Source organism: Acinetobacter sp. CY81 (assembly GCF_059515925.1).
In genome coordinates this window covers 57,672-173,014 of sequence record NZ_JCAKNC010000006.1, presented here as the reverse complement: position 1 = coordinate 173,014, position 115,343 = coordinate 57,672, and the positions used below count along the sequence as shown (strand labels likewise).

General features: G+C 38.8%; 98 protein-coding genes, 6 tRNA genes, 1 other RNA gene and 3 pseudogenes (2 of these 108 cut by a window edge). 53 read left to right on the top strand and 55 right to left on the bottom strand.

The window, feature by feature from the left end; translation table 11 throughout:
* Positions 1-1,010, bottom strand: the start of a protein-coding gene (locus tag AC5YDM_RS09380; RefSeq protein WP_496151840.1) for a heavy metal translocating P-type ATPase. It extends 1,975 nt beyond the left edge of the window; the window shows 1,010 of its 2,985 coding nt (coding positions 1-1,010); the start codon lies at positions 1,008-1,010; the stop codon falls past the left edge of the window.
* Between the two features lie 81 nt (positions 1,011-1,091).
* On the opposite strand from AC5YDM_RS09380, the gene AC5YDM_RS09375 reads away from it, so the two are divergent.
* From AC5YDM_RS09375 to lon, 3 genes are all read left to right on the top strand, one after another.
* Positions 1,092-1,523 carry a MerR family transcriptional regulator gene (locus AC5YDM_RS09375; RefSeq protein WP_496151839.1) on the top strand — a complete coding sequence of 144 codons (432 nt, stop codon included), beginning with the start codon at positions 1,092-1,094 and terminating at the stop codon, positions 1,521-1,523.
* Between the two features lie 8 nt (positions 1,524-1,531).
* Positions 1,532-2,122, top strand: a complete 591-nt coding sequence (locus AC5YDM_RS09370; RefSeq protein WP_496151838.1) for a 5-formyltetrahydrofolate cyclo-ligase — start codon at positions 1,532-1,534, stop codon at positions 2,120-2,122.
* A 143-nt stretch (positions 2,123-2,265) separates the two neighbouring features.
* Complete coding sequence (gene lon / locus AC5YDM_RS09365; protein ID WP_496151837.1) at positions 2,266-4,692, top strand: endopeptidase La; 2,427 nt, start codon at positions 2,266-2,268, stop codon at positions 4,690-4,692.
* 366 nt (positions 4,693-5,058) lie between these two features.
* Here the strand turns inward: lon and AC5YDM_RS09360 are convergent, their stop codons facing one another.
* Complete coding sequence (locus AC5YDM_RS09360; RefSeq protein WP_496151836.1) at positions 5,059-6,003, bottom strand: M20/M25/M40 family metallo-hydrolase; 945 nt, start codon at positions 6,001-6,003, stop codon at positions 5,059-5,061.
* 228 nt (positions 6,004-6,231) lie between these two features.
* Between AC5YDM_RS09360 and rlmH the strand changes: the two genes are divergently transcribed.
* The 3 genes from rlmH to AC5YDM_RS09345 all read left to right on the top strand — a co-directional run bounded on the left by rlmH (position 6,232) and on the right by AC5YDM_RS09345 (position 8,813).
* The gene (rlmH, locus tag AC5YDM_RS09355) at positions 6,232-6,714 is read left to right on the top strand and encodes a 23S rRNA (pseudouridine(1915)-N(3))-methyltransferase RlmH (protein WP_496151835.1); all 483 of its coding nucleotides are present in this window, start codon (positions 6,232-6,234) and stop codon (positions 6,712-6,714) included.
* Positions 6,715-6,899: 185 nt separating this feature from the next.
* Positions 6,900-7,676 carry a dioxygenase family protein gene (locus AC5YDM_RS09350; protein ID WP_496151834.1) on the top strand — a complete coding sequence of 259 codons (777 nt, stop codon included), beginning with the start codon at positions 6,900-6,902 and terminating at the stop codon, positions 7,674-7,676.
* A 360-nt stretch (positions 7,677-8,036) separates the two neighbouring features.
* Positions 8,037-8,813: a DUF4377 domain-containing protein gene (locus AC5YDM_RS09345; protein ID WP_496151833.1), complete on the top strand. Its 777-nt coding sequence runs from the start codon at positions 8,037-8,039 to the stop codon at positions 8,811-8,813.
* Positions 8,814-8,877: 64 nt separating this feature from the next.
* On the opposite strand, the gene gdhA is transcribed toward AC5YDM_RS09345, so the two are convergent.
* A complete protein-coding gene (gdhA, locus tag AC5YDM_RS09340; protein ID WP_496151832.1) occupies positions 8,878-10,221 on the bottom strand; it encodes an NADP-specific glutamate dehydrogenase in 1,344 nt (447 codons plus the stop codon).
* Positions 10,222-10,560: 339 nt separating this feature from the next.
* On the opposite strand from gdhA, the gene AC5YDM_RS09335 reads away from it, so the two are divergent.
* Together AC5YDM_RS09335 and nth are read left to right on the top strand one after the other, a co-directional pair.
* The gene (locus tag AC5YDM_RS09335) at positions 10,561-11,355 is read left to right on the top strand and encodes an RnfABCDGE type electron transport complex subunit B (RefSeq protein WP_496151831.1); all 795 of its coding nucleotides are present in this window, start codon (positions 10,561-10,563) and stop codon (positions 11,353-11,355) included.
* 2 nt (positions 11,356-11,357) lie between these two features.
* A complete protein-coding gene (gene nth / locus AC5YDM_RS09330) occupies positions 11,358-12,047 on the top strand; it encodes an endonuclease III (protein WP_496151830.1) in 690 nt (229 codons plus the stop codon).
* 123 nt (positions 12,048-12,170) lie between these two features.
* On the opposite strand, the gene AC5YDM_RS09325 is transcribed toward nth, so the two are convergent.
* The 4 genes from AC5YDM_RS09325 to AC5YDM_RS09310 form a co-directional block, all read right to left on the bottom strand.
* Entirely contained in the window at positions 12,171-12,347 is a 177-nt protein-coding gene (locus tag AC5YDM_RS09325; protein WP_496151829.1) for a hypothetical protein, read from the bottom strand.
* Between the two features lie 77 nt (positions 12,348-12,424).
* A complete protein-coding gene (gene adk, locus AC5YDM_RS09320) occupies positions 12,425-13,084 on the bottom strand; it encodes an adenylate kinase (protein WP_496151828.1) in 660 nt (219 codons plus the stop codon).
* 79 nt (positions 13,085-13,163) lie between these two features.
* A complete protein-coding gene (locus AC5YDM_RS09315) occupies positions 13,164-14,480 on the bottom strand; it encodes a hypothetical protein (RefSeq protein ID WP_496151827.1) in 1,317 nt (438 codons plus the stop codon).
* Positions 14,481-14,542: 62 nt separating this feature from the next.
* A complete protein-coding gene (locus AC5YDM_RS09310; protein WP_496151826.1) occupies positions 14,543-15,058 on the bottom strand; it encodes a hypothetical protein in 516 nt (171 codons plus the stop codon).
* A gap of 237 nt (positions 15,059-15,295) precedes the next feature.
* On the opposite strand from AC5YDM_RS09310, the gene mrdA reads away from it, so the two are divergent.
* Both mrdA and rsmD read left to right on the top strand, forming a co-directional pair.
* Complete coding sequence (gene mrdA, locus AC5YDM_RS09305) at positions 15,296-17,380, top strand: penicillin-binding protein 2 (RefSeq protein WP_496151825.1); 2,085 nt, start codon at positions 15,296-15,298, stop codon at positions 17,378-17,380.
* A 1-nt stretch (position 17,381) separates the two neighbouring features.
* Positions 17,382-17,933, top strand: a complete 552-nt coding sequence (gene rsmD / locus AC5YDM_RS09300; protein ID WP_496151824.1) for a 16S rRNA (guanine(966)-N(2))-methyltransferase RsmD — start codon at positions 17,382-17,384, stop codon at positions 17,931-17,933.
* Between the two features lie 112 nt (positions 17,934-18,045).
* Here rsmD and AC5YDM_RS09295 read toward each other — a convergent pair whose 3' ends face one another.
* From AC5YDM_RS09295 to sdhC, 10 genes and pseudogenes are all read right to left on the bottom strand, one after another.
* Complete coding sequence (locus AC5YDM_RS09295; RefSeq protein ID WP_496151823.1) at positions 18,046-25,080, bottom strand: Ig-like domain-containing protein; 7,035 nt, start codon at positions 25,078-25,080, stop codon at positions 18,046-18,048.
* A 285-nt stretch (positions 25,081-25,365) separates the two neighbouring features.
* Complete coding sequence (gene sucD, locus AC5YDM_RS09290; RefSeq protein ID WP_496151822.1) at positions 25,366-26,256, bottom strand: succinate--CoA ligase subunit alpha; 891 nt, start codon at positions 26,254-26,256, stop codon at positions 25,366-25,368.
* A gap of 12 nt (positions 26,257-26,268) precedes the next feature.
* A pseudogene (gene sucC, locus AC5YDM_RS09285) lies at positions 26,269-27,438 on the bottom strand (ADP-forming succinate--CoA ligase subunit beta); the annotation flags it as partial.
* Positions 27,439-27,604: 166 nt separating this feature from the next.
* Positions 27,605-29,038, bottom strand: coding sequence for a dihydrolipoyl dehydrogenase (gene lpdA, locus AC5YDM_RS09280; RefSeq protein ID WP_496151821.1), 1,434 nt, complete (start codon positions 29,036-29,038; stop codon positions 27,605-27,607).
* Positions 29,039-29,099: 61 nt separating this feature from the next.
* Complete coding sequence (odhB, locus tag AC5YDM_RS09275) at positions 29,100-30,305, bottom strand: 2-oxoglutarate dehydrogenase complex dihydrolipoyllysine-residue succinyltransferase (protein WP_496151820.1); 1,206 nt, start codon at positions 30,303-30,305, stop codon at positions 29,100-29,102.
* Positions 30,305-33,145, bottom strand: a complete 2,841-nt coding sequence (locus tag AC5YDM_RS09270; RefSeq protein ID WP_496151854.1) for a 2-oxoglutarate dehydrogenase E1 component — start codon at positions 33,143-33,145, stop codon at positions 30,305-30,307. Before AC5YDM_RS09270 ends, odhB begins: the two co-directional genes overlap by 1 nt.
* A 756-nt stretch (positions 33,146-33,901) precedes the next feature.
* On the bottom strand, positions 33,902-34,612 hold the full coding sequence (locus tag AC5YDM_RS09265; protein ID WP_496151819.1) for a succinate dehydrogenase iron-sulfur subunit: 711 nt from the start codon (positions 34,610-34,612) through the stop codon (positions 33,902-33,904).
* A 14-nt stretch (positions 34,613-34,626) separates the two neighbouring features.
* Entirely contained in the window at positions 34,627-36,525 is a 1,899-nt protein-coding gene (gene sdhA, locus AC5YDM_RS09260; RefSeq protein ID WP_496151818.1) for a succinate dehydrogenase flavoprotein subunit, read from the bottom strand.
* Between the two features lie 12 nt (positions 36,526-36,537).
* The gene (sdhD, locus tag AC5YDM_RS09255; RefSeq protein WP_496151853.1) at positions 36,538-36,903 is read right to left on the bottom strand and encodes a succinate dehydrogenase, hydrophobic membrane anchor protein; all 366 of its coding nucleotides are present in this window, start codon (positions 36,901-36,903) and stop codon (positions 36,538-36,540) included.
* Complete coding sequence (gene sdhC / locus AC5YDM_RS09250; protein ID WP_496151817.1) at positions 36,903-37,301, bottom strand: succinate dehydrogenase, cytochrome b556 subunit; 399 nt, start codon at positions 37,299-37,301, stop codon at positions 36,903-36,905. Before sdhC ends, sdhD begins: the two co-directional genes overlap by 1 nt.
* 1,028 nt (positions 37,302-38,329) lie before the next feature.
* On the opposite strand from sdhC, the gene gltA reads away from it, so the two are divergent.
* Positions 38,330-39,604 (top strand): citrate synthase, encoded by a 1,275-nt coding sequence (gene gltA, locus AC5YDM_RS09245; RefSeq protein WP_496151816.1) that lies wholly within the window; start codon positions 38,330-38,332, stop codon positions 39,602-39,604.
* A gap of 178 nt (positions 39,605-39,782) precedes the next feature.
* Here the strand turns inward: gltA and AC5YDM_RS09240 are convergent, their stop codons facing one another.
* Genes AC5YDM_RS09240 through AC5YDM_RS09230 form a run of 3 tightly spaced genes read right to left on the bottom strand, consistent with a single transcriptional unit; the run spans position 39,783 to position 43,312 of the window.
* A complete protein-coding gene (locus AC5YDM_RS09240; protein ID WP_496151815.1) occupies positions 39,783-41,405 on the bottom strand; it encodes a flavin-containing monooxygenase in 1,623 nt (540 codons plus the stop codon).
* 57 nt (positions 41,406-41,462) lie between these two features.
* The gene (locus AC5YDM_RS09235; RefSeq protein ID WP_496151814.1) at positions 41,463-42,308 is read right to left on the bottom strand and encodes an SDR family NAD(P)-dependent oxidoreductase; all 846 of its coding nucleotides are present in this window, start codon (positions 42,306-42,308) and stop codon (positions 41,463-41,465) included.
* A 50-nt stretch (positions 42,309-42,358) separates the two neighbouring features.
* Positions 42,359-43,312, bottom strand: a complete 954-nt coding sequence (locus tag AC5YDM_RS09230; protein ID WP_496151813.1) for a metal-dependent hydrolase — start codon at positions 43,310-43,312, stop codon at positions 42,359-42,361.
* 458 nt (positions 43,313-43,770) lie between these two features.
* Here AC5YDM_RS09230 and AC5YDM_RS09225 point away from each other — a divergent pair, with 458 nt between their 5' ends.
* The 3 genes from AC5YDM_RS09225 to AC5YDM_RS09215 all read left to right on the top strand — a co-directional run bounded on the left by AC5YDM_RS09225 (position 43,771) and on the right by AC5YDM_RS09215 (position 47,278).
* Positions 43,771-44,262 carry a hypothetical protein gene (locus AC5YDM_RS09225; RefSeq protein ID WP_496151812.1) on the top strand — a complete coding sequence of 164 codons (492 nt, stop codon included), beginning with the start codon at positions 43,771-43,773 and terminating at the stop codon, positions 44,260-44,262.
* A gap of 363 nt (positions 44,263-44,625) precedes the next feature.
* Positions 44,626-46,251: an NAD+ synthase gene (locus AC5YDM_RS09220; protein ID WP_496151811.1), complete on the top strand. Its 1,626-nt coding sequence runs from the start codon at positions 44,626-44,628 to the stop codon at positions 46,249-46,251.
* Entirely contained in the window at positions 46,244-47,278 is a 1,035-nt protein-coding gene (locus tag AC5YDM_RS09215; RefSeq protein ID WP_496151810.1) for a hypothetical protein, read from the top strand. The genes AC5YDM_RS09220 and AC5YDM_RS09215 overlap by 8 nt, the downstream gene beginning before the upstream one ends.
* A gap of 112 nt (positions 47,279-47,390) precedes the next feature.
* On the opposite strand, the gene AC5YDM_RS09210 is transcribed toward AC5YDM_RS09215, so the two are convergent.
* Positions 47,391-47,467: transfer RNA gene (locus AC5YDM_RS09210), tRNA-Met, on the bottom strand.
* Positions 47,468-47,631: 164 nt separating this feature from the next.
* On the opposite strand from AC5YDM_RS09210, the gene AC5YDM_RS09205 reads away from it, so the two are divergent.
* Positions 47,632-48,042, top strand: coding sequence for a hypothetical protein (locus AC5YDM_RS09205; RefSeq protein ID WP_496151809.1), 411 nt, complete (start codon positions 47,632-47,634; stop codon positions 48,040-48,042).
* 114 nt (positions 48,043-48,156) lie between these two features.
* A complete protein-coding gene (locus AC5YDM_RS09200; RefSeq protein ID WP_496151808.1) occupies positions 48,157-49,146 on the top strand; it encodes an RDD family protein in 990 nt (329 codons plus the stop codon).
* Positions 49,147-49,205: 59 nt separating this feature from the next.
* On the opposite strand, the gene AC5YDM_RS09195 is transcribed toward AC5YDM_RS09200, so the two are convergent.
* The 4 genes from AC5YDM_RS09195 to coaD form a co-directional block, all read right to left on the bottom strand.
* Positions 49,206-49,282 (bottom strand) — tRNA-Met (locus tag AC5YDM_RS09195).
* A 72-nt stretch (positions 49,283-49,354) separates the two neighbouring features.
* Positions 49,355-49,736: RNase P RNA component class A (gene rnpB / locus AC5YDM_RS09190), an RNA gene on the bottom strand.
* Positions 49,737-49,764: 28 nt separating this feature from the next.
* Positions 49,765-50,028 (bottom strand): YfhL family 4Fe-4S dicluster ferredoxin, encoded by a 264-nt coding sequence (locus tag AC5YDM_RS09185; protein ID WP_496151807.1) that lies wholly within the window; start codon positions 50,026-50,028, stop codon positions 49,765-49,767.
* Between the two features lies 1 nt (position 50,029).
* Positions 50,030-50,521 carry a pantetheine-phosphate adenylyltransferase gene (coaD, locus tag AC5YDM_RS09180; protein WP_496151806.1) on the bottom strand — a complete coding sequence of 164 codons (492 nt, stop codon included), beginning with the start codon at positions 50,519-50,521 and terminating at the stop codon, positions 50,030-50,032.
* A gap of 138 nt (positions 50,522-50,659) precedes the next feature.
* On the opposite strand from coaD, the gene smpB reads away from it, so the two are divergent.
* A complete protein-coding gene (smpB, locus tag AC5YDM_RS09175; RefSeq protein WP_496151805.1) occupies positions 50,660-51,136 on the top strand; it encodes an SsrA-binding protein SmpB in 477 nt (158 codons plus the stop codon).
* Positions 51,137-51,188: 52 nt separating this feature from the next.
* Here the strand turns inward: smpB and AC5YDM_RS09170 are convergent, their stop codons facing one another.
* The 5 genes from AC5YDM_RS09170 to rluD form a co-directional block, all read right to left on the bottom strand.
* A complete protein-coding gene (locus tag AC5YDM_RS09170) occupies positions 51,189-52,766 on the bottom strand; it encodes a hypothetical protein (RefSeq protein WP_496151804.1) in 1,578 nt (525 codons plus the stop codon).
* A 277-nt stretch (positions 52,767-53,043) separates the two neighbouring features.
* On the bottom strand, positions 53,044-54,336 hold the full coding sequence (locus AC5YDM_RS09165; protein WP_496151803.1) for a DUF6160 family protein: 1,293 nt from the start codon (positions 54,334-54,336) through the stop codon (positions 53,044-53,046).
* 162 nt (positions 54,337-54,498) lie between these two features.
* Positions 54,499-55,050, bottom strand: a complete 552-nt coding sequence (locus AC5YDM_RS09160) for a flavodoxin family protein (protein WP_496151802.1) — start codon at positions 55,048-55,050, stop codon at positions 54,499-54,501.
* A 55-nt stretch (positions 55,051-55,105) separates the two neighbouring features.
* Positions 55,106-55,846: a peptidoglycan editing factor PgeF gene (gene pgeF, locus AC5YDM_RS09155; RefSeq protein ID WP_496151801.1), complete on the bottom strand. Its 741-nt coding sequence runs from the start codon at positions 55,844-55,846 to the stop codon at positions 55,106-55,108.
* Between the two features lie 105 nt (positions 55,847-55,951).
* Entirely contained in the window at positions 55,952-57,004 is a 1,053-nt protein-coding gene (rluD, locus tag AC5YDM_RS09150) for a 23S rRNA pseudouridine(1911/1915/1917) synthase RluD (RefSeq protein WP_496151800.1), read from the bottom strand.
* 71 nt (positions 57,005-57,075) lie between these two features.
* Here rluD and AC5YDM_RS09145 point away from each other — a divergent pair, with 71 nt between their 5' ends.
* A complete protein-coding gene (locus AC5YDM_RS09145) occupies positions 57,076-58,089 on the top strand; it encodes an outer membrane protein assembly factor BamD (protein ID WP_496151799.1) in 1,014 nt (337 codons plus the stop codon).
* Between the two features lie 143 nt (positions 58,090-58,232).
* Complete coding sequence (locus tag AC5YDM_RS09140; protein ID WP_496151798.1) at positions 58,233-60,176, top strand: DNA primase; 1,944 nt, start codon at positions 58,233-58,235, stop codon at positions 60,174-60,176.
* A 73-nt stretch (positions 60,177-60,249) separates the two neighbouring features.
* Here AC5YDM_RS09140 and hemA read toward each other — a convergent pair whose 3' ends face one another.
* The gene (gene hemA / locus AC5YDM_RS09135; protein ID WP_496151797.1) at positions 60,250-61,533 is read right to left on the bottom strand and encodes a glutamyl-tRNA reductase; all 1,284 of its coding nucleotides are present in this window, start codon (positions 61,531-61,533) and stop codon (positions 60,250-60,252) included.
* A 75-nt stretch (positions 61,534-61,608) separates the two neighbouring features.
* On the opposite strand from hemA, the gene AC5YDM_RS09130 reads away from it, so the two are divergent.
* The 11 genes from AC5YDM_RS09130 to panD all read left to right on the top strand — a co-directional run bounded on the left by AC5YDM_RS09130 (position 61,609) and on the right by panD (position 67,728).
* The gene (locus AC5YDM_RS09130) at positions 61,609-63,315 is read left to right on the top strand and encodes a tetratricopeptide repeat protein (protein WP_496151796.1); all 1,707 of its coding nucleotides are present in this window, start codon (positions 61,609-61,611) and stop codon (positions 63,313-63,315) included.
* A 10-nt stretch (positions 63,316-63,325) separates the two neighbouring features.
* Positions 63,326-63,910, top strand: a complete 585-nt coding sequence (lolB, locus tag AC5YDM_RS09125; RefSeq protein ID WP_496151795.1) for a lipoprotein insertase outer membrane protein LolB — start codon at positions 63,326-63,328, stop codon at positions 63,908-63,910.
* Between the two features lie 19 nt (positions 63,911-63,929).
* Complete coding sequence (gene ispE / locus AC5YDM_RS09120) at positions 63,930-64,760, top strand: 4-(cytidine 5'-diphospho)-2-C-methyl-D-erythritol kinase (protein WP_496151794.1); 831 nt, start codon at positions 63,930-63,932, stop codon at positions 64,758-64,760.
* Positions 64,761-64,764: 4 nt separating this feature from the next.
* Positions 64,765-64,839: transfer RNA gene (locus AC5YDM_RS09115), tRNA-Gln, on the top strand.
* Positions 64,840-64,874: 35 nt separating this feature from the next.
* Positions 64,875-64,949, top strand: a tRNA-Gln gene (locus tag AC5YDM_RS09110).
* A gap of 26 nt (positions 64,950-64,975) precedes the next feature.
* Positions 64,976-65,050 (top strand) — tRNA-Gln (locus tag AC5YDM_RS09105).
* Between the two features lie 92 nt (positions 65,051-65,142).
* Positions 65,143-65,217: transfer RNA gene (locus AC5YDM_RS09100), tRNA-Gln, on the top strand.
* A gap of 36 nt (positions 65,218-65,253) precedes the next feature.
* On the top strand, positions 65,254-66,207 hold the full coding sequence (locus AC5YDM_RS09095) for a ribose-phosphate pyrophosphokinase (RefSeq protein ID WP_496151793.1): 954 nt from the start codon (positions 65,254-65,256) through the stop codon (positions 66,205-66,207).
* A gap of 102 nt (positions 66,208-66,309) precedes the next feature.
* Positions 66,310-66,603, top strand: coding sequence for a 50S ribosomal protein L25 (gene rplY, locus AC5YDM_RS09090; RefSeq protein ID WP_496151792.1), 294 nt, complete (start codon positions 66,310-66,312; stop codon positions 66,601-66,603).
* 19 nt (positions 66,604-66,622) lie between these two features.
* A complete protein-coding gene (pth, locus tag AC5YDM_RS09085) occupies positions 66,623-67,201 on the top strand; it encodes an aminoacyl-tRNA hydrolase (protein ID WP_496151791.1) in 579 nt (192 codons plus the stop codon).
* A 146-nt stretch (positions 67,202-67,347) separates the two neighbouring features.
* Complete coding sequence (panD, locus tag AC5YDM_RS09080) at positions 67,348-67,728, top strand: aspartate 1-decarboxylase (RefSeq protein ID WP_496125183.1); 381 nt, start codon at positions 67,348-67,350, stop codon at positions 67,726-67,728.
* Between the two features lie 80 nt (positions 67,729-67,808).
* Here the strand turns inward: panD and AC5YDM_RS09075 are convergent, their stop codons facing one another.
* Positions 67,809-68,306, bottom strand: a complete 498-nt coding sequence (locus AC5YDM_RS09075; RefSeq protein ID WP_496151790.1) for a DUF1289 domain-containing protein — start codon at positions 68,304-68,306, stop codon at positions 67,809-67,811.
* Between the two features lie 117 nt (positions 68,307-68,423).
* Here AC5YDM_RS09075 and trhO point away from each other — a divergent pair, with 117 nt between their 5' ends.
* The 3 genes from trhO (at position 68,424) to AC5YDM_RS09060 (ending at position 70,483) form a co-directional block, all read left to right on the top strand.
* Positions 68,424-69,356, top strand: coding sequence for an oxygen-dependent tRNA uridine(34) hydroxylase TrhO (gene trhO / locus AC5YDM_RS09070; RefSeq protein ID WP_496151789.1), 933 nt, complete (start codon positions 68,424-68,426; stop codon positions 69,354-69,356).
* An 85-nt stretch (positions 69,357-69,441) separates the two neighbouring features.
* A complete protein-coding gene (locus AC5YDM_RS09065) occupies positions 69,442-70,062 on the top strand; it encodes a DedA family protein (protein WP_496151852.1) in 621 nt (206 codons plus the stop codon).
* A 151-nt stretch (positions 70,063-70,213) separates the two neighbouring features.
* Positions 70,214-70,483 carry a DUF4282 domain-containing protein gene (locus AC5YDM_RS09060; RefSeq protein ID WP_496151788.1) on the top strand — a complete coding sequence of 90 codons (270 nt, stop codon included), beginning with the start codon at positions 70,214-70,216 and terminating at the stop codon, positions 70,481-70,483.
* A 79-nt stretch (positions 70,484-70,562) separates the two neighbouring features.
* Here AC5YDM_RS09060 and AC5YDM_RS09055 read toward each other — a convergent pair whose 3' ends face one another.
* The gene (locus AC5YDM_RS09055; RefSeq protein WP_496151787.1) at positions 70,563-71,087 is read right to left on the bottom strand and encodes a YecA/YgfB family protein; all 525 of its coding nucleotides are present in this window, start codon (positions 71,085-71,087) and stop codon (positions 70,563-70,565) included.
* A 71-nt stretch (positions 71,088-71,158) separates the two neighbouring features.
* Positions 71,159-71,362, bottom strand: coding sequence for a PA3496 family putative envelope integrity protein (locus tag AC5YDM_RS09050; RefSeq protein WP_496125189.1), 204 nt, complete (start codon positions 71,360-71,362; stop codon positions 71,159-71,161).
* 322 nt (positions 71,363-71,684) lie between these two features.
* Between AC5YDM_RS09050 and rpoD the strand changes: the two genes are divergently transcribed.
* Entirely contained in the window at positions 71,685-73,628 is a 1,944-nt protein-coding gene (rpoD, locus tag AC5YDM_RS09045; protein WP_496151786.1) for an RNA polymerase sigma factor RpoD, read from the top strand.
* A 126-nt stretch (positions 73,629-73,754) separates the two neighbouring features.
* The gene (locus AC5YDM_RS09040; RefSeq protein ID WP_496151851.1) at positions 73,755-74,042 is read left to right on the top strand and encodes a YbeD family protein; all 288 of its coding nucleotides are present in this window, start codon (positions 73,755-73,757) and stop codon (positions 74,040-74,042) included.
* A gap of 145 nt (positions 74,043-74,187) precedes the next feature.
* Here AC5YDM_RS09040 and AC5YDM_RS09035 read toward each other — a convergent pair whose 3' ends face one another.
* Positions 74,188-74,631, bottom strand: coding sequence for an immunity protein CdiI family protein (locus tag AC5YDM_RS09035; RefSeq protein WP_496151785.1), 444 nt, complete (start codon positions 74,629-74,631; stop codon positions 74,188-74,190).
* Positions 74,632-74,798: 167 nt separating this feature from the next.
* On the opposite strand from AC5YDM_RS09035, the gene lipB reads away from it, so the two are divergent.
* The 4 genes from lipB (at position 74,799) to AC5YDM_RS09015 (ending at position 78,929) form a co-directional block, all read left to right on the top strand.
* Positions 74,799-75,473 carry a lipoyl(octanoyl) transferase LipB gene (lipB, locus tag AC5YDM_RS09030; RefSeq protein WP_496151850.1) on the top strand — a complete coding sequence of 225 codons (675 nt, stop codon included), beginning with the start codon at positions 74,799-74,801 and terminating at the stop codon, positions 75,471-75,473.
* A 76-nt stretch (positions 75,474-75,549) separates the two neighbouring features.
* The gene (locus AC5YDM_RS09025; protein WP_496151784.1) at positions 75,550-76,083 is read left to right on the top strand and encodes a hypothetical protein; all 534 of its coding nucleotides are present in this window, start codon (positions 75,550-75,552) and stop codon (positions 76,081-76,083) included.
* Between the two features lie 3 nt (positions 76,084-76,086).
* A complete protein-coding gene (locus AC5YDM_RS09020; RefSeq protein ID WP_496151783.1) occupies positions 76,087-77,271 on the top strand; it encodes an iron-containing alcohol dehydrogenase in 1,185 nt (394 codons plus the stop codon).
* A 266-nt stretch (positions 77,272-77,537) separates the two neighbouring features.
* A complete protein-coding gene (locus AC5YDM_RS09015; RefSeq protein ID WP_496151782.1) occupies positions 77,538-78,929 on the top strand; it encodes an APC family permease in 1,392 nt (463 codons plus the stop codon).
* Positions 78,930-78,984: 55 nt separating this feature from the next.
* Here the strand turns inward: AC5YDM_RS09015 and AC5YDM_RS09010 are convergent, their stop codons facing one another.
* The 8 genes from AC5YDM_RS09010 to rplU form a co-directional block, all read right to left on the bottom strand.
* The gene (locus AC5YDM_RS09010) at positions 78,985-79,443 is read right to left on the bottom strand and encodes a hypothetical protein (protein WP_496151781.1); all 459 of its coding nucleotides are present in this window, start codon (positions 79,441-79,443) and stop codon (positions 78,985-78,987) included.
* A 127-nt stretch (positions 79,444-79,570) separates the two neighbouring features.
* Complete coding sequence (locus tag AC5YDM_RS09005) at positions 79,571-80,050, bottom strand: tRNA (cytidine(34)-2'-O)-methyltransferase (protein WP_496151780.1); 480 nt, start codon at positions 80,048-80,050, stop codon at positions 79,571-79,573.
* A gap of 37 nt (positions 80,051-80,087) precedes the next feature.
* Complete coding sequence (gene cysG, locus AC5YDM_RS09000) at positions 80,088-81,464, bottom strand: siroheme synthase CysG (protein ID WP_496151779.1); 1,377 nt, start codon at positions 81,462-81,464, stop codon at positions 80,088-80,090.
* 135 nt (positions 81,465-81,599) lie between these two features.
* A complete protein-coding gene (gene serS / locus AC5YDM_RS08995; RefSeq protein WP_496151778.1) occupies positions 81,600-82,871 on the bottom strand; it encodes a serine--tRNA ligase in 1,272 nt (423 codons plus the stop codon).
* Positions 82,872-83,019: 148 nt separating this feature from the next.
* The gene (locus AC5YDM_RS08990; RefSeq protein WP_496151849.1) at positions 83,020-83,787 is read right to left on the bottom strand and encodes an RsiV family protein; all 768 of its coding nucleotides are present in this window, start codon (positions 83,785-83,787) and stop codon (positions 83,020-83,022) included.
* Positions 83,788-84,302: 515 nt separating this feature from the next.
* The gene (lolA, locus tag AC5YDM_RS08985; protein ID WP_496151777.1) at positions 84,303-84,998 is read right to left on the bottom strand and encodes an outer membrane lipoprotein periplasmic chaperone LolA; all 696 of its coding nucleotides are present in this window, start codon (positions 84,996-84,998) and stop codon (positions 84,303-84,305) included.
* Between the two features lie 279 nt (positions 84,999-85,277).
* Positions 85,278-85,535, bottom strand: a complete 258-nt coding sequence (gene rpmA / locus AC5YDM_RS08980) for a 50S ribosomal protein L27 (protein ID WP_496126940.1) — start codon at positions 85,533-85,535, stop codon at positions 85,278-85,280.
* Between the two features lie 18 nt (positions 85,536-85,553).
* Positions 85,554-85,865: a 50S ribosomal protein L21 gene (rplU, locus tag AC5YDM_RS08975; RefSeq protein ID WP_496126941.1), complete on the bottom strand. Its 312-nt coding sequence runs from the start codon at positions 85,863-85,865 to the stop codon at positions 85,554-85,556.
* A 442-nt stretch (positions 85,866-86,307) separates the two neighbouring features.
* On the opposite strand from rplU, the gene sdsA reads away from it, so the two are divergent.
* The 8 genes from sdsA (at position 86,308) to AC5YDM_RS08935 (ending at position 96,976) form a co-directional block, all read left to right on the top strand.
* Positions 86,308-87,285, top strand: coding sequence for an All-trans-nonaprenyl-diphosphate synthase (gene sdsA / locus AC5YDM_RS08970; RefSeq protein ID WP_496151776.1), 978 nt, complete (start codon positions 86,308-86,310; stop codon positions 87,283-87,285).
* Positions 87,286-87,303: 18 nt separating this feature from the next.
* Positions 87,304-89,358, top strand: a complete 2,055-nt coding sequence (locus AC5YDM_RS08965; protein WP_496151775.1) for a site-specific recombinase — start codon at positions 87,304-87,306, stop codon at positions 89,356-89,358.
* Positions 89,359-89,518: 160 nt separating this feature from the next.
* Positions 89,519-90,157, top strand: a complete 639-nt coding sequence (locus tag AC5YDM_RS08960) for a phosphatase PAP2 family protein (RefSeq protein ID WP_496151774.1) — start codon at positions 89,519-89,521, stop codon at positions 90,155-90,157.
* Positions 90,157-91,431, top strand: a complete 1,275-nt coding sequence (locus AC5YDM_RS08955) for an efflux RND transporter periplasmic adaptor subunit (protein ID WP_496151773.1) — start codon at positions 90,157-90,159, stop codon at positions 91,429-91,431. The genes AC5YDM_RS08960 and AC5YDM_RS08955 overlap by 1 nt, the downstream gene beginning before the upstream one ends.
* Positions 91,432-91,442: 11 nt before the next feature.
* The gene (locus tag AC5YDM_RS08950; RefSeq protein WP_496151772.1) at positions 91,443-94,619 is read left to right on the top strand and encodes an efflux RND transporter permease subunit; all 3,177 of its coding nucleotides are present in this window, start codon (positions 91,443-91,445) and stop codon (positions 94,617-94,619) included.
* The gene (adeK, locus tag AC5YDM_RS08945; protein WP_496151771.1) at positions 94,619-96,064 is read left to right on the top strand and encodes a multidrug efflux RND transporter AdeIJK outer membrane channel subunit AdeK; all 1,446 of its coding nucleotides are present in this window, start codon (positions 94,619-94,621) and stop codon (positions 96,062-96,064) included. The genes AC5YDM_RS08950 and adeK overlap by 1 nt, the downstream gene beginning before the upstream one ends.
* Before the next feature lie 105 nt (positions 96,065-96,169).
* Positions 96,170-96,529 carry a YbjQ family protein gene (locus AC5YDM_RS08940; RefSeq protein ID WP_496151770.1) on the top strand — a complete coding sequence of 120 codons (360 nt, stop codon included), beginning with the start codon at positions 96,170-96,172 and terminating at the stop codon, positions 96,527-96,529.
* 3 nt (positions 96,530-96,532) lie between these two features.
* On the top strand, positions 96,533-96,976 hold the full coding sequence (locus AC5YDM_RS08935) for a YbjQ family protein (RefSeq protein WP_496151769.1): 444 nt from the start codon (positions 96,533-96,535) through the stop codon (positions 96,974-96,976).
* A gap of 33 nt (positions 96,977-97,009) precedes the next feature.
* Here AC5YDM_RS08935 and AC5YDM_RS08930 read toward each other — a convergent pair whose 3' ends face one another.
* The 3 genes from AC5YDM_RS08930 to AC5YDM_RS08920 form a co-directional block, all read right to left on the bottom strand.
* Complete coding sequence (locus tag AC5YDM_RS08930; RefSeq protein ID WP_496151768.1) at positions 97,010-98,026, bottom strand: hypothetical protein; 1,017 nt, start codon at positions 98,024-98,026, stop codon at positions 97,010-97,012.
* Positions 98,027-98,099: 73 nt separating this feature from the next.
* A complete protein-coding gene (locus AC5YDM_RS08925) occupies positions 98,100-98,903 on the bottom strand; it encodes an SDR family oxidoreductase (protein WP_496151767.1) in 804 nt (267 codons plus the stop codon).
* Positions 98,904-98,960: 57 nt separating this feature from the next.
* Entirely contained in the window at positions 98,961-99,632 is a 672-nt protein-coding gene (locus AC5YDM_RS08920; protein ID WP_496151766.1) for a hypothetical protein, read from the bottom strand.
* A 195-nt stretch (positions 99,633-99,827) separates the two neighbouring features.
* On the opposite strand from AC5YDM_RS08920, the gene AC5YDM_RS08915 reads away from it, so the two are divergent.
* Together AC5YDM_RS08915 and AC5YDM_RS08910 are read left to right on the top strand one after the other, a co-directional pair.
* A complete protein-coding gene (locus AC5YDM_RS08915) occupies positions 99,828-102,722 on the top strand; it encodes a valine--tRNA ligase (RefSeq protein WP_496151765.1) in 2,895 nt (964 codons plus the stop codon).
* 454 nt (positions 102,723-103,176) lie between these two features.
* Positions 103,177-103,266: pseudogene (locus tag AC5YDM_RS08910) on the top strand (hypothetical protein); the annotation flags it as partial.
* Between the two features lie 46 nt (positions 103,267-103,312).
* On the opposite strand, the gene AC5YDM_RS08905 reads toward AC5YDM_RS08910, so the two are convergent.
* From AC5YDM_RS08905 to AC5YDM_RS08895, 3 genes are all read right to left on the bottom strand, one after another.
* Positions 103,313-104,392, bottom strand: coding sequence for a GTP pyrophosphokinase (locus tag AC5YDM_RS08905; protein ID WP_496151764.1), 1,080 nt, complete (start codon positions 104,390-104,392; stop codon positions 103,313-103,315).
* 183 nt (positions 104,393-104,575) lie between these two features.
* Entirely contained in the window at positions 104,576-104,944 is a 369-nt protein-coding gene (locus AC5YDM_RS08900; RefSeq protein WP_496151763.1) for an endonuclease domain-containing protein, read from the bottom strand.
* 179 nt (positions 104,945-105,123) lie between these two features.
* Entirely contained in the window at positions 105,124-106,230 is a 1,107-nt protein-coding gene (locus AC5YDM_RS08895) for a molecular chaperone DnaJ (protein ID WP_496151762.1), read from the bottom strand.
* 324 nt (positions 106,231-106,554) lie between these two features.
* Here AC5YDM_RS08895 and AC5YDM_RS08890 point away from each other — a divergent pair, with 324 nt between their 5' ends.
* Together AC5YDM_RS08890 and AC5YDM_RS08885 are read left to right on the top strand one after the other, a co-directional pair.
* On the top strand, positions 106,555-107,232 hold the full coding sequence (locus tag AC5YDM_RS08890) for a DUF421 domain-containing protein (RefSeq protein WP_496151761.1): 678 nt from the start codon (positions 106,555-106,557) through the stop codon (positions 107,230-107,232).
* 339 nt (positions 107,233-107,571) lie between these two features.
* Positions 107,572-108,774: a GGDEF domain-containing protein gene (locus AC5YDM_RS08885; RefSeq protein WP_496151760.1), complete on the top strand. Its 1,203-nt coding sequence runs from the start codon at positions 107,572-107,574 to the stop codon at positions 108,772-108,774.
* 141 nt (positions 108,775-108,915) lie between these two features.
* On the opposite strand, the gene AC5YDM_RS08880 is transcribed toward AC5YDM_RS08885, so the two are convergent.
* The 3 genes from AC5YDM_RS08880 to AC5YDM_RS08870 form a co-directional block, all read right to left on the bottom strand.
* The gene (locus AC5YDM_RS08880; RefSeq protein WP_496151759.1) at positions 108,916-109,905 is read right to left on the bottom strand and encodes an NAD(P)H-quinone oxidoreductase; all 990 of its coding nucleotides are present in this window, start codon (positions 109,903-109,905) and stop codon (positions 108,916-108,918) included.
* A 125-nt stretch (positions 109,906-110,030) separates the two neighbouring features.
* Positions 110,031-110,282, bottom strand: a complete 252-nt coding sequence (locus tag AC5YDM_RS08875; RefSeq protein WP_496151758.1) for a DUF2798 domain-containing protein — start codon at positions 110,280-110,282, stop codon at positions 110,031-110,033.
* 57 nt (positions 110,283-110,339) lie between these two features.
* Positions 110,340-110,849: a PadR family transcriptional regulator gene (locus AC5YDM_RS08870; RefSeq protein WP_496151757.1), complete on the bottom strand. Its 510-nt coding sequence runs from the start codon at positions 110,847-110,849 to the stop codon at positions 110,340-110,342.
* A 265-nt stretch (positions 110,850-111,114) separates the two neighbouring features.
* Here AC5YDM_RS08870 and AC5YDM_RS08865 point away from each other — a divergent pair.
* Together AC5YDM_RS08865 and AC5YDM_RS08860 are read left to right on the top strand one after the other, a co-directional pair.
* Positions 111,115-111,951 (top strand): annotated as a pseudogene (locus AC5YDM_RS08865) (5'-methylthioadenosine/S-adenosylhomocysteine nucleosidase).
* A 6-nt stretch (positions 111,952-111,957) separates the two neighbouring features.
* Entirely contained in the window at positions 111,958-112,167 is a 210-nt protein-coding gene (locus AC5YDM_RS08860; RefSeq protein WP_496151756.1) for an EamA family transporter, read from the top strand.
* Positions 112,168-112,255: 88 nt separating this feature from the next.
* Here AC5YDM_RS08860 and AC5YDM_RS08855 read toward each other — a convergent pair whose 3' ends face one another.
* The 3 genes from AC5YDM_RS08855 to cysD all read right to left on the bottom strand — a co-directional run.
* The gene (locus AC5YDM_RS08855; protein ID WP_496151755.1) at positions 112,256-113,113 is read right to left on the bottom strand and encodes a metal-dependent hydrolase; all 858 of its coding nucleotides are present in this window, start codon (positions 113,111-113,113) and stop codon (positions 112,256-112,258) included.
* Positions 113,114-113,336: 223 nt separating this feature from the next.
* A complete protein-coding gene (cysN, locus tag AC5YDM_RS08850) occupies positions 113,337-114,953 on the bottom strand; it encodes a sulfate adenylyltransferase subunit CysN (RefSeq protein WP_496151754.1) in 1,617 nt (538 codons plus the stop codon).
* 42 nt (positions 114,954-114,995) lie between these two features.
* Positions 114,996-115,343, bottom strand: partial view of a sulfate adenylyltransferase subunit CysD gene (cysD, locus tag AC5YDM_RS08845; RefSeq protein WP_496151753.1) — the 3' end only. The gene runs 567 nt beyond the window's last position; only the last 348 of its 915 coding nucleotides appear in the window; its start codon lies off the right edge, out of view; its stop codon occupies positions 114,996-114,998.

The window sequence follows — 115,343 nt, the reverse complement described above, 5'->3', positions numbered from 1 at the left end:
GGTCCATCGTCTAAACTCGGTTGCATCGGTTCAAGTGCCATACCACAAATCGGACATGTGCCTGGACCTTTTTGCACAATTTCAGGATCCATTGGACAAGTGAATAACACATCATCCATCCCTTCAGGTTGTGCACGTTGATCCATCGGAATCAAATACGGTTCAGGGTCATTCTTAAACTTGGATAAACACGATGGATTACAAAAATAATAAGTTTGATTTTGATAATCAGTCTTTAAATCTGTTGATCTTGAAACGGTCATACCACAGACAGGATCAATTTCAGATTCGCCATCAGTGATGACATGTGTACCGCCACAACAGCCAGAAGATGCAGTTGTCATCGGTTTTGGAGGTTCAATGGCACAACATGAACTCTGAGTTTGGGCTATCTTTTCAGATGTCGGTTGAGTTATCTGATTCTGTTCATTCTTTCCACCACAACAGGATGAACTTTCGGACTGCTTTAAATATTGCTCTGGATTGGCTACAAATTTTTCAAGACATTTTGGATTACAAAAATAATAAGTCGTTCCTTGATATTCAACGTGTGGCTTTTCAGGGTTAGTCACAGTCATACCACATACAGGATCAATTTCTTTAAATGAGAATGAGTATGATGGATCTAGACTTGTTCGCTTTTCAATTTGAGGAGCTTGCTCATTCTTTTTTAAGGATGAACAGCATGATTGATTTTTTTGGGCAGCATCTGATTGAACAAAATGATTATTATGCTCAGAAGGCGTATTGTGCTCAAAAAAATTAATACTTACTTTTTTATAGTCTATTTCATTAATATAGTTGCTAGGGTGCAATTCAAATTTTTCTCTGCATACTAGACTGCAGAATAAATACTTTTTTTGATCCCAATGAATAAAATATGGTGAATCCTCATCGACTTTCATGCCGCAGACTGGATCAAGATCCATTACTTCCATCACCTGTTCAGATTGTATCTTTTCTTGATCAGACTTTTTCGAACAGCATGAATGTTTTTGTTGCTCAGTCATGTCGATTACCTTTATTCATTTATCATTTGTGTTAGCATAAAGTCTGTACCTAAGTACAGAGTCAAGTCTTTTAGGAAATCAATGATGCTCACGATTGGAAAGCTTGCAAAACATTGTGATATGAATGTAGAAACCGTCCGCTACTATCAACGTATTGGATTATTACGTATTCCAAAATCAACTACGGCTTATCGTTACTACAATGAGCAAGATATTGAAACTTTAAGCTTTATTCAAAAAGCCAAAGATGCTGGACTACAACTCAGTGAAATCCAGGAATTACTGACTTTAGAACTTGATGACCGCGTTCAAGTCAGACAGGTCATTGAACAACGTTTAGCAAAAATAGATCAGCGAATTCAAGAATTACAATCTTTAAAATTACGTTTAGGCTCTTGGTTGGATGAATGCAAAAGTAGCAGCGAAGATTGTTGTCCAATTCTAAAAGTATTAAAAAATTCTGAAAAAAAAATTCTGAAAAAACCCAGAACTTCGACTCAGTCCAAATCATAGAGAAACACATGTCCGCCAAGCTAAATATATTGCGTAAAACATTAAGACAACAGCGTCGACGCGTGTCTACTTTTGAACAAAAACAATCTGAACAAAGTGTTTTAAATCTAATTGTAAAATCCGCAGTGTTTAAACATGCCCAAAAAGTCGGTTTGTATCTACATGCATTTGGAGAAATTCAAACAGATTTGATAATCAAAAAATGCTTTTCACTAGGGAAACACGTTTACCTGCCTATGATTTGCAACATGAATCAAAAACTTGTTTGGATTCATGTCTCACGTAGCCAATACTTAAATAAGCGATTCACACATCATCGCCTGGGTATGAAAGAACCGATACAGACTCGTGCTAAGAATGTCGATCAACTTGATCTACTGATCATGCCATTATTAGCATGTGATCATTTAGGAACGCGTATGGGAATGGGTGGCGGTTATTATGATCGAACTTTAGCACAAGCTAAATACAAACCTATTCGTATCGGACTAGCGCACGATTTTCAATATTTATCAGAACCTCTGATTCGTCAAAGTTGGGATCAACCACTCGATATTTTAATTACACCATCAAAAACCTACCGTTTTAGACGGATTTAAGTCTAAATCACGAATTTTGCTTAATATTTGTGCTTTTTATCTAAGAAATTAAGCATAATTATCACATATAGCCCTTGTAATTTAAAAAATACCCATCACTATAAAAAATATGGCAACACCGTTGTCACTCATTAGGAGTGCTCATGACTGATATTATTATGAATGAAGAAAACTTAGAACTTCAGACCCCAAGCGTATTACCTCTTTTAGCATTGCGTGATGTTGTTGTATATCCACACATGCAAATTGCGCTATTTGTCGGCCGTGAAAAATCGATTAAAGCAGTTGATGTAGCTCGTAACGGTGACAATTTAGTATTTGTGGTGGCACAACAAGATTCTCTATCAGAAGAAATCGATCACGATAACCTGTACCAATACGGAACAGTTGCGAAGATTGTTCAAGTTGTAAATCATGAAAATGATGAAAACTGCATTAAAGTTTTGATCGAAGGCATTCACCGTTCGAAACTGGTTAATATCATCGAAAATGAAGGATATTTATCAGCTGAACATGCGCTAAGCCCGATGACGATCACGATTGATGAATCGACTCAATCGACCCGTCTTGAAGAATTGCGTGTGCTCTTTTCACAATATGCTGAAGCAAAATTACGTAATGCACGTGAATTGATTGCCGCAGCTGCAAAAATTGATGACCTATTACAGTTAATGTTCTTCGTTGCTACACGTGTTCCACTGAACATTGATGTGAAACAAAAGTTCTTGGAACATGATCAATTTGAAGCACATCTACAAGAGTTAATGACTTACTTGTTGCAACAATCTGAAGAACAACAGATTGAGCAAGGTTTGCATGACAATGTAAAACGTCAAATGGAAAAGAATCAGCGCGAATATTTCTTAAATGAAAAAATGAAGGTCATTCAGCGCGAACTCTCTGACATGAACGGCGGTGCTGAAGATGATGTTGCAGAGATTGAACGTCGTTTAGCTGAAGCTGATTTGCCTGAACACGTCCGTAAAAAAGCAGAAGCTGAATTCCGTAAGTTGAAAGCGATGCAACCTGCCTCAAGTGAAGCGGCTGTCGTACGTAATTACATAGAAGCAATTTTAGATACGCCATGGAATAAAGCGAGCAAAGTGAGTATTAACCTCAATAAAGCTCAAGATATTCTAGATACCGATCACTATGGTTTAGATGATGTCAAAGACCGCATCATTGAATACCTAGCAGTTCAGTCTCGTGTCAAAAAATTGAAAGGCCCGATTCTGTGCTTAGTCGGTCCTCCAGGTGTAGGTAAAACTTCTCTTGGTGAATCTGTCGCAAAAGCCACAGGTCGTGAGTTTGTTCGTATGGCACTCGGTGGCGTACGTGATGAAGCTGAAATTCGTGGTCACCGTCGTACTTATATCGGTGCGATGCCAGGTAAAATCGTGCAATCGTTGACGAAAGTTGGCGTGAAGAACCCATTGTTCTTACTCGACGAAATCGACAAGATGGCGCAAGACTACCGTGGCGACCCTGCTTCTGCACTGTTAGAAGTACTTGATCCTTCTCAAAATAGTAAATTTAACGACCACTATTTAGACCTCGATCTTGATCTTTCTGAAGTGATGTTCATCTGTACTGCAAACAGTATGAATATTCCAGAAGCATTGCTTGACCGTATGGAAGTGATACGTCTACCGGGTTATACCGAAGATGAAAAAGTGAATATTGCGGATCGTTACCTTGTTCCTAAAGCAATTAAGAACAATGGTCTACGTGCCAATGAATTAACCGTTCATGAACAAGCAATCCGTGACATCGTACAGCGTTATACACGTGAAGCAGGTGTTCGTAGTCTTGAACGTGAAGTGTCTAAAATTGCACGTAAAGTGGTAAAAGAAGCGGTGAGCAAGAAAGCTAAGAATCTTCAAGTGACTGTTGATTCAAGTAATCTTCCAGACTACTTAGGTCCACACAAATTCGACTTCGGCATGGCTGAAGAAGAAGCTCAAGTAGGTCGTGTAAATGGTCTGGCTTGGACATCTGTGGGCGGTGAGCTACTGACCATTGAAGTTGCAGCAGTGAAAGGTAAAGGTAAATTCATTACAACGGGTTCTCTCGGTGATGTAATGAAAGAATCGATTACCACTGCAATGACGGTTGTACGTACTCGTGCAGATGAACTCGGTATTGAAGCTTCGCGCTTTGAGGAAACTGATGTACACGTGCATTTACCTGAAGGTGCGACACCAAAAGATGGACCATCTGCTGGTTTAGCATTAACGCTTGCTCTTGTTTCTGCATTTACTGGCATTGCAATTCGTCCTGATATCGCGATGACAGGTGAAACGAGTCTAGGTGGTCGTGCAATGCGTATTGGTGGTTTGAAAGAAAAGCTACTTGCTGCGCACCGTGGTGGGGTAAAACTTGTTTTCATTCCTCAAGACAACGTCCGTGATTTGGCTGAAATTCCAGAGAACGTAAAAGAAGGGCTAGAAATTAAAGCTGTGAAATCAATTGATGAGATTTTACCTTTAAGCTTAATTTCAATGCCTAAGCCACTGGCTAAAACTCCGATTGTAAAATCGGTAGATGAAGGCAAAGCTGCACGTCATTAATTCATCTCGCTGGTGAATTCTAAGTAAAAAATGAGAGCTTCGGCTCTCATTTTTTTATCTATTAAAACCGCTATTGAACTCTTCTTAACGTGATATCTCTGATCATTCATCAAGTTGAAATTTTGTTATTCATCCTCATTTATATAGGTAGAGGTTTTCAAATTCGAATGTTGATTTCCTTTAAAACTTAAATCTGTGTCTCCAGACGGATTTAAGTTGATTCGCAGTCATATACCCTTTTATGACTGCGATTTTTTTAATCAAAATACTGAAGCCTTTAAATTATTGATGATTTTTAAATAATCAACATTTTAAAATATAGGTTAATGTACATTGCTTGAACAAATTCAGCTATCACCAAATTTTCTACTTAATATTTAAAATCGTTAAAACAACGCCATCAATCACATGCTTCATTTTCTGTAAATTTAAAGTTTCTACTTTGTCATTTGGCGTGTGGTAGTTTTTATTTCTAAAGAAAGCCGTATCGGTAATCATCACCGCTGGAATACCTGCATTCCAATAATTCAAATGATCTGAAAAATCGACTCCAGTGACGAATGACGGCGCGACCAATCTTTGACAATCTAAACGATTGATCTGCTTCATGGCAGCACAGTATTCACTCCCTAAGCGATTCGAATCAAAATTACTGACAGCACCAATAAAGTTACCATGTGCAGGATAAAAGAATTTCAAACCTGCAGGATATTCTTGAATATTACGCTGATCAAAATAGCCAATCATTTCTAATATAAAAACCCCAGTAATTCGATCTTTATATTTTTCTATCGCCTTCGCATGGACTGCACTGCCCATCTGTTCAGTTCTAAAGTATGGTGGCTCTTCTAGGGTATAAAATACAAATTCAACATTATGTTTTAAATGCCTTTTCTCTTTTGCCAAAATCCGTGCTGTTTCCAACACACCTACAACACCAGAAGCATTGTCATCAGCACCATCCGTTTCACTATGTACATCATAATGTGCACCGACAATGAGATTTTTGGCCGCACCTACATTGAGTTCGCATACTACATTTCGGTACCGATTTGATTCCACCATATAGTTTTGGAAATCACATGGGATGCCAAACTTCTGCATCTGCCCTTGAATCCATGCGGATACACGATTCAATTCTTCGACTTGCGTATGATTTCTATATTTGCTCGAACTAATAATTTGATTGAGATAAACCGATAAATTTTCAGTTTCAGCTTGATGCCGATTTGAAGATAAATTTGCTAAGGAAAAACTACTGATACAACATAATGAGCAGACAAATAGTGTTTTGATAATCGTTTTACGCATATTGAACTAAACCGTATTATTTTATTGTGACGTGAATAATTAAGCTGATTTTTTTGATTCTATTTTTTTAAATATTTAAAATAATCTTCGCTTAATTTAGCACTTAATTTCACCAGTGAGTGTAATTTTAATTCAATTTTAGCTCTATAAATGCATCCTCAAAACAATCTGCCTGCCGTGAACTTAAATCAACGCTATAATAGTGTGAAGTAACCAGATTCCACGCTTATGAAAATTCGAATTTTGACCATTGGACAAAAAATGCCTGCTTGGGTACTCACAGGTTTTGAAGATTATTTCAAACGTATTCAGCCCTTTGTTCAAACTCAAATCATTGAACTGCCTATGGCAAAGCGTGGTAAAAATGATTCAGAAGCAGATATTTTAAAATACCGTCAGATTGAAGGTGACAGTATTTTAGCAGCGATGAAGCAAAACGAAGTGCTGATTGCACTTGAAGTTGGCGGTAAAGAATTTAGCACTGAAAAACTCGCTGACACGATGAAATCATGGATGCTTGAAGGCCATGATGTGGTATTGGCTATCGGAGGTCCTGATGGGCATTCTGAAGCCGTGCGTAAAGCAGCAGCATGGCATTGGTCCCTATCAAAACTTACGCTTCCACATCCCATGGTTCGTGTGATGCTGATTGAACAGCTCTATCGTGCAATGACCATCAATCACAACCACCCTTATCATCGTGCTGGTTAATATTTGCATGGTCAATGACTTAAATCCTCAGTTAATTCAATGAAGATATTAATCAAAAGAGTATTTAAATTTGCTTAGGCTATTTTAGCATTCTATTATTGCAACGTCACGTTGACTCTTACTCTCTTTATCTCATCTCTTATTTTAGCGATGATGAAAATCTCCCAATGATTAGGCGAATCATCATGAACTTACAAACGCTTCCCGGATTATTTATTTCGCATGGCTCTCCAATGTTAGCGATTAATCCTGAACAGGTCGGCCCTGCTTTAAATCGTTTAGGTTTAAACTTACCCAAACCTGAAGCGATTATTGTGATGTCTGCTCATTGGGAAAGTAACGCACTAGAAGTAAGTACAGCGACGCGTCCGATGACTTGGCATGATTTTCGTGGCTTTCCTGAAGAGCTCTATGAAATTCGCTACCCTGCTCCTGGAAAACCAGAATTAGCCGAGGAGATTTTGAAATTATTGGCAGAAGCACAAATTCCAGCACACGCCAATAATACGCGCCCTCGTGATCATGGTGTATGGATGCCACTGTTGCATATGTACCCAGATGCAGATATTCCAGTCATTGAAATATCATTACCGATGAATATGAGTTCTGATGACATTTACAACATCGGTAAAATTTTAGCGATACTTCGTGAACGTCAAATACTTCTGATTGGTTCAGGAAGTATTACTCATAATTTGCGTGAACTTTCATGGAGTGGTGAATCGAGTCAAGTTCCCGAATGGGCATCAACATTCCGTAATTATGTGGTGAATAAACTCAGTCACAGTGATTTCGATGCCGTACTTGATTGGAAAAATATTCCATATATAGATCGAAATCACCCGACGATTGAACACTTTGCTCCTTTATTTTTTGCAATGGGTGCAGGTAATCGCTTTAGTATCGTACACAGTAGTTTCACCATGGGTGCATTAGGTATGGATGTATATCGCTTTGATTAAATGATTTTTAGAAAATTAAGCTCAATTGATCACGATATCAATTGAGCTTTTTTATATGAAATCATAATAATTTTTTATTCATATTTTAAGAAAATCAGGCTTGATTTAAATGCTGATAAAATTCAATTTAAGTATTTTAAATTCTTCATTTAACTCAAAATAAATAAATGATCAAAAAGTGATATTCTCTATATTTTTAGAATATTAAAAAGCATGAAATCAATTCATTAAAATATGTTATGAATTTACAAATATATTATTATAGATACACTTTGATACGGAAAGACTTAGTTTTTTTCATTTTCTTTTAAATCGGATCAGTTATTATTCAGTCTTTAACATTAAATGATACTTATCATAATGAAATTCAAATACTTAGCTATCGCACTTATTCCTTTAATGTTTGCAGCTTGTGAATCTGCAGATATTAAAAAAGCTGGAGATGTAGCAGTGTCTGTTTTACAACAACAAAATGCAGATAAAACATTGGCATCATATGAATGGAGCACCACAACTGCTGATGCACCGAAGCCAATTGTATTGAATTTTTCGAATGAAGGTCGTTTAAGTATTTCGACTAGCTGCAACACGATGGGTTCTTCGTGGAAAGTTGAAAACAATCAAATTGTGACTGGCAATATCATGTCAACAATGATGGCATGTCCTGATAATTTAATGAAACAAGAAGGAATTGCTTCAGGTTGGTTTGCAGATCGTAAAGTTCCATTTGTTTTAAACTTAAATGATTCAAATAAACCAACGCTCACCCTTACAGATGCAAAAGGTCAAAAAGTTGTTTTAACAGGTCAAATGACACCTGAAACAAAATACAACTCTGCTGGTGAAACAATTTTCCTTGAAGTTTCTCCTGAAACCAAACAATGTACAGGTGTTGCTCCACAGACTTGTTTACAAGTGCGTGAAATCAAATACAGCGAGCAAGGTTTAAAAACGCAAGTAGATAAAGATTGGAGTCTTTTCTACGACAAGATTGAAGGTTTTACACACACATCTAACGAACGCCAAGTGATTCGTGTTAAACGTTTTGAAATTAAAAATCCAGCCGCAGATCAATCTAAATATGCCTATGTATATGACATGGCCGTCGAACGTGAAGCTGTGAAAGGGTCACTCTAAGTTAAAATTTTCAATAAAAAACCGAGACAATGTCTCGGTTTTTTATTTCAAGCCAATTTACAAATTAGTAAACGCCTTGAGCAAGCATTGCATCAGCAACTTTTACGAAGCCAGCAATGTTAGCACCATCAACATAGTTCACAGTACCATCTTCTTGAGTACCGAATTTTACACAGTTACGGTGAATTTCTTTCATGATCGCATGTAGACGCTCATCAACTTCTTCGAAAGTCCAACCCAAGCGAATCGCATTTTGAGACATTTCAAGACCAGAAGTCGCAACACCACCTGCATTTGACGCTTTACCAGGTGCATAAAGAATTTTCGCTTCAACGAATTTCTCTACAGCTGCCAAAGTTGAAGGCATGTTTGCACCTTCAGCAACACAGATTGCGCCATTTGCAAGAAGCTGATCAGCATCATCTGCATCTAACTCGTTTTGAGTTGCACATGGTAATGCGATATCACATTTGATTGACCATGGACGTTGACCTTCCATATATTCAAAACCGTGCTTAGCAGCAAATTCTGAAATACGGCCACGTTGAACGTTTTTAAGTTCCATCACTTCACAAAGAAGTTCGTCAGTTAAACCGTCTTTAATGTAAACAGTACCTGCAGAATCTGAAAGTGAAACCACTTTCGCACCTAGGTACATTGCTTTTTCAGCAGCATACTGTGCAACGTTTCCAGAACCTGAAATCGTTACGACTTTATCTTTGAAGCTATCGCCACGAGTCTTGAGCATTTCCTCAGCGAAATACACAGTACCGAAACCAGTTGCTTCAGGGCGAGCCAATGAGCCACCAAAAGTTAAGCCTTTACCAGTAAATACTGAAGAAGTGTCATTGCTTAACTTCTTCATCATACCTGCCATATAGCCCACTTCACGGCCACCCACACCAATATCACCCGCAGGGATATCTGTGTTTGAACCTAAATGGCGATATAACTCAATCATTAACGCTTGGCAGAAACGCATAATTTCGCCTTCAGATTTACCTTTAGGGTCGAAATCTGAACCGCCTTTACCACCACCCATAGGAAGTGTCGTTAATGCATTTTTAAACGTTTGTTCAAAACCTAAGAATTTTAAAATTGAAAGGTTTACAGATGGGTGGAAACGCATACCACCTTTAAATGGACCGATTGCAGAGTTGTATTGAACTCGGAATGCACGGTTTACGTGAGTTTGTCCTTGGTCATCAACCCAAGAAACACGAAATTGGATCGCGCGTTCTGGCTCCACTAAACGTTCAAGTAATCCGTGCTCAGCATATCTTGGATTCTTTTCGATAAAAGGCCATAAGCTCATCATCACTTCTTCTACAGCTTGTAGAAATTCAGGTTGATTCGCATCACGTGTTTTAACGTAGTTTAGGAAGTCGTTAAGGCTGTTATATTTCAACGCTTAATCCTCAGCAGAAAGGTGGATCAAAATTGGTCAAAATTTCAAAAAATTGATAAGTTTTGGCGCAAAGTATTAAATATCTTTTGAAGTCAATCTACAACACTTTTTCATTAATATTTTAAATTAATTATCTAATCAATGATTTAAATATAGTAAACATAATTTTTAATTATGAATTATCAAATATTTTCTTATATAAAAATGGTCTTTTATGTACTATTAATGCGCTATTTGAGCGCTAAAACAGCGCACCCTTTTCTACCCATTTTCATGCTAAAATTCTAAATTGCTCAACCCTTTGAGCGTCGCTCTTTAATCTTCCAAATTAAGCCTTACATGAACGCGCAAATCTCTCTGATACAACAAATTGATGCTTTTCTCCCGCAAACCCAATGTGGATTATGCGGTCATCGCGATGGTTGTTTACCCTATGCTAAGGCGATTACTGAAGGTGAGGAAGCCAACAAATGTGTACCTGGCGGACAACCTGTCGCCGACCAAATCGCAGCTTTGCTCAATCGTCCAACTTTAAAAGCTGAAGAGAGTGTTTGGCCAATCCAAGCAGATTTACGTCCTCAACGGATGAAGGCGATTATTCGTGAAGATGAATGCATTGGCTGTACTAAATGTATTAGCGCCTGCCCTGTCGATGCCATTATTGGTTCAGGCAAACTCATGCACACCATTTTGACTGATCTGTGCACAGGTTGTGAACTGTGTATTCCACCTTGCCCTGTTGATTGTATTGATCTTGTTGAAGATCAAAGTGAATTGCCAAATGACGTCATGCGTATAGAAGAACAATCTGATCTGAGACGTCGTTATTATTCGCATATTCAACGTGAAGAAAAAAGACGTATTACGCGTAAAGGTCCTGTGGTTCGTGCAGAAATTGATACTGAACTTTTTGCACAATTTTCAGCACAGTCTATGCATGTACCTTCGATTGAAATCACTGAAAAATCTGCTGAGGTTTCAGCTCCACTTGATGTAAAGAACACATTAGAACTGGCTAAACTACGGACACAAATTAAAAAATTGGAAAAACAACTCAGTGTTCGTGATGATTTAAAGAAACGAGAACTTTTAACAGAACTGATTCAACAACTTGAAACTTTGCAGGGTGCTTAAAAATGACTGTAAAGAATATGACCAAAAAACAGATTCAGACTTTTTTTGAACGCTTACGTGAACAACGTCCTGAACCTAAAACCGAATTAAATTATTCAAGTCCTTTTGAACTATTGGTCGCTGTAACACTTTCAGCTCAGGCTACAGACGTCAGTGTCAATAAAGCGACAGATAAACTCTTTCCAATTGCCAATACACCTGAAGCAATTTATGCACTTGGTGTTGATGGCTTAAAAGAATATATCAAAACCATTGGGCTCTATAATTCTAAAGCTGAAAATGTGATTAAAGCCTGCCAGATGCTCATTGAGAAGCATAATAGCATCGTTCCAAACAATAGAGCTGATCTTGAAGCTTTACCTGGAGTTGGGCGTAAAACGGCAAATGTGGTACTCAATACAGCCTTTGGACAACTCACAATGGCTGTTGATACCCATATTTTTCGTTTGGGTAATCGTACAGGTCTTGCAGTCGGCAAAAATGTACTGGAAGTGGAACATCGTTTAGTAAAAGTAATTCCAAAAGAATTTATCGTGGATTCACATCATTGGCTCATTCTGCATGGTCGATATTGTTGTATTGCTCGTAAACCTAAATGCGATGAGTGTATTGTGTCTGATGTTTGCAACTGGCCAGACCGTTTTGATTTTGGTGCAGCCAGACCGATTAAAGTAAAAAATGTTGAAAGCTAAAGTTAAAGAATTAAAAAAGATGCCTATTGGCATCTTTTTTAATTCAGCTAAGAGAAATGCTTAAATATAAAAACATCATCTATTTAAAAAATTGATCTGATTTTGAATATACAGCTAAATCACTTATGACTTATTTTGATCTTTCAGTTTTGGATGTAATTCAGCAATAGGCTTACTTTTTTTCAACTCTGCTTTTCGTTCAGCTTCAGCTTTACGTAATAGTCTAAGGCTAATAAAAACCAAATAGCACATCACTGCGATGGTACAAATAAAAAGAAGTACAACACCAACTTTGAGCAAAGCCTTTACTCCAAACCATAAAAAAGAGCCCTAATATGACTTAGGACTCTTTTAATGTCAAAAATTCTAATTTTGAATTATTTTGACTGATCTAAAATAGCAAACAAATCTGTTTGAACTTCATCAATTGGACGAAGACCATTTAGTTTGTCATAAGTCGGTGCATTTTCACCAGAAGCTGCACGACCTTGGTAGAAACCAACCAATTGCTCAGTTTCAGTATGGTATGAACCTAAACGCTTACGAATCGTTGCTTCCAAGTCATCAGGACGTTGTACAAGGTCTTCACCTGTTTCATCATCTTTACCTTCCACTTTTGGCGGATTGTAAACAATATGATAAACACGGCCAGACGCTGGATGTTGACGACGACCAGATAAACGTTGAACGATTTCTTCATCAGGAACGTCAATTTCGATTACATGATCAATCGCAATCCCTTCACTTTCCAAAGCTTCTGCTTGAGGAATCGTACGTGGGAAGCCATCAAAAATACAACCATTGACACAATCAGGCTGTGCAATGCGTTCTTTTACAAGACCAATGATCAGTTCATCTGATACTAGACCACCATTGTCCATCACGCTTTTAGCTTGAAGACCGAGTTCAGTTCCTTCACGAATCGCAGCACGGAGCATATCACCGGTTGAAATTTGTGGGACATTGTAGCGCTTACAGATCAACTGAGCTTGTGTGCCTTTACCTGCTCCAGGAGGTCCGAGTAAAATAATGCGCATAAATAAACATCCTCATTTTAACAATGTGTATGACACTTGCTTTTACAGAACCCAAAATCTGTAAAAATCCAGCATCTAATTATAAGAAAGCCACAAACAAATGTATTAATCCAGCGAAAAATCCGGTTACCCCACCGAGTACAATCAAAATCCATTCGTCTTCCTGAAATGCAGGACGTAACAGATTCTGAAACTCTTTCGGCGTTAATTCGCGAATACGATCTCTAAACATTTGATAGATTTTCTGTGCACGGCTCGCATTAAACGCAGGGTCGCATACAGGCACCATCGTAATTTCAATTGAACGATCGATCAAGTCTGTCTTGAGTTTTGCGTACTCTTTTGGACCTAAAGATAGCTGTAATGAAGTACGAACTAATGGTGTTTCCATAATTTCATTAATATGACGTTTTACAATACGACGAGTTTTATCCTTTTTACCGCCATACATCATTTCAGTCATAATCGATTTTAAAGTGATTAAATCTTCAGTGACCACTTTAGCGAATACATCAGAAACCTCTTCTTGACGTTTCATAAATGCACCTTGGATATTATAAGTCCCAATTCGCGGAATGACAGGCTTAATCCAAGGAAATTTTCGATCTTTCGTCAGCTCAAAGAATTGAGGATAACGAATGAAATGTGGCTCAACAGGATTGAACACCATCCAAATGGCAATCCAGTTGGTTAAGAAACCCCAAATTGCTGCCCAAATCGGTACAGTCCAGTGCCAAGGCACAACAAACCATACGATCATTTGGAAAACACCAAAGAACATACCAATTAAAGCACTGATATGCCAAATAAAATTAATTTCTTTTTGACCAACCTTAAGGAACATATTCACCATGAGCTGGCGATCACCTTCCATTTGGCTCACGACCATCTCACGCATGTTCACCAGCGACTCGACATTCATGGTCAGTTCGGTCACTAATTGTCTTAAAATTGCAGGTAACTGTTTGTGCGCTTGAGCATAAATACGACGTTTAATGGAATAAGGTAAGTTTTCCCAAAGCACAGCATTTCGATCCATCATCACTTCATCGATCAAATGCTCAAGTTCAAAGCCAACTTGCTCTCCAATAATACGTGCCATATCTTCAGGATCCATTGCTTGTAAGAATTCTTGCAATGAACCAAGTTTAGATAAAGTATTATCGGTAATAATGCCTGAAATACGACCAGCTTTACGCGGAACAATTCCTTGCCAACCCACTGGAAGTGGTCCGATGTGGAAGCCCCAAAATTTAATTGGATAAAACACCATTTTCAGTGCCATCCAAACGTGCGCCCATGTAACAAATGCTGTCACAGGAATAATACTGAGCACAGCATAAAAATCTGGACGATTTAAGAAGGCTTGCCACAAATCACTTACATATTCAAACATTCATGACTCTCATATTTAATTCTATGTGCGGTCAAATAAACTGTATAGAAGCATAATATCTTCTAAAATCCCATACTTAAGGTGTAGGCGAATTGTATTTCAGGTTTGGTTTCGCGCACCACACGACTTCCATCCTTCAACTCTTCTCCAGCAGTCACACCTACACTAATCGTACTAATCCGCTCTTTATTTAAGAGTACATAAGATAAATCTACACCACCACCTAACTGCAATTCATCAGAGCCATTTATTGGAACACTTCTTAAATGCCCTGCAAACGCACCTAAGTAAAAACCATTTGCATCTTTCCCATTTAAAACAACTGGATATCTAAATCCAACCTGACCGCCAATTTCATGATCATCATTGGTAAAAGCACCCACTTTGGCATAAGCAATACCATAGGGATTTGCCCATTCACCATTTAAATGCGCTAATTTTTTGGTGATTCCAACACCAATATTGAGTGCAGAGACTTGTTCTGACTTTATCTTCGCTGGAGGTAAATATTCAGAAATATCTGCATGAGCAACATTCCAAATAGTACCGAGAAAAACTAAAGGAAAGATATTTCTCATTATTTTCTCCATTGTCTCATCTAGAGACCAATTTTTTTTAATTATCCTTAATTTTTTGACTTTAACAGATTAATTTTCGATCTTATATACAAATCATATGAAAATTAGTGTCTCTATGGTCAAGATTTTGCAAACTTCTTACTACTCAGAATGCATTATTTTTTTCAAAATCGTTCGCATTCTAAGGTAACATATGTGCACTAACAAAACCCTTAACCGTGATTAAGTCGACGTCGTATGAAACATCAGTTTCCTTTAAAAAATGTTCAGCAAGAAAAACGTATATTTCGTAGTCGAATATTTTTCGCGATAGGTTTTGTAATCTTTTTTTTAATGCTCTTATTAGCACGTTATGCCTATTTACAAATTGTGCATCACGAAGAATTCAAACTTGCATCAGATAAAAATCGAATTCGCTTACAACCCATTAGCCCTGCTCGTGGTTATATTTATGATCGTAATGGGGTTCTACTTGCGGATAATTATCCTGTCTTCACAGCAACGCTAAGTAAAGCTGATGTCAAAGATATTGATGATACGATTTCGCGTTTAAAGCCAATTATTAGCCTGACAGATGAAGATATTGAGCGCTTTAATAACCGTATAAAAACTGCCAAAAAAACTGAGCGTGTAACCTTAAAGCTCAATCTGACCGAAACGGATATTGCGCGCTTTAGTGAAATTAAATTTCAATTTCCAGGTGTTGCAATAGAAACTCAAATGACGCGTTATTACCCTCATGGTGAATTGTTTGCGCATGTCATTGGTTATGTGGGTCGTATTAATGACAAAGAATTAAAACAAATTGATAAAGACGCTTATGCAGGTACCAACCTTATAGGTAAAATCGGTGTGGAAAAATTTTATGAAGATTTACTTCATGGTGCACCAGGTTTCGAATCTATTGAAACCGATGCATATGGCAACGTATTACGTAAATTAGGCAAAAAAGAATCTATTCGTGGTAATGATTTATATCTGTCCCTTGATTATGGTTTACAACAAGTTGCATCGGAACAATTGGTTGGTAAACGTGGTGCAATTGTAGCGATGGATCCCAATACAGGTGAAATCTTAGCTTTAGTTTCTAGTCCTAGTTTTAACCCAAATCTGTTTGTAACGGGCATCAGTACCGCTGATTATAGTGCACTACGCGATAACATTGACCAGCCTCTCTATAACCGTGCTGTTCAAGGCTCTTACCCGCCAGGTTCAACCATTAAGCCTATGTTTGGCTTAGGTGGTATTCATTATGGCGTGGTAGATTGGCATACCACTATTTCTGACCCTGGCTATTTTACTTTACCGGGTGACAGCCACCGTTTCCGTGACCATAAAAAATCAGGTCATGGTTCTGTAAATATGCATAAAGCTCAAGTCGTTTCTTGCGATACCTATTTCTACATTCTCTCTTTCCAAATGGGTATTGAGAAAATGAATAGCTGGATGCGTCAATTCGGTTTTGGTGAAAAAACAGGTGTAGATTTACCAAGTGAAAGTACAGGACTCTACCCTAGTCCAGAATGGAAAATGCGAACGCGCAAAACCAAATGGTCACGCGGTGAAACGATTTCTGTGAGTATTGGACAAGGCGCTTTTACTTCGACACCACTTCAACTTGCGATGGCTACTGCGATTACCTCAAACCAAGGTGCGCATGTCACACCGCACGTATTACGTGAATCTAAAGGTGCTAAGGTACATAAAGTCCATAATGCACCAAATGGCAAAATTCAGTTCAATGGCAAACCTGAAGACTGGATTAAAATGCGTGAAGCCATGGTTGATGTGATCCAATCAGGTACGGGTAAAGCTATTCGTGGTGGCTTGCAGTATCAAATCGCAGGAAAAACGGGAACGGCTCAGGTGAAGAGTATTGCTCAGGGTAAACGTTATAACGAAGCAATTTTAACAGATCGTCAGCTGGATCATGGTTTATTTGTCGGTTTTGCTCCAGCAGAAAAACCTGAGATTGCAGTTGCTATCATTGTTGAAAATGGTCGTGGCGGTAGTGCTACACCGATTGCACGTCCGATTATGGATTATTGGTTATTGAACAAAAAGCGCAATCCGATCAAACCTCCTCAACACCAAATCAGTGGTGGCTTAATGACTGCAGGAATTAAACCAGGTGAATTACCAAGTGGTGAAACAGGTTTATCACCTTTGAATCAAGGCACTGTTTTAGGCACTACATCGAATGTACCGAATGCTGTGAATCACCCGAATACTCCGGTTCAAGCTCCGTCACAACAACTGAATCCTGTTGCGCCTTCTACCACTGCTCCAACATCAGTTCCACCACCGTCAGCAGGACATTAACATGAAAAATCAATTGCGTATTATTGGCGGAGAATTCAAACGTCGAGTTCTACCTTTTGCTGACATTGACAATTTACGTCCAACCCCTGATCGAGTTCGTGAAACGCTTTTTAATTGGTTAATGTGGGATGTTCAAAATGCTGAGGTCCTCGACCTATGTGCAGGCTCTGGTGCCCTTAGTTTTGAAGCTTTATCTCGTGGAGCTACACATGTCACGATGGTTGAACCAAGCGCCATTCAAGCTAAATTTTTAAAAGACAACTTAAAACTATTAAAGCTTGAAAACTGCGATTTACTTGTGACTACTGCTCAGCAAGCCATCAAAACATTAAAAAATAAGCAGTATGATCTCGTTTTTTTAGATCCACCTTATAGTTTAAATTTATGGGAAGAATTAGCCACAGATGTAGATCCACTGATTAGAAATGATGGTTTTATATATGTTGAAGCGGATTGTGCATTGAATCAATTAAAGCTGCCAATTAGTTGGTCACTCATCAAAGAAACCAAAGCTGGCGCAGTGAGAGCTGGTTTATTTAAAAAAAATTCCTAATAAAAAAAGGATTCGTAAGAATCCTTTTTTTATGCTTATGACTTAATAAACCTTTTTCATTTATAAGGTCGCAAAAAAGAGAACCCGAAGGTTCTCTTTTTCTTTCTACTACTTAAAAGTGTAATTGACCATTTTTGAGTAAATCATCGAGCGTAGTATTCACATTATTTAATGTGATTAATGTTGTACTACTGTGTGTTCCACCAGCCCCATCACGATCAATTTTAATCACTGTGTTTGTTCCAGATTCTACTGTGACATATTGACCAATATTTTCTGAAGTAACACCTTGTCCAGATAAGAGGTTACTTATATCAATAATATCCCATGCACTCTCAAGTGAAGCTTTATTGAAATCTGTCCAAATATCACTACCATTACCACCCGTTGCATCAGATGACTTAAGTACATTGTACACAAGCCAATCTTGGCCTGAACCGCCCGAAATCGTCTCATTTGCGCCACGACTAATCATAACATCAGAGGCAGAAGTGCCTGTAAGTGAACCTGTTCCAGTATCTGCATTTTGGCCATAGTTCATAATTACACCATCAGCTCTAATTTCTATTTCCTGAGTATGGGTCGTTTCTAAACGAGTAACCTTATCAATAAGCTTATATTCAAACCCATCAATCTTCCCAACGTTATTCAGATCATTCACAGGGTCGAAATTAAATACACCATTTTTATCAATATGAAATAGTGCATTCGTTAAATTAAATGTCGTTTTAGCATCAGTAGTGACCTGCTGCATACCAGTCTTAGTTTTAATCCATATTTCATAATCAGCACCAGTTTTACCAACTGGCAATAAGCTTCCATCAACGCCATAGATAGCTCCTTTATCAGCAGGTATATCACTTAATTGATAAGGTTTAACTGTATAAACAATGTTTCTTAATTCAAAGACTGCATTTTTATCATAGCTAGTAGCAGTTCCTGTATTAGAGGTTTCTAACTTGAGTCTATACTCTCCATCTACACTTTGGTTATTAGCAAAACTTAAAGTCACATTAATGCTACCAGAATCACCCCATGAGCTTCCGGCCAACGCATAAGTATAATTAGTAACATCCACCCACGAACCATTTACTTTTTTCTGAACAATACTATTCGCTAAATAATTAGCACCACTCGTAGGCCAATCAGGATCCACGTAAATCGTATAGTTTAAAGTTGCGCTACTAAATTTCTCGAGAATAAAGCTATTCGAAAAATTCTTATCCGTAGTTGTACTGTCCGTCTTAAGCATCCCAGTAAAATCAACTTTATTAGTATCTACAGTTGCATCTTGGCTTGTAATATTAACCACTTTGCTCGCTGGCTTATTTACATTCCATGAATTCACCATCGCATTACCAGTGACATTCACTTTATAGTCATTTGAGAATGTCGACTCGTATTTAGCCCCAGTACTTAATGTACCAGCTAAACTAAACGCAACTGTATGCTCTCCTTTAGACAATGCAGTTTTTGGCGTCCATAACACAGTGCCACTTGCTTGATTAATTAAAATTGTATCGACTACCACACCATCCACTTTCACATTAACCTTATTCCAAGTTATTGTGTTTGAGCCCTGAGCAGTAGCAGGAATATTTACGACAAATGTTGGAGTTGCATCATCTAAACTTCCACCATTTGATACATTAGTTGTTGTTACAGCCCCTACATTATCTCCAACCTGATTGACCGTTGGAGCATTGGCATTAAACCAATTTCCAATAGAAGTTGCGTTTACATTACCTGCCAAATCATAATATGAACCACTAGGATTATGTACTGTATACGACCCTTTGAAGTTATCTGGCAACTTCACAATAATGCGATTATCACCACTTAACGTAAATGTTACATTTTCAACAACTTTACCTGTCGAATCTTTCACATGAAGACTGGTAAGTGTATCCGTATTCCCATTAGCACCGTAAATACGTAATGTTTTCCCATCAATAGGAGATGGGGTTTGCCAGCTAAATATCGTTCCCGTTTGATATAAAGTGTCATTCCAGAAACTGTCCTGAACCGTATCTACTGCAATATCTAAAACAACACCACGCCCTTCATTCCCTGCTTTGTCAACCTGATTAGCATAGAACTCATATTTATTGCCAGCCGTAGCACTTCCATTCAATCCTACTGCGGATGTTATCGTCCAATTACCATTCGCATCTACAGTAGTAGAACCATAAATTTGACCTACATCACTTGTATTATCATTACGATAGTAAACATACATGATGCTTCCAGCTTCACCAGTACCGACAAATGTTGGCGTAGTATCATTTGTCCAAACGCGACCACTACTATCAAACTGGCTACTGTCTAGAAGATCATCTTCATTACTCGTTGCACCAGATACATTGTCGGTCACTGATGTAATGAGAGGCGTACTAATAGATTTATCAATCGTAATCGCACCCATATCTGTTTTAATCCAATTCCCTGCAATATCTGTATGTTTAACTGATATCGTCTTAGCGGAATATTGTCCTTCTGGAATAATAAAACTTGACCCTATACCAAGATTCCAACTCTTCCCTCCATCTAGGGTATATTCCCAACTAGCCCCAGGTTCAATATTAGATACAATTACGTTTCCAATGCTACTAATAAAGTCGCTGTTAGAATTGCCAGTATCTGATTCAAGTTTTAAAATCGCTGGCAAAATAAAACTGTCAACTGTGTGAATTCCAAAAAAATCATATACGAAGTAATCATTAAGAATATTAGGTTGTCTAATCAGTACACTACCGTCAGGATAATACCCATCAGGAAGAGTTATCTGATACGAAGTGCCAGTACCCTGTTTCCAAGTATTACCACCATTTATTGAGTATTCCCAAGTTTTAGAATCATCTAATCCAGCAATTCCGACTTGACCATCATCAGTAATCCCATCATTTTTATCTGCACCATTATCTCTAAACATCATAATTGTGCTGTGTGGAAGATCAATAATGATTTTATTAGATCCCGCTACAGTCGTAGTGTTACCAGCGAGATCTTCAGTGCTTGCAACTACAGTATAACTACCCTTATCTAACTTTGGTGAAGTCACACTCCATTTTCCCGAAGCATCGACAATGGCTGTTACTAACTGAGGATTTGATCCACTCGATATAGTTACTGTAACTATATCGCCAGAATTTCCTGTTCCTTCAAAAACTGGGGAACTTGTAATATATCCGGCAGGTAAAGCATCTATTTTTAATACTGGAGGAGTAGTATCAACAACCCATGTTTCTGCATTCCATATCGCAGATTTATTGCCTGCCTTATCAAACATAACAATTTGTATATCACTATCTTCATACACTCCTTCTGGTAATACAAATGAATTACCTGTGCCGTTGATAAACTCACTTCCTTTAACTGAATATTGCCAATAATCCAAATCAATCGGTAAGTTTGATACAGTCACTTCACCATTATTTGTAATAAAATCATTCTTTATAGAACCACTATCATCAGATAATTTCATATCAAGTTGATGTCGTAATGTGTCGAAAGTAACAGCATTACTTAATTTTCCAATACGTTCATTTCCATAGACATCAGTTTGTTTAACTTGAATTTGATTTGAACTATAAGATGTATTTTGCCCGAATAAGCCAGCTTCAAATGAATTACCTGTACCAAGTGTCCACGTCTGTCCTCCATCTAAGCTGTATTCCCAAACAGATCCTGCTTCAATATCAGATACATAAACTTTTGGATCTGAAGTAAGATTATCACTAGTATTAGAACCAAGATCTTTTATGGATAAAACTGGTGTTGATAATGTTTGATCAACAATGATTTCACCCAAACGGAAAATACTTGTATTCCCAGCAATATCCTTTTGCTCAATTTGAATTTGACCAGCAGTATAACTACCGTCAAGTAACGTAAATGTTGTACCTGTACCTTCAACCCAATTTAGACCACCGTCTAAGCTATATTTCCAAGTACTACCTGATTCTAAATCCGTCACATTAATCAAACCATTTGAGGTTTTACCATCTGTAGCTGAACTACCTGTATCAAATGCAAGAGTAGCAGTTGGAAATTCAGGTGCTGTTTTATCAACTTTATAAACTTCAATCGCTTGTGTAGTAGAGTTTCCAAAAGAATCAGTTTGTTTGATCTGAATAGCATCTTCAACATAAACCCCTTCAGGTATTACAAACCCCTTACCTTCACCCTGAATCCAAGTGTTTCCACCATTTAAACTATAAAACCAAATTGAATTCGCTTCGAAATTAGACAGCTTAATTACACCATCTGAAGTAATTCCATCATCATCAAATAGACCCGTGTCATTAAAATCAATGGTGAGTAATGCTGGTGGTGTGGTATCAATAGCTAAACCACCTGTATCTGTGCTCGTATTGTTCGCAAGATCTGTAGCTGAAACTTCTACAAAATAATTACCATCAGCTATATCTAACTTTGGAATATAACTCCATGATCCATCTGCATTTACAGTAGCCGCGCCTGTTTCTACTAAATCACCTTCCGCATCTCTTATTTCTACCTTTACTGTTAACTCAGTTACAGGATTTTCACCATCTTCAACAGTTCCTGTAATTATTGGTTTACTAACATTTGTTAGAACGTCGTCAATTGTCAAGCTTGGTGCAGTTTTATCTATTACCATTGGTGCCATGGTTGTTATTGTGCTATTTCCAGCAAGGTCAGTCTGCTTTACTTGTACTAAATCTTGTAAATAAATACCTTCAGCCAACATAAAACTATTACCCGTTCCAAACTTCCAGGTATTTCCTCCATCAGTACTATATTGCCAAATTGCATTTTCTTCTAAATTACTAACATTAATTATTCCGTTACTCGTTATCCCATCACCACCAATACCAGTATCTTCGTCCAACATTAACTGCGGTGCATTTGGTGCGATCGTGTCTTTACCACCGATCACCGTGTCTGTCGCTGACGTGTTCTTCGCAGCATCTGTCGCTGTGACTGTTGCAGTTTGACCATCGGTCACCGCTGGACTGACATTGACGCTGAAGTTACCTGAGGCATCCGTCGTGCCAGTACCAATCACTTTGCCTGCCGCATCTTTGACTTCAATGCTGCTGTTCGGCTCCGCTTTACCACTCACCACGGTACCGTCTGTATTGATGACAGCATCCGGTGCATTTGGTGCGATCGTGTCTTTACCACCGATCACCGTGTCTGTCGCTGACGTGTTCTTCGCAGCATCTGTCGCTGTGACTGTTGCAGTTTGACCATCGGTCACCGCTGGACTGACATTGACGCTGAAGTTACCTGAGGCATCCGTCGTGCCAGTACCAATCACTTTGCCTGCCGCATCTTTGACTTCAATGCTGCTGTTCGGCTCCGCTTTACCACTCACCACGGTACCGTCTGTATTGATGACAGCATCCGGTGCATTTGGTGCAACTTGATCGCCACCCTTGATCGGTTGTTCGCCTGAGCCATTGCCACTTGGGTCAATCGCTTCAATCGTGCCCGTTTCGCCTTGGTTCAGTGGATTCGGCTCGATGTCCCATGTGCCATCTGGTTTCACTGTCGTTGTGAGCGTGTTGCCTTCTGAATCAGTGATCACAATCGTGTCACCTGCATCGCCTGTGCCTTCGATGCCTTCTTTGTTGTTTTCTGTCACAACGGGTACATCTGGTGCAACTTGATCGCCACCCTTGATCGGTTGTTCGCCTGAGCCATTGCCACTTGGGTCAATCGCTTCAATTGTCCCCGTTTCGCCTTGGTTCAGTGGATTCGGCTCGATGTCCCATGTGCCATCTGGTTTCACTGTCGTTGTGAGCGTGTTGCCTTCTGAATCGGTGATTACAATCGTGTCACCTGCTTCACCCGTACCTTCGATGCCTTCTTTGTTGTTTTCTGTCACAACGGGTACATCTGGTGCAACTTGATCGCCACCCTTGATCGGTTGTTCGCCTGAGCCATTGCCACTTGGGTCAATCGCTTCAATTGTCCCCGTTTCGCCTTGGTTCAGTGGATTCGGCTCGATGTCCCATGTGCCATCTGGTTTCACTGTCGTTGTGAGCGTGTTGCCTTCTGAATCGGTGATTACAATCGTGTCACCTGCTTCACCCGTACCTTCGATGCCTTCTTTGTTGTTTTCTGTCACAACAGGTGCATCTGGTGCAACTTGATCGCCACCCTTGATCGGTTGTTCGCCTGAGCCATTGCCACTTGGGTCAATCGCTTCAATCGTGCCCGTTTCGCCTGGGTTCAATGGATTCGGTTCGATGTCCCATGTGCCATCTGGGTTCACCGTCGTGGTCACGGTGTTGCCTTCTGAATCGGTGATCACAATCGTGTCACCAGCATCACCTGTACCTTCAAGACCTTCTTTGTTGTTTTCAGTCACCACCGGTGCATCAGGTGCCGTTTGGTCGCCACCCGTGATCGGTTGTTCGCCTGAACCATTGCCACTTGGGTCAATCGCTTCAATCGTGCCCGTTTCGCCTGGGTTCAATGGATTCGGTTCGATGTCCCATGTGCCATCTGGGTTCACCGTCGTGGTCACGGTGTTGCCTTCTGAATCGGTGATCACAATCGTGTCACCAGCATCACCTGTACCTTCAAGACCTTCTTTGTTGTTTTCAGTCACCACCGGTGCATCAGGTGCTGTTTGGTCGCCACCCGTGATCGGTTGTTTACCTGATGGTCCCTCACCATTATTTTCAGTTTCAGGCGCTGAGTTTGTGGACGTTTCATTTTTTCCATTTTGGTTAGATGCAGCTATAGCTGTACCACCAACTGCGGCACCACCAGCAGCCCATGGCAGTAGCATACTTGGATTAAATTCATCATATAAAAGAGGGTCGACATTTTCGAGCAAATTATATTCAATTGTTTTTAAAATGTTACCCGAGCCATCAGTAAACTGAGCCCAATATAATTGCCCATCATCATCCTGGAATACAATACTATTATCCGATTTATTATCATCACTAAAATAATTATTTATTATTATTAAATCACCATTTTTAAAAATGATTTCAGCAGCATTACCATTTCTGGATATTTTAACTACATCATCCTTAGAGCGATTAATAACCACCACTGAATTTTCATATAATGAAACCGTTGTATCGCTTGTTTCATAAGTAATTGCATGTGAAGATTTCGATATGGTTGTAATTGTGCTCATATTGCCACCCAAATTTAAATATATGTGATTTGGTATTATTATAATATTAATAATGTGATTCTGTTTGCATTATTTAATATTATATATACTTTATTTTGATTTATATTCGCACAATCATTTAATAAAAACAAATATCAAATAAGATTGTTAAGTTTAGTAAATAACACAAATTAAATTAATTAAATTCTTATTAAGAATTATATAAATAATTATTATTTATTTTGTTAATATCTTTAGACATAAAAAAAGCCTCCTAAAAGGAGGCTTTTTTATAAATCAAAAAGGTTAAGCAAGACCTTTATCTTTTAGTACTTGTAACATGGTAGAACCCAACTCAGCTGGGCTACGTGTATAAGCCATACCTGCACGCTCGAAAGCAGCAAATTTCTCTTCTGCAGTACCTTGTCCACCAGAAATAATTGCACCGGCATGCCCCATACGTTTTCCTTTAGGTGCAGTCACTCCCGCAATATAACCTACTACTGGCTTAGTTACATTCGATTGAATAAATTCTGCAGCTTCCTCTTCCGCAGTACCACCAATTTCACCAATCATGATGATTGCTTCCGTTTGTGGGTCTTCTTGGAATAACTTTAAGCAATCAATTTGATTCATCCCTGGAATCGGATCTCCCCCGATACCAATACACGTAGATTGACCTAAACCGAGTTTAGTAGTTTGAGCCACTGCTTCATAAGTCAGGGTACCAGAACGTGAAATAATACCAATTTTGCCAGGCTGATGAATATGACCCGGCATAATCCCGATCTTACATTCGCCCGGCGTAATAATACCTGGGCAGTTTGGTCCAATCAATCGTGCGCCATTACCATAGGTCTCAAGGTAACGTTTTGCCTTAAGCATATCTAGAGTTGGAACACCTTCAGTAATTACTACAATAAGCTCAATACCTGAATCTACAGCTTCCACAATAGAGTCAAGTACAAATGGAGCAGGAACATAAATCACAGAAGCATCCGCACCTGTTTCCTTTACAGCTTCGTTCATCGTATTAAATACAGGTAGATTTAAATGCTGTTGACCACCTTTGCCCGGCGTTACACCACCCACAACTTTTGTGCCGTAAGCCAATGCTTGCTCTGAATGGAACGTTCCGTTTTTTCCTGTGAAACCTTGTACCAATACTTTGGTGTCTTTATTTACTAATACGCTCATGATTGATACTCCTTATGCTTTCACTGCGGCAACAACTTTTTCTGCAGCATCCGCTAAACCTGATGCAGAAATTAATTTAAGACCTGATTCATCAAGTAATTTTGCACCCAATTCCGCGTTATTACCTTCTAAACGCACAACAACAGGTACAGTCACATTTACTTCTTGAACCGCCGCAATAATTGCTTCAGCAATCATGTCACAACGTACAATCCCACCAAAAATGTTAATTAAAATTGCTTCGACAGTACTATCTGACAAAATAATTTTGAAAGCTTCAATCACACGATCCTTAGTCGCACCACCACCTACATCTAAGAAGTTTGCTGGTTGTCCACCATATAACTTAATGATGTCCATCGTTGCCATTGCCAGACCAGCACCATTCACCATACAACCAATATTGCCTTCTAAAGCTACATAGTTCAGGTCAAATTCAGATGCTTTTAACTCGCGCTCATTTTCTTGAGACTTATCACGCATCGCAGCCACTTCAGGTAAACGATACAGTGCATTCGAATCTATACCGACTTTCGCATCTACACATAAAATGTCGCCATTTTCACGAACAGAAAGTGGATTAATTTCAAATAAAGCAAAGTCATTTTCAATAAAAGCTTCATAAGCTGCAGTCATGACTTTAACAAACTGATTAATCTGACCATCTTTTAAATTTAACTTAAATGCAACTTCACGTGCTTGAAAAGGAAGCAATCCAACCAATGGATCGACTTCAACTTTGATAATTTTTTCAGGAGTTTCTTCTGCAACTTTTTCAATTTCAACGCCGCCTTCAGTTGATGCCATAAAAGTGACACGACGACTCGAGCGATCAACTACCGCACCTAGATAAAGCTCACGTTCTACAGGATAAACATCTTCGCAAATTAAAAGACTGTTAACAGGCTGACCATTCGCGTCAGTTTGGTACGTCACAAGATTGGTACCAATAATAGAATTTGCATAATCTGCAACTTCTTGTTTTGATTTTGCGACTTTAACACCACCCGCTTTACCACGACCACCTGCATGGACCTGCGCTTTCATGACGGCAAACTTACCACCGAGTTGTTCAAAAGCAGCGACTGCTTCATCAGCATTGGTTGCAAGAATCCCTTCTTGAACTGGCATTCCATATTTTTTTAACAGCGATTTCGCTTGATATTCGTGTAGATTCATTTTTTTACCTTTTACTACTTTTCACGTTTTTATGATCCACTAATACTTAAACTTCCATCACGATAAGTATCAGCAATTATTTAATTTTGTATTATTAGTTTTAGATGATTATTCATACAAAAACAACCATCAAATGCAAAAAGAGCGGCCGGAGCCGCTCTTTTTTAAATTATTTACGTTTACGCTGAATTGCGTGAATCGCTCGTCCATCCACTGCTAAAGCAGCTTCATGAACGACTTCAGAGAACGTTGGATGACCAAATGTCATTAATTGAAGATCTTCAATAGATGATACAAACTCAAGTGCGATCATACCTTGATGAACGATATCAGACGCAGCAGGTCCAATTACGTGCATACCCAATAAACGGTCAGTTTTTGCATCAGCAACAAATTTAACAAAACCAGCACCTTCACCAGCAGCTAAAGCGCGACCATTTACAGCAAAACCGAATTGACCAGTTTTAACTTCATGACCTTTTTCTTTCGCTTGCTCTTCTGTTAAACCTACCCAAGCCGCTTCAGGGTGTGTGTAAATTACAGAAATAATGGTGTCGTAGTTAACTTGTGCAGCATGACCGTGAATACGTTCAACAGCCATTACGCCTTCTTCCATTGCTTTATGTGCAAGCATTGGACCACGTACCAAGTCACCAATTGCGTATACGCCTTCAACAGAAGTTGCACACCAATCATTAACTTCAACTAGACCACGTTCAGTGAGTTTAATACCACAATCATCTGCCAATAGACCTTCAGCGTATGCACGACGACCTACACAAACGATTAATTTATCAAAAATTTGAGTTTTGTCTTCGCCACCTTGCGTATACTTAACAGTTACTTCACGGCCATTAACCTCAGTGCCCGCAACTTTAGCGCCTACACGGATGTCTAGACCCTGTTTAGTCAAAAGCTTTTGATAATCTTTAGCCAATGCTTTATCAGCCATTGGTAAGAATGCATCCATTGCTTCAAATACAACAACTTCTGCACCAAGACGACGCCAAACCGAACCAAGCTCTAGACCAATAACACCAGCACCAATCACACCTAAACGCTTAGGCACTTCTTGGAATTCTAATGCACCAGTAGAATCAACGATAATGTCTTGATCAACAGGCGCTACTGGAATATTTACAGGTACAGAACCAGTTGCAAGAATGACATACTTCGGCTCAAGAACTTGAATACTACCTTCATCTAAAGGTGTAAATTCAACTTTTTTACCTGCAAGCAATTTACCTGTGCCTTGTAACCATTCAATGCCATTGCCTTTAAGCAACTGAGCAACACCACCAGTCAATTGATCTACAACTTTGTCTTTACGAGCAAGCATTTTTGTAAGATCAAACTTCACTTCACCCGTGGTAATACCATGGTCATCTAAATGCTGAACTGTATCTTCGTAACGATGAGAAGAATCAAGCAATGCTTTAGATGGAATGCAACCCACGTTTAAGCACGTACCACCTAAAGACGGCTTGCCTTTATGAATACGTTTTTCGATACAAGCAACTTTAAAACCAAGTTGAGCCGCACGAATTGCCGCTTCATAACCACCTGGTCCACCACCGATTACAACTAAATCAAATTGAGACATGTGTATCTCCAAAAATGGGCTTAGAGGATCACCCTAAGCCCATCAAGTTTATTCTGAAATATTAAAGATCAAGGATTAGACGAGCTGGTTCTTCTAACAATTCTTTAATTGTTACAAGGAAACCTACTGCTTCTTTACCATCGATTAAACGGTGGTCATAAGAAAGAGCCAAGTACATCATTGGCAGAATTTCTACCTGACCATTTACAGCCATTGGACGTTCTTGGATTTTATGCATACCCAAAATCGCTGTTTGTGGTGTATTTAGAATCGGAGTAGATAATAATGAACCGAAAGTACCACCATTTGTAATAGTGAACGTACCGCCAGTCATATCTTCGATACCTAATTTACCGTCACGTGCTTTACCTGCATATGCACGGATACCATTTTCAACTTCTGCATAGTTCATACGGTCTGTATCACGAAGAACAGGAACTACTAAACCACGTTCAGATGAAACGGCAACACCAATATCGTAGAAACCGTGGTAAACGATATCCTCACCATCAATAGATGCATTTACAGCTGGGTAGCGTTTAAGCGCTTCAGTTGCAGCTTTAACAAAGAATGACATAAAGCCAAGACGTGCACCATGACGCTTTTCAAAAGCATCTTTATATTGGTTACGCATGTCCATGATTGGTTTCATGTTCACTTCGTTAAACGTTGTCAACATTGCAGTTTCTTGAGTCGCTGCAAGCAGACGTTCAGCAACACGCTTACGAAGACGAGTCATCGGAACACGTTTTTCAACACGCTCACCTACAGCAACACTTAATGGTGCAGCAGCTGGTTTAGCTTGATGATTCGCAACATCTTCCTTAGTGATACGACCACCACGACCAGTACCAGCAACATCGCTTGCAGCAACACCTGACTCTGTCAAAGCTTTACGTACAGCTGGAGCTTGATCAGCAACTTGAGCACGTTCAACAACAGGTGCAGCACCTGCTTCAGTTACCGCAGCAGCTTGTTCAACTTTTGCTTCAGATTGAACTGCTTGAGTTTGAGCAGCGCCAGATACAGCACCTTCTTCAAACTGAGCAATCACCTCATTAGAAAGAACAGTGTCACCTTCGTTTTTAACGATAGATGCAATTGTACCGTCTGCAGGCGCAACAACTTCTAAAACAACTTTATCAGTTTCAATATCACAGATCACTTCATCACGTGATACAGCTTCACCTGGTTGTTTGTGCCAAGTTGCAATTGTTCCATCTGCAACTGACTCTGGAAATACCGGTGCTTTAATTTCGGTTGCCATTATTTAGAATCTCCTGATTGTTCAGCTACGATCGCCAATGCGTCATTTACGAGCTGAGCTTGTTGTTTTGCATGCAAATAAGGTGAACCACAAGCTGGTGCAGCAGAAGCTTCACGACCTGCGTAACTAATTTGAATATGTTGACCAGACTTTATTACACCTTCGTATAAACGAGGAGCAATAAATAACCACGCGCCTTGGTTCTTCGGTTCTTCTTGAGCCCATACCAATTCTTTAACGTTTGGATATTGAGCAAGAACTTCTGCAAGACGAGCTTCAGGGTACGGATATAATTGTTCAACACGAACGATCGCAGTGTTGTTCAACTCGTTTTCACGACGTTTTTCCAGTAAATCGTAATAAACCTTACCACCACAAAGCACTAAACGTGATACGTCCGACTTGTTGATGTTATCAATCTCATCAATCACAGTTTGGAATGAACCATTCGCTAATTCTTCTAAAGTAGAAGTTGCAAGCTTGTGACGAAGCAATGACTTCGGAGAAGTAATGATCATTGGCTTACGAATTGGACGAAGTGCTTGACGACGCATTGCATGGAAAATCTGTGCAGGCGTTGTCGGTGTAATCACTTGCATATTGTCTTCTGCACAAAGCTGTAAGAAACGCTCTAAACGTGCTGAAGAATGCTCAGGACCTTGACCTTCATAACCGTGCGGAAGAAGCATCGTTAAACCACACACACGCTCCCACTTCGTTTCACCAGAAGCGATGAACTGATCGATTACGACTTGTGCACAGTTTGCGAAGTCACCGAATTGCGCTTCCCAAATAATCAAACTCTTAGGAAGAGTCGTCGCGTAACCGTATTCAAACGCCAATACTGCCATTTCAGACAACAATGAGTCATAAATTGCAGTACGTGGTTGGTTTTCTTTGATGTGACAAAGCGGAATATAAGTCGAACCATCTACTTGGTTATGCAATTTTGCATGACGATGTGAGAATGTACCACGACCAACGTCTTCACCTGTCAAACGAACAAGGAAACCATCATCTAGAATAGTTGCATAAGCTAAAACTTCTGCAGCACCCCAGTTCAACGGCATTTCACCTGTTTGCATTTTCAAACGATCATCAATCACTTTAGACACTTGACGTTGCATCACAAAGCCTTCAGGCAATTGACGCATTTTCGTACCAAGCTCTTTTAAGCGTTCGATTGGGAAAGATGTATCCCACTCGTCTGTATAGTCATGACCTAAGTAAGGAGTCCAATCAACAAACATTTTCTTATTTGGCTCAAGTACAAGCGCATTTGCAACGTGCTTACCTGCTTCCAAATCAGAACGATATTGTTCAACCATCGCATCAGCAGCTGCACGATCAAGAACACCTTGCTGAACCAATTGGTCTGCATAAAGTGTACGAGTTGTCGTTTTTTTGTTGATGACTTGGTACATCATTGGCTGAGTTGCTGCCGGCTCGTCGGCTTCGTTATGACCACGACGACGGTAGCAGAACATATCAATCACAACATCTTTACGGAATGTATGACGGAAATCATGTGCCAATTGAGCAACAAATAATACTGACTCTGGATCATCACCATTCACATGGAAAATTGGAGCCTGAATCATTTTTGCAATGTCTGTACAGTATTCTGTAGAACGTGCATCACGTGGATCAGATGTCGTGAAACCAACTTGGTTATTCACAACAATATGAACTGTACCACCTACTGTATAACCACGAGTTTGTGACATTTGGAAGGTTTCTTGGTTCACACCTTGACCTGCAAATGCTGCATCACCGTGAATAATTACAGGTAATACGTCATCACCACCAATGTCTTTACGACGAACTTGACGAGCACGTACAGAACCTTCTACTACTGGTCCAACGATTTCTAAGTGTGATGGGTTAAACGCCAATGCCAAGTGAACTTCGCCACCTGATGTCATGACATTTGAAGAGAAACCTTGGTGGTATTTAACATCACCAGAACCCTTTTTATGTAAGCTCTTACCTTCGAACTCACCAAAAAGATCTGCTGGGTTTTTACCCATGATATTAACAAGAAGGTTCAGACGACCACGGTGTGGCATTCCGATCACAACTTCTTTACAACCTACAGAACCTGCACGTTGAATAACAGCATCAACCATAGGAATGAAAGATTCGCCACCTTCCACACCAAAGCGTTTAGCACCAACGTATTTATTACCTAAGAATTTCTCAAGGCCTTCAGCTGCTGTTAAACGTTCTAAGACGTGTTTTTTCTGTTCAGCAGTGAAACCGAATTGACCCTTAGCACCTTCAAGACGTTGTTGAATCCAACGTTTTTCTTTGGTATCAACAATGTGCATGTATTCAACACCAATTGAAGCACAGTAAGTTGCTTCCATTGCTTGAATCATTTCACCTAAAGTTGCTTCTTCTTTACCGATTGCAAGATTACCGGTATTGAAAACTGTATCCAAATCAGATTGAGTTAAACCGTGTGCATCTAACTCTAAATCGTAAGCATGCTCACGCTTAGCCAAACCAAGTGGATCTAATTTTGCTTTTTGATGACCACGGTTACGGTATGCAGCAATCAGTTGTAATACACCAATCTGACGACGCTCATGCTCAGAGCTTACAGCACTTTGAACAACAGGTTGAACACGGTTTGAATTACGACCGAGTAATAGGAATTGCTCGCGTACGTTGCTATGAGGCTGATCACCCTTTGGGAATTTACCGAAGTATTCTTGCCAATCAGCACCAACTGAATCTGGTGCTGTTAAATACTGTTCATAAAGTTCTTCAATATACGCTGCACTGTCAGCGGAAAGTTCAGTGTCAAGACGCAGAGCGTCAGCAACTTCTTGCATTTGTGGACCCATTTCCTATTGCAAAACATTACAGGGAGCTTTTTAAGCTCTCCCATGATTGATAATGCCAAATCGGTAAATTGACATTCACCCATCTGGCACACATGACCATGGGGCGTGAGTAGTATCAGATATCATCCGACACAAACAACGAGCCATAACACGCTCAATCGTATTATGACTCCTATATACTCGACCAAAATCGAGCAATTTTTTTTGCAAATTGGCTTAGAAAAAATAAGTAAAAATCTTATATTTTCTAAGACAACTCTAATTTACCCCATTATTAATAGTTTTTTGCGTTGAAAAAACCTCAATATGTTGAATAAATGTACATAATTGACTGGTTTTTTAGCAATTATAAACTGTTCAATTCTATCATACCGTAAAATTACTATTGATTTAATTGACACATACTATTCATAAATTAGCGAAATACATTAAAAAAATTATGCGTTAATCTACAGAGCATTATCGCAAATTCTTCAATTTTCACCACCGAATTAGACTAAAGACTAACACGGATTTTACTCTGCAGACACTACACAGTTTTTACGACAAATATATTAACATCTCCTCAATATAAATACAGACTCTAAACACTCAACTTAAAACACTTACGCTTTTATTTCCTGCATTATTGAAGCTATTTCGATCAATCGATTTTTATCACGCCAATTACACGCTTGATTTTTTATTGAACTAAAATATGGATAAAAAAAAGCACACCGAAGTGTGCCTTTTTACAAGCTAAGATTAACCAGCTTGATCAAACATCATGTTACGGATATGACCAATTGCCTTCGTAGGATTTAGACCCTTAGGACAAACAGACACACAGTTCATAATGCCTTTACAACGGAATAACGAGAATGGGTCATCAAGACGAGATAAACGATCTTGAGTTGCCGTATCACGAGAATCGATGATAAAACGGTATGCATTCAATAAAGCAGATGGACCTAAGAATTTATCAGGGTTCCACCAGAATGATGGGCATGAAGTTGAACAACATGCACAAAGAATACATTCGTATAAACCATCTAAATGTTCACGTTCTTCTGGAGACTGTAAACGCTCTTTAGGTGGCGCAGGCTGGTTATTGATCAGGAACGGCTGAATTTTATCGTATTGATCATAGAATTGGTTCATATCAACAACCAAATCTTTTACCACTGGCAAACCTGGCAATGGACGTACAGTAATCACTTCTGGTAAATCGTTTAGGTTCCAAAGACACGCCAAACCATTTTTACCATTGATGTTTACACCATCAGAACCACAAATACCTTCACGACATGAACGACGGAACGTTAAAGATTCGTCCTGTACTTTTAATGCAAGAAGTGCATCAAGCAACATACGGTGCTTATCAGTCAACTCAAGCTTAAAAGTTTGCATGTACGGTGCTTTATCCTTATCAGGATCGTAGCGGTAGATATTAAATGTACGAGTACCTCTACTCATCTTACTTCTCCTAATTAGAACGTACGTGGTTTAGGTGGAATAGCTTGAACCGATAACGGTTTATAGCGCACTGGTTTATACTCTAGACGGTTGTCTGAAGAGAACCATAATGTGTGCTTCATCCACTCATCATCACGACGACCGTAAGAATAAGTTGGGTGATCTGGTGGTAATTCGAAATCTACCACTGTATGCGCACCACGACATTCTTTACGAGCTGCAGCTGAAATCAACGTCGCTTTAGCAACTTCATACAAGTTTTCAACTTCTAAGGCTTCAATACGTGCTGTGTTAAAGACTTTAGATTTGTCTTTCAACAGGATGTTACGAACACGTGGCTCGATCGCAAGGATTTCTCTTACGCCTTTTTCAAGCAATTCAGTGGTACGGAATACACCTGCATGATCTTGTACGATATCACGAATTGCATCAGCAACGTCTTGAGCATTCTCACCTTCAGTTGACTCATCCAACTTACGGATACGTGCAACAGTCTGCTCTAAAACAGTTGTAGGTAATGGTGAATATTCATCACCATGATGCTTAGTTACGTAATCGATAATGTGCTCACCAGCAGCCTTACCAAACACAACCAAGTCAAGAAGTGAGTTTGTACCTAAACGGTTTGCACCGTGTACAGATACACATGAACACTCACCAATTGCATAGAAACCTTTCACTGGCTTAGTGAAGTTACGATCGCCTGCATTGTGTGAATACACATCAGCATCTTTATCGTAATGCGCTGCAAAAGCCGTAGTTTCACGAGATTCAGGAACAACAACTTGACCATGAATATTCGTAGGAATACCACCCATTTGATAATGGATTGTTGGCACTACTGGAATTGGCTCTTTAGTAATATCCACGTTCGCGAATTTCTTACCAATCTCAAATACAGATGGAAGACGTTTCATGATCGTTTCAGCACCCAAGTGCGTCATATCAAGTAAGATGTAGTCTTTCTTAGGACCACAACCACGACCTTCTTTAATTTCTTGGTCCATTGAACGTGATACGAAGTCACGTGGAGCCAAGTCTTTAAGCGTCGGAGCATAGCGTTCCATGAACGGCTCACCTGAATCGTTACGAAGGATTGCACCCTCACCACGACAACCTTCAGTCAACAATACGCCTGCGCCCGCAACACCTGTTGGGTGGAACTGCCAGAATTCCATATCTTGCAACGGAATACCTGCACGAGCCGCCATACCAAGACCGTCACCAGTATTGATATATGCGTTTGTAGATGCACGGTAAACACGACCAGCACCGCCAGTAGCGAACAATGTAGCTTTTGCTTGGAATACTGCAATTTTACCTGTTTCTTGGTCAATTGCCGTTACACCAAGTACATCACCAGCTTCGTTACGAATAAGATCTAGCGCGATCCACTCTACGAAGAATTGAGTACCCATTTTCACGTTGCTTTGATAAAGCGTATGAAGAAGTGCGTGACCCGTACGGTCGGCAGCAGCACATGCACGTGGCACAGCTTTTTCACCGTAGTTTGCAGAGTGACCACCGAATGGACGTTGGTAAATCGTACCGTCTGCGTTACGGTCAAATGGCATACCTAGGTGTTCAAGTTCATAAACAACTTGAGGCGCTTCACGAGTCATGAACTCGATTGCGTCTTGGTCACCTAACCAGTCCGAACCTTTTACAGTATCGTAGAAGTGATAGTGCCAGTTATCTTCTTGCATATTACCAAGAGATGCACCAATACCACCCTGCGCTGCAACAGTGTGCGAACGAGTTGGGAATACTTTTGTCAATACCGCAACTTTCAAACCAGCTTGAGCAAGTTGGTAAGAAGCACGCATACCTGAACCACCACCACCAACGATGACAGCATCGAAAGTTTCGTGTGGAATATTTGTGTAATCTTCTTTAGGGTTTATAGCGCCCATGATTGTTTCCTATCAATTCGCCCAAAAAATCTGGATCGCCCAGATTGCATATGCCAATACAGCAATAATCACTGCTGAAGTCAGTACCATACGCAAACCATTTGCAACTGGACCCATTGCGCGAGTCGTCACGTAATCCGTGAAAACTTGCCACATTCCGATCCATGCATGCGCAACAAGAGATAAGACTGACAATAAAGACATAATCTTCATTGGAGTTGTCATCATGAAGCCATACCATTGCTCGTAGCTAAATCCGCTGTTACATAGGATCCAACCCAAAATAACAACAGTATAAACAGCCAGAACAACAGCACTTACACGTTGAATAAACCAATCGCGTGAACCTGAACCTGTAAAGCCTGTAGCACTTTTCATTAGAGTACGATCCATACAAATGCTGCAACAATACCGATTGCAGACAAGATTAATGCGATAGTAGATGCAAGACGACCACTCTCTAGCTCTTCAGCTACGCCAACGTCAGCAAGTAAATGCTTAACACCTGCAACGAAGTGGAAAATAAGGCCGGCTACAAATACCCATACGATAAAGCGCACTACAAAACCATTCATGATTTCTTGAACTTGCGCAAAACCTTCAGGAGAAGACAATGACTTGTCTAAAATCCATAAAAGTACCGGTACGAGTAAAAATACGATGACACCAGAAAGACGGTGTAGAATTGATGCAATAGCCACAGGGGATTTTAAGTTTACGTCTAAAACTTGACCCATGGACAAATTGACAGGTCTGTTGCTTTTCACAGCGGGCATCCTGTAAGTAAAAACTCCATCCGGAGTTTGTTGGAATTAGTTCGAAGGAAAGCTGGCCTAGCTAGGTAAGCGAGTACCTAATCATTTATACGACACGGAATTATAAAACGTGAGCTACCAAATTACAAACACCCCTCTACCAGACTTAAGTTAAAATATTTAGTAATAAGAATCATTTACATCTATAATACCTAAAACCGCCCTTGCCTATTTTAAAAAAATAATCATAAGTTATTATTTCTAAAATGATTTTTCTTAATTATTCAATCAAGAACACCTTATTACTCCTACCTGTCCTGCTATAGACTAAAGAACAATAACAACCAATATTTCAGCTATAAATAAATATTAAAATGATATATATCAACAATATAAAACATATCACTTAGATTATTACATTCTTTTGTAATGTATATTTAAAAAATGAATGAATAAGATTTTTAATTTATTTTTACTCTTAATTATATCCATCGCTTTCAACTTTTAAGTTCTTATTTTAAACCGTTTAAAATTAGGTCTATTTTAATTATTCTCTTTACTTTAATACGCCTAAAAACCGAAACAACCCAAGCAATGCTTTACAATGCATTCGTTCTGAGACCTCACTGTTAAAAGTGCAAATAAATATTTCAATCAGGTCATCTGTTTTAACTTTATAACTATCACGCCTGAAATCAACAAATTAGACACTACACGTTGATCTCAATACAGACAATATATCTATAAAACTTATAAATAAATGAGCTTAGAACGATTTAAAACGACAAAATATACCCGTTAACGCGGTTTTTTTTATGCACCTATTGATAAATTTGACTTATTATACTGCGGCACTAGTGATTGCACATTGAATTGTAGTTTGGCTGTCCACTGTTACAGCAACTCAAGACTGTCATTTTTATCCATAAGTATAATTGACTTTTTTTGGCTACTCACTAATCTTAAAGCAAATTTGAAACCATCCTCTCGATAAAAACATAGATTATTTCGGGACGGATATACATTCACCAGGACAGGAGATCGATTGAATGTCTGAAGCAACTGGCAAAAAAGCCGTTTTACAGCTCGCTGGCAAAGAAATTGACTTACCAATTTACAGCGGCACATTGGGCCCAGATGTAATTGACGTTAGTGGCATCTTAAAAGAAGGTCATTTCACCTATGACCCTGGTTTTATGTCAACTTCGGCTTGTGAATCAAAAATCACTTTTATCGATGGTAATGAAGGTGTTCTTTTACACCGTGGCTACCCAATCGACCAATTAGCGACTAAAGCTGATTACTTAGAAACTTGCTACTTATTATTAAATGGCGAGCTTCCAACAGCTGAGCAAAAAGAAGAATTCGACGCTAAAGTACGTAATCACACTATGGTTCACGACCAAGTTAGCCGTTTCTACAATGGTTTCCGTCGTGATGCTCACCCAATGGCGATCATGGTTGGTGTTGTTGGTGCTTTATCTGCGTTCTATCACAACAGCTTAGACATCGAAAACGTTGATCACCGTGAAATCACTGCGATCCGTTTAATCGCGAAGATTCCTACTTTAGCGGCTTGGAGCTACAAGTACACAATCGGTCAACCGTTTGTTTACCCACGTAACGACTTGAACTACGCTGAAAACTTCCTTCACATGATGTTTGCTACGCCTGCTGACCGTGATTACAAAGTTGATCCTATCCTTGCTAAAGCAATGGATCGCATCTTCACACTTCACGCTGACCACGAACAAAATGCGTCTACATCTACTGTACGTTTAGCTGGTTCTACTGGTGCTAACCCGTATGCATGTATCGCTGCTGGTATCTCTGCACTTTGGGGCCCTGCTCACGGTGGTGCAAACGAAGCTGTACTTACTATGCTTGATGAAATCGGCTCTGTAGAAAACGTTGCTGGCTTCATGGAAAAAGTGAAAACTAAAGAAGTTAAACTTATGGGCTTCGGTCACCGAGTTTACAAAAACTTCGATCCACGTGCGAAAGTAATGAAAGAAACTTGTGATGAAGTTCTTGCTGCTCTTGGCATCAACGATCCACAGCTTGAACTTGCTATGGAACTTGAACGTATCGCTCTTTCTGATGAATACTTCATCAAGCGTAACCTTTACCCGAACGTAGACTTCTACTCAGGTATCATCCTTAAAGCGATTGGTATCCCGACTGCTATGTTCACTGTAATTTTCGCTCTTGCACGTACAGTTGGTTGGATCAGCCACTGGTTAGAAATGCACAGCGCTCCTTACAAAATCGGTCGTCCACGTCAGCTTTACACTGGCGAAACTCAACGCGATATCGCTCGTTAATTCGAACGGCATAAGTTGACAAAAAAACCACCCAATTGGGTGGTTTTTTTATTGTATGATTTTCTAAATTAAACTTTAGAACACATCTGTAAAAAAGACATTAAGAGTAATATTAAAGCCTCAAGCGAATCACACTTGAGGCTTCATTATTCACTTAACAATATTCATTTATCAACAATTATGAAGCTTGATAATAATGATCCAAATCCATTTTCTTCAAACGGCTTCTCAGTTCTTTAAGTGACCAAGGCCATGCAGCAAAGTTACGTCCATTCGCATCCAGATAATAACTCTTACATCCTCCAGCATTAAACACCGTTGTTTTAAGATGCTTTTGTACCAAATGATTGTGTTTCGCAATGACCTCTTTTTTAATCACCAGTTGTTTAATCTTTTGCGATTTCATTTTGACTAAGCCATCAACGATGTAGCCAATTTGAGCTTCAGCAATTCCAATGAATGAGTCATAAACCAAAATATTTGGACCAAGCACCAAGAATGCATTTGGTAAACCTTCAATACTCGTTCCCAAATAAGCCTCTGGAGATGAGTCTTTCCAACGATCTGCAAGTAATTTACCTTCAACATCATATACACGCTTACCAATTGGGGGATGTGAAACTTCAAAACCAGTCCCCCAAATAATTACATCAACTTCATGGCGCTCACCATTGGCTGAAACTACTGTATTCCCATCAATTTCAACCAAGCCATGCGGAATGAGGCTAACGTTATTTTGCTGTAAAGCTGGATAATAGTTATTTGCAAAAAGTAAGCGCTTACAGCCAATATCAAAATTTGGCGTGACATCTTTGCGTAATTGATCATCTTTAATCTGTAATTTTAAAAGCTGACGACTCAGAACATTCACTGGCTTTAAAGTCTTAGGGTTTCGTAATCCAAAATTAATCCCATTCAGAATTTGCGCGATACTACTACGCCAAGTTTTCTGAATCACAGGAAAACGTTTAATAATATTTTTCGCAGTATCATTTAAATCCATATCTGCTTTAGGCAATACCCAAGGTGCAGTTCTCTGAAAAACAAACAACTCACTCGCAAGTGGTTGCACTTGTGGAATAAATTGAATTGCAGATGCTCCTGTCCCAATCACAGCAACACGCTTACCCTTTAAATCATAGTCATGATTCCAACGTGCGGAGTGGAACATCTCACCTTTAAATGTTTCAATCCCTTTTACCTTAGGCATTGATGGCTCAGTGATCGGCCCTGTAGTAAACATCACCGTTTTGGCTTTGTATAAACCTTTCGATGTTTCCAAGTTCCAAATGCCTTGAGCCTGATCCCATTTAGCACTGACCAACTCATTATTGAATTCAATCTTTTTGTTTAAATCGAATTTCGCAGCCACATCTTCCAAATAGCTGAGAATCTCAGGCTGCTTTGCAAATAAGTGACTCCACTTATGACTCGGCGAAAAAGAGAAAGAATATAAAGCGGAAGGTACATCACAACCACACCCTGGATAGTTATTATCACGCCATGTACCACCCACACGATCAGCTTTTTCAAGTACAACATAGTCGTGATAACCCGCTTGATTCATTTTATATGCAGCAGCGATACCAGAGATACCAGCCCCCACAACAATGGTGTCATATATATGTACATCTGACTTTTGAACCGATGGAACAATAACTTGCTCATTTTGACTATCAGAACTTGAATTTTCATTTACTTTCTTTACAACACTACTTGTTTCTAAATCAGCTTTTTTAGCTTGTTCTCGCTGTTTTTCAGCCACCACCAACTTTGACTTTACTGTTTTTTGATTCGACATAATTATGCCCTTTTAAATCTATTCTAAAACTTATTTTTAATACACGTTGCAACATGCTTATTTCACGTATTTTTTAAATAATGGATAGCCCACACCCAATACTTTTGCATAGAGCGTTGGTGAAGCACGCTTCATCAGCCAAAAGAGTTTTGCATCAGGCTGAGGAATCGTATAAAGCTTTCCTGCATCTAAATTATTCAAAGTTTTTTGTGCAACTTGATCACTGGTCACGAAAGCATGGTTTTGAAGCAAATCATCAGCAAGACCTGAATACTTTGAAGGTAAGCGTCCATTTTTCATGATATTCGTTGGTACTAAAGTTGGACACAGCACATTGACACGAATGTTGTCTGGATAGAGTTCAGCAGAAAGTGTTTCTGAAAGCGCCAATACACTTGATTTAGTGACGTTATAAGCAGTCATTTCAGGTGCAGCTGTATATCCTGCCGCTGAAGCCACATTGATGATGGCACCAAAACCTTGTTTCTTAAACTTTGGAACAAAATAATGACAACCATGAATCACCCCCCAAAGATTGACATGCATACACCACTGCCAATCCTCTAAAGAGACCTCATCAAAACGACCACCTAATCCAACACCTGCATTATTAATCACCAGTGATACAGGATGATTTAATAATGTTTCAGCTTGCTCAGAAAGTGCCTGGACTTCTTCTTTAAGCCCGACATCACATTTCACTGCAAAGGCTTTTTGACCTGTCTCAGATTGAATCAACTGCACAGTTTCTTCAGCGGCAGCCAAATTAATATCTGCACAAACGATCTGTCCACCTCGTTTGGCTAACTCCATAGCAAAACTTCGACCGATCCCACTTCCCGCCCCAGTCACAACCGCATAAGCGTTTTGACTTGGCTTCACTTTTTTTGAAAACAATCCCATCTTCACTTTTCCTTTTTATATTTATAAGTTAATTAACGCGGATAAATCCATTAACTACGTAAGGCTGGCGTAAATTCTTTCACAAAAAATGGTGTCAACACGCCAGTTTCAGGATGAAGTAATTTTTCTTTATAGTAAGCAAGGAATTCAGAAGTATCATGATCATTCGGGTGGAAATCAGGACGTAAATAATCAAAGATATGCTTAATCGAACTCCCGTAAACACCATCTTTCAAACCAAAAATCAAACTAAAACTACGTGGAATATCTTTCCAGTAACTCAAACTCACCAAATTACTTGGTTTACGATAAAACGGAACGATTGTAGATGCAGCAGAGATCAGCACAAGAATGGTAATCAAAGCTGGAAAGAAACCAGCAACGCGAAGCAAGTAATTATCCGAAAGTGTTTGGAATACGTCATAAGCAATATCTTTATGCTCAGACTCTTCAAGCATGTGCCACATCCAAATCGCACGTTGCTTTTCATCTTGAGATCTAAAGAAAATTTCTTCGTGATTCATCATATATTCAGCGAGCACTGCGGTGAAATGTTCAATCCCTGCCATCAAAGACAACTTCATTGGCTGAGGTAGACGATTGAAACCATATTCGAAAACGTAATGCGCCAAGAAACGGAAGAATTGAACAGGCAAATCAATATCTTTATAAGCTTCGTTCATTTCCTCATGCATTTTAGAATGAATCGCTTCTTGGCCAATCAGAGAGGTTACACGCTGTTTGAGTAAAGGATCCTGAATAAAGTCGCGATGGTATCGAGCTGTATCAATGACTAGGTCCTCACCTAAGGTGAGGAAAATTGATAATGACGCGAAATATGCACTAGCCAACTCAGCATTCATAAAAAATTTTGGATCGATCAACTTCGGATCAAAATCAAATTTCATATGACGAATAGGAATAATTTTAGACTGTTTTGCTGGATCAAATTTTGGACCAGAAAACACTTTAGATATTTTTTTTATAGGCTGAGTGAATAGCATGACAAATACTCTACTTAACTAAATATTAAATTCAGCTACACAACTATGTGTGACTGAATTATCCTTTTGATAAAATTTAAGTCAAATATGAGTATTACAATGTGCAAAAAAGTCCTTTTTAATGTGCAAATTATGCCTAATCCATAAATTGTTAGACAATTTAAAGTACTATTTTTCTTCAAAAACTGGATTCATATCATTAAAGGACATTTGTGCTTTTATTGACTAAGAGTAAGTTTTTTAAAATTAGACATTAGAATTATTAAAAGTCATTTCTATCCAACCTAATTTTTAGAGAATCAATAGTAAAACTTTTATGGGAAAATCATGTTCGTTAGTTTCAGTGATATGATGGAATTTAAGTCACAGCTCTTTAGAGTAGCTCGTTTTTAATGATTTAAATGGATATGTATAAGCAAAATGAAAATAATAATTGAACATCACTTTTGAGAATATTAATGCCCTTGTTTTGGAATTTCTTAATTCGCATTTTAAAACTTCAACGATTTCGGTATCGCAGCTTAACTGTGGGTGAAATTACCCTTTGCCGAAAGGTATTTGGCGATCTCATTCGGTATGACGAAGTGAAAGTGATGAATCACCCCTATCTGCCATGGCAATCTATTCATGTATTTATGGCACCTACAGGCTATATTCATGCACGAAATTTAAATTATCTGAGCGATTACAGTAAGCAAAGTTTGGGCTATCAAGCTGTATTTATCCATGAAATGACGCATATCTACCAATATCAACAGAACATTAATGTGCTGTTGAAAGGTGCATTTCTACAGTCAGCTTATTTCCTTAGCTTTAAAAAGTACAATCCCTACAAATATCAATTAGAACAAAATAAGAAATTTTTTGAATACAATATTGAACAACAAGGTGATATTGCCAGAGACATTTTTTTAGGAAAAATTGACAATATTATTCTATCTAAAAACTAAAACATTTTTATCCAAAAAAACAGGTCTCAAAATAGGCTTATTTCTAGATCAAACATCCATAGCAATATTCCAATTCATTGTTATACATTTATCCTTCAAATATCCGTGAATAAAATATCAATCAAATGTATTCTTAATGTTGAATATTCATCATGTAACGCTAGTATATGATTTATTTTTAGATAGAATACAGAAGAGTCAGATTTGTTCATGTAAGAAATAAGTTTTTATATCTTCGTAATGATTTAAATTTTAGCCCTTTGGCAGTGTAGTACTATCCAATACACACAGCTGTACAATTATATCGATACAAATCAGCATGTTGTGTATATTTTCACCCTATAGGAATAGGATCTTGTTTAAATGAAAAGTTTTAAAGTTTCTCTTGCTCAATTCTCTCCACATACTGGAAATATAGAAGCTAACGTTCAAAAAATGATTGAACTTGCAAATGAAGCTAAAAAGCAAAATGTAGATTTAATTGTTTTCCCTGAATTATCAACAATCGGCTACCCTGCTGAAGATTTATTGTTACGCCCAAGCTTAACGAAACGTACAGCATCTGCATTTGAGCAACTTGCTACTGTAAAAGACATCGTTTTAGTTTTTGGTTTTGTCAACCAAGCTGAAAATGGCGAACGTTATAACTCTGCTGCTGTCATGAAAGACGGACAAGTGCTTGGTGTTTACAACAAACAAAACTTGCCTAATTACAGCGTATTTGATGAAAAACGCTACTTTAGCGAAGGTCATCAACACCTGATCTTTGAATATCTAGGTCATAAATTTGGCGTGTTAATCTGTGAAGACATTTGGAAGCTAGAAACAGCACAACAAATTGCACAGCTTAATGTTGAAACTGTGTTGGTATTAAATGCTTCTCCTTATGAAGTGGGTAAACCGCAACACCGTATCTTGACTTTAAAAGAACTTGCACGTCAGCTGAATATCAATATCGTTTATACCAACCAAGTGGGTGGTCAAGACGATTTGATCTTTGATGGTACTAGCTTTGTTATTACCAGCGCAGGCGAAGTTGCCTTAGAAGCACCAAGCTTCAAAGAAGACCTGTATACCGTTGAATATGAAATTAACAATAAAGCCTACAAAATTGCTGAAAAAGCACCTGCCTTAGATACGATGGCAGAAATTTATCAAGCACTTGTCATGGGTACGCGTGATTACGTTCAACGTTCTGGTTTTCCAGGTGTGATTTTAGGTTTATCCGGGGGTATTGATTCAGCTTTAACCCTAGCCATTGCTGTTGATGCGATTGGTGCGGATAAAGTTCAAGCCGTGATGATGCCTTATACTTATACGTCTCAAATTAGCGTTGAAGATGCGACAGAACAAGCAAAACGAATGGGCGTTACTTTCGGTATTGCTGAAATTCATCCTATCGTGAATAGTTTTATGCAAACCCTGTTCCCATTCTTTGGCAACTCTCCTGCCGATGCGACTGAAGAAAATCTTCAAGCACGTGCACGCGGGACACTGTTAATGGGTCTATCAAATAAGTTTGGTAATCTTGTGCTCTCTACAGGCAACAAATCTGAACTTTCGGTAGGTTATTGCACACTATATGGCGATATGGTCGGTGGTTATGCTGTTCTTAAAGATGTCTATAAAACAATCGTGTTTGAATTGGCAAAATATCGTAACAGTTTAGAAGAAACACCTGTTATTCCTGAGCGTGTGATCACTCGTCCACCATCAGCTGAATTACGCCCAGATCAAAAAGATCAAGACTCTCTGCCATCTTATGACATTCTTGATGCAATTCTTTATGCTTACCTTGAAGAAGACATGAGCCAAGATGAGATCATTGCGAAAGGCTTCGAGAAAGATGTCGTGATTAAAGTCATTCAACTGGTAGATCGCAACGAATACAAACGTCGCCAAGGTGCTATTGGACCTCGCATCACTTCACGTGCATTCAGCCGTGAACGTCGCTATCCAATCGTAAATGGATGGAAAGCTGGTGTCTAATCAGACAACAGCTTCTGAACTTGCTCAAGCGCTTATGCTTGGGCAGGTTGAGTTTATAAAAAAACAACTTTTAGAACATAAAAATAGTCCATATCTCAAACAATTTATTCATCAGATATTCATTCAAGCCAATCAAATTCAACTCAATGAAATCATATTATTAGAACAGCTCAATGAGGTTGTGAAGAAGTATGCTTTTGACCTCAACCTAGGCGCTGAGTTGTTAGAATTTATTGGTTTTGTTGCACAAAAAATTCATCAACTGATTATCGCTAATCATTCAACGATTAACACTCTCATTTCAGATCAGACCTTTGAAACATGGCTATATAAAATTCTAGAATTAGAACAAGCTCGAACTTATCTTGAGCAAAATATTTCTCAAAATCCTAAAGCACAATTGATCAGCTTGCATTTAGCCAATCAAATTTTAGAAACCAATACCCCTTGGCTCGATCATTTACGTAAGCTGAATATTAAACAACATGGAATCAGTGCAAAACTCATCAGCTTCGTACAAGAACAACAACAGACTGTCGAGCTGAAACTTGAGAAGCAGCTTGCTCAGGTGATTTTGAAACAATTGAGCTATATCATTACTTTACCGAGTGAAGAACTGGCTGAAATCAGCTTAGATATTTGGTCTGAAGTCAAAACTAAAACCTTTAAAGATACTTTCTCGCAAATTCAATCTATAGATTTAGAAGACTTCTTTATTTTAGTCTATGAAACATGGAAAGAGTTACGTGAAACACCCCAAATGCAAAGTATCATTTTGAGTGTGGTGTCTTCTTTTTATGATTATTTTGGTGAATTCAGCCTCCAAGCATTATTACTTGCCGTAGGTATAGATGAATCAGATTTATATGAAGAAGCAGACCGATTTATTCCTTCGACAATGCAAGCATTAGCTGATAAAAATCTACTTGATCCAATGATCTTATCCTTGGTTGAACCCTATTTTAGTCAACTGCAAACCCAACAACTGATTCAGCAACATTTAACCTATCATAATCAATCCAATTAATTCGATTGTAGCTCAACTGAATCCCTTTTTATTTTCGATTTATTTTACTTTTGCATCTTACTTTTCTTAAGCACAAAAAAAGAGACCATGCGGTGAGCATGGTCTATAAAAATGGTGGCTATGACGAGACTTGAACTTGTGACCCCCGCATTATGAGTGCGGTGCTCTAACCAACTGAGCTACATAGCCGTAACCTGTGCGCGCATTATCTAAATTTCTTTCAGTCACGTCAAGCAAGAATAATCACCAATGTTCAGTGTTTAAGCAATTAGTAATTACATGTCTAAAATTAATACATAATTCATTGAATTTATTGTGCAAAATAGCAAAAACATTCTTTTGGTGACATTAATATGCAAATAATGAAAAAAGCACTACTTACTATCAGTTTGCTCACCACTCTTACAGCTTGCCAGCTGGTCAGTCCAATATTTGTCGAATATAACGGTGTCCGTATGGATGTTGCTCAATGGATTAATCAACGACATTTAATGACCATGCAACAAAAAAGAACTCTTGCACAATTAAGTCGAGCTCAGCAAAAACTTGTTAAAATTGACCAAATCACAGAACATGACAAAGTTGCAATCAGCACACAAAATGCAATTGCGCTGTACTGTGCCAATCAACATCTCAGTCCAAAAAAGATTGTGCAACTTCAAGATCAGATTTTTAATTCAGCAGATAAAAAGAGAATTTTAGAAAAATTTGATCAAGAATTTCCAAAAGTTAAACTTGATACCAGTAAAATAGAATGTGATTGAAGAAGAGAGACTCCCTAACTACAATAAAACCTTCATCCTTGTCGAATCAATTTATTCGACATTTTATATAACAATTAAATTCGCACTTATAATTTAAAATCTACGAGAATCCATGTGAACACTATTCCTTTAGAAAAGACTGAAATAACAAACAATAAACCTTATATCGCTGGATTTTGGAGAAGACTAACTGCCTTTATTGTCGACATTCTTATTGCAGGTTTCTTTTGCTATATCATTGCAAGCTTGTTGGGATCATGGGTGTATAAAGCACCCATAACTATGAGTTTAATTGGCTACCTATTGGTTACCACCTATTTCGGCATATTTAACAGCAAAATCAATAAGGGGCAAAGCTTTGGCAAGATGCTTATGTCTATTCAGGTTGTTGATCAAAATCAGCAATACATGAATTTACCAGTGTCATTATTACGAGCTGCTATTCTCTACGCACCCTTCTGCTTAATGTCATGGATAGTCTCAGCACACTCAACACTTTCGTTTTTAAGCTCAATTATATTAAGTAGTTTATTCTGCGCCCAAATTTATCTTTTCTTATTCAACAAATCAAATAGAAGATGTATCCATGATTTTTTTGCACATACTTATGTAATTAACGATGACGTTGAACACTGTGACATTAAAGCGATTTGGAGCTTACATTTCTATGTTGCAGGTATATTAGCTTTCATCATGGCAGGTTTAATTACTTACGAAACACTTACTACCGATAAAAGTTATATTCCAAAGACATTAAGCACTTTCAATTTCAAAGATGATCATCAGTTTGATTTCGGATATATAGAATATCCCTTAGAAAATGGTCAAACGTTGACTGAAAACTACTTTTACATCATTACAAATTATCCAGAACGTTTAAACAATCCACACCATGCTGAGGAACTTGCACAATATTTTCACAGACAAGAACCAAGCTTATTCACATCCAACCAGCAGAATTACATCGTATTAACAGCAAGATATCAATTTGGGTTAGTGTCATTAAAACAATCTTCAAGCTACTTTATTCAACAAGAAAACAATCACCTTGGTGTAATCGAACAAAATCATCAGAAAGGTTTTATGATTGGCGGTGGGTTTTAGAGGCAATTTAAAAATTACAGATAAAAAAAGACCACACTAGTGAGTGTGGTCTATAAAAATGGTGGCTATGACGAGACTTGAACTTGTGACCCCCGCATTATGAGTGCGGTGCTCTAACCAACTGAGCTACATAGCCGTAAACTGTGGGCGCATTATCTACTTGATTAGGATATTCGTCAAGTGATATTGAAACCGTTTGATCAAATTTTGATGAAGTGAGCCGATAAGCCGGGTTCTGTCGTGAACGATCATTCCTCTAGGCGTACAATCACTCATACGCTCAAGCGACCTACCCGAATCCAGCATGGGCCATGCCTAATGGATTCCTATTTGGTCTTGCTTCCGGTGGGGTTTACCATGCCATGAACTGTTACCAGTCATGCGGTGCGCTCTTACCGCACCCTTTCACCCTTACCACTCTCTAGGCTGACCCGAAGATCAGTTGCAAAATGGCGGTCTACTCTCTGCTGCACTTTCCGTAGGCTTTCGCCCCCCAGGCGTTACCTGGCACCTTGCCCTATGAAGCCCGGACTTTCCTCCCCTGTTTCAATCACGAAGATCTACACAGCAGCGATCGTCTAGCTCACTTCAAGTCGCGCATATTAACAAACTTTAGAACTAATTGCTCGCGCTTTTTTGAGCAATTAGTTTTTTATACTTTTCCATCAATTCATCTTGCGATTCAGCATGATTTGGATCGAGTGGAATACAATCTACAGGACAAAATAATGCACATTGGGGTTGATCAAAATGTCCCACACATTCCGTGCACAAATCTGGATGAATTTCATAAATCAAATCACCCATATAAATAGCTTCATTCGGACATACAGGTTCACACACATCACAATTGATGCATTCATCTGTTATAACTAAAGACACTTTACCAACCTTGTTGATGTTTCCGTTCAAATGCTTCAACCACAGGTTTAGGTACAAACTTGGTTACATCACCATTCAAACGGGCAATTTCACGCACTAAAGTGGATGAAATAAATGAATATTGTTCGGAAGGAGTCAAAAATACAGCTTCAAAATTTGAATCTAACTGACGATTCATATTGGCAAGCTGAAACTCGTACTCAAAATCAGAAACTGCTCTTAAACCTCGAAGTACGGCGGTTGCCTTTTGCTCATTGAAAAAGTTCACCAACAATCCATCAAAGCCAACAAACTCCACATTTGACAAATGACTGAGTGAAGCCTTCGCTAACGCCACACGCTCATCCAAGCTAAATACAGGATTCTTATGATGACCAATCGCAATGGCTACAACAACTTCATCAAACATTTTCGCTGCACGGGTCACTAAATCAACGTGACCATTTGTAATTGGATCAAATGTTCCAGGATAGATGACGCGAGTTTTTGACATCCATTTGTACTCAAGGTTTATTATGTGAGCATAGTTTAACAAAAACTTGTTTCATAGCGAACCTCTGTTATACCTGAAATCACTTCACCTCAAGCCAAGTTTAAGGCAAAATACATTTAATCTCGGAATATTAGTATTATGTCGAAATCAATTGTCGTAAAAAAAAATAATGGTGGAACGATTGCGCAAAATAAACGTGCGCGCCACGATTATTTTATTGAAGAAAAATTTGAAGCTGGTTTGTCATTACAGGGCTGGGAAGTAAAGTCTCTACGCGCAGGGCGCATGACGATTACTGAAAGCTATATTATTTTTAAAGGTGATGAAGCCTTTCTTTTTGGTGCCCAAATTCAGCCACTTCTTTCAGCTTCGACTCACGTTGTTGCTGAGGCTACTCGTACACGTAAACTTCTGCTTTCACGTCGTGAACTGGAAAAGCTTCAAGGTGCAATTAACCAGAAAGGCTATACTTGTGTTCCTTTAGCGTGTTACTGGAAAGGTCGTTTAGTTAAGTTAGAAATTGCTCTAGTAAAAGGTAAGCAATTACACGATAAACGTGCCACTGAAAAAGACCGCGACTGGCAGCGTGATAAAGCTCGAATTTTCCATAAGTAATACACATATAAAAACCGCCTGTTTGGCGGTTTTTTATTAGCTATCCATTTGATTAGCAGAATTTTAATGTCCCGTAACAGTTAGATTTAACAGTTTGGTTAGCCAGTCTTTGGTTCTGTAATTGCAAATACACAGGATTGGCTTGTGTTGAGGAGTCTAAATTCGCCACAACTTTAGAGGACAAAGGCCGATCGGCAAGTAAAGAAATCAACTCACCAATACCCACTACTTTAGCTTGAGGTGTTTCTGAAGAGGTTTGCATCAAAGTCTCAGAGACACGCTCTGCAACCTGCTTCAATGTATTGTTATCCAAAATAATCGGCTGAGTTACATTTAAATGCCCGAGTTGTACTGGGTCATTAAATGACATCCACCAACCTGGTTGAGCGACATCAGTATTTCCCGACATTGTGCTTAGATTATTATTCGTCGAATCTGAGCTGGCAATTTTCGCGCCTGGCCATAACAGCGGAATATCCTGTAAAGATAAATACCCGCCTGTCCCTGTCAATGGGATATTATGAAACATACTTAAAGATTGAATAAAATCAATTTTCAAATTCAAGTTATTAATCGCAGAACCATCTGACATTTTAAACTTAGCATTCGCTTTTAATAATGTCGTTAAATCGCACGATAAATTTGAGCTAGGTGCATCACAAGACAAATCAACACGTAATTGATCATTTGCAAACATTGAACTTGGATAGCGTGGATCACCATTCGGTGCAATTGGAATAGTATTTAACTTGGTTCGAATATCATAAATCTCGGCTTGAGTTTGACGCTTCCCATTAACCGTAAAGGGCTCTAGTACAAAATCTGTTGAAACAGATGGAACCGTGATCCCTGTGCTGTCAGAACCTGTACGACTAACAAATTTAATATCAGTATTAATCGGTTTAATTAAACAAAGTGAAGTTAAGCAGACTTCTAGGTGTGCAATACCTTCTAACTGTTGATCATTTGCGCCAGCACCCGCCTCTCTGCTCGCTAAACCAAATTTAGCTTCCTGCGTACGCGCAGTACCCGTTGTTCCCGCCACTTGCATGAAACCGCTTAAGCGCTGAATACCATCTGTAGTTGAAGATGTTGTTCCATTTTCTAAACCAGCAGAAAGCAGTGCTGAGATTTTCTCGGCACTAAAGCGTATCCCTTTGACTTCACGGGTTGATGCAGAATTAGGATTTGCAATCGCAAATTCCATAAACGGATTGGTAATCGAACCGCTGGTTGAGGCACGTCCATTGTTAAATATAGGAACACCATCTTTATCATAAGAGTCTGGTAGACCACTCAATGCTAGGTTTTTGATGTCAATATCACATGCATCTTTGCCATTCACACCACCACAACCCAATTGCAGATTTTTAATATTGGCATTGAGATTAAGTTCAGCCTCCAAACCTAACTTATAAAATCCAACATTGTTGTTAGATACGTTTTTCATTGGATTGGCATTATCCGTGGGTGCCAAATAAGACAAACTCATCAGGGCTTGACCATTTACATCTGCAAGTTCTGAGTCACTTAATGTCTTGAGCTGACTATTTGCAAAGGCAAGTGAACTTATACCTAAAGTCAGTGGCAAACAAATACTGAATATATTCACAGATCTTTTTAAGACCATGATCATTCTCCATATTTAATTTTATTTTTATAAGTGCTTATTCCTTGAGCACATTAAATATTTACCACTTATCTTTAAAATTAAAAAGCGTTAACTTATTAGCGGTTTTGATTTAAATTAAAGTTCAGCTCTTTTTTGTTTATGAAGACAAACTAAACTTATAATTATTATTCATATTTATTTTTTCAATTCGTCTATTTTTCAATCAAAAAATCCGACCAACAACATTTTACCCATCAAAAAAAAGCCCCTTAGAAGGGGCTTAGAATTTTCATAATCAACAGAACTTAAGATTGCCATAACAGTTCGGTGCAAAGGATTGATTTGTCAGTTGCAAATTTTTCAAAGGAAAATTTAAAGATGTATTGGGTAAATTCACATTCCCTACTGTTAATGCATCACCAAACAAACAATCTAACAAACCACATCTTGGTGGATTTTGTTTAATAAAGTTACTAATAGGATTAACAACTTGTTTTAAGACATCATTTGTAACTTGAATCTTATCCGTGGGTGTTACATCACCAATATCAATTGCGTCATCAAATGCTAACCACCAACCTGTATTTGCAGCAGCATCTGCTTTTGGCCACCAGATTTGTTGTGATTGTAGAGATAAAGACATTGGATTATTCACTTTCAATGAATGAATATAACCCAAATTCTGATCTACCGTAATATTAGCTTTAAGTCCTGTGATATTACCGTCAACTTCTTTCTGAAGTTTCAGTAAACCTGCAGTAATATTCAGTGCTGCCTTCAAATCACCATTAAAATCTAGTTGATGAATATTTGCATACCCACCTAGGTTCACAGAAGACATCCGTGTTCCATTAACTGTCGTACCATTCAAGAAAATATCCGCTTTAGCAGATTTTAGTCCAAGACTATAATCATTCGATTTAAATCCCAATGTAGGACAAATGAAAAGAATACAGGCTTCAACATTACCATCTATCGTCATACCTGTATCTGCATAAGTCATATTTCTTGGTGCAGTATATGCAGTACCTGTCGATGGATTAATTTTCATATATCCACTAAGTGAATTAATGCCATTTGGCTTATCTGAATTTTCGTTTCCTAGAGTCAACAAACCTAATGCTTTTTCCGCACTTAGCCTCAAACCAACAACTTCACGTGTAGAAGCAGAATCAGGATTTTTAATCGCAAACTCTAAGAATGGATTGGTTAATTTTGCAGAAGAGCCTACACGTCCATCACGTGTATCAGCCAAACCACTTAGACTCAGATTGTCGATATCAATGTCACACCCACCTGCACCATTGACACCACCACAACCTAACTGTAATTTTTTAATATTGGCATTCAGTTCCAGTTCAGCTTCCATACCTAATTTATAGAAACCGACACCTTGACCTGACATTTTATTGGCTGAATCTGTGGGTGCGATATAGGACAAACTCATTAAGGCTTGTCCTGTCACATCGGAAAGTGCTTGATCATCCATAGCCTGCAATGACGCAGCTTGTGCTATTGAAATTGAGGATAATCCGCACATCAAAGGGAGTAAAAAGCGTATTCCATTCCCTGATCTTTTTAAGACCATTATTCTCTCCAGCATTCTTATTTTTTTGCTTGTCTTTTCGCAAGACAATGCATTATTAATTATAATCTAAGATTAAGCTAGATAATTGCGACCAAATTAACATTTTATTGTGTAAGCAACGATTAAATTGAATCTTTATTCAGAATAATGACTTAGCATTCACTATTTAATCTTCTGGACTATTCCAGCAATATATTCACCAAACCACGCTGCAGTTTCAAGATCGCCTTGAGGTGGAGTGATTTCAACAGAGGCATTATCTGATTGCGTCATTAACCCGAGAAAACTAGACATACGATTTAAATCAGTAGTATTTCGACCTGTAGGCATTAATGGTAATCCTGTCCACAACATGCCATGCTGCATCGCAAATAAATTAATTTGTTGAAGTACTGCCAACTTGTCACCGCTCAGACCGCCACCATTGGTAAATGCCGCTGCCAATTTACCTTGCCAAGAGCGCGCTAACCATCGCCTAGAAGATTGCTCCATGAACTGTTTAAGCCCAGATGTGAGACTCCCCATATATGTCGGGCACCCAAATACAATCGCATCAGCCTGATCAAGCACATCCCAATTCACGTCATCAATGCTCATCATGACAACAGCAACTTGAGCTTTCTCTACACCTTGAACAATGTATTGAGCAACTTTAGCAGTATGACCATAAGGACTGTGATAAACGATAGCAATAGATGGGGTTAAATCAGACATAGGACATCATAATGATAGTGTGAGGATAGTTTAGCATTAACTCTTGTATAAATACTTATTGCATAAACACGAATGTCGCCATGCGACCTGTTTTTGCTTCACGGCGATATGAAAAGTACTGATCTGCTTGTTGATAAGAACATTGATCGCCACCCAAAACCGTTTCCACACCATGTTGGCGTAAAATATATCTTGCAATAGCATATAAATCTGCTTGAAATTTACCGTCTACAACACCTTGCTCAAATGCAATTTCAAGTTCAGGGTATTTATTACAAAACGTTTGCTTTACTTCTAGCCCCACCTCAAAACAAGGTTGACTAATTGCAGCACCCATCCAAGCCCATACTGGTTTTGTGGTCATCTCAGCAATGGTATTTTCAACAATGCCATTTGCCAATCCACGCCAACCTGCGTGTAAATTAGCAACCTCTGTGCCTTCTGCATTACCCAAAACAATCGGTAAACAATCTGCCGTCATCATCATCAGTGCATGTGACTTACACTGAGTCACCAAACCATCGCCTTCAAGTGCTTCAAATGGCATCTGCTGATTGATGGTTAAACAAATCGTACTATGGGTTTGCGTCATCCATGTGATCTTATCAACACCAAATTCGGCAAAATCTTCAAGCAATGTCATACGATGCTGTTGCACACGATCAGCCTGGTCATGAACATGTAAAGCGAGGTTAAAACCAGAAAGCTCAGCAACAGAAGATGGTAATGCCTTGGCATGCTCGATTTGAGTCTGGCCTACAAAGACACCTTTCGGCAACCCTTGAACAAATTGCATATCAACCTCCCTTCTGTTTCTAAACTTAAAAAGCCAATGGAATCAATTTTTGTCAATTCAATATGATCAAAATCAATCCCACTTTAAACACCATCAAACGACTGATTAATACGCTTTATTTTCAGTACGTAATGTTTCTAACAATTGTACAAAGTCATTTGGCCACGGCGCTTCAAATTGCATTTCTTCCTGTGTTTTTGGATGAACTAGACCCAATTTAGTTGCATGCAAAGCTTGACGTTTAAATGACCGCAATTCAGTCGCTAACGCTTCTGAAGCACCGGCTGGAACTTTGACACGACTCACATATACAGGATCACCCACCAATGGGAAACCAATATAAGTGAAGTGGATACGGATTTGATGGGTACGACCCGTTTCAAGCTGTGCCTGAACGCGAGTGAAGTTTTGGAAACGTTCTTTAACATTAAAATGGGTTACAGCATCACGACCACCTGGAAGAATCGCCATTTTTACACGGTCTACAGGATGACGTTTAATCGGCTCATCAATCGTACCACCTGCAATAATATTGCCGTAGCAGATCAAATCATAGACACGATAAACTGACTTTTTAGCAAGCTGTTTGCTTAAAGAGAATTGCGCTTCTAGATTCTTAGCAACAACTAAAAGCCCACTGGTGTCTTTATCAATACGATGAACTAATCCTGCACGCGATAATTCAGCTGATTTTGGGAAATGATGAAGCAATGCATTCACCAAAGTACCATTTGGATTACCCGCACCTGGATGCACAACCATACCTACAGGTTTGTTGATCACCAAGATGTCATCATCTTCATAAATCACATCTAATGGAATATCTTCAGGTTGTGCCGTTGTCTGCGCCTCAAGCTCCACTTCAAGTGTAAGGGTTTCATTGCCTTCACATTTATACTTTGGTTTTACAATATTACCATTTACCAACAGATGACCATCTTTCATCCATTGTTTCAATTTTTCGCGTGAAAAATCATTCCAAACGATTGCAGCAACTTGATCAATACGTTGACCTAAATAGCTCTCATCCAATTGAAATTGCAACGATAAACGTGTTGCAGTTGAAGCTGAATTGTGATTATCTGCATCCTCAGAATCTTCAAGTAAAGTGAAGTCATTTTCTGGGAAATTAGAATTAGAAGATTGTACTGAAGTCATTTGCTCATTCGGACAAAAGTGGTTTAATAGTGCAATTGTAGCCTATTGCCCGTATAAACAGAGGAATTTTTATGTCGCTACCACGTTATAAAGTTACAATGCTTGCTTTATCGCTAGGTTTAGCAGCTACTTTCGTTGGCTGTAGCAGTAATCCAAAGAAAGAGGTAGTCGACACAGGCCCTCAATCAAGCGAACAAGTTTATTATGATAAAGCACAGAAATCATTAGATCGTGGACAATATGGCGATGCTGCAAAATCACTAGAAGCTCTAGAAACTTACTTCCCAACAGGTCAATATACGCAACAATCTCAACTCGATTTGCTCTACACAAAATTTAAGCAGAAAGATTATGAAGGTACTGTGGCATTGGCTGATCGTTTCATTCGTTTAAATCCACAGCACCCAAATGTGGACTACGCTTACTACGTCCGTGGCGTGGCGAATATGGAACAAAACTACGATGGTTTAATTCGTTATACTTCATTACAACAATCACATCGTGATGTAAGCTATTTAAAATTAGCCTACCAAAATTTTGTTGATTTCATTCGTCGTCATCCAAGCAGTCAATATGCTGTAGACGCTGCACAGCGTATGAAGTTTATCGGTCAAGAATTGGCTGAAAGTGAAATGAATGCCGCTCGTTTTAACTTAAAACGTAAAGCGTGGTTGGGCGCTATTGAACGCTCACAATGGGTGGTTGAACATTTCCCACAAACCCCTCAAGTTCCTGAAGCTCTAGCAACCATGGCATATGGTTATCAAAAACTTGGTGATAATGCGACAGCACAACAGTACATTGATGTTTTAAAACTTAACCACCCCAACATGGTGAGATCGAACGGCGAAGTGAATTTACGCGCTGCACGTCGTGACAGTAACTGGTTGAACAAAGCAACTTTAGGTATTTTAGGACGTGAAGAACGTGCTCAAAGTATAGAAACAGCAGAAGTTGAAAAATCACAAGATACCTCACCAAGCTTATTGAATCGTTTCAGTTTTGGCTTATTGGGTGATAAAGATTCAAATGTTGAAAGTGCTCCTGCAAACGAAAGTTTGTATGACCCACAGCGCACTCAATAATTTTAATCTTGAGATAAAGCGGGAATTATTTCCCGCTTTTTTGTTGCTACAATTTAAATCAAAATCATGCTTTAGGCATGTTTCTCTAGCTAATTTACGTTAAACTCATCTTTACCCAAAAATCTGTTCACTGACTTTTTAATATGGCAATTCCTCAGCATACGATTGATCAAATTTTAGATCGCACCGATATTGTCGATCTAATCGGTCAACGTGTGAAGTTAAAAAAGTCAGGTCGTACCTATTCAGGCTGTTGCCCTTTTCATCAAGAAAAATCACCGTCTTTTCACGTCTATCGTGACAAGCAGTATTTTCACTGTTTTGGCTGTCAAGCCAATGGTAATGCCATTCGCTTCTTAATGGACATAGACAATCGTAATTTTGTCGATGTGATGAAAGATTTAGCCAGTCAAACAGGTATTGAACTGCCTAAAGATAATTTCGACTCTAAAAAGCTATCTTATAAAAGAGAAGCTGCAAAACCTAAAGTCGCTCCAGTACCAGCATCTCAAGATACTCAACAGAGTAAGATATCTTCGGATCATCAACAGAATACTGCTACACCACTACCTCATGAATCTATAGAGCATTATTCCGATCCATTTGAAGCATTCCAAAACTATGCTGAGTTTGATGGATCTGACTTTATACATTCTGATGTAGCTTTCACAGATCAATATGATCAGCAAATTCCGCAAGATGGCAATTTGTATGACCTTCTCGAAAGTGTCGCGCTCTATTATGAAAAGCAATTACCCCATAGTAAAATTGCACAACAGTATTTTAGACATCGTGGGCTGAGTGCTGAAACTGTTAAATATTGGCGTTTAGGTTATGCCCCTGAAGATTGGCAACATTTAGAAAAAACTTTTCCTCAAGATATTGAAGGATTAAAACTGCTGGGACTCATTCGCACCAGTGATAGTGGTCGTGACTTTGACCTGCTTCGCGAACGTGTAATTTTCCCTATTCGTGATGCTAAAGGTCGCGTGGTTGGCTTTGGTGGTCGTGCTTTAAATGACGAAATTAAGCCCAAATATATCAACTCGCCCGACTCTGAAGTTTTCCATAAAAACCAACTACTTTACGGGCTGTATGAAGGTCGTAAACTCAAAGCCGAAAACTGGCTCATGGTTGAGGGCTATATGGATGTGATTGCCTTGCAACAAGCAGGCATCCCTGGAGCAGTTGCAACATTAGGTACAGCAAGTAATGCTGACCACCTGAGCACGCTATTTAAGCAGAATAATCAGATTACGATTGCTTTTGATGGTGATGCAGCAGGACAAAAAGCAGCAAGAAGAACCTTGGAAATCGCTTTACCTTTATTGAATGATGGTCGTGAACTCAAGTTCTTTATCATGCCCAAAGAGCATGATCCTGATTCCTTAGTCCGTAAAGAAGGCTTAGAGACTTTCAATCAACTTTGGCAACAAGCGCCTCTACTTTCAGATTTTGTTTTCGCACTACTCAGTCAACAGTACGAAATCACAACCCCTGAAGGTAAAAGTCAGGTCATGGCGGAACTCAATCAACTGACAGAATTGATGCCTAAACACGGCTCTTACCGTTATTTGATTCGTCAATTTTTTAAAGAAAAATTAGGCTTTAATAAAAAATGGCAACCTCAAGTCAGTCTTGATGCTTCATTGTCATTTAATATTCGTACTAAAGATGAAGATTTTGCAGTAGCGATGCTAATGCACCACCCTTTCCTCTATATTCATTTTGAAAATTTACGTGCTTACCTGCCTGAAAGTGAACTATTGGCTCAAATTCTAAAAATTTTCAATCATATATTTGATGATCTTCCTGATGATCAAGAACTTGCAACTTATTATATTTTAGGTGCTTGCAGTGCTTTTCATATGGAACTCGCTGAAATTATGAATCGAACCAATATTCAAGCTTTGACACAAGCACCTGAAATGGCTGATAAATTAGCTTCGGAATGTTCTTTATCTTTACAAGAAAAATTTTTACGTCAGAAACTCAAAAAGCCTGCGTCTTTAATTGAATCACGCCACCTAAGACAACAGTTGAATGATTTGACCAAACGCATTGGTTTAAGACTGTTGAGCGAATAATTAATCTCTTTAAATGAGACGTTTTATTCATGCTTTAAATAGCATTTCTTGATACAGATGAATGATCTTTAGATTAGTGTTTAGCTTTACGTTGCTTCTGGAAAATATCATCCAAACTTTCTTTCAAACCTTCAAAGTTTGAAGGATCTTCAGATTTAGCCACTTCACGCAATAACAAAGATGTTGGATGCAATAATTTTTGAGTTAAGCGATGTGCAAACTCTTGCATGACTAATTCTGCATCTTCACCCGACTGCAAACGCTCTAAAGCCAATTTAAGTTCTTGCTCTTTGTTCTGTTCGCCTTGATCACGATAAGACTTAATGACTGGTCCTGCTTGATTGACTTTCTGCTGGACAATCAATTGAGTTGCGAGCTGGTTGACCATGACTTCAGCTTCAACCGCCGCTTGGCGACGTTGTGCTAAGTTTTCATCAATCACACTTTGTAGGTCATCTACCCCATACAAATAAACACCATCAAGCTGCTCAACTTTAGGTTCAATATCACGCGGAACAGCCAAATCCACCACCAACATTTGCTTATATCGGCGCTGCTTGAGTGCTTTTTTTACATCATCATACGCAATAACTTGATGCAAACTGCCTGTACAACTTGAAATCACATCTGCACGATGTAAATTTTCTGAAAGTTGATCAAACGGGATAATTTCAACTTGAACCCGATGTGAAATTTCAGAAGCCAATAAGTCAGCACGCTCTCGACTACGGTTACAAATGAGGATTTTAGCAACACCCATTTCAGCAAGATGCTTCGCAACTAGACTATTCATCTCACCTGCTGCGACCACCATCACCGTCAGCTTTTCAGGTTGACTGAAAACTTGCAGTGCTAATTGCGCTACCGCATAACCCATAGAAACAGCGTGACTCCCTACTGCAGTTTCAGAACGAACGCGTTTTGCTGCATAGAAAGCATATTCAAATATACGATTTAAATCTGCTGAAACAACCGCAGACTCTTTAGAGATGCTCAATGCTGATTTAACTTGCCCCATAATTTGAGGCTCACCTAACATCAGTGAATCTAAACCACTTGCCACTCGCATTAAATGCGTCACCGCATCTGCATTTTCATGACGATAAACATGGTGTGACAGTTGGTTTACATCAATACCATTTTTCTCTGCAAGCCACTCGAGTACCATGTCAGCGTTTTCTGCCATGGCATACACTTCAGTGCGGTTACAAGTGGATACCACGACCATGTCATTTAAAGTCTGGTCGTGACGCTGCTCAAGCAAAAGTTCTTTTAACTTTTCAGGGTTAAAAGCGACTTGCTCACGCAATTCAACGGACGCGGTTTGATGGTTGACACCCAATGCAAAGAAAGACATATCAGATCATCAATTCACTAAATTTATGCTATTGTGCAATAACGGTGTCATAAAAAGCAGTACTTGGATAAAAATTTGCGTCAAATAAATAGCCGAATCAACGGCATGACAATTAAGCAGTATTCTACCACAATCTTATTGGCTGGTAGCATGACTTACAGTGCTCATATTAGAGCATCTGAAGAAAATTATCATGCACAATCAAATCAAAATGCTATCCAACAAACGATGATGGCAGAGTTTGCTATTGCCGCAAATGATACAACCACTGCCCTACATAACTATACTGTACTTGCGATTCGTAGTAATTCAACTGCAGTTAAACAACGCGCTTTGAACATCGCACTCGATGAAAATGACTTACAAGCAGCACTAAATATTGCCACACATTGGGTGGTTCAAGAGCCTACAGATGTCCCTGCAAAATTTTATTTGGCACACATCGCCCTCAAAGCCCATGAATACGAATTGGCTGCAGATGTTTTAGACAGTATTTTAAAAATTGACCCAGACTCTGATTTAGAGTTGATTCTAGAGGGAATTGCACCTGAATCTGATGAAGATCAGCTCAATTTACTCAATACGCTCAGTAAAAGTAAAGAAAGTAATAACCCTTCTTTACTCGCTTTGATTGCCAGCCTAGAAGCAAAAAATGGTGATGTGGAACAGGCTCTTCAGACTATTAATAAAGCACTGAGAAAGCGTCCAAAAGTCACAGGTTTCATCCTTTTAAAAGCCAACCTACTCATGGCGATGGGTGATACCGATGCCACCTTAAAATGGTTTGCCAAAAGTAGTCGGAAAAATCGTAACAATCTAGAAGTGAATCTAGCGGAAGTGCGCTTCCTAATTAAGCTAAATGAAGCTGAACTTGCATTAGAAAAACTAAAAAAAATCATTAAAAAATGGCCAGATGCAGAAGAGGCGTTATTTATCGCTGGATTAACCGCGATTGATTTAAAGCAATACGATCCAGCAGAACAGTTCCTCATTCAATTACGATCATCTTCAAAATATCAAAATGATGCTTATTACTATCTCGCAGTAAATGCAGAACGAAAACAACATCTTGAAACTGCTAAAGCCTATTATCGTTTAGTTGATGGCAACCTCTACATGGTGTCACGTCGTAGTTTAATTTCAATTTATGAAAAACAAGGCAAACTCAATGATATGTTGCGCTTTCTGACTCAAGAACGAGTTAACTATCCACAACATGCGAGTTTCTTATATCAAGCTCAAGCTGAAATTTTAAAAAGAATGGGCAATAAAAAAGCGGCTCTTGGTTTACTCAAAGAAGCCGCTAAAAATCTACCTGATGATCCTGAATTACTATACTCACAAGTGCTCTTGCTTGATCCATTCACAGAAAGAGAGCTTTTAGACAGTACACTTAAACAGTTACTCATGATTGAGCCTAACAATCCGAATTATCTCAACGCATATGCTTATACCCTTGCACTGCAAAATAGACGCCTAGATGAAGCAAGAAGCTATGCAGAACAAGCTTTAGAAAGCGCGCCAGATCAAGCCTCTATTTTAGATACACTCGGTTATATCACCTTCTTACAAAATGACTTTAAGACAGCATCTCAAGTGCTTGCCAAAGCTTATCAATTGAGTCAAAGCATCAATATTGGTGTTCGTTTAGCAAAATCATTGTATATGCAGGGTTCATTGCCTGAATTTAGTCATTTGTTACAACAACTCCAACAAAATCATCCGAATGATCCTCAATTAGAACAGTTGAATGGTTTATTGTTGCCTGAAAATTTCCAATGAGCGCGCATCCATGCATCCAATTGCAAAAATAACTTTTATTCTAAGTAGTGCATTCAGTGTATTGGCAATGACCGGTTGCCAAAGTTTAAGCACTCAAAAACCTTTAGGCACTTCAACCATTCCACAGGCTGAAAATCAATTTCAACTTCAGGGGAAAATTGGGGTTAAAACACCTCAGCAATCTGGAAGTGCTTTTTTTACATGGATTCAAAACCAACAACAATTTGATATCGAACTCAGTGGTATTCTCGGTGTCGGTAAAACTCAAATTTCAGGACAACCTGGTCAAGTGACTTTAAATAGCGCTAAAACAGGTAAAATTGAAGCTGCAACACCCGAAGAACTATTAGCTCAAGCGACTGGATGGCAAGCACCGATCACAAACTTAGTGGATTGGGTACAAGCTCAGCCAGCATCGAAGAATGCTCAAATCGAAAAAGATCAACAACAACGTATCCAGCAGATTATTGAAGATGGTTGGACTGTGGCTTTAAGCTACAATGACAATGCAAAACTACCGAACAAGCTTATTTTGCAACAACAGCTTGAAACAGGTAAAGAAAACCGTATTACAATGGTCATTCAAAATCGTTAATTTTAAAAGTTCTATCTTTATGATTCGTGTCCCATCTCCAGCAAAACTTAATCTTTTTTTGCATATCACAGGTCGTCGTGAAAATGGTTATCACGAATTACAAAGTATTTTTCAGCTCATAGATTTATATGATTGGATGGAATTTGAGCGAACAGATAACAATTCAATTCAAATTGAAGGATTGAACAGTGTTGATCTTGAACAGAACCTCATTTACAAAGCGCTACAAATGATCAAGCCCTACGCAAATATTGATCAACTTGGCTTAAATATTCGTATTGAAAAAAATATTCCAATGGGTGCAGGACTCGGTGGTGGCTCTTCCAATGCTGCTACCACCTTGATCGTTGCCAATAAAATCTGGCGATGCGGTTTAAATACCGATCAACTTGCCGATCTAGGGGTTAAATTGGGTGCAGATGTTCCTATTTTTATTCATGGTAAAAATGCATGGGCAGAAGGCATTGGTGAACACTTAACATTCATAGACTTAGATCAGAAACAATACATAGTGCTAAAACCTGACTGTTTTATCAGCACTCAACTGCTTTTTTCACAAAAAGCGTTGACAAGAGACACGAAGAGCACTAAATTTTGCGCCTATCAGATAAAGCCCTCTGATTTCGGAAATGCCTTTGAGCCTTTGGCAAGAAGTTTATATCCTGAAGTCGATGAAGCAATGCAATATTTAGATCAGTTCGGTGTTGCAAAACTTACAGGTACAGGTGCTTGTGTTTTTACTGAAGTAACTGAGAATATGAATGTAGAAGAAATTTTTGCTCATTCACCATGTAAATCTTACGTAGTGAATAGCTTAAAAGAATCTCCGCTCAATCATTTCGAAGTTTAATGATAGGGGTATCGCCAAGTGGTAAGGCACCGGGTTTTGATCTCGGCATCCGTTGGTTCGAATCCAGCTACCCCTGCCATCATTTTCATCTGTAGATACATATTGTTGTGTATTAGGGGTATCGCCAAGTGGTAAGGCACCGGGTTTTGATCTCGGCATCCGTTGGTTCGAATCCAGCTACCCCTGCCATTTACAACACAACATATGATCAAATTAGGGGTATCGCCAAGTGGTAAGGCACCGGGTTTTGATCTCGGCATCCGTTGGTTCGAATCCAGCTACCCCTGCCATTTTAAGTTCAAAAAGACAGAACAACTTACGCTTAGAAAATGTCAAACAACCTTGACAAATTCTCGTAAAACTATTAAAGTTCTGCCGCATTAGGGGTATCGCCAAGTGGTAAGGCACCGGGTTTTGATCTCGGCATCCGTTGGTTCGAATCCAGCTACCCCTGCCATCTACTTTTAAATTTTCCAACCGCCAAGGGTGCTTCATGCCCAATCTTGTCGTTTTTAGTGGAACAGCGCATCCACAATTCGCCCAAAAAGTCGTAAGCCATTTACATATTCCTTTAGGTGCTGCATCTATTGGTCAATTTTCTGATGGCGAAATCGCTGTCGAAATTACTGAAAATGTTCGTGGTAAAGACGTATTCATCGTACAACCTACTTGTGCCCCAACGAATGATAACCTTATGGAAATCCTCGTTATGGCTGATGCTTTGCGTCGCGCAAGTGCAGGTCGTATCACTGCTGTTATCCCTTACTTCGGTTATGCTCGTCAAGACCGTCGTCCTCGTTCTGCTCGTGTGCCTATCACAGCTAAAGTTGTTGCAGACATGCTTACAACTGTAGGAATTGATCGTGTTGTTATGATCGATTTGCATGCAGATCAGATTCAAGGTTTCTTCGATATTCCTGTAGATAACATCTACGGTACTCCTGCACTTCTTGCTGACTTACGTCAACAGCAGCATCACAACTTAATGGTGGTTTCACCTGACGTTGGTGGTGTGGTTCGTGCACGTGCAGTTGCGAAGCAAATGGGTGATATCGATTTAGCAATCATCGACAAACGTCGTCAAAAAGCAAATGAATCACAAGTGATGCATTTGATTGGTGATGTTAAAGATCGTGATTGTGTCATTGTCGATGACATGGTGGATACAGCGGGTACATTGTGTAAAGCTGCTGATGCACTTAAATCATTTGGTGCTCGTCGTGTTGTTGCTTATGCAACTCACCCAGTACTTTCTGGTAAGGCACTAGAAAACTTACGTAATTCTGTGATTGATGAATTGGTTGTTACTGACACAATTCCGCTTTCTAAAGAAGCATTAGAACTTGGTAAGATTCGCCAAGTTTCAGTAGCTAGCATGGTTGCTGAAACAATTCGTCGTATTAACAACGAAGAATCTATTAGCGCGATGTTTGATTCTTATCTATAATAGCGCGCTGAATTTTTAAAAGCCTCATCAATATTGGTGGGGCTTTCATCACTAGACTGGTCGAAGGTCTAGTCAATTAAACTTAAATTAGGAATGTCTATCATGGCAAACTTCGTATTAAATGCAGTAGCTCGTGAAGAAGCAGTTCAAGGGAAAGGTTCGAGCCGCCGCCTTCGTTTACAAAACAAAGTACCTGCAATCATCTACGGTTCAGGCGAACCTGTTGCAGTAACTTTAGAACTTCGTGAATTAGTTAAAGCTTTAGAAAGCAAAGCTTTCTTCGAAGAAACTGTTGAAATCAATGTTGATGGTAAAGTTGAAAGCGTTAAAATCCAAGCGCTTCAACGCCACCCAGCTAAAAACACTCCTATGCACGCTGACTTTAAACGCGCATAAGTGTTGATGGTGTAAATTAGTGTCAAATATTTCACTGATTGTAGGTTTGGGCAACCCAGGTTCTGAGTATGCCCAAACCCGCCATAATGCAGGGTCTTGGTTCGTAGAACGCCTTGCAGAGCAATATGGCATCGCATTAAAAGCTGATCCAAAATATAAAGGGATTAGCGGTCGGGGTAAAATTGAAGGTCAAGACGTTCGTCTCCTATTACCCACAACCTTTATGAACCTCTCAGGTCAAAGTGTTGTTCCCTTCGCAAAATTCTATCAAATTGCTCCAGAAGCAATGCTCATTGCTCACGATGAACTCGATATGGATCCAGGTGTGATTCGCCTTAAAACAGGTGGTGGTCACGGTGGACATAACGGTTTACGTGATATCGTCCCGCACACAGGTCCTAATTTCCATCGCTTACGCATAGGTATTGGTCATCCAGGTTCAAAAGAACGTGTATCAGGACATGTTTTGAGTAAAGCACCATCAAGTGAGCAAAAGCTTATGGATGATGCTCTTCATCACGCATTAAGCCGCATAAAATTATTGGTTAATGGTGAAGTTCAACAGGCAATGAATCAAATAAACGCCTATAAACCTTAATTTATAAAATTAATCTTTGTTAAACAATTTCTCTTGCCACGATCAAATTTTGAGAGCAAAATGCGCTTTCAATTGCATCCCCCGACATAGAAGTTGTTGTTAAATCATAAGATAACAACCACAGGGCAAACCAGGAGACGCTTTCCATGCTATCTCGTTTATTAAAAGCAAAAATTCACCGTGCAGTCGTAACTCAAGCAGAACTTCATTATGAAGGTTCATGTGCGATTGATGGTGTGTTATTGGATTTAGCAGGTATTCGCGAATATGAAGAAATTCATATTTGGAACGTAACCAATGGTAAGCGTTTTACAACGTATGCTATTCGTGGTGAAGAAAATTCAGGCATCATTTCTGTAAATGGTGGCGCTGCACATCAAGCTGATATTGGTGATCTTGTGATTATCGCAACTTTTGGTGATTTCACTGTTGCTGAAGCAGATGCTCATAAACCACGTCTTGTTTATGCAAATCCAAATAATACGGTAAACCACACAGCCAATTGTATTCCTGTACAAGTTGCTTAAGGCTTTCCAATAAAAAAGCTCGCGATTATGCGAGCTTTTTTATGTTCAATTTTTAAATCAATTCGCAGTCGCAAAGTTGCTCAGCGTTCCAATTGATCATCCTGTAAGGTTTTAAGCAAACTTTGACTAATGCCATCAGCGCGTAACCAAGCCAATTCATAGCTCGCATTTGCAAGTGCCAATACACGTCTTTCAAATTCTGTCCATAATGGCTTCACTTGATTAGACTGAATACCTAAACCACTATCATCAGCTAAATTTTTATTTTTTTCACAAATCTTTAATGCATGATACAAACGACGACCTTTGGTTGCATTATCAAATACACGAACGCGTTTAGAATGGATAAAACCATTAACAACTACAAGATTTGCATGAGGTAGCATCGGCACTAAAATTTGATCAAGCTGTGCATCTAGACGAATCCAAATAGCTTGTCTTTGTTCTTCCGTGTATGTATTCCAACGAATCACCTCATGATTAAATCTACGGCAACCACGACAGACTGCATCACCAAATACCGTTGAACAACGTCCTGCACATGGGGTAAGAGAAGGTATTCGACGATCACTACTCAAAATTTACTTCCTCAATAAACCATAATTATTATATGGTTTTCTCGCACATTGAACAAATTCGCGTTAGAATACGCGCCTGAAATTATCCCCCCTATATTAATACATTTGGAGTACTCCATGAACGCTACTGTAGAACAGCTTGCACCTGTAGAACAGCAAGCGACCACAAGTTGGGTTGTTGCGGCACTTTATCAATTTAAAGAAGTTGAAAATTCTCTTGATCTTCAACAACGTCTTTTAGACTTGGTAAAAACCATTAACTTGTGCGGTACTCTAATTGTTGCAGATGAAGGTATTAACGGAACAGTAGCCGGTGATCGTGAAGCTATTGATGTAATTCATCAGTTCCTTCTCAATGAAGGTTTTCAAGACATGGAATATAAGGAATCTCAAAGTGATGAGAAGCCATTCCGTAAAATGAAAATTAAACATAAAAAAGAAATCGTGACTTTAGGTGTAGAAGTAAAACCGCGTGATCTCGTTGGTCACTACCTCGACCCTAAAGAATGGAATGATCTAATCGCACGTGATGATGTGATTTTGGTCGATACACGTAATGATTACGAATATAAAGCAGGCACATTCAAAGGTGCAATTGACCCAAAAACAGAAACTTTCCGTGAATTCCCTGAATACGTCAAAGAAAACTTAGAACAGCATAAAGATAAAAAAATTGCCATGTTCTGTACAGGCGGTATTCGTTGTGAAAAATCTACCTCACTATTGCTTCAAGAAGGCTTCACTGAGGTTTACCACCTCAAAGGTGGTATTTTGAAATACCTTGAAGAAACACCCGCCGAAGAAAGCATGTGGGAAGGTGAATGTTTCGTATTTGACGGACGTACTGCTGTTACTCATGGTGTAGAAGAAGGCGAAAATATTAAGTGTCATGCATGCGGTTGGCCACTTCTTCCAACCGAAGTAGAATTAACAAGCTATGAGCATGGTGTTTCTTGCGTACATTGCATCGAAAAAACCACTGAAAAGCAAAAAGCAGGTTTCCGCATGCGCCAGTCTCAAATTGCTGCCGCAAAACGCAAACGCCTTTAATATTGCAAATTAAGACATATATTGAACCGCTACCCTTGTAGCGGTTTTTTTATAGTAAACTTTCTATAACTTCACTTCATTGCCAATCAAAATGACTGCATGGATTATTTCCATTATGGAACAACTGGGCTATTTCGGTATTGCCCTACTAATGTTCCTCGATAATGTGTTCCCACCAATTCCATCTGAAATCATTATGCCTTCGGCTGGATTTACCGCATCTAAAGGTGAGCTAATACTTACAGGTGTCATTATTGCAGGCAGCACAGGTTCTTTACTTGCCGCCGCAGTATTGTATTGGATCGGACGAAAAATTCCACGTGAGCAAATTTTTAAATTTGTCGATCGATTTGGAAAGTTCCTTTTTATTAAACCCAAAGATGTTGAGAAGTCACTCGACTGGTTTGAGAAGCACGGACATAGAATTGTTTTTTTTGGCAGAATGATTCCCGCAGTTCGCTCACTAATTAGCATTCCTGCTGGTATGAGTCACATGCCCTTCTGGAAATTTATGGCTTACAGTGGCTTAGGAACGATTATTTGGACCACCTTTTTAGCTTCTGTCGGGTACTATTTTGGTAATAATACCGAAATGATGCACAAAATTTTCAGTCAAGTCGGTTATGTGATTATTGCAATCGTTGTGGTGATTATTGCTTGGGCTTTATTTAGAAGACAGCAACGTAAAAAAAAACATGAACATTAATCCCTAAAACCAATGATTAAGTCCTTATACACAAATAATCTATGAATTATTTTTCATCGATTTATCACTATTGTTCATTTATGATACAAAAATGAATTTTTACTTTATATAAAAAATTCATTTTATACTTAAATTAATAATGGAATTATAAATGAATAACTTACTAACATTAGACAACATGCTTACTCCAAAAATCGTTACTGTAATTTATTGGATTGGAATTATTAGTGTTATTATTATGGCACTCACAACACTGTTTGGTTTCGGGTACGGTTCTTACGCAGGTTTTGGAAAGCGAATCATTACAGCAGTTTTAATTTTAGTGTTTGGCGGTATATTCGTTCGTGTTTATTCAGAACTACTCATCGTTATTTTTAAAATTCATGAAAATTTAAAAAAGATCGCGGACCGACAGTCTTAATCAACGCTATAATAAAAAAAGCACCTTAAAAGGTGCTTTTTAAAACTTAATTTTCGTAAAACAATGAATCTTGAAAAACTTAGTTTGGCGTGTGGTACATCAAATAAATTTCGTTTAGATTTTCAGGAATTTCTTCCGCAAGCTCATCCATCAATTGCCCATTGCGACGGAATGATTCCATTTGTGGATCTTCTTCATCCACACCACTAAACACCATAATTGGTAGTGTTAAATCAACCAACTGCTCTTCAAACTCAGGTGTAAACCAAGCATCTTCGTTTAAGAACATCGCATCAACAAAACCTACACTCCAGTCACCTAGACTTGATTCAACATCAGCTTCTTCAATTTCAAAAGGAAATTCAATCCCTTCTTCATTAGCAAGTTTTTGACGAAGATCTTCAAGCCAAAGTTTGATTTGAGCAATGATTTCAGCAGGAACTTTCTTTTGATTGTTGTCAAAAAGTTCATCTAACCAACGATCAAATTGAGGGCCTACAGCTGTAGCACATAAAAAACCATGTGTCGCCGCGAAATCCAGACCATGCTCGTTATTATCGCCATCAAGGAATTCACTTAACTGGTCTAAATCTAATGCACTCATTTTGTTTCCAACACTTCTCAATTAATGGTTTAGGATATCATTTTCGAAAGCTAAGCCCAACGATAAAATCATTATTCATCGTCAAAATCATCATCGTCGTCGTCAAAATCATATTCTTCTTTCAACTCACGATCCAAACGTCGCTGAGCCAAGAGGTCATCGATCAAACGTCTTTTTTCTAACGATTCTTTCGCGCTAATTTTACTCGATGTGTCATCAAAACTGACTTCATCATCACTAAAGCTATCATCTAATTCAAAATCTGTAGAAGACACTAAAACTACCTCATGAAAAAAAATGGATGGGGCTAGGCGCTATTTATCTTTGTTCTGAAATATTGTCAAGTTTTATTTTATTTTTTGGCAATAATCAACAAAATTTTGCTTTTTTTCTCTTACAGATTTATGCGATTATAATCCACATAACAAAACTGAATGAATGCACATTTAAGCTTGGAAATATTTCATTTTTAAGAAAATACCCTCGGTGTACTTGAAAACGATAAATTTGCCTCCATTATTGGAAATAAGACTTAAATTTTTGGTTGCTTTTAAACCAATTTAGCCCCTTGATTCAGATATTAATGCGACGATAATTGTGCTATCATGCACGGTTTTTCCCTGCCACAGATTCAACGAGAAGAGAGCAAAGATGAGCGATAAGCATTCCCCTACTTCACAAGTAGCGGCTCTGATTAGCCGAGGCAAAGAACAAGGTTACTTAACCTACGCTGAGGTTAACGATCATCTTCCAGACTCAATCACTGAAAGTGAACAGATTGAAGATATCATTCAGATGCTTCAAGACGTTGGTATTCCGGTACATGAACGTGCACCTGAAGCTGACGATACAATGTTCGACGGTAACAATACCGAAACAACCGATGAAGTTGCTGAAGAAGAAGCTGCTGCCGTTCTTGCATCTGTAGAAAACGAACCAGGTCGTACCACTGACCCTGTTCGTATGTATATGCGCGAAATGGGTACAGTTGAACTTTTGACCCGTGAAGGTGAAATTGTAATTGCAAAACGAATCGAAGAAGGGATTCGTGATGTCCTTAATTCAATTGCATACTGGCCAAACGCAGTCGAAGTTGTATTACAAGAATATAAAGATTATGAAACGGGTGAACGCCGCTTAGCAGATATCTTATCTGGCTATTTAGACCCTGAATCTGATGAAGAAATTCCTGAAGTTCTTGAAGAAGAAACTGAAGAAGTAGACGAAGAAGAATCAACAGCTAAACCTACGAAAGAAGTTAAGCTGGATGACGAAGATGAAGATGAAGAGTCAGAAAGTGATGATGATTCTGAAGGTGAATCTGGTCCAGATCCTGAAATTGCAAAAGCACGTTTTACTGAATTGGAAAATGCGTGGACTGTTGCTAAAGCTGCGATCAGCAAATCAGGTCGTAATAGCCCTGAAGCAATTCAAGCTGTTGAAGCACTTGCAACTGTATTCATGATGTTCAAGTTCACACCTCGTCTATTCGATATCATTTCTGAAATGATTCGCGGCACACATGAACAAATTCGTACAGCAGAACGTGAAGTGATGCGTTATGCAGTTCGTCGTGGTCGTATGGATCGTAACCAATTCCGTACATCTTTCCCAGGTCAAGAATCAAATCCTGCTTGGTTAGAAGAACAGATTTCTAAAGCGCCTGCAGATTTAAAACCATATCTAGAAAAAGTTCGTCCTGATGTATTGGCTTTCCAACAAAAGATTGCTGACATTGAAAAAGAACTGGATCTAAGCGTTAAAGAAATTAAAGAAATTTCGAAACGTATGGTGACTGGTGAAGCAAAAGCTCGCCGCGCGAAGAAGGAAATGGTTGAAGCAAACTTACGTTTGGTAATTTCGATTGCGAAAAAATACACCAACCGTGGTCTGCAATTCCTCGACTTGATTCAAGAAGGTAACATCGGCTTGATGAAAGCTGTTGATAAATTCGAATACCGTCGTGGTTATAAATTCTCGACTTATGCAACTTGGTGGATCCGTCAGGCGATTACGCGTTCAATCGCGGATCAGGCCCGTACGATTCGTATTCCAGTGCATATGATTGAGACAATTAACAAGATCAACCGTGTTTCACGTCAACTTCTTCAAGAAATGGGGCGTGAGCCTACACCTGAGGAATTAGGTGAACGTCTAGAAATGGACGAAGTGAAAGTACGTAAAGTCTTGAAGATTGCTAAAGAACCAATTTCAATGGAAACGCCAATTGGTGATGATGAAGATTCGCATCTTGGTGACTTCATCGAAGATGGTAACATCACTTCTCCAATTGATGCTGCAACTTCAGAAGGTTTGAAAGAAGCAACACGTGAAGTTTTAGAAAACTTAACTGAACGTGAAGCGAAAGTCTTGAAAATGCGTTTTGGTATTGATATGCCAACCGATCATACTTTGGAAGAAGTCGGCAAACAATTTGATGTAACACGTGAGCGTATTCGTCAGATTGAAGCAAAAGCCTTGCGTAAATTACGTCATCCATCTCGTTCAGAACACTTACGTTCTTTCCTTGAGAATGACTGATCTATCGATAGGATAATACAGGCTTGAATATCGAGGAATCTCCTCCATAATATAAGCATGTAGCAAATAAAAACAAAATACCTGCATATGCAGGTATTTTTAATGATGAGGTGTCCTATGACTGACATGACTAATCGCACACCATCACGCGATTTACAAGAACATCTTTGGGTGTTCCCGATGGATTATCCAATTAAACTGATTGGTCTTGCTGGTGTAGAACTCCATCAAGCAGTGAATGAGATTTTCGTAAAACATTTCCCTGAATTTGATGGTCAAACAATGACAGTTACCCCGTCTCGTACAGGTAAATATCATTCTGTTACTGCACAACTTCGCTTTGAAGAGCTTGAGCAAGTTCACGCTGTTTATGCAGATTTAGCAGCTTGTCCATTAATTAAAACAGCGCTTTAATCAAATTAAAAAACACGCTTAAGAGCGTGTTTTTTATTGCTATATATTTAGTTGAATCGCTTTAATCAACTAACTAGTTCTATATTTCAGTTTTACTTTAAAATGTTGAACTTCGCATAACGCCCATTAGGTTAAATACATGGTTTTAATGTTGATAAAAAACTTCGTAATCATCACCTAATTCAATCTGTAGTGCTTTTTGTATTTCATACCCTATTTCTATAAATTTTTGTTCATCTCTTACTGTCTCAAATTTTGAATCAGGAGGGTAATCATCTACATAGATGGATTGATATTGCTTATCCCAATCTTCGATCTTTTGTTTTAACTCAGTGGATATTTTTAATTCATGATGATTTATGGGAATAATAAGATTATCTTCTTCCATCCAAATGGGATAACACATAAATTCTGGTGATAACTTAACGTATTTTTTCATCTTCTCATTAGAAATTCTAAAATTAACATAATACAGCTTATGCGAAATCATCTTAATTAAACTATATATTTCAATATCATATTCTATTAATGCAAGCCCATTCGACACCGAGTAAGATTTTTTTCTAGATTTTTCATGTTCCACATTCACTAATTGATCAATGCGCCACAATATTATTAAACTTTATTAAATATTAAAGTAGATAAATATCAATAATTAAATACAGCCATTATGCTGAGGACAATTAACTTTAAAAATTAAATCGCTTACCCGCTCTCGTCACAGATTGATTATAATTAAACCCTACTTTCCTCGTGATACAGGCTCAAAACGCTGTGGATGCTGTGACCAAACCCAATTTAATCATTCGTCAGTATACTCAATACACACCTTATGAAGATCGCTTTTTAGAAATGAAAAGACTGACGGAACAGCGCGATGAGCATACCCCTGATGAACTTTGGATTCTGCAACATTATTCAGTTTTAACCCAAGGTCAAGCAGGTAAACCTGAACATATTCTTATCCCATCTAACATCCCTGTGGTGCAATCTGATCGTGGAGGTCAAGTGACATGGCACGGTGAAGGTCAAATGGTGGTTTACTTCATGTTTGATTTAAATCGATTAGGTTGGAATGTACGAACTCTCGTGTCTTATGCAGAATCGATAATGATTGATCTACTTAAAAAATATGGCATTGAAGCCTATGCCAAACCAGATGCACCAGGTGTCTATGTAGATGAGCGTAAAATAGGATCTTTAGGATTTAAAATTCGTAAAGGTCGCAGTTACCACGGTCTATCTCTTAATATTGATTGTGAATTAGATGGTTTTCAAAGCATCAACCCTTGTGGTTATGCAGGTTTAGAAATGGTTCGAATCTCAGATTTGATGACTGATTATCCAAATTTCGAACAACTTGCTCAAGATGTGATCCAACTGTTAACTGAAAGCAATTTCTTTAAAGATATACGTACTATTCAACAATAATCACTTTACTTTTTATCCCAAATTAAATTAGAGTATTTACTCTAAAATATAAAACTAAGTAAAAAGGGATAAGCGAGTGATTTCCATTAAATCCGTTAAGCCCGCTCTTGAACAAGCCTATGTCAAACTCATGCTCGACGTGATTGGCAGAGGTTTGGCGATGGCGAGCCAAGTTGATGATGAAATTAGACAGGATGTATCTAAATTTCCCATAGGCTTTACCCTGTCCATGGCTGTGTTTAACAATGATGCTGCATTTATTGCACGTGTGAACGAAAACCATCATTTAGAATTAATCGATCATCTTGACCATAAAGCTGATTTAATTATTACCTTTAAACATATTCATCATGCTTTTTTAGTATTCTCTTTTCAAGAAAGTACAGCTCAGGCTTTTGCCAATGACCGCATGATTGCGGATGGTGATTTGGGTCATGCTATTCGCTTAGTCCGTTGCCTCAATAAAATGGAAGCACTGATTTTACCTAAATTGGTCGCTGAACTTGCGGTTAAAGAATATCCTCAACAACTCACATTAAAAGAAAAACTATCGGGTGCAGCAAATATTTACCTCAAAGTTGCTCAATCATATATCAAAGGGAGTGCTTAAAGCATGGCTAAACCATATTACGAATTTTTCTGTCCTGTAAAAGTCATTGCTGGTAATGCTGCACTTGAACATATGCCATTTGAACTTGCCTCAATGGGCGCATCACGACCCATGATCATCACCGATAAAGGTGTACGTGCAAACGGCTTGCTTGAACCTGTAGAAGCAGCCTTTGATACAACTGAAGTAAAAATTGGTTTTATTTTTGATGATGTACCACCAGATTCAAGTTTAGAGACGGTTAAAAGCGTAGCTGATGCTTATCGCACCAATGCATGTGATGCCATCATTGCGATTGGCGGTGGTTCAGTGATTGATACTGCAAAGGCTGCCAATATCTTAGTAACCGAAGGTGGCGATGATCTACTGAAATATTCTGGGGCACACAACCTACCAAAACCATTAAAGCCTTTCTTCGTTGTTCCAACAACATCTGGAACAGGCTCTGAAGTAACAATGGTTGCTGTGATTTCAGACAACTCAACTCATCAAAAAATTGCTTTTGCTTCAAAACATTTGATGCCAAGTGCTGCGATTCTAGATCCGCGTATGACACAAACATTGCCACCACATTTAACCGCTATGACGGCTATGGATGCAATGACGCATGCAATCGAAGCTTATACTTGTTTAGCAGCTAATCCGATTAGTGATGCATATGCAACTGCAGCGATTAAGAAAGTCAGTGAAAACCTATTTAAAGTTTTAGAAAACCCTAAAGATGCAGAGGGTCGTTTAGAATTAGCCCAAGCATCAACTATGGCTGGTATTGCATTTTCAAATGCCATGGTTGGTATTGTTCATTCATTAGGTCACGCATTGGGTGCAGTTTCACACTTGCCTCATGGTTTATGCATGAATTTATTTCTGCCGTATGTCCTTGAGTACAATAAAGATGTAAATGGTCATAAAATTGCTGAGTTATTACTCCCGCTTGCAGGTGCTGATATTTACTCACAGACCCCTGCTCATCAACGTGCAGATAAAGCCATTTCAATGATTAAGGATATGCGTGATCATATCCATTCTCTCACCAAACTGCCTCGCACATTGCAAGAAACAGCGAAAGTGTCTCAAGCACAGTTTGATGAAATTGCCGAAAAAGCTTTAAATGACGGATCAATCATTTACAACCCGAAAGAAGCATCACTTGCGGACTTAAAATCAATCTTAGAAAAAGCTTGGTAATTTAAAAAAAATACGCCAATATACGAAACAAATCAGCCTGATGTTTTTTTAAACATCGGGCTTTTATGTTGCAGAATAATAAGTCATCCACTTTTATGCCAAAGTGGCATATTTTCTGCTAAAAATAGTTTCGAAGTTACTGACAAATCGCATAAATTGCTTTAAATTGGCGCGCTTTGTTTCATCAATTAGGGGGGATCGTTCGTCTCAAACGATCCTAGATAGATTTGACTGATCCTTGATCAACGATTAAGAGGATAACGCCGTTGACAAATACCACTGGGACTCAACCGGCAGCTAAACTGCAAAAAACGCTAGGTCTCTGGCACATCATTATTATCGGTTTAGCTTATATTCAGCCAATGACCTTATTTGATACTTTTGGCTTAGTATCTGAAGAAAGTCATTTTCACGTACCTACATCTTATATTTTTGCACTCGTTGCAATCTTACTGACATCACTCAGTTATGGTCACATGATTCGCCGATACCCTTCATCAGGTTCTGCGTATACTTATGCCCAAAAATCAATTCACCCGAATGTTGGCTTTATGGTCGGCTGGTCATCTTGGTTAGACTATTTACTGTCTCCAATGGTCAATATCATTCTGGCTGTGATTTACCTCGAAGCATTATTTCCAGATGTCAATCACTGGGTATGGGTCGTTGTACTTACAACGTTCATGACCTTAATTAACCTTCGTGGTGCTAAGTTTGTTGCAAACTTTAACAGCTTAATCGTATTCGTACAGTTAGGTGTGATTGCCTACTTCACGTGGATGGTCTATAGCTTACTTGCTGGTGGTATCAATGCTGATGGTACTTTAGTCAATGCTAAATATCAGTTATGGAGCTTAGAGCCATTCTGGAATGAATTGACTACAGTTGGTGCACTGATTACAGGTGCAACCCTACTATGTTTCTCTTTCACTGGTTTTGACTCACTTAGCTCACTTGCAGAAGAAACCAAAGATACTGAAAAAACACTTCCTAAAGCAATTTTCTTGACTGCTTTAATTGCAGGTGTGATCTTCATTATCAGCACGTACTTCATGCAAATCTACTTCCCGAATGATCCTAAAACCTATTTCGAAGATGTAGCTGCAACCCAGCCTGATATTTTAATGGCTGTTGGTGGCGTGGCATTTAAAACTGTGGTTCTTTACTTTGCAATCGTCACTGTTATGGCATCAGGTATTTCTGCACATGCAGGTGTATCTCGTTTAATGTATGTTATGGGTCGTGATGGCGTGATCAACAAGAAGATCTTTGGTCATATTAGTCCACGTAACAATACACCTTCTTACAATATTTTAATTGTTGGTGTTGTTGCCTTAACTGCAGGGTTTATGGATCTTGATACTGTGATCTATATGATCAGTTTCGGTGCATTAACGGCATTTACTTTCGTAAATTTGTCAGTGATTTCACGCTATGCCTTACGTGATGGTCGCACCAAGAATGCCAAAGACATCCTAAACTATGTTGTTGTTCCTTTACTGGGCTTTATTGCAGTCTTTGCTTTATGGCTTGAAATTGAAGAACAATCATTGAAATATGGTTTATGGTGGGCAATGATTGGTATCTTATACTTGGGTTATAAGACTAAAGGTTTCCGTCAACCTGCTCCACAACATGATGAGTTTAGCGATAAGTAATGATCAGTTAAACTATAATAAGAAAGGCGCTTAATGCGCCTTTTTTTGATTTTGATTATTTCACCCTGCAATCAAAGCCTAGTTTGGTTGGAATAATATTGTTTTTAATGCCAATCGCTTTGATAAATGCAGCACGATTTTGAACACTTTTCTGGTCACTTGGTGTGAGTCGATTAAGATTATTTTGAGCTGAAATATATGTTTCATCAATCACACCTTGGAAAATATTGCACACCTCAAGCTGCTTTGATGTTTTTAAAACGAGTTTTCCACGCTTACGTTCAAAATCACTTCTGACTAAATTTGATCCCCAAAGATCAATACGACTATTCATCTTATTTCTCATATTGGTCAATTCTGCTTGTATTTCAGCTTTGGTCAATAAAGTAGGTTGAACTTCTTCAACAATGACTTCTGAAGCAGATTGTTCAGCATGAACCACTTGAGACAATACGACTGCAATAAGCGATGTCACAAAAAAGTTTTTATTTTGGATTAAATGAGTGATTTGCAATGAATGACACTCCTTATATTTTTAATGTTTAATTTAAAATTTAAGCGAATTGGTTCATCCTAACCTTGCACGTTTATCTAAGCAATAAAAAAACCACTCAAAAGTGGTTTTTAAAGTTTAACTAACTTTAGATCAATGGTTTGAAATCTTGTTGACGCCATGCTTCATAAAGAATAACAGCTGTTGCATTAGATAAATTTAAACTACGTGAATTTTCTGCCATAGGCAAACGAATCCAATGCTTTTGTGGAAACAACATGCGAATATATTCAGGTAAGCCACGCGTCTCTGGACCCATTAACAATGCAACGGAACGATTTAAATCCGAAGTATGCGGTGTTTCAGTCCCTTTGGTCGTAAGCGGGTAAATGGCATCAATATCCACGCCCTTAGACTTTAAATCAACCAAACAATCTTCAAAGTTCTCCCAAATTTGCATGCGTGCATATTCATGATAATCCAAGCCTGCGCGCTTTAATTTCTTATCATCCAATTCAAAACCTAAAGGTTTAACCAGATGTAACTGTGCTCCAGTATTCGCACATAAACGAATGATATTCCCTGTATTTGCAGGAATTTCGGGCTCGTATAAAACAACATGGATCACAGGATTTCTCTACTCTTTAAAAGTGACAGGATAATACTCAACCTTGCCACTGCAATTGTTCACGCAAGCTTACTACATCACCAATGATGGTTAATGTCGGAGCTTGAATTTCGTATTGTGTCACTTTAGATGCAATATCTGCCAAAGTTCCTACAACCACTTTTTGATCTGGCGTTGTTCCTTTCGAAATCAAAGCCACTGGCATATCTGGACGTTGACCATGCGCAATCAATTTTTCACAGATTTTTTCTAAACCCACCAAGCCCATGTATAAAACTAAGGTTTGATTTTGATAGACCAATTCACTCCAAGGTAGCTCAGGAGAACCCTCTTTCAAATGACCTGTCAGGAAACGAACACTTTGAGCATAATCACGGTGTGTTAAGGGTATACCTGCATAAGCCGAACAACCAGAAGCAGCGGTAATACCCGGAACGACCTGAAATGTAACACCCGCCTCATAAAGCTCTTGAATCTCTTCCCCACCACGACCAAAGATAAATGGATCACCACCTTTCAGACGACAAACTCGCTTACCTTCTTTCGCATACTTGACCAATAAAGCATTAATACCTTCTTGAGGTACAGCATGATTTGATCGCGCCTTACCCACATAGACTTTTTCCGCATCACGGCGACACAAATCCATAATTGGCTGCGACACCAAACGATCGTAAATCACGACATCTGCTTGTTGCATCAGACGCAAAGCTTTTAAGGTTAATAACTCAGGATCACCAGGTCCGGCACCTACAAGATAAACTTCGCCTTGAGGCTTTTTCCACTCAAGCAAAGCTTGTTCAATCAATCGATCTGCTTCACTAATATTGTCATTAAACACTTGTTCTTTCAGGGGACTGGCATATAAGTCCTCCCAAAAAATACGGCGCTCATCTGGGTTAATAATTTTCGCTTTAACCGCGCTGCGCCATTTCCCTGAAAATTCAGCCAACTTCCCCATGCCATGCGGAATAGCTGCTTCAAGTTGCGTACGAATTTGACGTGAAAGAACAGGAGATTGTCCATTTGTCGCAATAGATACCACTAAAGGTGAGCGATCAATCAGAGCAGGAACCATAAAGCGACAATGAGGTGGGTCATCGACACTATTCACTAAAACGTTTTCAGATTCACACACTTCAAATACAGCTTTATTTACAACAGCATCATCTGTGGCAGCGATCACTAAGCGAAAAGCACGGATATTCATTTCACTATCAAAATTGCTCTGTACATACTCCCCTTGAGATTGCTCAACAATATCAAACAACTCAGGCAAAATATTCGGTGAAATAACGGTAATCACCGCCCCTGCTTTTTCAAGCAACACTGCTTTGCGATAAGCAATATGTCCACCACCAACAATCAGACAAGGTTGCTTTTGCAACTTTAAAGAGATTGGAAAAATATCCACACATGACCTCAGTATTTTTGATGCTGACTGTTTAAAGCAATTTCTATGCACGTTTCAGGCATAATTAAAATTTATTGGCTAAGCTTAAACGAATTTAAGCTTAGCCAGTTTTCTTCAAATTGTTAACTTTGATAATTAGTCGATGAACTCTGCGCCGCCCATATAAGGACGAAGAACTGCAGGAATTTCAATTGAACCATCTTCACGCTGGTAATTTTCCATCACCGCAAGCAAAGTACGACCCACAGCCAGACCAGAGCCGTTTAAAGTATGCAAGAATTCAGTTTTCTTTTGATCAGTACGGTAACGAGCCTTCATTCGACGTGCTTGGAAGTCACCCATGCATGAACATGACGAAATCTCACGATAAGTATTTTGGCTTGGAACCCAAACTTCTAAGTCATACGTTTTAATCGCACCAAAGCCCATGTCACCGCCACATAAAATCACTTTACGGTAAGGCAAACCGAGTGCTTGCAAAATGCCTTCTGCATGACCCGTCAACTCCTCCAAAGCATCCATAGACGTTTCTGGTTTAACAATCTGAACCATTTCAACTTTATCAAATTGATGCTGACGAATTAAACCACGTGTATCACGACCATATGAACCCGCTTCACTACGGAAACATGGCGTATGTGCGGCATATTTCAACGGTAAACGTTCAGGATCAACAATTTCATCACGTACAAAATTGGTAACAGGAACTTCAGCAGTCGGAATCAGGTAATATTCTTTCTCACCTTGAAGTTTAAACAAATCTTCTTCAAATTTTGGTAATTGACCTGTACCACGTAATGAATCAGCATTGACCAAATAAGGCACATAAGCTTCTGTATACCCATTCTTAAGGGTATGCGTATCTAACATGAACTGCGTCAATGCACGTTGTAAACGCGCCAATGGACCTTTGAGTACGCTAAAACGCGAGCCTGTTAATTTGGTTGCAGTTTCAAACTCTAAACCACCCATCCATTCACCCAGATCAGTATGATCTTTCACTTCAAAAGTGAATTGGCGTGGTGTACCCCATTTTAAGATTTCAACGTTATCATTTTCATCTTTACCTTCAGGTACAGATTCGTGCGGTAAGTTAGGAATACTTAGAGATTTATTTTCAATCTCAGCCTGCAAGTCAGCTAATGCTTGTTCAGCGGCTTTGATTTCGTCACCAATCGCACCCATACGTGCCATAATTTCTGACGCATCCCCACCAGATTTTTTAATCTGACCGACTTGTTTTGCACCGGCATTACGTTCTGCTTGCAAAGCTTCAGTTTTCGACTGAATTTCTTTACGTTGAGCTTCTAATGATGCCCACTCTTCAACATTTAATTGTACGCCACGTTTTGCTAAAGCTGCATTTACAGCCTCTATATTATTTCTGAGTAATTTCGGGTCAATCATGGTCAATCTTTTGTAAAGAAAAAAACTGGCTATAGTGTAAGCGCTTCGGCCTTAAAAATATAGTAAATGAGCTTTCAGCTGCACCTTATTACATCAAATGTGTCATAAAAAATTGAAAATATTCAGCCTAAAAAAATCAGTTAAAATATTACTGGGTTTTATAATTCGGCAAATTCGGTAAATATTCTGCTTTAATCAATTTTTGCGAAGACTGATAAGGTAAAGTCAACTCAGACATTCCTTCAGCATACGATGCCAACTCATAAAGTGGATAAACAAATACAATCCCATTGGCACCGTAATAAAAATTATCACTTACTTTTAAACGATCTTTATCAATGGTATGTTCCATCAACCAATTGGTATTGGTGTCATAAAGCATATCTCGCAATTGAATTTCCTTACCAGCAATCATCAAATCGTCTAGAGCTATTCGTTTCTTCTGCTTTAGGTCAAAATTAACAAATTCTTTATGATACATCCCATGTGCAGCTCCTGCACTATAGCTATACGTCAACATTTCAAAGGTTGCTAAATGCTGATTTTGTCCTACAAAACGAACAATCACGCTACTTTCACTGACTTGTTTTTCATCTATCGCTTCTACTGATGATGTTTTGTCAGTTTGAAATGCAACTGGATCTGTTCTTTGAATCCGACGATTAAAATATTCATTAATCCAAGATTGATTGGTTTCAACCGTTTGAAATTCGTAACGAGTACAGCCACTCTCATCACAACTACGAGCTTGAGGCGTTTTGAGTTGTACGGTTTTAGAAGTGATCAATTCTACTGTACTTGCTGACTTTGAATCACCTGAGAGATTTTGTTCTTGATCTGTTTTAGGCTGACAAGCAGTGATAAAAACCAAGATTGAAATACTCAGCAGGCTGATGATTTTTTTCTTATTCAGCATCAAATCGTTGTTGATTTTAAGGTTGCTGGAAATTGATACCAGATAACTGTTTAAAATTTTATTTTTATTCACTTGATTGGATTTCTGATTTGGGTTTCTTATTCTCATCCTTGTCTTCCTACACGCCTATGCATTAAATCGCTTGATTCATTAACTACTATACAAAGTCCGTGAATGATTGAGCTAAGTTCTTTTGTAATCCCTTTTATTATCAGCATCTCATTGACTTAACTTTACTTGAATCAAATCAACCATAAATACTGCAAGAAGTCTCTGATCCAATTCATATCCGCTGCGCAAATAGTATGGATTTTTTAAACTATGATGTTGAGATAAAAATAAATACTAGATCAGTAAGACCATTATCAAAATCGTCAATCTAAATCTAAGCTCCAAAATCTGTTGACATAATGCTAAAACATTTCATGTATATGACACCTAATACTAAGCTTTAAAACAAAAAAAGCAGTCTAATGACTGCTTTTTTCAATTGTTAGCATCTCGGTTAGATCACATTACTGATCAATAATATCTGTGCCCTTTGGTGGCGTGAAATTAAAAGTTGAATCTGCAATGGTTGGATTAACTTTTACATTATTAAACTTCACATGAGTCGTCTGACCCAACGAGTCTTCCAAAATCATTAAGCTTGGCGCTTTATTTGCACCAAAACTAATCGTTAAACTCTGGAATGCACCATCACCTTTTTTCGGAAATAGGGTGTAATAGGTTTTTGCTTTATTCGGCTGTGTGACACGATAAGACTGCATAATTTGACTCGTGTTGCCTGAAAGTAATAATGCAGGTGTATTGGCAACTTGTTCATCTAAGTTTTGACGAATCGCTTGTTGTAAATCTGGATCATAGATCCAAATCATTTTACCTGTAGTCACAATAGTTTGTTTCGCAGGCGTGGTTGTTTCCCAGTAGAATTTACCTGGACGTGCAACTTTCATTACCCCTTTAAAAGTCTGGTTCATATGCTGCGCACTTAAACCTTTTTTCTGTGGAGCTTTGCTACTTGTGGTTGCTTTTGTGGTTTGCTCAAAATTTGCAGTCAAGCTTTTAACGCCATTTAACTGTTTCACCAAGTTAGCAGTCGCTTGTTGCTCCGTTGCAGCAGTCGCTGCTAAAACATTTGTGCTGACTACAGGTGCAAGCATGATCGCACTGATTGCTGCTGCACTCATGGATTTACGAAGCATATTCATGATTTCACCTTTTTATAAATTTGCGTCATCGCATTTGGTTTGTTCAGCCATCTTAAACCATTTTTTTAAAGTAATAATTGAGAAAATAAGAAGATTTGTAGGCTTATTTACGTGTTTTGTAGAAAAAAATTCATCATGATGAAGATAAATGACCTTTTATTATTAATACTTTAACAACTTGGAATTCTTAGCAGTATTCGGTATTCATATTGATTTAAAATCTAAGAATATAAAAAAAGCCCACATGACTGTGGGCTTTTCTATTATGACTATTAAAACTTATACAGTTTCAACAGATACATAACGACGGCCAAATTGACCTTTAACTTCAAATTTGATCACGCCATCAGCGGTAGCAAATAAAGTGTGGTCACGACCCATACCAACGTTTGGACCAGCGTGGAATTCAGTACCACGTTGACGAACGATGATGTTACCAGCAGTCACAGCTTGACCACCGTACATTTTAACGCCTAACATTTTTGGGTTCGAGTCACGACCGTTACGTGTCGAACCACCAGCTTTTTTAGTAGCCATGTGTCAAAATCCTCGTAATTAGCCTGAAATAGTCGTAATTTTCAACTCGGTAAACCATTGACGGTGACCTTGTTGTTTACGGTAGTGCTTACGACGACGCATTTTAACAATACGGATTTTGTCGTGACGACCGTGGCTAACTACTTCAGCAGTTACTGTAGCGCCAGCAACAACTGGAGCACCAATTTGAATGCTTTCGCCGTTTACTAGCATCAATACGTCATCAAACGTAATTGTTGAACCAGTTTCAGCTTTTAACAATTCTACTTTAAGGGTTTCACCCTCAACAACACGGTGTTGTTTACCACCGGTTTGGATAACTGCGTACATAATGTACTCCAACAGACCCGTGTCGTCGTGCCGATAAAGGAAGATACCGATCTTAAGACGAGCGCCACTGGGGTTAATTCAAGGAGATGGATTTTAAGTGATATTCAAATAAACAACAAGGTCTTTTACCTAATTCTTCACATAGATCACTTTTGAAACAGCATCCAGTTTAAAAATAAATTAAATCGAACGTTTTTTCTTTAGCGTTTTGTGAACATCGCATGGTTTTTGCATGAAGTTCGGCTAGTATGTGTCCAAAATTAGCTTTCGTACAATAAGAGCAAAAAAGGCATCGTTCCAAACAAAAAAACTTAGTTTGGACATATAAACAACAAATCATTATGATTCTGCGTGTTAACACATTTCACAAGCGACAAAACTTGCTGTTAATTGTTACACTACTGAATGATTAGAACGCATTTTGACAAGGATTCCATTCACCATGGCCATCGACTTTCAGCAAGATATCCTTTCCCCTGTAGCATCAGAATTTGCCGCAATGGACAAGCTGATTAATGAAGGAATTAGCTCTAAAGTCGCTTTAGTAATGTCCGTAAGTAAACATGTCGTAGAAGCTGGCGGTAAACGCATGCGCCCCATTATGTGTCTGCTTGCTGCGCGTGCTTGTGGTGAAACTAAACTTGATCAAGCTCAATGTCTAGCTGCAATCATCGAAATGTTACACACAGCGACCCTTGTTCATGATGATGTCGTGGATGAATCTGGATTACGCCGTGGCCGCCCAACGGCAAATGCAACATGGAATAATCAAACAGCGGTATTGGTCGGTGACTTTTTGATTTCACGTTCATTTGATCTTTTGGTCGATCTGAACAATATTACGTTACTGAAAGACTTTTCAACAGGGACATGTGAAATTGCAGAAGGTGAAGTTTTGCAACTGCAATCTCAACACCAAGCAGATACTGACGAAGCAACTTATCTCAGTATTATTCATGGCAAAACATCACGCTTGTTTGAACTTGCAACTGAAGGTGCTGCGATTTTGGCAGGTAAAGAAGAATTTCGCATTCCTTTGCGTCAGTATGCTGGTCACTTCGGTAATGCCTTCCAAATTATTGATGACATTCTAGATTACACGTCAGATGCAGATACTTTAGGTAAAAATATTGGTGATGACCTTATGGAAGGTAAACCCACACTTCCACTGATTGCAGCCCTACAAAAAACCACAGGTGAAGATCACCAACTCATTCGGAAAAGCATCACTTCTGGTGGTATCGAACATTTAGAACGTGTGATTGAAATTGTTCATCAATCTGGTGCATTAGATTACTGTCGTCAACGTGCGATTGAAGAAACCAATGCTGCCCTTGATGCTTTAAAACGATTACCTGAAACAACTTATCGACAAGCGCTTCACAATTTGGCGTTGCTTGCCTTACATCGAATTCAATAATTAGACTCTCTTTTGCTTATGCATATAAATTTTAATGATATATTTTTAAAAATGCAGGAGCAGCTTGAACTCAGTCCAGCTGCTCTTGATGAAAGTCTCATCATTGAATTGGTCGAACGTATTAGGCCAACTGATAGCTATAACATTGAAGAAAGTAAAAAAAAATTCCAAGCGCTAATTCAGGCTTTATTAATCACCCCCACTGCAGCCAATACATTCCAAGCCTACTTAGTCACATTGATCAACCGATATAAACAAACAGGTTTATATGCTGATAGTGGTATTTTGTCTTTAGATGGTTTTTGGAACCAATTGGGGCAGCGCGTAGGGGCGCATTTTCTACCCTTATTGACGGATGAAACGGATCTTAAGGATTTAGTTCATCGAGTTTTCCACCAAAGAAGTGATAAATATTGGTTAGAAAATATTGCGACTGATCAATGGCTGCAGTTTTTTCAAATATTGAATCAAAACAAAAGTCATGTTGATGCCAAAATTGGTATTCGCCGCCATATTATCAAAGCCATTACAGTTTTATCTTATCGAATTAGTGGTATTGGCCTTTATCCAGAATTCATTAATGCACAACCTGAACTGACGGAATACGAATCCCCCTTTCTTGTTCAAAACCGGGAAATTATCGAATTTATTGAAGCCTATAAAAAAATCCACCGCGATACTGTCGATCTAACAGATATGGTGTTACCAGATGCTGATCAAGCTTTGGTGATGATTGATCAATGTCGTGAAGTTGTTCTAAAAATTCGTCGTGCCACCAAGCGTATTGGCGTGAGCTTAAGTTTGACTTATTTATTGTCACTACTTGAACAATGTCTAGATCGAATCGAATTATTATTGGTCATTCTGACTGAGCAAAATAAAAATCAGTATTTAGCCCTTGCTGACCTGACTCAAGATCTAGTTGCTGCCCACTATGTTGAAAATAGTGTGCGAGAACTCCTTAAAACCAATAGTGAGCTAATCGCACTACAAGTGACTGAAAATGCCAGTAAAACTGGTGAACATTATGTAAGTACCGATAAAAATGGCTTTTTGGGTATGTACAAATCAGCAGCGGGTGCAGGTGTGATTATTGCGACTATGGCTACGCTCAAGATTTTATCTGCCCGTTTAAGCATGGCACCGTTAATGCAAGCCTTTGTATATAGCATGAACTACTCTTTAGGTTTCATGCTAATTCATGTTTTGCACTTTACTGTTGCAACCAAACAACCTGCAATGACTGCAGCAGCACTTGCCTCAACTGTTCAACATCGTAAAGGTTCAAAGACGACACAGATCGCTGAGCTCGCTGCGCTGATTATCAATATCATTCGGACTCAGTTTGTTGCAATCCTTGGCAATATTTCAATTGCTATTCCCACGGCTGCACTCATTACGTTGATGTGGCAGTTTGCACTAAATGAACCTTTGTTAACGCACGGTAAAGCATCTCATCTGTTACATAGTCTCAATCCCTTTACATCTCTGGCAATTCCACATGCTGCAATCGCTGGAGTCTGTTTATTTTTCTCAGGTTTAATCGCAGGCTACTTTGACAATATGGCTGTTTACCGAAAGGTTGGTCCGCGTCTAAAAGCACACTTAAAGCTAAAAAATCTAATGGGGACAGAGCGATTAGAGAAATTTGCTAACTATATTGAACGCAATTTAGGTGCTTTGGCGGGTAATTTCTTATTCGGTATCATGTTGGGTAGTATGGGAACAATTGGTTTCATCTTAGGATTACCCCTTGATATTCGTCATATTGCATTTGCATCTGCAAACTTTATACAAGGCTTGCTGAGTATTAATGGCTCTCCTGAGATTGGTTTAATTATCGTTTCATTCTTAGGGGTTTTGCTAATTGGATTAACCAACTTATTTGTCAGTTTCAGTTTAACGATTATCGTTGCACTTCGTGCACGTCGGGTTCGTTTTGAACAATGGAAACCATTGGCCAAATTAGTATTTACTCATTTTGTGACGCGACCTTTAGATTTCTTTTGGCCGCCAAAACAACCTTTAGAAGTGAATGACACTAATTCAGTAAATCAAAAAACTAATCATTAAAATATATGTTGTTTTTTGTGCAAAAGATGATATGAACTAGAAAAGAATTTAGTATTAAATTGGATTTTGTCTAACTTGAAAAAAAGTGTACTGGCGAGTACACTTTGGAGCATTAATTCATCAGAAATAATGCATGTATAATAGCGAAGGTCATTTATAAATGCCTTACATATTGATTTTAATAGGCTGTTTCGGATTAGCCATCAGTATTTTTGGATTATACAATCCTCAGATTCAGCATTTTGATATTGCCACTTTGACATGGATGGATGAGCATCGAACTCATTTTTTAAATGGGATTAATGTCTTTTTATCTCATATCGGTGGCTTACCCAGCATGCTGATCGTCTGTACTATATGGTGCTTTATACTATTTCAATCAAAAAAAATTGCTCAAATTTTGTTTATCAGTTTAAGTTTAATCGGTAGTTCAGCTTTAGGTTGGTGTCTAAAGTGGTTTTTTAATCGACCTCGACCAGATGCAATTTATGCTTTAACTGAAACGTATGGTGCATCGTTCCCGAGTGCACACAGTATTTATGCAACAGTTTTATCCTGCTTAATCATTTTTATTTTTTATAAACATGCTTATGCAAGAATCATCATATTCCTCGCCTGTATATGGTTTGTAGGAATGGGCATGTCCAGAATCTATCTGGGTGCTCATTACCCTACCGATGTCCTTGCAGGTTGGAGTATTGCTTTGATTTGGGTGTCGTGCCTTTGGCTGTATTTTTCGCCATTACAAATCAGCAAAAATAAATTATTTTTAGAGAAAAATCTAAACGAGGTGGAATAATGATGTCGGCAAAGCTTTGGGCACCTGCCCTCACTGCTTGTGCTTTAGCAACAAGTATTGCACTTGTGGGTTGTAGTAAAGACCCTAAAGGTGCAGAGCAAGCAGCTGCTGCTCAACAAATGCCTCCGACTGAAGTTGGTGTCATCGTTGCTCAACCACAAAGTGTTGAACAAACTGTCGAACTCTCAGGTCGTACATCTGCATATCAAATTTCAGATGTCCGCCCTCAAACCAGTGGTGTTGTCTTAAAGCGTTTATTCGCTGAAGGTAGCTATGTTCGTGAAGGACAGCCATTGTATGAAATCGACTCAAGTACGAATCGTGCAAACTTAGATAGTGCAAAAGCATCTTTGGTTCGCCAGCAAGCAAACTTAAATGCGTTGCAAATCAAAGCAAATCGCTATAGTCAACTTGTTGGAATCAACGCTGTATCTAAACAAGAATATGACGACATCAAAGCACAGGTACAACTTGCTCAAGCAGATATTGCTACTTCACAAGCTGCTGTAAAAAATGCGCAGATTTCTTTAGGTTACTCTACCGTTCGCTCACCTATTTCTGGTCAGTCTGGACGTTCAAGTGTAACTGCTGGTGCTTTAGTGACCGCTAGCCAAGAAAATCCATTGGTGACGATTCAACAACTTGATCCGATCTATGTTGATATCAATCAATCTAGTGCGGAGCTATTACGTTTACGTCAACAATTGAGCCAAGGCACGATTGATCGTAGCAATAACACTAAAGTTCGCTTAAAACTTGAAGATGGTAGTTTCTACAATGTTGAAGGTAACCTTGCATTTTCAGATGCCAGCGTGAACCCTGACACAGGTACAGTGACTCTCCGTGCAGTATTCTCAAACCCTAATCATTTGTTGCTTCCAGGTATGTTTACCAATGCACAAATTGTTCAGGGTGTAATTCCAAATGCAATCCTTGTTCCTCAAGTTGCGATTACTCGTACACCGACAGGTCAAGCGACAGCGATGATCGTGAATGCAAAAGGCATCGTTGAAGTTCGTCCAATTGAAACTGCAGGTATCCACGGTAAAGATTGGATCGTGACCAAAGGTTTACAAGCAGGTGAAAAAGTCATCGTTGATGGTGTTGCGAAAGTAAAACCTGAGCAACAAGTTGTGGCTAAGCCTTTCCAAGCGCCCGTTGCAAAACCTCAAGGTGCTCAACCTGCACAGCAGCCTGCTTCACAACCAGCAGCAGATCAGCCTGTAGAAAAAACGGAAGACAAACCTGAACAAAAAGCTACTTCAAATGCGTAAGGGGTAGACTCATGGCTCACTTTTTTATTCATCGCCCCATTTTTGCATGGGTGATTGCATTGGTCATTATGTTGGCGGGTATTCTCACCATCACTAAAATGCCAATTGCTCAGTATCCAACGATTGCTCCGCCAACCGTGTCAATCTCTGCGACTTACCCTGGTGCTTCTGCTGCAACTGTTGAAAATACAGTGACTCAGATCATCGAGCAGCAAATGAATGGTTTGGATGGTCTCCGTTACATCTCGTCAAACAGTGCGGGTAACGGTCAAGCCTCAATTACATTAAACTTTGACCAAGGTGTAGATCCAGATATCGCACAGGTTCAAGTTCAAAACAAATTACAGTCCGCAACTGCACTTTTACCTGAAGACGTTCAACGTCAAGGCGTAAAAGTAACAAAATCAGGCGCGAGCTTTTTACAAGTATTGGCATTCTACTCTGAATCTGATGCTTTAAATGCAAATGACATTAAAGACTATGTGAACTCAAATATTTCAGAACCACTGAGTCGTGTTGCTGGTGTAGGTGAAGTACAGGTCTTTGGTGGCTCTTATGCAATGCGTATTTGGATGGATCCATCCAAAATGGCAAACTTGAAAGTAACGCCAAGTGATATTGCTGCTACATTACGTACACAAAATGCGCAAGTCGCAGTCGGTCAGCTTGGTGGTGCACCTTCGATTGAAGGGCAAGTATTGAATGCGACCGTTACGGCGCAAAGCTTACTTGAAACGCCTGAACAGTTTGCCAACATCTTCTTAAAAAACACAGCGAATGGTGCCCAAGTTCGTTTAGGTGATGTTGCACGTGTTGAATTAGGTGCAGACAACTATGCCTTTGATTCAAAATTCAATGGCAAACCTGCTGGCGGTGTTGCGATTAAACTTGCAACAGGTGCGAATGCGCTAGACACAGCCAATGCTGTAGAAGAACGCTTAGTTGAATTACGTAAAAACTATCCAGAAGGTATGGTTGATAAACTCGCTTTTGATACCACACCATTTATTGAACTATCGATTAAGAGTGTTGTTAAGACCTTAATTGAAGCGATCATCTTGGTATTCTTGGTGATGTTCCTGTTCTTGCAGAACTGGCGAGCAACGATTATTCCAACGATGGCTGTACCTGTTGTTGTACTGGGTACATTTGCAGTAATTAACTTGTTCGGTTTCTCAATCAATACCCTCACGATGTTTGCCATGGTTCTTGCTATTGGTCTACTGGTCGATGATGCGATTGTTGTGGTGGAGAACGTTGAACGTGTGATGACTGAAGAACATCTTGACCCAGTGAAAGCGACTGAAAAGTCGATGACACAGATCTCAGGCGCATTGATTGGTATTACCTCTGTATTGACTGCGGTATTCGTACCAATGGCATTCATGGGTGGTACAACAGGTGTTATTTACCGTCAATTCTCAATCACGCTTGTTACTGCAATGGTTCTTTCGTTAATCGTTGCATTGACATTTACCCCTGCACTTTGTGCAACTTTGCTCAAACAGCATGATCCAAATAAAAAACCAAGTAATGGCATTTTTGCCCGTTTCTTCCGTTGGTTCAATGATGCCTTTGAGAGACTGTCTGTCAAATATCAAAACGGTGTAAACCGTATGACTCATGCTAAGCTTTTTTCAGGCTTAGTGTATGCAGTCGTGATTGCAATCATGGGTTATTTATTCACAACACTACCTTCTTCTTTCTTACCAGACGAAGACCAAGGTGTTGTAATGACATTGGTACAATTACCACCAAATGCAACGCTTGAACGTACTGACAAAACCATTGATGCAATGACCCACTATTTCCGTGAAAACGAAAAAGACTATGTGGAGTCAGTATTTAGTGTTGCAGGTTTCTCGTTCACAGGTGTAGGACAAAACGCTGGCCTAGCTTTCATTAAGTTGAAAGATTGGAAAGATCGTACGAGCAAAGAAGCGCAAGTCGGTTCAATCATTCAGCGTGGTATGGCGCTCAACATGATTGTAAAAGATGCAGCTTACATCATGCCTTTACAGCTTCCTGCAATGCCTGAATTGGGTGTAAGTGCTGGGTTTAACTTACAGTTGAAAGCTGCTGCGGGTCAAAGTCACGAACAGCTATTGGCTGCACGTAATGCGATCTTAGGTATGGCATCTCAAGACAAACGTCTGATGGGTGTCCGTCCAAATGGTCAAGAAGATACACCGCAGTACCGTGTCCTTGTCGATCATGCACAAGCTGGTGCGATGGGTGTCAGCATTGCTGAAATCAATAGTACGATGGGTATGGCTTGGGGTGGTTCTTATATCAATGACTTCGTTGATCGTGGTCGTGTGAAGAAAGTCTATGTCCAAGGTCAATCCGATGCACGTATGATGCCTGAAGACTTAACCAAGTGGTACGTTCGTAATAATCAAGGCACGATGGTTCCGTTCTCGGCATTTGCTACAGGTGAATGGACTTATGGTTCTCCACGTCTAGAGCGTTATAACGGTGTGTCTTCAATGAACATTACGGGTACTCCTGCTCCCGGTGTGAGCTCTGGTGATGCCATGATTGCTGTAGAAGAAATCGTTGCGAAGCTTCCATCTATGGGCTTACAAGGTTTCGACTATGAGTGGACAGGTTTATCTTTAGAAGAACGTGAATCTGGTGCGCAAGCTCCATTCCTATATGCGCTTTCTCTACTGATTGTATTCCTATGTCTAGCTGCACTATATGAAAGCTGGTCAATTCCATTCTCAGTACTGTTGGTTGTACCTTTGGGTATTGTCGGTGCGCTTGGATTAACATTCCTTGGTATGGTGTTCTTCAAAGACCCTAACCTATCGAATAACATTTACTTCCAAGTCGCCATCATTGCCGTGATTGGTCTCTCCGCGAAAAATGCGATCTTGATCGTAGAATTTGCAAAAGAACTTCAAGACAAAGGTGAAGAACTGTTTGAAGCGACATTACATGCATCTAAAATGCGTTTACGTCCAATCATCATGACGACATTGGCATTCGGTTTCGGTGTACTTCCGCTTGCCTTAGCTTCTGGCGCAGGTGCAGGAAGTCAGCACTCTGTCGGATATGGTGTACTTGGTGGTGTAATCAGTTCTACACTCTTGGGTATCTTCTTTATTCCAGTGTTCTACGTTTGGATTCGAAGTATTTTCAAAGCTAAACCAAAACAAAATCAACAGGAGCATATTTCGTAATGCAAACTTTATGGTCTATTACAGGTCGTAGCATTGCGGTATCTGCACTTGCGCTTGCTTTGACTGCATGTCAAAGCATGCGTGGTCCAGAACCAGTCGCTCAAGCCAATATTCCGGGTGCTTACCTAGGCAATGCTTCAGGTACTTCGATTGCAGAACAAGGTTATAAAAACTTTTTTGCAGATCAACGTTTGGTCCAAGTACTCGATTTAGCCTTAGCCAACAACCGTGACTTACGTACAGCTGCTTTGAACATTCAACGTGCTCAACAGCAATACCAAATTACATCAAATAATCAGTTACCAACCATTGGTGCAAGTGGTGATGTATTACGTCAAGATCAAGGAGCTGGTGCTCAGACTCGCTACAATGTGGGTCTAGGTGTAACCGCTTATGAACTTGATTTTTGGGGTCGCGTACGTAGTCTAAAAGACAATGCGCTTGATAACTATCTTGCGACTGCCAGTGCGCGTGATGCGACTCAAATCGCATTGGTTGGTCAAGTGGCTCAAGCTTGGTTAAGCTATTCATTTGCGAATGCGAATTTAAAACTTGCAGACCAAACTTTAAAAGCTCAACTTGATTCTTATAACCTCAACAAAAAACGTTTCGATGTGGGTATCGACAGTGAAGTTCCTGTTCGTCAGGCTCAAATCTCTGTAGAAACTGCGCGTAATGACGTTGCAAATTATAAGACTCAAATTGCTCAAGCACAGAACTTACTCAACCTTTTGGTCGGTCAAACTGTGCCAAATGAGTTATTACCGAAGCAACGTTTAACACGCGTGACCAATGCTTCTGCATTAACATCAGGTCTACCGAGTGATCTACTCAACAACCGTCCAGATGTTAAGTCGGCTGAATACCAACTCAGTGCTGCGGGTGCGAATATTGGTGCTGCTAAAGCACGTTTATTCCCAACCATTAGCCTAACGGGTTCTGCAGGTTATGCATCGACTGATTTAAGTGACTTGTTTAAATCTGGTGCATTTGTATGGGCCGTAGGTCCAAGTCTTGATATTCCAATTTTTGATTGGGGTACACGTCGCGCGAATGTGAAAATTTCAGAAACAGATCAGCAAATTGCTTTATCTGATTATGAAAAATCAATTCAATCTGCTTTCCGTGAAGTGAATGATGCATTAGCGGTTCGCCAAAACATTGGTGATCGTCTAACAGCTCAACGCCGTTTAGTCGATGCAACCAATACCACGTATAAGCTTTCAAATGCACGCTTCCGCGCTGGTATTGATAGCTTCTTAACCGTATTGGATGCGCAACGTGGTTCTTATGCTGCTGAACAAGGTCTATTGTTACTTGAACAAGCCAACTTAAATAATCAAGTTGAGTTGTACAAAACTTTAGGTGGCGGTGTTAAAGCGACTTCGGATCAAACCATTCAATATCAACCTTCAAGCTCAGATTTAAAATACAATAAAAAATAAGTATTTTAGTTCTGAACTAAAAAGCTCACTTCGGTGAGCTTTTTTGATTGCATTTAAAGGTTCAATTTCCTATCTTAAATCAACTTTTAAAAATGAATCAGTTCAATGATCTTAAGTAATCTAGAAAGCGTTCCTGGTCACAGCATTAGCAAACAACTCGATGTGGTCTATGGCAGTACTGTACGTAGTAAACACGTCGGTCGTGATTTTATGGCAGGTTTAAAAAATATTGTTGGCGGTGAACTCAAAGGCTATACCGAATTGTTGGAAGAATCTCGCCAAGAAGCCATGGATCGTATGATCCAAAAAGCCCAAGCAATGGGCGCAAATGCAGTTGTAGGTATTCGTTTCTCTACCTCCAATATTGCACAAGGTGCCTCTGAACTTTTTGTTTATGGAACGGCTGTTCAGGTTGTTGCAAGCCCGTCCACTGCTTTACCTGATCCATTTCCAAATCAAGGATAAGTTATGGATGGATTATTGTTTAAAATCGGGATTACACTGATTCTTTTTTGCATTGGATGGGCTTTCGGTCGGCACATTGAACGCAAACATTTAAATGAACTTGAAGAAAGAGAACGTGAACTTGCTTATATTCAAGTCGATACTAATCGTTTTGCAATTTCGGAATCTACAGGTCAACTGGTGAGTAGTAATGTGGTGCTCTCTCACGACTATTTCAAATACATTATCTCGATGATCCAAAGCCTGCTCGGCGGACGTTTAACCACTTATGAAACTGTGGTTGATCGCGCACGTCGTGAAGCCATGATTCGCTTAAAACTTGAAGCACAAAAAATGGGTGCGAATCACATTATGGGATTACGTTTAAGCACCACTGAAATGGGCATGGAAGGCGGTATGGTTGAAGTGTTTGCTGTTGGGACAGCAATTCAAAAGAGAGACAACTAATCTCTCTTCTGCCCTGCAATTAGCATTTATCGTTTAACTTGCTTTACACAATGTATTTTCAAACTCTTCATAACTCATATTTTCATTGCGACAAACTTTAAAGCAAACTTCATTAAATTTCTTTTCATCAATATTTGGATCATGATAACTAAATGCAACATCTCCAGCATAAGCACGTGCCAGATCTTGCACTACAACGTCAGCTTTACATCCATATAAAGTTGGACATGCCTTTAATGTTCCTTCGTAATACTCTTTACACTGAGTCGGTTCGACATCCACTGTATTGGACTTTTGCATCGACACATTTAAACCATTTTCATTCATTAGAAGAAAATATTGAAGTTTTCTAAATGGTTTTAAGTCAATCTCAAGTCCTGAGTGATTGATACGAGCCAATTGATCATTGTAAGAATTATGATCATCTGAGATTAACTCTGCATTTCCAGCTTTGTCGACTTTGATAAAGGTATAGTTTACAGGCATATATGCGCCACTGCCCTTATGTGCAATCACTTCGATCAAATAATCCTTCGCAATAAATGCTCCCGTAAATACAGTCGATTCAACACTGGTCAGCAACTTACCTTTCACTAAAACACAATATCCAAAACATTGATCTTTGAATCTAGCTTGATCGCCTTTAAAATCATCAACAGGATTAAATTCAGCTCGCCATTTAAAATCACCGATTTTATTCGGGCTATAAGGTAATTTATCAACATCTGAATCTTGAGGATTTTGACTGTAATACTCAGACTTCAGCAATCCTTTTTCATCAAACAGTGCTTCGATCGGTAACCATCCCTCATTTTGTCCTCGCACAACGACTTCAGTACTCGCCGCTTCAACTTCTGGTTCAATTTCAACAGATTCAGCGACTGATTCTGATGCAGTTTCTAGTTCTTTTTTAGGCTGTTCGAGTGGTGAGATGTCATCATTTTTTTGAGTTTCCTGTTTAAAATAAAAATAAGCCACTGTACCGATTGCACCAATGAGTGCGAACAAAATGATGGCTATTCCCCATTTGTTAAAATTATTCTTTTTCATTTCTTATAATCTCGATACATATTAAAAAAGCCACTCTAATAAGTGACTTTTAAATAGTTAAATTTGATAAAACTTACTTCACTTTCGTTTTACGAATCATTTTATAAAGTGTTTTAGGCGATAAACGAGATACCCAAACCCCTAATTTTTCCTTCGCTTTACTCACGACAATAAACTCTTCATTGTTTAAAAGTGCGGTAACCGTCTGACGTGCAAAATCATCAGCATCCAAACCGTTTTCAATCACTTCATCTTGATGACCTTGTGGCTTACCTTCACCATTTAAAGCATTAAATGACACATTGGTTTTAACAAAACCTGGAAAGACCACCGACACCCCAACACCTTGATCAGCCACTTCTGCACGTAGACTATTTGCCCACATATGAATTGCGCCTTTAGCAGCTGAATAAGTCGCGCGATACTGAACACCCAACAGACCTGCAACACTGGAAATAAAAATCACACGTCCAGACTGTTGCTTTAACAGCGTAGGCAATACCGTCTTGGTCAAGAACACTTGCGAGAAATAATCCACTTCCATGATGGCACGTTCAGTTTGCATCGTTGTTTCAGCAATCAAAGCACGCTGGCTCAACCCTGCATTGTTAATCAACCAATCAATACGACCTTTGGCTTTCAAAACTTCTTCATAAGCATGGCGCACTTGATTTTCATCAGTAATGTCCACGGTAATTGAAATATGCTGTTCAGGGTTGGCTAAACTCAAACGTACTTTTTCCAACTCTTCAACACGACGTGCACTCAAAATTAACACAGCACCTTTTGAAGCACATTCAGTCGCCAAAGCTTTACCTAAACCAGAAGATGCGCCAGTGATCCAAACCACTTTATTTTGTAATTCTGAAGATGCCATGTCTATTTCCTTATATGTGATGCTAAACCGAAGATCTAGCTTCAAATCAATGATGTATTAGCTGGCTTTATTGTTATCACCCTTGTCTAAGAATGCAACAAAATGGTCAAAATATTTACCAATGGTTTGTGCATCATAAATCGTACTGAGTTTATCAAAACGTTTATAGCCAATACCTGTGGTCAAGCTAATCACACCATCTAAGGTTTTGTTGACCACCATATTAAATTTTAATAATTTTTTAGGTTCACGAATCAAACTGGTTACGCCCTGATCCACCACTTGAGTGAATGCTTTGAGACCTGGTTTTACATAGGCTGTATTGCCTTGTTTCAACTGCTCAGCACAACCTAATAATTCTTCAACGACAACTTTATCGACGGGATAGGTAATATAACCTTGATCATTTCTACGTTTCATTAAACCATTAACATGGTTCACCATCGGTAAAAGTCGATCATTGCCAAAAAAAGACACCGACCAAGGCATATATTTAGTGATTGCATCTTTCACTTGTTTGAGTACTTTTTCAGAATCACCATCTTTAGAACTTGATTGATTGACCAAACTGCCAAAAGCTTGATCGATAAGTTCACATGCAATATTAGAAATATTGTCGCCTAAATATTTGGATTGTGGCTCTCGATCATTGTTATTTAATTTTGTGTGGATATTTTGAAATTGCTGGTAGGTTTCAGGTTTTAGTTTTAATTCAACGGTATAGCTCATATTTTTAAGACCTTTTTGATGTTTTTATTTAAATTTTGCGTCTAAACGCGACGGATCATTATTGGTTTAAATATTTGTACAGCTCCGATTGTCTGCTATTTGTTCACAGAATGCATTTGCTTTACATCCCATTGCCTGCTTTTTTTTTGCTATAATAAATGCAATTTTTTATACAACTTTTGGTCTGTTCTCACTATGACTGATTCAGCGCAAAATATTGCTACGACGTACGATCCTACTGAGATCGAAAAAAAATGGTACCAAACTTGGGAAGAGCGCGGTTACTTCAAGCCTTCTGAAAAAGGTGAATCATTCTGTATCATGATTCCACCACCAAACGTCACTGGTAACTTGCACATGGGGCACGGTTTTAACAATGCCATCATGGATGCGTTGACGCGTTATAACCGCATGTCGGGTAAAAATACGCTTTGGCAACCAGGGACTGACCACGCGGGTATTGCAACGCAAATGGTTGTAGAGCGTCAGTTGGGTGCTGAAGGGATTAGCCGTCATGACTTAGGTCGTGAAAAATTCATCGAAAAAGTATGGGAATGGAAAGAACAATCTGGCGGTAATATTACCCGTCAAATTCGTCGTCTAGGCTCATCTGTAGATTGGTCACGTGAACGCTTTACCATGGATGATGGTTTATCCAATGCCGTGAAAGAAGTATTTGTAAAACTTCACGAAGATGGTTTGATATATCGTGGCAAACGCCTTGTTAACTGGGATCCAAAACTACAAACAGCCCTTTCTGATTTAGAAGTTGAGTCTGATAAAGAAGAAGTAGGTTCACTCTGGCACTTCAAATACTTCTTTGAAGATAAGTCACTTCGCACCCACGATGGTAAAGATCACATCGTTGTTGCAACAACTCGTCCTGAAACATTGTTAGGTGATACAGCGGTTGCTGTTGCACTGGATGATGAACGTTATGCAGCTTTAGTTGGTAAGAACATCATCCTGCCAATTACAGGTCGTGCTGTTCCAATCGTTAAAGATGAATATGTAGACAAAGAATTTGGTACAGGCTGTGTAAAAATCACCCCTGCGCATGACTTCAATGACTATGAAGTGGGTAAACGTTGTGAATTGCCAATCATCAACATCTTCAACAAAAATGCTGAAGTGCTTGCTGAATTCGAATACATCGCTAAAGCGGGCGAGCAAATTTCTAAAACCATTCCTGCACCTGCGGACTATATTGGTTTAGAACGTTTTGCTGCACGTAAACAATTGGTTGCTCAAGCAGAAGCTGAAGGCTGGTTAGACCAAATTCAACCTTACACACTTAAACCACCTCGTGGTGACCGTTCAGGTGTGATCGTTGAGCCGTTACTGACTGACCAATGGTACGTAAAAATTGCACCACTTGCTGAACCTGCAATCAAAGCGGTTAAAGATGGCGACATCAAATTTGTACCTGAGCAATACAGCAACATGTACATGGCTTGGATGAACAACATTCAAGACTGGTGTATCTCTCGTCAATTGTGGTGGGGTCACCGTATTCCTGCTTGGTACGATGCAGAAGGTAATGTTTACGTTGGTCGTAACGAAGACGAAGTTCGTGCGAAAAACAAAATTCCTGCTGATGTCCAATTGGATCAAGACGAAGACGTATTGGATACATGGTTCTCTTCAGGTCTTTGGACATTCTCAACTTTAGGTTGGACTGGTGACGAAGCGAAAGATAAAGAAAACTATTTCTTAAATACTTTCCACCCGACTGATGTATTGGTCACTGGTTTCGACATCATCTTCTTCTGGGTTGCCCGCATGATCATGATGACCATGCACTTCATGAAAAATGAAGATGGTACGCCTCAAGTACCGTTCAAAACTGTGTATGTACATGGTTTGGTACGTGATGGCGAAGGTCAAAAGATGTCTAAATCTAAGGGTAACGTGCTTGACCCATTAGATTTGATTGACGGTGTTGATCTTGAAACTTTAGTACAAAAACGTACAACAGGTTTGATGAACCCGAAACAAGCGGCGAAGATTGAAAAATCAACCCGTAAAGAATTCCCTGAAGGCATTCAATCTTACGGTACTGATGCGGTTCGTTTCACGTTCTGTGCGCTTGCGAACACTGGTCGTGACATCAAGTTCGACATGAAGCGTGTTGAGGGTTACCGTAACTTTGCCAATAAAATCTGGAACGCGACGCGTTTCGTGATGATGAACTGTGAAGAGCAGCCGATTGGTCAAGAAGTTCGTCAAGACCTTTGGGAATTGCCTGAACAGTGGATCGTGAGCCGTCTACAAAAAGCGGAACAAGCAGTACAAACAGCATTTGCGACGTATCGTTTAGACTTGGCTGCACAAGCGATTTACGAGTTCATTTGGAATGAATACTGTGACTGGTATGTAGAGCTGACTAAGCCTGTTCTAAATGACGAAAACGTATCGGTTGAGCGTAAAGCTGAAGTACGTCGTGTTCTTCTTTCTGTGATGGAAGCATCGTTACGTTTAGCGCATCCGTTGATGCCTTATTTGACAGAAGAAATTTGGCAAACGCTTGCACCGAAGTTAAACATTTCGGGCGAAACGATTATGTTGGCGCAATACCCTGTTGCTGACCAAGCACTCATTAACGACCAAGCTGAAGCAGATATGCAATGGCTTCAAGGTTTGATTGGTGCAGTTCGTAATATCCGTGGTGAGATGGGTCTAGGTAATGCGCGTTTATTGCCTGTACTTCTTCAAAACACCACGGATGCTGAAAAAGCACAAATCGCTCGTATTGAACCGTTGTTTAAAGCATTGGCGAAAGTTGAAAGTATTACTTTCTTAACGGATGCTGAGCAACCGCCATTGTCTTCATCAAGTGTAGTGGGTCATGTGTCTGTATTCGTTCCAATGAAGGGCCTCATTGACCCTAAAGCGGAATTGGGTCGTCTACAAAAAGACTTAGACAAGGTTCAAAAGCTACATGATCAAATTGCGACTAAACTTGGCAATGAAGGTTTTGTGGCGAAAGCACCTGCTGCTGTGGTTGAAGGCGAGAAAGTGAAACTTGCTGAGTTTGCTGATCAGTTAGCGAAGATTAAAGCGAATATGGAGCAAATTGCAGCGCTTTAATTAAATTAACTTTAAAAAAAGCCCATTACTGGGCTTTTTTTATACTAAAAAATTATATATATTTTATTAATACTAAACAATTTAGAATTTATAAGATGATAATACTTAATCAAAGTAATAATATAGCCGACAAATATTTTGAAAGATTAAATCACTTTGGTTTGAGTATCATTATTCCCGTAACAATAGGTCTATTTTTTGCAAGAGACTCAAATTTTAGCGCACAAAATATACAAGTTGTTAGCCAGTTTTTTTTAGTCATTAGCGTTATTTATCTTTTAACTGACTCATCAGAATGCACAAAAAATTATAAGCGAATAGCCAAAGTATATGTTGAAAAAAATAGTCATTTAATACTAACCATAAAAACACTAGTTTTTATAACTAGTTACTGCTTTTTAGGATCATTAGCCGTTGGGTTAATTTAAAAATATGTTTAATACTTCGATATAATTTAGTTCAAGGTGAGAAAGTAAAACTTGCTGAGTTTGCTGATCATTTAGCAAAGATTAAAGCGAATACGGAGCAGATTGCAGCGCTTTAATGCTGTAGTTTGATTCAAAAAAATCCCCTCTTAATGAGGGGATTTTTTATTCATACTCATTAGGTTCAATTTCTATTTCATTCTGTTCAAAAATTGACTGTATTTCCTGCTCAGTATATTTCTGTAAAAGAAATTTATATCCATTTTCATTTGTCGCTCCCCATTTTTGTTCCGAATTTGCATAAGCAGTAGAAAAATATTTTTCTAAATCGGTAACCATCATTAAATCTCGTAAAAAACCTATAAGATTATTATCATTTGGAAAAGTAAATTTAGAAGCTGCATCGGCTATTATATTATCAAGCTTATTCAAATTATTGATTCCAAAATCAAATAACTCCTGAATAACTATAGATAAAATATCATCATAAATATAATTAGCTTCTTTTCTGATTAAATTAGAATACTTACTTTCTATAAGTGTTTTGACTCCAATATCCGTTAACTCAAATTCAAGGCTATTATGTGAAATATTATGCTTTAAGTTTTTTGCATACTCTTCAATTTCGACTGTCAAACGATTGAACTCTAAATCTGCTGACTCAAGTAAGCCTGATAGTAATTTAAAACGACGATTAATATCAGATGGCAGTTTTCCACCTAATTTATATCCTCGATCATGCTCAATTTCAGCCCATGCATGTTCTAATGCAGTTCTAACTTGAATCTCGAAACAAAGACCTTTGTATGCGGAAAACTCTGGTAACTTTTCTCGACTTTCACCCACATCACACACAAAATGAACTGAACGATATCCGACTTTTTCTTCACCTAATTTTTTTGATTTATTCACACTATCTGCTTCATGGACATCAAACATAGACTTAATGAGACTACAGACTTTTTGTACATCTGATTCAACCAAAGTAATAACTCGAATACCTGCCAAATCAGTCATTGACTCAGGACTATATTCTTTTTCAGTTAACTTATCTTGAATTTTCTTTAAAAAACTTTTCTTTGTTTTGGAGCGATAAGGTACATCAACAAAACTAATCTTTTGTGAAATTAGGGAGTTTTTTAAAGTCACCGCAATAATTTCTGCTAATCCTTTATAAGGATCAATATTATTGTCATACCATAACCCATGATCTTCTTTGGTTTTGATTTCAACTTTAGAACTCACCCCAACCCCTTAATTTATTTAAATTATCTTATTACCCATACTATAATCTAAAAATTCTTTTTATTAAATTAAATTCAATTCTTTACCCTCACCCCAACCCTCTCCCATAGGGAGAGGGAGCGTCATTTGATTTAATACCTATGTGAATTTCGCAATGGAGTTCCCTCTCCTTTTAGGAGAGGGTTAGGGAGAGGTGCTTTTTAATTCACAACATTTCTGCCACAAATCCTCCAATACCACATCAGTCCTCCCTAACACATCATGATTCCAATACCGCACAACTGTTAAACCCAAAGCGTCTAAAAACTTAGTCCGTTGAGCATCATATTCAATCGCATCATTTGTTCCATGCTGACTCCCATCCAACTCAATCACCAAACCAATTTCATGACAGTAAAAATCCACAATATAAGGTTTGGCCACATGCTGACGACGAAATTTAAGATTCATAAATCGCTTGGCACGTAGTATTTGCCACATCAGGTGTTCTGCATCAGTAGCATTATGGCGCATGGATTTGGCGAATTCTAATAATTGGGGATCAATTTTCATTTTTATTTTCCCTCTCCCTAGCCCTCTCCCATAGGGAGAGGGAACGTTCATTGCGAATCTAATTCATATTATTAAATTTTATACTATTTACCATAACCAAATTTACAGCTTAAATCTGCTATGTAATAGATTTTTCCCTCTCCTTCCAGGAGAGGGTCAGGGAGAGGTGATTTTAAAAATCACAAAACTTGATGCTCCAACAACATCTCCAACCCACTCTCTTTCCCCATATACATCAGCCTTTGCTTTTCAGCTTTAAGCTGATGTTTGATCGCAGACACATCATTATCGATCTGCTTATATAAGTTTTGAATGTTCAATTGTCCTTTGGACTTCTGCACTGATATTTTCGCCTTTTGTGACCAGACTAAGCCATCAATCAAAACATTGATTTGACTTTGAAGCTTAGAACTTTGCGACGCTAACGCCATTTGATAAAACTTCAATTGCTCATCACTCAAGGCTTTTTTATTCGCTCGCTGTTGCTCAACCTCTAACTGTAATTTCAATAGATAAAATAAATCTTCCTGCTCATAGGCTTGATTAGCACGCTGTAAAAGTTCGGTCTTTTCAACTTTTTTGGCTTCATCCTGTTCGCGGTCAGGGTGAATGATCGAAGCAATTTTTAAATACACAGATTTTAATGATTGTTGAGACATTTTCTCAGCCTGTGCCTGCTTGTCTTGCTTACGTTTCAGTTTGGCTTGCTCTCGCGCTTGGCTATATTGATCACGTTGTTGATCAAAATCATGTTCCCAATCCCACGATTCACCTTGATCTATCACCTGTTCCCGATCAACACCACTTACATCTACTGAACTTTGTTCTAGATCATCATGAGCATTTTGATTTTGTGAAATATGCTGATTTTGCTTAATAGACTTTGTTCGTTTCAACTTTTCCTGTTCAGATTTTTGCTGATAAAACTGAATAATCTGCTCAATCAAATCAGATTGCTGTTCCGACAGGGTTTGATTGGATTGCAGAGATAAAGCCAAGTATTGAATCTTCTCGTCCATCTGAACCAAATCTGACGCTGAGAACTCATATTTACTTAGGCTATTCCACAGTTTTTCTAATTGCTGATACAACACTTGATTCAACTGATGATACGCAGGAATTAACTTCTGCCCTGCATACTGTTGAATTTCAGATTTGGCATTTTGCCATTCAGCCAATAATCGTTTTTGTTGCTCTATACTTTCAATCAGACGATTTAACTTTTTATGCTGTGAAGACACTTCAACATTGGGTTGAGCCGTGGTTTTCAGATCAAAATTCTTCATCAATATAAGCAGACTTAGAGCAAAAATATAGTATAGCGGACTTCCTATTCACTCACCGAAAAGAACATGTTTAATGTCATGTCAATCCTCAAATGCTAACCATACTCTATCTTCAATGTCCTAAACGGACTCGATGCAAGTCATTCAACAATACCAAACCTATTTTCATTTTTTGACTTTAGGTATTTTTAATCCCTTAAAGCCAATCTTCTCTAAAGCATGCAGCATAAAATAAATTAATCCAACAGAAACATACATTTCTCGTGATATCTAAATCCACATATCTAGATAAAATAAGCCTAATCTAATAAAAAGGTGTCAGATATGGATCTTCAAGACATTCTCATACTCGATACAACATGGAGTTTTACTGGGGAGTTACTCATACGTTGTGTGCTGATGTATATCATGATTATCGTGGTACTCAGACTGACAGGTAAGCGTGGCGTTCGACAGTTGTCCATCTTTGAAGTCGCCATCATTTTGTGCCTTGGCTCGATTGCAGGCGATCCAATGTTTACCGATGATTTGCCTCTAATCCAAGCTTTAGTGGTCATGTCCACGATCATGCTACTCTATCGACTGACTACATGGCTGATGATGAAGTACCAACCCTTTGAAGACCTGCTTGAAGGTAAATCTGCCTATATTGTTGAAAATGGTCAATTGGTGATTGAGGAAATTCAAAAAGGGAAAATGTCACATGATGAATTCTTTGCAGAAATGCGTCAGCAATCGGTTGAACATTTGGGACAAGTCCGTGTTGGGCTGTTAGAGTCCGATGGCAAATTCAGCATTTTGTATTATGCAGATGATCAAGTGAAATACGGTTTGCCCTTATTTCCCAAAGCCTGTGAATTGGCTAGACAAATTGATCCCCATAAGCACTACGCTTGTTGTTATTGCGGCTATGTGGCTCAACTTGATTCGCTCAAAACAGAGTGTGAGCGTTGCCAATGCTGTGAATGGGCTGTAGCGATAAATTGTAAGCGTATCACCTGACCCATCAGGCTTAGTTGATAGCTCTTGGTTGATACATTTTGGTTGATAAGGCTAAGTCAATAAGTCATGATTAATATTTTTCACTGATTGTTTCTATATTTAATCCGACTAACTAAACTTAACATTCCTCTTTCAGAAAGTTTAAACTCATAGTAAAGTATAAAATACAAATACTTAGATATACTTATAATGACGCATAGTATGACATTTTAGTGATTAAAATCACAGCCATTGCTCATTCCATCCAAGTATTGATCAATAAACGTAGTAAAAAAATACCAATATTTTGTTTTATTCAGATGGATTCAATCTGAAAGCAAACTACGAAAGGATGCGCGAATGCCTATGTTCAGCCCAGACTTTTTAACAGTCTTTAGTATGATTAGCCTGTCTTCCTTCCTTGTGTGTTGGATTTTATGGCTAATGGGACGACAGTATTGGCAACAGGGATTGTCCTTTGCTGTCCTCAGCACAGCCTTATATGGTTGTGCTTATGTTGCCTTTTCACTGCAAAGTATTTCTCAACATTTGGTGTTTTTAATTATTTCAAAATTACTGATTTGTTTAGCGATTTCAGTGTCAATCCTCTCCATTCAACGTTTCCGCCAGAGTCATCGACAAGTACGTGATCTCGCTACCGTTTCTATTCCAATTTTAGTGACGACAGCTTTAGCTTTTGTTTTCATTCCGAATAACATTGCACAGTTCAATGAATTTCATACCATCGTTTGTGCCATCCAAATCATTTACTGTTTACGTATTCTGATTCAAATGCGTTCACGTACACCGGGTTCAGGTTGGATCTTGGTTCTCGCTTCCGTATGCACACAGTTTGCTGTTTTACTGCTATTGATTGCCACCAAAACCTTTTCTATTCCTGATTTGACCACTACTTTAACGGCTTCAAAAATCATCACGATGTGGACGCTGAGTCTATTGCTATTCGTAAAGATTTTTTTAAGTGGATTTGGTTTTTTCATGATGGCAAGAGATCGCCAATATGCCCTTGAACAAGGCAAAGAAAAACTCGATTACCTCACCCAATTACCAAATCGCTCTGCCCTACTGAACGGTTTAAAACAACTGATCCAACAAGATACCAAGACCACAGCACCCTTGACCATCATGTTGATCGACATTGATCATTTTCAAAAAATTAATAATGAACATGGCCACTTAGTCGGTGATCAAGTTATTCAAATGGTAGCTCAAACCTTGCAACTTCAATGCCGTGTCACTGATATTGCAGCACGTTATAGTGGAAAAGGATTCGCTCTACTACTGAATAACACCACGATTCAAGGTGCTGAGGTTTTGGCAAATCGTTTATGTGAAGTGGTGCGAAATAATGAAATCATCATCGAGAATGGTCGAACTTTAAATGTCACCATTAGCATTGGTGTGCATTGTTGTATACCTGCAAAAAATAATAAGTGGGAGCCACTTTTTTCAGCGGCAAATACTGCTCTAGGTAAGGCAAAATCCAATGGGCGAGACCGCTTTGTGATCTCTACACCATCCATGCTTCAAAATTCACCTTAAGTATTTTATGCGTTTTAGTATTAAGAGCTTGGTTAATTTGAAGCGGAATAAATGATTGAAAATCCAATCAAAAAAGGTGAGCCTCAGCTCACCTTTTTTACTCAACCACTGAATGGTTAAAATCAAATTGGTTTGATGATTCTAGATTACCTCAACCACGACTTTGCCGACATGCTCACCTGTATCCATTTCTGTATGTGCAGCTTGAATTTGATCAAACTTGAATGTCTTATAAATCATTGGCAAGCATTCGCCTTTTGCCCAAAGTGGTGCAACAACCTCTTGCAAACCTTTAGTAATTTCAGCTTTTTCAGCAGTGTTACGTGCACGCATGGTCGAACCAGTAATGGTCAATCGTTTCATCATGATTTGACCCAGTTTCACTTCTTTAGCTTTTGCACCACCCAAGAATGCGATATAAACCAAACGACCATCACGGCGTAATAAGTTCAGGTTTTGTGCTAAATACGGTGCACCGACGATATCCAAAATCACATCAACGCCCGCATTGTCCGTGGCATCATTAATCACTTGCTCAAAGTCTTGAGTCTTATAATTAATCGCTGTAGTCAACTTAGAGATCGCCTGAACTTTTTCATCCGAGCCGACTGTCGCAAATGTTCTCATGCCCAAAGCATTACATAGCATCAGCGCTGTTGTACCAATACCACTGGTTCCACCATGAATCAGTACGGTCTCGCCTGCTTTGGCTTTACCCATTTGGAATACATTTGCCCAAACAGTATAGAAAGTTTCAGGAATAGCTGCAGCTTGTACAAAACTCACGCCTTCAGGAATAGCCAAGGTTTGGCTTTCTGGCACTACGCAATACTCTGCATAGCCGCCTCCATTGGTAAGGCCACAGACTTTATCACCCACTTTAAATTCAGTGACATCTGCACCCACAGCTTCAACAATACCCGCCACTTCCAAACCTGGCACTGGAGTTACGCCTTTTGGCATTGGGTACAAACCTTGACGTTGCAAAATATCAGGTCTGTTTAAACCAAAGGCATGAACTTTTACAAGGACTTCATTATTTGCAGGGCTTGGGGTCGCCACTGTTTCATAAGCCAGTTTATCTACACCGCCTGGTTCAGTAATGATGATCTGTTGCATCGTCTGTGACATTTGCTTTCCTTATTTATGCACTATTCATGTATTTAGCGTTATTTGAACATAGTTCAACGCGTCTTTGAAGTGTAGTCGAACTTATGTCTGCAACAGTTTCATCATTTTTAGCAATGGACTTTCGCTTATTCATTCGGAAGCGCAACGAATTTCATCAAAAATTTACGTACCAAAGGCAAAAATACCAAGATTAATGGAAATGCAATCAACCAAGACATGCCCCAAGTCTTAATCCAAACGATTGCTAAACCATCAAAGAAGCCTTTATTTAATACAATATTAATAAAGGAAATCGATCCACTCATGAGACAAGACAAAATAAGAGGCATAAGCCATGCTAAGTGTTTGGGATGAAATTTCGGAATTAAACTGCTCATAGTTGACCTATTTTCAATATTGGATGTGATGAATCAAATCAATAACTTAAAGATGGATTACAACCGACTAATTTGGATTGCCGCCAAATCAATTTTGTCTGCAACTTCACGAATTTGATCTTGGCTCAGTTCAGTACCTTGTAGTCGTAATCGTAATGCGTTTTTTAAATTTTCCATTGCTCGTTTGATATCGACATACTGCTCATCGTTTTGAATCTGTTTTCGCATACTAAAGCGATCTAGGGCTTTTTGGATTTTGTGTTGCTGTTTTTCTAAATGTGATTGCCCTTTTGCCGTAATGTGATATTGCTTACGATCATCCACGCATATTTTTGTCTCGATCAGTGCTTGTTCCTCTAAATAGTTAAAGGTAGGGCAAATCGTTCCTGTGCTTGGTTTGTAGTTACCACCCACCAAATAGGCTACATCTTTAATCACGTCATAACTAAACTTTGGTTTTTGCGCCACAAAGTATAAAACCAATAGTTTCATCTCACCGGCTTCAAATAGACGCTTTCGAGGTGTCGCTAAAGTTTCTGTGGTGGTCATCAGTTGATTAGAAGCCATTTAAGATACTACTTAATTTAATTAAGATATATCTTAACAAGATATTCTAGCTTGTCACGTATCTTTTTAAATGACTCAAACTTTATTTTTATGTTTTAGAGAAAACAGATAGGTATTAGAGAAATACAATTTAATAACACAATTTAATTTATTGGTGATTTGTTTGGCATAACATTTGCGACCGCTTCAATCGTGTTTAAAATGTGGAATTCCTAAAATATTTAAAAAATTACTTTTGTGCTTCGGCGTCTGTAGCTCTCGCCTCATCACTGGCTGTAATGATGACAATGATCAAAAGCAAAATTCAACTGAATCAACGGCTAAGCGCTTACAGCCTATTGTGATTCAGGGCGCATTACCCATTTAAACCGAAAGTCTTGCATCTAAACTAGATAACACGACCACTGAAACGATCGGTGGTTGGAAATTTTGGAAAGGAACGTATCAAGGTTATCCAGTCATCATTTCTAAAACACGTATGGGGATGTCCAACTCTGCTGCCGCAACGGCTATCGCAATTACACATTACAATCCGATTGCGATTATCAACCAAGGGACGTCTGGCGGTCATGACCCAGCTTTGAATGTATATGACATTGTTGTCGGCAAATACACCACCAATATCAATGCATTTAGAACGCCTGTATTGCCTCTTGGCGGTGGTTCAGACTCTTTGAAATGGGATGAAGCCTTTGATGTTTTACCTGATGATGAGTCAGATCCTGAACCTATTGCGATGCGTAAATTTGAAGGCGATGCTGATTTAATTTTGGCAGCGCATAAAGCAAAAGTGAACTACAGCAAAGGTAAGGTTGTTGAAGGAACTTTAGGCTCTGCTGATGTTTGGAACAATGAGTTAGACCGTATTGCGTTTATTCATCAAACTTATGGGACATCTGCTGAAGAAATGGAAGGTGCTTCTGTTGCTCAAATTGCGATTCAATTTAATGTGCCTTTTGTTGGTATTCGCGTGCTGTCAAATAACATTACCAACAATGGCGCCTATGACCCAGGGACAGGTGAAGCGTGTCAGGACTTTGTTTTAGATGTTGTTTTAGAATATATGAAAGCGAAACAAGCTGAATTGAATGTGAAAAAATAATTCATTTTGGAAATAAAAAACCCGCCATTCGGCGGGTTTTTTACTGCAGTTCAATCTGGTAATTTAGTCAATACTACAAGTCTGTTTTACCTTGTTCCTTTGGTTACTTTAATTTTAGATTTCATAATTTTTAGAACCCAACTGTCTGCTTTTGACTTTGTTTGGATTGTGGTGATTTTAAGTGGATTCTATTTAGTTTACAAAAAAGTAAGTTGAATGAAAATTAATTAGAAATAGCTTAACTTATGATTCACCCATATTTTATATAAGTAAATCAATAAAATATGAATTTTCAGCTTATTTTTTAGTTTAACAATTTTATTTGTTCATCCAAACCAATTTTTGCTTTTGTGATTTTCACTAATTCTGCTTCGTCAGTCTCATTAGGGTGAAAATTCATTCGATAATATGAAAAAAACTTTGGAATCAATTTACTGTACGAATTCAAAGTAAATTTACCAAATTTTAGCCATGATTTTAAATTTGCTAATTGTTTATCGCGTGCCATTAAAACAAATTGAAAACCAAAAGACATAAATGTAATTAAAGTTAAACTTAGGGAAAAAATTGCAATCCGAGGAATATACGCATCTAAACCTTTGCCATAAAGATATTCATACATATCGTAGGCGACTGCTTTATGTTCTGTTTCTTCAATACTATGCCATAACCATAGATTTCTTATTGATTCGTTATCCATTTTTTCATTGAGACTTTGCATCATATATACAACTAAGACCGCAGTGTAATGTTCAAGCCCAACAGTCACCAAAAGATTCCATTTTTTTGGAAAAAACTTTTCTATCGCTTTAAGAATAATACCCGTCACATTCTCAAGCGACTCAGGATTTAATCCGAATTGTTGAGCACTTTCATGAAAAGCATGATGCTCTTTTGAGTGCATAGCTTCTTGCCCAATAAATGCACCAATATCACGATCAAGTTTTTTATTGCTCTTCACATTTTCTCTTAATGCACGCACAGAACGGACAAAGTAGGCTTCTCCTTCTGGGAAAAGTGTAGAAAGCCCTGTGAAATAATGCGTATGTGCAGGATCATTATCAAACCAATATTTTGGAATTTCATTAAATTCATAATCCATACGACGAACAGGAAATGAAGCTGAAATCCTTTGTTTTTCGGTAGCTGTATTGTTTTTCATTCTAATCTCCAATTAACAAGTTCCAAAATAGAACTTATTTATTTGAAGTATGCTTTATACCTTTCTCAGAAATAATGTTTAATCGTGTCAAGTTTCACTACTTATCAAGCTAAACTGGTATTTCATGATATAAACGTTCCTTTACTTTTTATTTTGATTGAATTAAATTCAATCAAAATAAAAAACCCGCTGAAAAGCGGGTTCTTTTAATCAGCTCAATCTATTACAGACGAACTAACTCAACAATTTTATCAGCCAATGCTTCAGTAGACTCATCTGCATAGCTTACGTCAGTCCCTTCACTAACAGTCGTAATCACAACCACACCTGTTTCACGGAGTAGCGTAACTTGAGCAGCATCAAGACCTGATTTCGCAATTGCCACGATGCCTTGTTGAAGTAACAAGTTCTCAATCGCTTGCGCATTTTGAAGTGCTTTTTCAGACACAGTCACCGCAGCAGGTTTTTGACCTAAACGTGCAGCACGAGCTTCTGCAGTCACAGGATTGCTATGCGCAGTCCATTCAACAGACTCTTCTACCATACCTGCACCAATCGTTACGTTATTTAAACGATCAATAAAGATGAATGACCCTGTGTAACGACTGTCTTGATAACGGTCAAATACCACTGGGGCATCAAACTCAACAGTTACATTCGCAATCGCATTTAGCTCAAGGTTCTCAACTTTCGCTTTTTCCAATGTATTCACATTGGTACGATAGTTGATTGCTGTAACTTTTGCAGGAACAGTTTGTGTACCAATTTTGATGTTATAAAGCTTACCAATCACAAGTGGTTGATCAGCCATCCACACCACAGTCGCTTGAACTGAACGTGAAATACTTGGCACAGCTTGATCAGCACGGATCAACACATTACCACGTGAAATATCAATTTCATCATTTAAGGTAATTGTTACCGCCTGACCTGCAACCGCACGCTCCAAATTACCATCAAACGTCACGATTTCTTTAACTGTCGATGATTTACCTGAAGGCAATGCTGTAATCGTATCACCAACATTCACATCACCTAGTGCGATCGTACCGCAGAAACCACGGAAGTCGAGGTTCGGACGGTTAACATACTGCACAGGGAAACGGAAATCAGCTTTTGCTGAAGTACGGTTAATTTCAACAGATTCCAAAGAACCCATTAAAGTCTCACCTGCGTACCACGGTGTATTGACAGACTTATTCACCACATTGTCACCATTTAACGCAGAAATCGGCGTAAAGATGATATTCGATGGTTTACGGTCGCCCAGTTGTGCAACAAAGCCTGCATATTCAGTTTGAATTTCATTGAAGCGTGCTTCAGAGAACTCAACTAAGTCCATTTTGTTAATTGCAACAATAATGTTCTTAATACCAAGTAAGCTTGCAATATAAGTATGACGACGTGTTTGAGTTTGAACACCGTAACGCGCATCAATCAAGATGATCGCAAGGTCACAAGTAGACGCACCTGTTGCCATGTTACGTGTGTATTGCTCATGCCCTGGGGTATCCGCAATGATGAACTTACGCTTTTCTGTAGAGAAATAACGATATGCGACATCAATGGTAATCCCCTGCTCACGCTCAGCTTGTAAACCATCTACAAGTAAGGCTAAATCAGGCGCATCACCTGTAGTGCCTACTTTTTTAGAGTCACGCGTTACCGCTTGCAATTGATCTTCATAAATCAATTTTGAATCGTAAAGTAAACGACCAATAAGCGTCGATTTACCGTCATCAACATTACCGCAAGTCAAGAAACGTAATAAGTCTTTATTTTCATGTTGTTTTAAATAGCCCAAGATATCTTGGCTAATCAAATCTGATTGATGAGACATGGCTCATAGCTCCACAAATACGTTGAAATCGGTTGAGATAAATTAGAAGTAACCTTCTTGTTTTTTCTTCTCCATCGAGCCTGCTTCATCATGGTCAATCATACGACCTTGACGTTCAGAGCTGGTCGCCAAAAGCATCTCTTGGATGATTTCAGGCAAGGTATCAGCAGTCGATTCCACTGCACCTGTTAATGGATAACAACCTAAAGTACGGAAACGTACCGATTTCATTTCTGGAACCTCACCTTCTTTCAAAGGCATCCGTTCATCATCAACCATAATCAACGTACCGCTACGCTCAACTACAGGACGTTCCGCAGCCAAATACAGTGGTACTAATGGAATGCTTTCCAAATAGATATATTGCCAAATATCAAGCTCAGTCCAGTT

Excerpts from the sequence above, each read along its gene's own strand:
- AC5YDM_RS09375 (WP_496151839.1), top strand. The coding sequence starts at position 1,092 with ATGATGCTCACGATTGGAAAGCTTGCAAAACATTGTGATATGAATGTA.
- AC5YDM_RS09370 (WP_496151838.1), top strand. The coding sequence starts at position 1,532 with ATGTCCGCCAAGCTAAATATATTGCGTAAAACATTAAGACAACAGCGT.
- lon (WP_496151837.1), top strand. The coding sequence starts at position 2,266 with ATGACTGATATTATTATGAATGAAGAAAACTTAGAACTTCAGACCCCA.
- AC5YDM_RS09360 (WP_496151836.1), bottom strand. The coding sequence starts at position 6,003 with ATGCGTAAAACGATTATCAAAACACTATTTGTCTGCTCATTATGTTGT.
- rlmH (WP_496151835.1), top strand. The coding sequence starts at position 6,232 with ATGAAAATTCGAATTTTGACCATTGGACAAAAAATGCCTGCTTGGGTA.
- AC5YDM_RS09350 (WP_496151834.1), top strand. The coding sequence starts at position 6,900 with ATGAACTTACAAACGCTTCCCGGATTATTTATTTCGCATGGCTCTCCA.
- AC5YDM_RS09345 (WP_496151833.1), top strand. The coding sequence starts at position 8,037 with ATGAAATTCAAATACTTAGCTATCGCACTTATTCCTTTAATGTTTGCA.
- AC5YDM_RS09335 (WP_496151831.1), top strand. The coding sequence starts at position 10,561 with ATGAACGCGCAAATCTCTCTGATACAACAAATTGATGCTTTTCTCCCG.
- nth (WP_496151830.1), top strand. The coding sequence starts at position 11,358 with ATGACTGTAAAGAATATGACCAAAAAACAGATTCAGACTTTTTTTGAA.
- adk (WP_496151828.1), bottom strand. The coding sequence starts at position 13,084 with ATGCGCATTATTTTACTCGGACCTCCTGGAGCAGGTAAAGGCACACAA.
- AC5YDM_RS09315 (WP_496151827.1), bottom strand. The coding sequence starts at position 14,480 with ATGTTTGAATATGTAAGTGATTTGTGGCAAGCCTTCTTAAATCGTCCA.
- AC5YDM_RS09310 (WP_496151826.1), bottom strand. The coding sequence starts at position 15,058 with ATGAGAAATATCTTTCCTTTAGTTTTTCTCGGTACTATTTGGAATGTT.
- mrdA (WP_496151825.1), top strand. The coding sequence starts at position 15,296 with ATGAAACATCAGTTTCCTTTAAAAAATGTTCAGCAAGAAAAACGTATA.
- rsmD (WP_496151824.1), top strand. The coding sequence starts at position 17,382 with ATGAAAAATCAATTGCGTATTATTGGCGGAGAATTCAAACGTCGAGTT.
- AC5YDM_RS09295 (WP_496151823.1), bottom strand. The coding sequence starts at position 25,080 with ATGAGCACAATTACAACCATATCGAAATCTTCACATGCAATTACTTAT.
- sucD (WP_496151822.1), bottom strand. The coding sequence starts at position 26,256 with ATGAGCGTATTAGTAAATAAAGACACCAAAGTATTGGTACAAGGTTTC.
- lpdA (WP_496151821.1), bottom strand. The coding sequence starts at position 29,038 with ATGTCTCAATTTGATTTAGTTGTAATCGGTGGTGGACCAGGTGGTTAT.
- odhB (WP_496151820.1), bottom strand. The coding sequence starts at position 30,305 with ATGGCAACCGAAATTAAAGCACCGGTATTTCCAGAGTCAGTTGCAGAT.
- AC5YDM_RS09270 (WP_496151854.1), bottom strand. The coding sequence starts at position 33,145 with ATGCAAGAAGTTGCTGACGCTCTGCGTCTTGACACTGAACTTTCCGCT.
- AC5YDM_RS09265 (WP_496151819.1), bottom strand. The coding sequence starts at position 34,612 with ATGAGTAGAGGTACTCGTACATTTAATATCTACCGCTACGATCCTGAT.
- sdhA (WP_496151818.1), bottom strand. The coding sequence starts at position 36,525 with ATGGGCGCTATAAACCCTAAAGAAGATTACACAAATATTCCACACGAA.
- sdhD (WP_496151853.1), bottom strand. The coding sequence starts at position 36,903 with ATGAAAAGTGCTACAGGCTTTACAGGTTCAGGTTCACGCGATTGGTTT.
- sdhC (WP_496151817.1), bottom strand. The coding sequence starts at position 37,301 with ATGCCCGCTGTGAAAAGCAACAGACCTGTCAATTTGTCCATGGGTCAA.
- gltA (WP_496151816.1), top strand. The coding sequence starts at position 38,330 with ATGTCTGAAGCAACTGGCAAAAAAGCCGTTTTACAGCTCGCTGGCAAA.
- AC5YDM_RS09240 (WP_496151815.1), bottom strand. The coding sequence starts at position 41,405 with ATGTCGAATCAAAAAACAGTAAAGTCAAAGTTGGTGGTGGCTGAAAAA.
- AC5YDM_RS09235 (WP_496151814.1), bottom strand. The coding sequence starts at position 42,308 with ATGGGATTGTTTTCAAAAAAAGTGAAGCCAAGTCAAAACGCTTATGCG.
- AC5YDM_RS09230 (WP_496151813.1), bottom strand. The coding sequence starts at position 43,312 with ATGCTATTCACTCAGCCTATAAAAAAAATATCTAAAGTGTTTTCTGGT.
- AC5YDM_RS09225 (WP_496151812.1), top strand. The coding sequence starts at position 43,771 with ATGCCCTTGTTTTGGAATTTCTTAATTCGCATTTTAAAACTTCAACGA.
- AC5YDM_RS09220 (WP_496151811.1), top strand. The coding sequence starts at position 44,626 with ATGAAAAGTTTTAAAGTTTCTCTTGCTCAATTCTCTCCACATACTGGA.
- AC5YDM_RS09205 (WP_496151809.1), top strand. The coding sequence starts at position 47,632 with ATGCAAATAATGAAAAAAGCACTACTTACTATCAGTTTGCTCACCACT.
- coaD (WP_496151806.1), bottom strand. The coding sequence starts at position 50,521 with ATGTCAAAAACTCGCGTCATCTATCCTGGAACATTTGATCCAATTACA.
- smpB (WP_496151805.1), top strand. The coding sequence starts at position 50,660 with ATGTCGAAATCAATTGTCGTAAAAAAAAATAATGGTGGAACGATTGCG.
- AC5YDM_RS09170 (WP_496151804.1), bottom strand. The coding sequence starts at position 52,766 with ATGGTCTTAAAAAGATCTGTGAATATATTCAGTATTTGTTTGCCACTG.
- AC5YDM_RS09165 (WP_496151803.1), bottom strand. The coding sequence starts at position 54,336 with ATGGTCTTAAAAAGATCAGGGAATGGAATACGCTTTTTACTCCCTTTG.
- AC5YDM_RS09160 (WP_496151802.1), bottom strand. The coding sequence starts at position 55,050 with ATGTCTGATTTAACCCCATCTATTGCTATCGTTTATCACAGTCCTTAT.
- pgeF (WP_496151801.1), bottom strand. The coding sequence starts at position 55,846 with ATGCAATTTGTTCAAGGGTTGCCGAAAGGTGTCTTTGTAGGCCAGACT.
- rluD (WP_496151800.1), bottom strand. The coding sequence starts at position 57,004 with ATGACTTCAGTACAATCTTCTAATTCTAATTTCCCAGAAAATGACTTC.
- AC5YDM_RS09145 (WP_496151799.1), top strand. The coding sequence starts at position 57,076 with ATGTCGCTACCACGTTATAAAGTTACAATGCTTGCTTTATCGCTAGGT.
- AC5YDM_RS09140 (WP_496151798.1), top strand. The coding sequence starts at position 58,233 with ATGGCAATTCCTCAGCATACGATTGATCAAATTTTAGATCGCACCGAT.
- hemA (WP_496151797.1), bottom strand. The coding sequence starts at position 61,533 with ATGTCTTTCTTTGCATTGGGTGTCAACCATCAAACCGCGTCCGTTGAA.
- lolB (WP_496151795.1), top strand. The coding sequence starts at position 63,326 with ATGCATCCAATTGCAAAAATAACTTTTATTCTAAGTAGTGCATTCAGT.
- ispE (WP_496151794.1), top strand. The coding sequence starts at position 63,930 with ATGATTCGTGTCCCATCTCCAGCAAAACTTAATCTTTTTTTGCATATC.
- AC5YDM_RS09095 (WP_496151793.1), top strand. The coding sequence starts at position 65,254 with ATGCCCAATCTTGTCGTTTTTAGTGGAACAGCGCATCCACAATTCGCC.
- rplY (WP_496151792.1), top strand. The coding sequence starts at position 66,310 with ATGGCAAACTTCGTATTAAATGCAGTAGCTCGTGAAGAAGCAGTTCAA.
- panD (WP_496125183.1), top strand. The coding sequence starts at position 67,348 with ATGCTATCTCGTTTATTAAAAGCAAAAATTCACCGTGCAGTCGTAACT.
- trhO (WP_496151789.1), top strand. The coding sequence starts at position 68,424 with ATGAACGCTACTGTAGAACAGCTTGCACCTGTAGAACAGCAAGCGACC.
- AC5YDM_RS09060 (WP_496151788.1), top strand. The coding sequence starts at position 70,214 with ATGAATAACTTACTAACATTAGACAACATGCTTACTCCAAAAATCGTT.
- AC5YDM_RS09055 (WP_496151787.1), bottom strand. The coding sequence starts at position 71,087 with ATGAGTGCATTAGATTTAGACCAGTTAAGTGAATTCCTTGATGGCGAT.
- AC5YDM_RS09040 (WP_496151851.1), top strand. The coding sequence starts at position 73,755 with ATGACTAATCGCACACCATCACGCGATTTACAAGAACATCTTTGGGTG.
- AC5YDM_RS09020 (WP_496151783.1), top strand. The coding sequence starts at position 76,087 with ATGGCTAAACCATATTACGAATTTTTCTGTCCTGTAAAAGTCATTGCT.
- serS (WP_496151778.1), bottom strand. The coding sequence starts at position 82,871 with ATGATTGACCCGAAATTACTCAGAAATAATATAGAGGCTGTAAATGCA.
- AC5YDM_RS08990 (WP_496151849.1), bottom strand. The coding sequence starts at position 83,787 with ATGCTGAATAAGAAAAAAATCATCAGCCTGCTGAGTATTTCAATCTTG.
- lolA (WP_496151777.1), bottom strand. The coding sequence starts at position 84,998 with ATGAATATGCTTCGTAAATCCATGAGTGCAGCAGCAATCAGTGCGATC.
- rpmA (WP_496126940.1), bottom strand. The coding sequence starts at position 85,535 with ATGGCTACTAAAAAAGCTGGTGGTTCGACACGTAACGGTCGTGACTCG.
- rplU (WP_496126941.1), bottom strand. The coding sequence starts at position 85,865 with ATGTACGCAGTTATCCAAACCGGTGGTAAACAACACCGTGTTGTTGAG.
- sdsA (WP_496151776.1), top strand. The coding sequence starts at position 86,308 with ATGGCCATCGACTTTCAGCAAGATATCCTTTCCCCTGTAGCATCAGAA.
- AC5YDM_RS08965 (WP_496151775.1), top strand. The coding sequence starts at position 87,304 with ATGCATATAAATTTTAATGATATATTTTTAAAAATGCAGGAGCAGCTT.
- AC5YDM_RS08960 (WP_496151774.1), top strand. The coding sequence starts at position 89,519 with ATGCCTTACATATTGATTTTAATAGGCTGTTTCGGATTAGCCATCAGT.
- AC5YDM_RS08955 (WP_496151773.1), top strand. The coding sequence starts at position 90,157 with ATGATGTCGGCAAAGCTTTGGGCACCTGCCCTCACTGCTTGTGCTTTA.
- AC5YDM_RS08950 (WP_496151772.1), top strand. The coding sequence starts at position 91,443 with ATGGCTCACTTTTTTATTCATCGCCCCATTTTTGCATGGGTGATTGCA.
- adeK (WP_496151771.1), top strand. The coding sequence starts at position 94,619 with ATGCAAACTTTATGGTCTATTACAGGTCGTAGCATTGCGGTATCTGCA.
- AC5YDM_RS08940 (WP_496151770.1), top strand. The coding sequence starts at position 96,170 with ATGATCTTAAGTAATCTAGAAAGCGTTCCTGGTCACAGCATTAGCAAA.
- AC5YDM_RS08935 (WP_496151769.1), top strand. The coding sequence starts at position 96,533 with ATGGATGGATTATTGTTTAAAATCGGGATTACACTGATTCTTTTTTGC.
- AC5YDM_RS08930 (WP_496151768.1), bottom strand. The coding sequence starts at position 98,026 with ATGAAAAAGAATAATTTTAACAAATGGGGAATAGCCATCATTTTGTTC.
- AC5YDM_RS08925 (WP_496151767.1), bottom strand. The coding sequence starts at position 98,903 with ATGGCATCTTCAGAATTACAAAATAAAGTGGTTTGGATCACTGGCGCA.
- AC5YDM_RS08920 (WP_496151766.1), bottom strand. The coding sequence starts at position 99,632 with ATGAGCTATACCGTTGAATTAAAACTAAAACCTGAAACCTACCAGCAA.
- AC5YDM_RS08915 (WP_496151765.1), top strand. The coding sequence starts at position 99,828 with ATGACTGATTCAGCGCAAAATATTGCTACGACGTACGATCCTACTGAG.
- AC5YDM_RS08900 (WP_496151763.1), bottom strand. The coding sequence starts at position 104,944 with ATGAAAATTGATCCCCAATTATTAGAATTCGCCAAATCCATGCGCCAT.
- AC5YDM_RS08895 (WP_496151762.1), bottom strand. The coding sequence starts at position 106,230 with ATGAAGAATTTTGATCTGAAAACCACGGCTCAACCCAATGTTGAAGTG.
- AC5YDM_RS08890 (WP_496151761.1), top strand. The coding sequence starts at position 106,555 with ATGGATCTTCAAGACATTCTCATACTCGATACAACATGGAGTTTTACT.
- AC5YDM_RS08885 (WP_496151760.1), top strand. The coding sequence starts at position 107,572 with ATGCCTATGTTCAGCCCAGACTTTTTAACAGTCTTTAGTATGATTAGC.
- AC5YDM_RS08880 (WP_496151759.1), bottom strand. The coding sequence starts at position 109,905 with ATGTCACAGACGATGCAACAGATCATCATTACTGAACCAGGCGGTGTA.
- AC5YDM_RS08875 (WP_496151758.1), bottom strand. The coding sequence starts at position 110,282 with ATGAGCAGTTTAATTCCGAAATTTCATCCCAAACACTTAGCATGGCTT.
- AC5YDM_RS08870 (WP_496151757.1), bottom strand. The coding sequence starts at position 110,849 with ATGGCTTCTAATCAACTGATGACCACCACAGAAACTTTAGCGACACCT.
- AC5YDM_RS08855 (WP_496151755.1), bottom strand. The coding sequence starts at position 113,113 with ATGAAAAACAATACAGCTACCGAAAAACAAAGGATTTCAGCTTCATTT.
- cysN (WP_496151754.1), bottom strand. The coding sequence starts at position 114,953 with ATGTCTCATCAATCAGATTTGATTAGCCAAGATATCTTGGGCTATTTA.